Origin of the sequence: Microbacterium sp. NFH-22A-Y (genome assembly GCF_021401375.1) — a bacterium.
GTDB lineage: Bacteria > Actinomycetota > Actinomycetes > Actinomycetales > Microbacteriaceae > Microbacterium > Microbacterium hominis.
The window spans coordinates 1-113,347 of the sequence record NZ_JACBGF010000002.1 but is presented as its reverse complement, the minus strand read 5'-3'; the positions used below and the strand labels follow the sequence as shown (position 1 = coordinate 113,347).

The window sequence follows — 113,347 nt, the reverse complement described above, 5'->3', positions numbered from 1 at the left end:
GCGATGGCCCCCACCAGATACGCCGCCCAGGCGCCGTCGACGAAGCTGAGGCGCGCGGCCTCGAGGATCTGCGTCGCGTATGCCGGGTTCTCCGCCGCGACGTGGGCGGCGGAGGCGAACGAGGCCTGCAGTGCGCGCGTCACGTCGTCGGAGAGTGCCGCGGCATCCGGTGAGGCGGCGATCAGCCCCGCGAACACGTGCGCGAATCCGCCGGCGAGCACGGCACCGAGCAGCGCCTGCAGCACCGCCCCGCCGAGATCGCTCTGCAGGTCGCTCGTCGCCGAGGCCATGCCCGCTTTGCGCACCGGCGTGCTGCTGGTGAGCGAGCGGGATGCCGCGGTCATCACGAACGAGGCTCCTCCCCCGACCAGGGCGAACGCGGCGGCGACCACCACCGGAGTGGTGTCCTCGTTCCACGCGAGCATCGTGCCGAAGGCGCCGATGAGGACGACATAGCCGACGATCATCGCGATCCGGGTGCCGCGCTCGACCAGGACGGCGGCGAACGGCGCGCAGGCGAGCAGGGCGATCGCGGCCGGGATGAGGGCGACGCCGGCCTGCAGGGCGTCGTAGCCGAGGATGTTCTGCAGATACTGCTGACCGACGAACATGGCGCCGACGAGCGACCCGAACGCGAGTGTTCCCGCGACCGCCGGCACCCAGAAGAGGCGTCGCCGGGCGACCCGCAGGTCGTACAGGGGCGCGGCGACGCGCAGCTGGCGCGCGACGAAGGCCGCGATCAGCGCCGCCGCCGCGACCAGGAGCGTCAGGCCGGCCGCCGCATCTCCCGGCGCGAACACGATGCCGAGACCCAGGACCAGTGCGGCGACGGCGAGCACGGACAGGACCCCGCCGAGGTGGTCGACCGGTTCGTCCGACTCGGCGACACCGCGCGGGATCGCGCGCGCGGCGATCAGCAGCGCGGCGACGGCGACGGGGACGGGCAGCAGCAGGGCGATGCGCCACCCGAAGGCGACGACGAGGGCCCCCGACAGCACCGATCCCCCGACCGTCGCGACCGCGCCCGTCGCGGTCCACAGCGCGATCGCGCGGACGCGGGCGGGCCCCTCGTCCCACAGTGCGGTGATCAGGGCGAGCGTCGTCGGGAACGCGAATCCGGCGGCGATCCCCGTGAGTACGCGCGCCGCCATGAGGAACCCGATCGAGGGGGCGAGGCTCGCGGCCGTGCCGGCGACGAGCAGTCCCACGAGTCCGATGCAGAGCACCCGGACCCGGCCGTGGCGATCGCCGATGGCGCCGGCGTACAGCACGGTCATGGCCAGGCCGAGGCCCGTGCCGAGGGCGACGAGGTTGAGGGTGGTCTGCGAGGCGTCGAAGGTCGCGGCGATGTCGGGGAGGGCGACGGTCGCGCCGCCGGTGGTGAGGTTGCAGACCGCGGCGGCCAGCAGCAGTGCCGTCAGCACGGCGCCGGAACGCGCCGGAACGTGCGTGCTCGGCATCCGCCGTCCTTCCGTCGTCCCGTCGTCGTCCCTGAGCGTAGCGCTCGTCGGGTAGACTGTTGTGGTTGCCCGTCTGCGTTCCGTTCCGGAATCCGCGCGGGCACGTGCATCAACCCTCCTGATGCCGGGAAATGCCCGGCATCCGTTCTAGTCCGAAGGAGGTGGGTTAGTGACGCACTCACACCAGTACGAGCTCATGGTCATCCTCGACCCCGAGATCGACGAGCGTCAGGTCGCCCCCAAGCTCGACGGGTTCCTCAAGGTCATCACCGGCGACGGTGGCACCATCGAGAACGTCGACATCTGGGGCAAGCGTCGCCTGGCGTACGAGATCCAGAAGAAGAACGAGGGCATCTACGCCGTCGTCAACTTCACCGCCACGAGCGAGGCCACGCAGGAGCTCGACCGTCAGCTCAAGCTGAACGAGCAGATCATGCGTACCAAGGTCCTGCGTGCCGAGGAGGCGATCGCCCAGGTCGCCGCCGAGAAGGAGCGCGCCGAGGCCAAGGCCGCCCGCAAGGCAGCGAAGGCGTAACGACGATGGCCGGCGAGACCGTCATCACCGTCGTGGGAAACCTCACGGCAGACCCCGAGCTGCGGTACACGCAGAACGGCCTGCCCGTCGCGAACTTCACGATCGCGTCGACTCCTCGCAACTTCGACCGTCAGGCCAACGAGTGGAAGGACGGCGAAGCGCTGTTCCTCCGCGCGTCGGTGTGGCGCGAGTTCGCCGAGCACGTCGCCGGTTCGCTGACGAAGGGTTCCCGTGTCATCGCGACCGGTCGGTTGAAGCAGCGCTCCTACCAGGACCGCGAGGGCAACAACCGGACCGCGATCGAGCTGGAGGTCGACGAGATCGGCCCCTCGCTGCGGTATGCCACGGCTCAGGTCACGCGTGCCGCATCCGGCGGAGGCAACTACGGAGGCGGCCAGCAGTCGCGTCCGCAGCAGCAGGTGCAGCAGGAGGAGCCGTGGGCGACCCCGGGCTCTGCCGCACCCGACGCCTGGAGCGCACCCGGCGCCTACGGCGACGACACTCCGTTTTGAGTCGGCTCGGGTCACTGTCGCGAAGCGACACTGACGCGAGATCGACTCACGGTTGAGCGAGGCCCGCAGGGCCGAGTCGAAACCCGGGATCCGTCGCAAGATTCTCGAATTCTGGATGCCTCGGCATCCGCACACACCTAAGGAAAACAATGGCTGGAAAGGCTACCGGCGATCGCCGTAAGCCGCGGAAGGGCGCGAAGAACGCCGCTCCCGCGAAGGCGATCCGCGTCGGCGTCATCGACTACAAGGACGTCGCAACGCTTCGCAAGTTCATCTCGGAGCGCGGCAAGATCCGCGCCCGTCGTATCACCGGTGTCTCGGTGCAGGAGCAGCGTCTGATCGCCAAGGCGATCAAGAACGCGCGCGAAATGGCGCTCCTGCCTTACGCCGGCGCTGGCCGCTAAGGAGCACCCATCATGGCAAAGCTGATTCTCACGAACGAGGTTGCCGGGCTCGGAAGCGCCGGCGACGTCATCGAGGTCAAGAACGGGTACGCCCGCAACTACCTCATCCCTCAGGGCTTCGCTGTGGCGTGGACCCGCGGTGGCGAGAAGCAGGTGGCGTCCATCCGCGCCGCCCGTGACGCCCGTGCGATCCACGACCACGAAGAGGCCGTCGCGCTCAAGGACACCCTCGAGTCGAACAAGGTCAAGCTGTCGGTCAAGGCCGGCAAGGAAGGCCGCCTCTTCGGGTCGGTCAAGACCGCCGACGTGGCCGACGCCGTCAAGGCTGCCGGTCTCGGCGAGCTCGACAAGCGCAAGATCCACATCACCGCGCCCATCAAGGCCGTCGGTGAGCACGAGGCGACCGTGCGTCTGCGCGACGACCTCACCGCTGTGATCACCCTCCAGGTGGTCGCCGCCAAGTAAGTCCCGCCGGATTCCCGGTCGTTGAGCCAGGCGCGCGAGCGCCGAGATGCAGCGTCGAGAACCGGTCGTTGAGCGAGGCGCGCGAGCGCCGAGTCGAAACGCCGCACGGATGCCGTGACCTCCCCCAAGGTGAGGTCACGGCATCCGTCGTTTCCGCCGGACGGTGGAGGAGCCGGTGCCAGGCACGGTCGCCGGCTCCTCCCGCCGGGGGTCATTCGGTGCGTGCACGGCGGCGTGCGGTGAGCATCACCCCCAGAGCGAGCGCGGCCAGCCCCGCCAGCAGCGGCAGCAGGGTGAGGACGCCGCCGGTCTGAGCGAGCGTCTTCACGGCGCCGCTCGCGGCCAGCACGCCCGTGACAGCGGTGCCGCCCGTGGTCGACGTGCCGGGTGTGGTCGGCGTGGTGGGCGTCGTCGGGGTCGTGGGCGTGGTGGGCGTGGTCGGCGTCGTGGGCGTCGTCGGGCCGGTGGTCGGCGCCGTCGTGGTGGCGTCACCGACCACGGCGATCGCGTTGCCGCCGAGGGTGATCGGCGCCGTGATCGGCAGGCCCAGCTGCGTGCCGCCGAGGATGCCGTCGGTGCCGCTCGTGGTGGAGCCGTCGGTGGTCCCGCCGGTTCCCGCCGGTGCGGTGGTGGTGGCATCCGCGCTGTCGGCGTCGCCGAGCACGGAGATGGCGTTGCCGCCGGCGGTCACCGGTGCGGTGATCGGTGCGAGCACCTGGGTGCCGCCGAGGATGCCGTCGGTGCCGTCGGTGGTCGCGCCGTCGGTCGTTCCGGCGGGGGCGCCGGCCGGGGCGGTGGTGGCCGCACCCGTGCTGTCGGCGTCGCCGAGCACCGAGATGGCGTTGCCACCCACGGTCACCGGTGCGGTGATCGGTGCGAGCACCTGGGTGCCGCCGAGGATGCCGTCGGTGCCGTCGGTGGTCGCCCCGTCGGTCGTTCCGGCGGGGGCGCCGGCCGGGGCGGTGGTGGCCGCACCCGTGCTGTCGGCGTCGCCGAGCACCGAGATGGCGTTGCCACCCACGGTCACCGGCACCGCGACGTCCACGACGCCGTGGGTGCCGCCCAGGACGCTGTCCGAGCCGCTGGTGGTGGCAGCGGGTGCCTCGGCCGGTGCGGAGGCCGGCGCGGCGGGTTCCGCGGCCGGGGAGGTCGCGGCATCCGTGCTGTCGGCGTCGCCGAGCACCGAGACGGCGTTGCCGCCGAGTGTCACCGGCACGACGACGTCGATGACGGCCTGTGTGCCGGAGCCGACGCCGTCGGAGCCGCCCGTGGAGGCGTCTCCGCCGCCGATCGACACCGACGGTGCCGAGGTCTGCGCCTCGGTGCTCGTGGCGTCGCCCAGCACCGAGATCCCGTTGCCGGCGACCGTGACGGGCACCGCCACGGAGATGAGCCCCTGGGTTCCCGACAGCAGACCGTCGTCGCCCGTGGTCTCGGCCGCCTGTGCGACCGTCGCGCCGAAGAGCGTGATGCCTCCGGCCAGGAGCGTGCCCCACAGGGCGCGCTTGATGGTGGTGTTCATGATGTCTCTCTCCTGAAAGTGTTGACGGGGGTGCGCGCGAGAGCGCGCGGGATCGTGCCGCTCAGAAGGCGGTCGAACCCCCGTCAGTCAGGGGAGACGTCGGTGTCGAACACCGGCGCGGGCAGGGCGTACTCGTCGCCCGGTGCGCGTCGCAGCATCCAGGCACGGTGCGCTGCGAACAGACCGAAGGCGAGCACGGCGCTCGCGCCGAAGGAGAATCCAGCCGCGCTGGAGAAGAACGAGGTCGCCTCGAGGGCGGTCCCGGGCGGGGCCCATCCCCCCGTCGGCGATGCGGGCAGCACGGATGCCGGGGTCAGCACGGCGGCACCGGGAACGAACGAGGTCACCGCCGTCTCGAGCGAGACGAGCGCGGTGTTCAGCGTGGCGCCGAGGCCGGCCGTCGCCTGATCCCAGGCTGCCGTGAGCACCGCGAGCGCGGCCTCGGTGGAGGCCGGCGAGCCCGCGGACGGGTCGGTGGGGGATGCCGCGCCCCCGGCAGGGGGGACCGCTCTCGTGAGGGGGGTCACGAGGCTTCCGACGACGGGGAGCGATGTCACCGCGTCGGTCACGGGGGCCGCGGCATCCACGAGGGGCGCGACCGCGCCGGTCACGGGTGCGAGGACGGGTGCGAGGGGGCTCACGATCTCGCCGACCGTCGAGCCGATCGGGGCGACGACGTCGCCGACGGGCGCAAGGGGCTCGAGCGCCGGAGCCACGGAGGTGACGATAGCGCCGACCGGGGGTGCCACGGTCTCGACCACGGGAGCGACGGTCTCGGCGACGGGAGAGAGGATCTCTGCGACCGGGTCGAGCACGGGGGTCGTGACCGTCGACAGCGTGCTGGAGACGCCGCCGACGAGGGAGCCGAGAGGATTGTCGGTGTCGTCGGCGGCATGGGCCGACGGACCGGAGAACAGGGTGAGGGCGAACCAGGCGAACGCGGCGCCGACACCGACGGCGCCCAGCATCGCCCATCGCCGTGTCGACTCTGTGGTCGAACGTCCGCGGCGCAGCGGGGGGACTGCGATCGTCACCATGTTCACCTCCCACGACGATGTGTCGGGATGCCGGCGCGAGCCGACGCCCATGGAGTGCCTGGATACGTGAAGATACGCCGATATATCACTCGTGTCTAGACCCCTCGGACGCGCGGCGTCTTCGCGCGGGACACGCCCGACCGACGCGCGCGAGCCGACCCCTCGACTTGACAACGACGCATTCATCCCCATGGTTGTCCCCAACCCTCACGCACAGGCCGAACCTTCAACCGGCACTTCAACCACATTGTGAATCCACAGGGTGTGAATCAGTGAATACCAGGTCAGGTTGCATTTTCCGCGAAGAATCTTTGGATGCCACGGCGTGTTTCCACAGGCACTGTGCACAGGGTGTCCGGCGTTTCACGCAGATCATCCACAGAGTTATCCACAGGCCTGTTTGCGACTGTCGGACCCCGTCCCTAACGTGGCGTGTGGTCTCGCGGCGGGACCGGTCATCGAGCGTGTGAAGGGGACTGCATGTCGATCGCGGACATCTCCGAGGATCGTTTCGGTGGACCCCTCGAGAGCCGCGGACCCGAGCGCACGCCGCCGCACGACCTCCTCGCCGAGCAGAGCACCCTCGGCGGGATGCTGCTGTCGAGCGACGCCGTCGCCGATGTGATCGAGGCGCTGCGCGGCACCGACTTCTACGTGCCGAAGCACGAGCTGATCTTCGAGGCGATCCTCTCGCTCTACTCGCACGGCGAGCCCACCGATGTGGTCGCCGTCACCGACGAGCTCATCAAGACGGGTGACCTGCAGCGCTCCGGCGGCGCCGACTACCTGCACTCGCTCACGTCCATCGTGCCGACCGCAGCCAACGCCGCGTACTATGCGTCGATCGTGCGCGAGCGCGCGCTGCTGCGAAGGCTCGTCGAGGCCGGCACGCGCATCGTGCAGATGGGCTACAACGGCCAGGGCGATGCGCTCGACCTGGTCAACAACGCGCAGGCGGAGATCTACTCGGTCACCGGTGCCGAGCAGGCCGAGGACTACGTCCCGCTCGAGGTCGCCGTCAACGCGGCCGTCGAGGAGATCGAGGCCGCGCGCGGGCGCGACGGTCAGATGACCGGCATCCCCACCGGATTCGCCGGGCTGGACCAGCTGACCAACGGTCTGCATCCGGGTCAGATGATCATCATCGCGGCGCGCCCCGCCATGGGTAAGTCGACGCTGGCGCTGGACTTCGCCCGCGCGGCGGCGATCAAGGCGCAGCAGCCGACGATCGTCTTCTCGCTCGAAATGGGGCGCAGCGAGATCGCCATGCGTCTGATGAGCGCCGAGGGTGCCATTCCGCTGCAGAGCATGCGCAAGGGCACGCTCGACTCCCGCGACTGGACGACGATCGCCGCCACCCGCGGCCGCATCAACGACGCGCCGCTGTACATCGACGACAGCCCCAACATGACGCTCGTTGAGATCCGCGCGAAGTGCCGCAAGCTCAAGCAGCGAGTGGGTCTGAAGATGGTGGTCATCGACTACCTGCAGCTCATGACCTCGGGAAAGCGCGTCGAGAGCCGCCAGCAGGAGGTCTCGGAGTTCTCGCGTGCGCTGAAGCTCCTCGCCAAGGAGCTTCAGGTGCCGGTGATCGCGCTGTCGCAGCTGAACCGTGGTCCCGAGCAGCGCGCCGACAAGAAGCCCGCCCTGAGCGACCTGCGTGAGTCGGGCTCGATCGAGCAGGATGCCGACATGGTGGTGCTGCTGCATCGCGAGGCCGCCTACGAGAAGGACAGCCCTCGTGCCGGCGAGGCCGACCTGATCGTCGCCAAGCACCGTAACGGCCCGACGGATACGATCACCGTCGCCTTCCAGGGCCACTTCTCCCGCTTCACCGACATGGCACCGGGGGACTTCGGGTAGGTGTTGTAGGTTCCACGCCGAAATGACATATTCCACGGGCAGTTGGCAGGCACTTGGCATCTCTGCCATTTGCCGTGGACGGAAGGATTGATAGGTGGGCGACACCCCCATCAGTTGGCTCTCTGATCTCAACGCGAAGTACACGCCGAGCTCGACCCAGTTCGACGCGGCCCGAGGGCATCGCGCGTCCATCGAGTCGCGACTCGACAGCGACCTTGGCGTGCGCGAGATGTTCGAGATTGGATCGCTACGACACGGGACCGGCGTTTGGATCTACAGCGATGCGGATTACCTGGTGTCGCTCAAGGGGATCCGCCCGGAGTCGATCTGGACCATGCTCGAGAAGGTGAAGAGCAGCCTCGAGACGCGATTTCCGAGCACCACAATCAGCACGCGTCGACCCGCCGTGGTGTGCAAGTTCTCGGATGGAACCGTCGAAGTCGTACCGGGCTACCCTTCAACGACCGGCTACTGGATCGCGCATCCTTCCGGGGGGTGGATGCTCACACATCCCAAGGACCACAACGCGTACGTCAACGGGGTGAACAGTCGGCACAGTGGGGCCGTCAAGAAGCTGGCGCGCGAACTCAAGGTCTGGAAGTACAAGCGGAACGTTCCAATCTCTTCGTGCTACCTAGAGATGCGGGCCGCGAAGTACATGGATGGGCAGAACACATATTCGGCGGTCTGGGATCTCCACGGCGCGCTGAAGCATCTCCAGGACGTCGGGCTGGCCGCGATGAACGATCCGACCGGACTGGGTTCGCGTTTCACCGCGTGCTCATCCGACACGAACAAGGCGGACGCCCTCTCGAAACTGAACACCGCAGTAGCGCGTGCGGGTCGCGCCAAGGCCCACTGGGCCGCCGGCGAGAGTGCCGAGTCGATCGACGATCTCAAGCTCCTGTTCAACCAATGACGGCTTCGCACGCGGGCCGTGACTATACGCCGCCAACGAGCGCCACGATGCGCGAGCGGCAGAATCACGCGGACGCACTCCGCTTGCTGATCGCGCAACGTCGCATCTACAACGTCGCGAAGCGATGGCAGTCCGCTCGATGGGTCGGCGTGATGATCATTGGCATCGCAGCGCCCGTGCTGGCCATCATCGTCCCACAGGCAGCGGTCGTCGTCGGTGCCGTCGCGGGAGCTTGGCTCTTCTTCGGACGGACAGCATTCGCGTGGGGTGAGACCCTGAAGATGGGGAGGGCAGCTGCGGTCCAGGAGGACTTCGACCGCTACGTCTTTGCCATGCCCGTGACAATTGCCCGAACGACAGCGCCAACCCGAGAGGACATCGCCGCCATAGCCGGAGATCGTGCGCAGACTCTCACCATCGCGCGACGTGAGAAACTTCTCGACTGGTATCCGATCAGTCTCGGCGCGTCAGGGGCCACGTCGGTCGCCGTATCCCAGCGAGCAAACGCTGCGTACTCCGATCGTCTACTTCGTGCCACCGTGGCCGTCTGGGCCAGCGCAAGCCTCGGGTGGGCGTTGTTGATGACGATCGTGAGCCTGGCGGCGGGACTCAGCTTGGGCACGTTCCTCGTGGGAGTGCTTCTCCCCGTGTTGCCAGCGTGCCTCGATGCATTTGAGTACATTCGCAGCACCTTCCTGGCTGCCCGAGATCGCCGGGATCTCGCCGCGACCATTGAGTCGCGCCTGCTTACCGGAGCAGCACCTGTGGACGGTCAGGAGTTGCTGGTCTGGCAGGAACGGATCTACGAGCTCCGCCAGACCACACCGCAGATCCCCAACTGGCTCTACCGACTGTTGAGACCGAGTAACGAAGCGGCGATGCATGCCGCCGCTGAGGATCTGACCAGGGGGCGGTCAGACGAGGAGGATGTGTGACGCTGACGACAGCCCAGGCGTTCGCGAGCTTTCAGGAGAGCCTGACGGCCACGGCCTATCAGACCGGAACGTTGATACCGGCGAGGAGGCGAGGCGTGGAGGAGCGCTTGAGCGGAGCCTTCCCATCCTCGTCCGATCTTCCGTTTTCCGAGTGCAAGATGATGGGGTCTGCCGCGAAAGGCACGATTATCCGACCATTCGACGATGTCGACGTACTGGCTGTGTTCTCGAACGTGAAGAACGCGTGGAACACGTATCAGTGGGACTCGCAGAGCTTCATCTACCGCATCCGTGCGGCCTACAGTGGGCTTTCGGTTCAACAGGTCGGCACTCGGGGGCAGGCCGTGCGCGTGTTCTACGAGGGAGGTGGTCACGTTGACATCGCTCCCGTATTCGAAGTCGGCAGTGGCGTCTACAAGCTGCCTGCGGGTGACGGCACATGGATTAACACCGCTCCGTTCATCGCTTCCAACTGGTACGCGGATCGCCACCGTGACCTTGGCTACCAGTTGTCGCCCGTGGTTCGGCTCCTGAAGGCGTGGAATCGCGCACACTCACGACGACTGCGGTCGTTCCATCTCGAGACGGTGGCCGCGACGGTCTTCGGGCAGCTCGGGACTGATCATCGTGTCGCGGTGCAGCGCTTCTTCGAGTGGTCACAGACGAGGTTGGCAGTGGCGGATCCGGGAGGGCAGAGCGGTAACCTGAGCAGCTACTTGTCATGGACTGCACACCAGGACGTCGTGCAAGCCCTAGAGTCGGCGCGGGTACGCGCGTCGAATGCGATTGCGGCGGAACAGCGTGCGGACCACGCGGAGGCCAAGCGCCAGTGGGCCGTCATTTTCGGGTCCGACTTTCCGACCAGCTAACGGTCGCGAACTCAGCTCGAGCGCGATCGTCGCCGTCAGGATGCGGAGCGCTCGGTAGCGCGATCCTCTTCGACGTACTGGCTCGCCGCATTCCACCAGGGATTCTCGCGGACGCGGTACAGGATGGTCCGCTCTCCGGGCACGCGCTCGACGAACTCGATGAAGTTCGCGCGGCGGAGTTTCTGGATCAGCGGATGCACGATCCCAGGAGAGAGCCTCGTCGCGTCGCTGATCGTCTTCGATGAGAACTTCTCGCCGCGCAGACCCGCGATCTCGACCATGACGCTGTACATGTAGCTGTTGCCGAAGACGAGCCGGGATTCCTTCGGCGCGATGGGCTCCAACATGGTCATGTCCTTGAGTGTCGCACACGCGACCGACGTGGGGTTCAGGCGGGCCTGCGGGCGTTGATTTTGTGGTCTCTATATTTGTATCCCTGACTGTAGGAACCGCTCAGAGATGTCCACGACGACTCGACGAGACCGAGGAATCGCGGCTAAAGTGTCCGCGTCCAACGCGTGTGTCTACTCCTCGAGTTGTCCATCGCGGTTCGAGCTGACGACACCCGCCAGAAACATGTGCTCGCAGCTCATCGTTTACAGAGTGGTGACGACGGTACCTGCTGGTTTGTACAGCACAGCCAAGGCGGTAACGCCGACGATGGCGAATCCGAGCAGCGCGCTAGCCGCGATGGGCAGTCCAATGACACCGAGCCAGCCCGCGATCGGGTAGCTAACCAGAAAGCAGCCGTGCGAAAGTGCGAATTGTGCGGTGTATACCAGGTTGCGGTTAGCGGGGGTGGACGCGTCGGCTAGAAGCCGTGACGAAGGGGTGTTAATCAGCGAGGTACTGGCACCGAGCAACGCCCAGGTGGCAAGCAGCATCCACCAGCCCTCTCCCGTGGTCGTGGCGATAATCGTCATCGCGATGGCCGCGATCAGACCCGAAACAAGCGTCCAGGCACCGATGCTCATGGCGCACAAGACACCGATGCGGTCGACGATCCACGGGACGTTGAGGGCAATGATCAGGGAGCCGACCCCATACGCGCCGAGGGCGAGGGCGAGGGCGGTGTCATCCAGGTCGAACACGCCTTTGGTGTAGACGACGGAGTTGACCAGGACGATAGCGGTGCCGGCCGCGACGACCACGTTGGCGGCCATCAGGAAGCGGAGGCTGGGCGTGCGGGCGAACACGCGCAGCCCGGTTGGCAGCCGCTCCCAGAACGTGCCGGTGGACGCATCGGGTACGTGTGCGGGAAGGCGGGCGATGAGGACGAGGGTGGCGGAGGCGGCGAAGCCGACGGCGGTGCCCACGAACAGGTTGTTGTAGCTGATCACGGCAAGTAGGGCTGCGGCGATGACGGGGCTGAGGATCGAGTCGAGATCGTAGGCGAGGCGTGACAGCGCGAGGGCACGAGTGTACTGCTGGGGGTCGGGCAGCACGCTCGGGATGAGTGATTGGAAGGCGGGGGTGAAGGTCGCGGACGCGGACTGCAGCACGAACACGAGCACGTAGATCTGCCAGGTGTCCTGGACGAAGGGCAGGGTGAACGCGATCGCGAGTCGAACGGCGTCGGCGCCGACCAGAACGGCCTTCTTGGGGAGCCTGTCCACGAGCGCTGCAACCAGGGGTGCGACGCCGACGTAGGCGACCATCTTGATCGTCAACGCGGTGCCGAGCACCGATCCGGCGGCATCTCCGGCGATCTCGAACGCGAGCAGTCCGAGGGCAACGGTGAGCAGGCCGGTGCCGACAAGGGCGATGACCTGGGCGAAGAACAGCGCCCGGTAGGTGCCGTTGCGTAAGACGGTGATCATGGCGCCACAGGGCGGCTGGCGTCGGCTCCGGCGTGGTGGTGCGGGGCGGCGCCACCGAGGGAGTGCTCGGCTTGGAAGATCGCGTCCGTGACCAGCTGGCGCGCGTGTTCGTCGGCGAGGGCGTAGAACACGCGGGTGCCGTCTTGTCGGGTGGTGACCATACGGGCCAGGCGCAGCTTGGCGAGATGCTGGGAGACGGCGGCGGGTGACTTGTCGACGATGTCGGCGATGTGGTTCACGGACAACTCCCCGGCTCCCTCGAGCGCGAGGATGATCCGCACGCGGGTGGCGTCAGCGAGCATCGCGAAGACCTCGACGGCGAGCTCTACGTAGAGGCTGTCGGGGTCGCGGCCGCATGTCACGTTATCTGCATTCATACGCAGATTCTTCCATATGGAGGGATGGCTCGCCGCTGACGATGATGCTCAGTCGAGGTGGCGGGCGCGGTGCAGGAGCGCGTCCATGCCGAATTCAAGGTGTGCGGCGGCGTTGTCGTCGAGGAAGAGATCGCGGACGCTGGTGAGTGCGGGGAACGAATGTGCGGCGAGTTCCTGCTCGAAGCGGTGGGCGCCGTCCTCGGGGGTGGTCTGTTCTTCGTGGACGAGTCCGACCACGAGGTAGTTGAGGCTCCAGAAGGTGGTGACGGCGAGGTCGGGGTCGACGCCGGCATCGAGCAGCGCGGCAATCACCGCCTCCCCTAGCCGCAGGGTGTTGGTTTCGGAGACCCTCGTACCCGAGACGAGATGTGCGCCGTCGCGGTGGTTCAGAAGGACCTGGCGGTAGCGGCGGAAGATCTCTTTGACCCGGTCGATCGGCGGGTGTGGGAGGTCGTCGAAGGAGAGCTCGCCGAGAATGGCGTCTGCCATCAGGTCGAAGAGGCGCGCTTTGCTCCCCACCTGCAGCGACACCGAGTTGAGGTGAACGTCGAGATGTCGGGCGATCCCACGGAGGGTGATGGCGTCCGCCCCGCCGCGATCGAGCAGGGCCAAGGCGGCGTGGATGACGTCGCGGCGGGATAGTCGGTCGGCCACAGGTCTCTCCTCCGAGCTTGGTCAGTGACCAACACTGTAGTAGCTTGGTCACCGATCAAGGAAATTGGTCACTGACCAAGTAAGGAGTGGGACATGGGTGCGGGTCACAACCACGGTGCACCGACTACCGAGGCAGGAGCGCCCGGGGATCACCGAGCACGACTGTGGATCGCGTTCGGCCTGACGGCGACGATCGTGATCGCGCAGGCGATCGGTTCCATCGTCACCGGCAGCCTGGCGCTGCTGACGGACACCGCACACGCGATCACCGACGCGTCCGGTCTGCTGGTCGCGCTGATCGCGGCGACGCTGATGCTGCGGCCGGCTAATCCGAAGCGGACCTGGGGATTCCGACGCATCGAGGTGATCGCCGCACTCGGGCAGGCCGCACTGCTGCTGGTGGTGGGCACTTACGCCGCCGTCGAAGGTATCCGACGCCTGTTCGAGCCGCCGGAGGTCGCCGCGGGAGAGATGCTCGTGTTCGGCATCGTCGGCCTCGCGGCGAATGTGATCGCGATCGTGATCCTCTCCTCGAGCCGCGGCGCGAACTTCAATATGCGGGCAGCGTTCCTGGAGGTGATCAACGATGCACTCGGCTCGCTCGGGGTGATCGTGGCCGCGATTGTGATCGCCACGACCGGGTTCCAGCAGGCCGACGCGATTGCAGGGCTCCTGATCGCGGGACTGATCGTGCCGCGCGCGATCATTTTGATGCGCGACACCACCCGGGTGCTCATGGAGTTCACCCCTGCCGGGCTCGACTTGGACGAGGTACGCCGGCACATCCTTGAGCTCGAACACGTCACCGACGTGCACGACCTGCACGCATCGACGGTCGCCACTGGCCTGCCCACCCTGACCGCGCATGTGGTGGTCGAGGATGAGTGCTTCACCGACGGGCATGCCGCGGAGGTGTTGCACGAGGTACGCGAATGCGTGGCCGGTCACTTCCCGGTGTCGATTCAGCACTCGACCTTCCAGATCGAGACCGCGCACCTCACCGAGGACGAGCCAGCCCTTGTCCGCCACCGCTGAGCCGGGCCCCCCAGCGCCGCGGTAGCGGTCGGCGGAGGAAGGGTGTCAGAGCGTCGCGAGCAGGTTAGTGCAGGCCTGTTCACAGCGGCGGCAGGCGTCGGCGCAGACCCGGCAGTGCTCGTGCATGTCCGCGTGGGTGTCGCACTCGGCGGCGCATGCGGCGCACGCTGCGCGCAACGCCTCCAGCGCGGCACGAAGCACGGTGGTGTCCGTGCCGGTGTGGCGAGAGAGCAGGCGCGCGGTGGTGTCGCAGAGGTCGGCGCAATCCTGGTTCAGACGGATGCAGGTGGTCAGATCGGCGACCATCTCCTCGCTGAGACAGGCGTCGGCGCAGGTCGTACAAGCCTGGCCGCACTCGAGGCACGCGTCGATACAGGCCAGGAGCGCGTCTCGGTTGGCGATGTCGTTGGCTCGGGGGTGGGTGTCGAACATTTGGGCGGTGACGGTCACGGCCTTCTCCTTTGAATCGGTGAGGGGGTTACGTTACGTCGCTGTTCCGGATGCCGGCGACCCCCTTGGGTTACGGTGCGGGGGTATGGTACGGACGGTAGGCTGGACGGGATGATCGGCCTGTCCGCGTTGCGCCTGCGGCTGCCGCACCCGGTGCGGTGGCTGGTTGCCGTGTGCTTCGCTGCAGCGGTCATCGTCGGGTTGATGGGGATGCACACGATCTCCTCGGGACACACCGCCCCTACGACCTCGGAGAATGTCGAGATGCCGGGCGGGGCACCTCACCACTCGTCGGCGCCCGCGACCGGCGATGAGGATGCGGAGGCGTGCGCGTCGTGCAGCCCGAGCGGGGGCCATGACGTTCTGATGATGATGTGCGTGCTGGCGTTGCTGGCAGCCGCCCTCGTGCTGCTGGTCCCCCGCGCCGCATGGTCGTCTGTGTGGGAGCGGCATGCATTGCGTCCGCCGGTGACGCGGTGCCGGCCGGCCCCGGACCGGCCTCCCTCACTCCTGGAGCTGTCGATCAGCCGAACGTGACACGCACTGTCCCTGCCCTCTGGGGCGGGGGTGAGGTTCATTGCCCGTACGCGGGTTTCACGAGTGTTTGAGAGGACTGATGATGAACAAGAAGATGCGTTTGGCAGCGGTCGCGGCCGTACCGCTGGCAGCGGTGCTGTTCCTGGCCGGCTGCGCGGACAACGGAGGCAGCATGCCTGGAATGGATCATGGTGGGTCGTCGTCGGCCCCGTCGGAATCGGCGGAGGCGGACTTCAACATGGCGGATTCGATGTTCGCGATGATGATGATCCCGCATCACGAGCAGGCCGTCGAGATGAGCGACATGATCCTCGCCAAGAGCGACGTTGATCAGCGGGTGCTGGATCTGGCTCAGCAGATCAAGGACGCCCAGCAGCCGGAGATCGAGACGATGCAGGGATGGCTCGCCGAGTGGGGCGTGTCCAGTGACGACATGGACATGGGTGAGATGGAGCACGGCGGCGGGATGATGTCTGACGAGGACATGGCGGCGCTGGAGTCGGCGTCCGGGGCCGAGGCGGCACCCCTGTTCCTGGAGCAGATGATCGCCCACCACCAGGGGGCGATCGAGATGGCCGAGACCGAACTCGCCAACGGGAAGAACGCGGACGCGTTGGCGCTCGCGCAAGCCGTGGTCGATACACAGTCCGCGGAGATCGAGACCATGCAGGATCTGCTCGGCCAGCTCTGAGCCCGATCCGTCGAGTGGGGGCGCCGCTGCCATGCGCGGTGCCCCCACTCTTCGAACGCGGAGGTACGCGTATGCACGTCCATACGAAGACACTGGCGGCGGGCGCCGCTGCTTCCGCCCTCCTGATGCTGGCGGGGTGCGCGGACACTCCGACGTCGCCGCCGGCTGGGGACGGGCGCACCGGGGTACCGAGCCATGTCCACGCGGTGGTCGTCGCCCCGGACACTGACCAGCTTCTCCTGGGAACGCATGAAGGCATCTACGAGGTCACCGACACCGGGGAGTGGGGTGGCCGGGTCAGCACGGACAGCTTCGACGCGATGGGACTCACCGCCACTTCGCAGACACTGATCGCGTCCGGTCACCCCGGCCCCGGAAGCCCCGCCGAGTGGGGGGCACCGAACCTGGGCGTGATGCGCAGCACCGACGCAGGGGTGAGTTGGGAGTCGGTGGTGTTCGGTGGGGAGAAAGACTTCCACGCCCTCGCCGCCGGCGCCGATGACACGGTGTACGCCATCGCCACGGACGTCAGCGACGTGATCCGCAGCGACGACGCCGGGCTGACCTGGGAACCTACCGGTGCGGATCTGGTAGCGGCCAGTCTCGCCGTCGACGGTCGCGGACGGGTGATCGCGGCCACCGAAGAGGGTGTGCAGATCAGCACGGACGGCGGTGCGTCCTTCGCGGCGTGGCCCGAAGCGCCGCTGCTGTACACGTTGGGGGCTGCGGCCGACCGGACTCAGGTGGTCGGTGTCGGCACCGATGGGCAGATTTGGGTGACCGGAGCCGGTGCCGCGAGCTGGGAGCCGGCAGGTCGCGTGGACGGCCGGGTGCAGGCGGTCGGTATGGACGCCGCGGGCCGCATCGTGATCGTCGACGAGACCAGCGGCATCACGATTCTGCCCGGATAGCCCGCCGGGCACGCGACGGGCCGTATGCGAGGTGCCTACGGGAGTCGAACCCGTCTAGACGGCTTTGCAGGCCGTTGCCTGACCGCTCGGCCAAGGCACCGAGTGTCCCCTTACCGGGGACGTGGACGCAGCAGCGTGGGATCGCCCGTCTGGTCCGGTTAGGACCGGACCAGACGGGCGATCGCGTCGCTGGCTTCCTTGATCTTCTGCTCCGCCTGGTCACCCTCCATGCGCGCCGCGTCGAGCACGCAGTGTTTCAGGTGGTCGTCAAGCAGCCCGACGGCCACGGCCTGCAGGGCGCTGGTCAGAGCGCTGATCTGGGTGAGGATGTCGATGCAGTACTTCTCTTCATCGACCATCTTCGAGATGCCCCGCGCTTGACCTTCGATCCGCTTGAGCCGGTTCAGGTATCGGTCTTTGTCGGTGATGTACCCGTGGGGGGCGTGAGCGGTGTCGGGTGCGGGTGTGGTCATGGCCGGGTTCCTTCGGGTTTAGCTGTCCAGCGCTGCGCGGGTGCTGGCTTCGGGGCTGAGGTCGATGCGGCGCAGCAGCTGCGCGTTCAGGGCGACCACGACGGTGGACAGGGACATCAGGATCGCACCGATCGACATCGGCAGGACGAACCCGATGGGGGCGAGCACGCCGGCGGCGAGCGGCACGGAGATCAGGTTGTACCCGGCAGCCCACCACAGATTCTGCTTCATCTTCCGGTACGCCGCACGCGACAGCTGGATCACCGACAGCACACTGCGCGGGTCGGAGCTCGCGAGGATGACCCCGGCGGACGCGATCGCGACGTCGGTGCCGGCGCCGATCGCGATGCCGACGTCGGCCTGCGCGAGGGCGGGGGCGTCGTTGACGCCGTCGCCCACCATCGCGACCTTGCGGCCCTCCTTCTGCAGCTCGGCGACCTTGCTGGACTTGTCCTCCGGGCGCACGTGCGCGAAGACCCGGTCGATGCCCAGCTCGGCGCCGACGGCGTTCGCGACGGCTTCGGCGTCGCCGGTGATCATGACCACCTGGACACCCAGCTTGTGCAGGGCATCGACGGCTTCACGGGACTCGGGGCGGATCTCGTCGGCGAGCTTGAGCCCGCCGATGACTTTTCCGTCCCGGGTCACGTGCAGGATGATCGCGCCCTCGCTACGCCACGCGTCCGCCGTGTCGACCTCGCTGGCACCGACGTCCTCGAGCAGACGGGGACCGCCGACACGGATCTCCGCACCGTCGACGGTCGCGGTGACACCGACCGCCGGGGAAGAGGAAAACCCGGTCGCCTTCGGCAGGGTCAGGTTCTTGTCCTTCGCGGCGCGAACGATGGCCCTAGCGAGCGGGTGCTCACTGTCGGCCTCGGCCGCCGCGGCGATCGCGAGCACCTGGTCAGCGTCCAGGTCACCGACCGGTTCCACGGCGGAGACGGTGGGCTCGCCCTTGGTGAGGGTGCCGGTCTTGTCGAACAGCACGGTGTCGACGGTGCGCATGCTCTCGAGCGCGAGCCGGTCCTTCACCAACACCCCGCCACGGGCGGCGCGCTCAGTGGCGATGGACACCACCAGCGGGATCGCCAGGCCCAGCGCGTGCGGGCAGGCGATGACCAGCACGGTGATGGTGCGCACGACCGCCGCATCGGGATTGCCGACGACAGTCCACACCACCGCGGTGATCGCGGCGGCGCCCAGCGCGAACCAGAACAGCAGCGCCGCCGCCTTGTCGGCGATCCGCTGCGCCCGAGAGGACGAGTTCTGTGCCTCCGTGACCAGCCGCTGAATACCCGCGAGGGTGGTCTCATCCCCCGTGGCGGTGACCTCCACGCGAAGGCCGGAGTCTGTGGCGACGGTGCCCGCGGTAACGGGGTCGCCAGTGCCGCGGGCGACGGGGCGGGATTCACCGGTGACCATGGACTCGTCCATGTCGGCGCGGCCGTCGACGATCTTCCCGTCGGCGGGGACGCTGCCGCCGGGGCGGACCACCACCACGTCCCCGACCTGCAGGTCGGCGGGTGAGACCTTGACGATCTGGTCCCCTTCGACGCGCTCTGCCTCATCCGGGAGCAGCGCCGCGAGGGTGTCCAGCGCGGAGCTGGTCTGGGCGAGGGAGCGCATCTCGATCCAGTGACCGAGCAGCATGATCACGATCAGCAGCGCCAGCTCCCACCAGAACTCCAGCTCGTGGTGCAGCAGGCCCAGGGTGGCGCCCCAGGACGCGAAGAACGCGACCGTGATGGCCAGACCGATCAGCAGCATCATGCCGGGTTTGCGGGAGCGGAGTTCGCTGACCGCACCGGTCAGGAACGGCCACCCGCCCCACGCGTACATGACGGTGCCGAGGACGGGGGCGATGAACAGTGCCCAGTCGGGGACGGTGTAGCCGAGGATCATCGCGAACATCGGGGAGAACGCCACGACCGGGACGGCGATGATCAGGTTGATCCAGAACAGTCGCCGGAACTGGCCGACGTGATCCCCGTGCCCACCGTGCCCGCCGCCGTGGCCACCACCATCGTGACCTGCGTGGTCCCCGTGGCTGGCCTGCGTGCCGTGGCCGGTGTGGGTGTCGTGCTGGGTGGGCGGCTCGGGGGTGTGGTCGCCGTGGCGGGTGTCTCCCCCGGTGGCGGTGGCGGCCTTGCCGGTGGGGTGGTCGGTGTGGTGTGCGTGCGGGTCAGTCATCGGTTCACTTCCCTGTGCCTAGCGTTGGTGTGAGTCTGCCGTCGCGGTTCCCGCGGAGGCGAGGTCCTGCGGATCGGTCGCGGCAGGAGTATGAAGGTTCGGCATCCACCCGAACACCGCGGGCACGGCGTCCAGCCCGAGCACCCCGACGGGGACACCGTCATGCTCGTGGACGACCAGGAGCGGGTCGGTAGTGTCGATGCGTGCGGAGGTGTGACCCCCGGTGATCCCGGCACCGGCGACCATCATGCCGTGCACGGTTGCCGTGAAGGGGGCGCGGGGCTGGTAGTCGCCCGGGTGGGTGCCGGCGCCGAGGTCGGCGAGCATGGTGCGTGCGGCATGTTCACCCTGCGCGGCCGCGTCCGACCAGTGATCGATGCGCCAGGCGCCCAGGGTGGTGTCATAGTGTGCGGCGACCCCGCCGGCGCTGTAGACGCCGGGGGTGGCGGTGCGCAGCTTCCCGTCCACGATGACCCCGTCTTCCCAAGGGGCGGGGCCGGTCGGGGTGGTTCCGTGGGCGATGATCAGCAGATCCGCCGTCAGCTGTGTGGTGTCGTCCAAGGCGAGCTCGAGCTGTGTGCCGGTGTCAGTGACGGCGGTGAGGGTGCGGCCGAACGCGACGTCCACGTGCTCCCGGTGCGCGGCGGCGAGGCGCTCCGCGGCGCCGGCGCCGAACACGCTGACCCCGGGGGTGGTCGCGCGGGCGAGGAGGGTGACCTGATGTCCACGGTCGCGGAGCAGCGTGGCGGTCTCGGCCGCGACCAGACCGGCACCGGAGATGACGATCTGCGCGGGGCGGCCAAGCGTGCCCAGGAGGTCGCGGACGGCGACCGCGTCTTCCAGGGAGTGCAGGGTGGTGACCCGTCCTGCCTCCGTGGCGGCGGTCAGGCCGGGCAGCGTGTCCGGCAGCAAGCGGGGGGTGCTGCCGGTGGCGAGGAGGAGCGCGTCGTACGGTTCGATCCGGCCGGATGCGAGCCGCACGGTCTTTCCCTGTGGGTCGACCTCGACCGCGGTGTCACTGATGACCTCCACCCCGGGGGTGACGACCTGTTCCGGGGTGAGCAGCCCGATCGCGACCCCCTTGTTGACCAGGGTGCGGTTGTACGGGGCCTGTCCGGTGCGGTCGACGAGGGTGACGCTCACCGTGCCGGAACCGTGAAGAACGCGCGCCGCGGCCGCGCCGGCGGCGCCGGCTCCCAGGATGAGGACCTTCTGGGGTGACAATGTTGCTCCTTGCGTCTCGCGAATGTGGGGGCTGGTGACCGGTATCCCCGGCCTGTGGTCGGTTAGGCGGCCGTGGCGTACTTGGCGGGGTCGGCGTCGAAGAGGGGGCCGCAGGCGGAGCAGCAGAACCAGTACCGCTGCCCGTCGTAGTCCCGGTAGAGGCCTTGGGCTTCCGCGGTGCTCTTGCTGACGGTGCTGCCGGGCATCACCGGGCAGGTGACGATGTCATCGGCGGGGGTGCCGGCGGGTGCTTCGTGGTGATGGTCGTGGCTCATATCCGTTGCTCTCCGTGATGTGGGTCCGGGGCGGCAGCCGTCGTCGCTGCCTCGTTTGTCTGCGTCCGAACCCCTCCAGGCTATACCCCGTACGGGTATGACAACAGGTGGGGTGTGGCGTGTATTCCCTGGACTGCTGGTGCTCAGGGGCGGTAGGCGAGCACGGTCATCATCCCGGCTTCGCCGTGGTAGATGTTGTGGCAGTGGGTCATCCATTGGCCGGGGTTGTCGGCGTCGAACTCGAGGTCGAGGGTTTGGTTCGGCAGCACGATGGAGGTGTCTTTGCGGGGGCCGCCACCGGCGTGCTGATAGGTGTGGCCGTGCAGGTGGAAGGGGTGCCACATGTCGGTGTCGTTCGTCACCCGCAGCCGCACCCGTTCCCCCGCGACCAGTGCGTGCGCGCCGCGCAACGGGTTGTGCATGTCGAACTGGGTGCCGTTGAACCCCCAGTCGTAATTGGCCATGCTGCCGGTGAGGGTGAGGTCGAGGGTGCGGTCCACGTCACGACGGTCGAGGGTGACCTCGGGTGCGGCGAAGAGCATGCTCGCCACCGCGACGACGCGGCCTTCGCCCAGTTCGGCGATGTCCGCGTCCGGGGTGGGCGCCTGTCCGCTGCCGGTGCGGATGATGGCGAAGCCGCGTTCCCGCTTGCCTTCGGCCTCCGCCACCAGGGGGAACGCACCGTCGCCCAGGGTGACGATCACGTCGTAGCGTTCCCCCATTCCCACCAGGACGCTATCGGCAGCGACCGGGTCGACGGGGAACCCGTCGGTGTGGGTGACGGTCAGCCGGTGCCCGCCGATGGCGACGCGGAACGCGGTGTCGCCGCCGGCGTTGATCAGCCGGATCCGTACCCGCGTGCCGGGCGTGCCGGTGAATTGGGCGGGGTCGGCGGCGGGTTTGCCGTTGATCAGGTAGTGCGGGTAGTACACGTCGCCGGCGTCGCCGCCGAGTAGGTCGGAGTCGGCGCCCATCAGCATGTTCCCCATCCGCATGAACATGTCGCCGTGCCCGCCCATGTCGCCCATTCCTTCTCGCAGCTGCTCGAGCACCGCGTCGGGGGTGGCGGTGACCCCGTCCAGCCAGTCGTCGAGGACGATGACCCATTCGTCGTCGTAGCGCAGCGGCTCATTCGGGTCTTCGACGATGAGCACCCCGTATAGGCCGGTGTCCAGCTGGGCGCCGACGTGCGGGTGGAACCAGTGCGTACCGGGGTCGGGGGCGATGAACTCGTATTGGAACGACTCGCCGGGGCGGGTCGCGGTCTGGGTGAGTGGGGGGACGCCGTCCATGTCGTTGCGGAGTGCCAGGCCGTGCCAGTGCACGGACGTGTCGACGGGGAGGGTGTTGCGCAGGGTGGCCTGCAGGGTGTCTCCTGCCTGGACGCGCAGGACAGGCCCGGGGATGCTGCCGTAGGAGAACGTGGACGCGGGTGTTCCTGCCAGATCGAGGGTCGCCGCCGCCGCCGTCAGCGTCGCGGTGACCACGCGGCCGGTGCCGCCACGGCCCCGTTCGGTGCGGTCGACGGCCGCTCCCGTCGGGCTGACCCAGGCGGGGGTGGGGGTGCAGGCGGCCAGAGCTCCAACCGCGGCGGCGGTGGCGCCGAGGGCGAGGAAGCGTCGCCGGGTGAGGTGGGGGGAACGGCGGGGCGCGGGGGCGGTCATGGTCGGCGGGTCCCTTTCGGTCGATGTTGCGTGGCGGGCGGTGTGAGCTCCGTGGGGGTGCGCAGGTGGGTGAGGGTGGCGGTGATGCTGAGCAGCACCACCACTCCCCCCAACACGGCCGCGGCTCCAGGGAGGGTGAGAGCGGGGACGAGGAAGCCGGCCAGCACGACGGGGACGGACATCGCGAGGTAGGAGATCGTGTAGATCACGGCCATAACGGTGGCGCGCTGCCCGGGGTCGACGTGCGGCAGCAGGGTGCGCATCGCGCCCATGAAGGCAGTCCCGAACCCGGCACCCACGACCGCGACACTGGCGAGGTACCCGGGCAGAGTTGGCACGGCCAGCGCGGCGAGGCTGAGCACGGTGCCTGCGCCGAGAGACACGGCCCCGAACACGCTGATCCGCCGGGCGGTGGCCCCCTGCAGTGCGGTGGCGGCGACCACCCCGGCCGCGGCGAGGATGATGATGGACCCGGCCTGGTGCAGGTAGGTGTCGGCGTGGAACCGGGTGGCGATGATCCCCGGTCCCAGGGCGAGGAACAGACCGTTGGTGACCCACCCGGCGATGATGGCGGGGGCGACCGAGACGATGATCCGCCGCGTCGCCGCCGAGACCCGCCGGGCCCGTGGGTCCGGTCCCGCGTCCCCGGGAAGGACGGGTGGGGTGGGAATGGTCCAGGCGGTGGCGGCGAGGAGAGGGAACACCGCGGCGAGGAGCAGAAAGATGGTGCCCGCGTCGATGCCGGGTAGGTCCAGCAGTCCAGCGGCGGTGAGCGCCCCGAGCCCGAGACCGGCCATGGGGGCCACGGTGTTGGCCAGCGCGGCCGCCCCCAGCCAGCGGGAGGGTTCGTGGTCGACCATCATGGCGTTCAGAACCGGGACCAGCAGTCCCGCCGCCAGGCCTTGCAGGGCGCGGGCGGCGAGCAGCAGCAGGAAGGAATCGGCGGCCCAGAACATCAGCAGGCTCACCGACAGGGCCACCGATCCGACGGTGAGGATGCCGCGACGCCCGACCCGGTCAGAAAGCGACCCGAGCGTCAGCAGTGCGAGCAGCAGCGGGATGGCGTAGATCGCGAAGATAAGAGTGGTGGCCACCGGGGGCAGCTGGAGCTGCTCGGTGAGTTGCGGGTAGAACGGGGAAGGCGCCGACGCGGCCGCCATTAGCACGACGGTGCCGGTCACGGCGAGACAGAACCCGCCGCGGGCACGAGTGGCCGGGGTCACAGGGGTGGCGGCGGTCATGCGGCGCTCTCGTGCAGGTGCTGGGCGGTTTCGTGGACGGTGGCGACCGCGTCGACACCGCTCACCCCCACCAGAGCACCGTTGAGCGTGTGCGTGACGAGGGTGCCGGGTCCTGGGCCCTGTCCTTCGGTGGCGGGCGTCATGGTGTACCCGATGCCGGTGATGGCGGTGCCGTGGATCAGTGACGTGTAGGAGCTACGAGGACGGTAGGGTCCCGGGTCGGCGGCGCCGGTGCGGTCGTGGAGCACCGCGGCGGCGGCGTGCTGTCCTTGCGCGGCCGCGTCGGCCCAGTGATCCAGGCGCCAGATCCCGAGGTGGTCGTCGCGGTGTATGGCGGTGCTGCCGGCCGCGTACACGTGCGGGGCAGTGCTCCGCAGCCGGTCATCGACAGGCACCCCGGAAGAGAACGGTCCCGGTGCGGTGGGGGCGTTGCCGAGGGCGGTGATGAGCAGGTCGGCGGAGAGCGTGGTGGTGTCATCCAGGGTGATCCCCAGCAGCGGGCTCCTGTCACGGACGGCGGTGATCGTGCGGCCCAGGAATGTGGTGATTTTGCCGCGATGGATGCCGGTGATGTGGGCGGCGATCTGCGCGCCGAAGGAGGCCCGCCCGGGGATGCGGGAGCGGCTGATGAGGGCGACGTGATGTCCGGCGGCGTGGAGTGCGGACGCGGTCTCCGCGCCGGTGAATCCGCCGCCGTAGATCGCGACCCGGGACGGCCCGGCGGTGCGGGTGAGGTGTTCTCGGATCTGTTGGGCGTCCTGGATGCTGTGCAGGGTGACGACCTGGTGCCGTGCAGCGGGAGTGTGCCGCCCGGGCAGGCCCGGGGTGAGGGTGTCCGGGCGGCTGCCGGTGGCGATGATGACCGCGTCGTAGCGCAACTGTGCGCCGGAGGCGAGGTGCACGATGCGGCTGATCGGGTCGAGGTGGGTGGCGGTGTCTGCCAGCACGGTGACGGGCGGGAGCGGCGCGTGGATGGTCTCGGGCAAGGTGGGACCGAACGCGACGCCGGTGATGTGCATCCGGATGTACGGGGTCTCGTGGGTTCTGCCGACCAGGGTGACGTGGATGTCCTCGTGGCGGGCGAGGGCTGCTGCGGCGGCGACGCCGGCTGCTCCTGCCCCGAGGATGAGGACATGGTGGGTGGGCATGAGGTGCAGTTCGCTTCCGGGGTACGGGGGTCGCGGCGCTGCGAGGAGGGCAGGGTCAGGACCGGATCAGCTGGGTGATCGCGGTCGAGGCGGCATCAAGGACGGTGTCGTCGGTGAGGGTGCCGGTGGCGTGCGCGTGGCGCAGGTAGTCCGTCAGCAGGGCGAGACCGACACCCTGGAGCGCGCGTTGGGTGGCGGAGATCTGGGTGAGGGTATCGATGCAGGGGCGTTCCTGCTCGATCATCCCGGTGAGCCCGCGAATCTGCCCTTCCAGACGGCGCAGCCGGTTCCGGTAGGTGCGGGGGTCGGTGATGTAGCCCGGTTCGCGGGCGGCCGCGATGGTGGAGGTCATGAAGGGTCCGGTCTCCCGGTGCCCGCACGGGGTGTGTGGGCACCGGGAGTGAGGCTCAGGCCATGGCGGCGGCGTAGCGGGCCGGGTCCGCGTCGAACGCGGGACCGCAGCCGGCGCAGCAGAAGTAGTACCGCTCGCCCTCGTAGTCGCGGAACAGGCCGGCCGCCACGGCGGTGGCCTTGTTGACCGGGGTGCCCTCCATCACGGGGCAGGTGGTCATGTCGGCGCCACCGGCGGCGTCGAGGAGGTTCTCACGGCCGCCGGGGGCGGGGGCGCTGGTGCTGCAACAGCTGGACATGGGTGGTGTTCCTTCCGATGTGGGTGGTAGGTGCTGCCGGGTTGCCCGGTCAGCGGGCGATGCTCTTGAATCCGCGCAGACGCAGGCTGTTGCCCACGACGAACACGCTGGACAGTGCCATGGCGGCACCGGCGAGCATCGGGTTGAGGAGACCGAGGGCTGCGACCGGGATCGCGGCCGTGTTGTAGGCGAAGGCCCAGAACAGGTTGGTCTTGATAGTGCCGAGGGTCTTGCGGGACAGCCGGATCGCGTCAGCGGCGCTGCGCAGGTCGCCGCGGACCAGGGTGATGTCCGAGGCCTCGATCGCGACGTCGGTGCCGGTTCCCATCGCCAAGCCGAGGTCGGCCTGCGCGAGCGCGGGGGCGTCGTTGACACCGTCTCCGACCATCGCGACGACCTTTCCCTCGCCTTGGAGGCGGGTGACGACATCGACCTTGTCCTTCGGGAGGACTTCGGCGATGACCTGGTCGATACCGACCTCGGCGGCGATCTGGCGGGCGACCGCCTCGTTGTCGCCGGTGAGCAGCACCGGAGTCAGGCCGAGTGCCTTGAGCTGGGCGATGGCCTCCTTGCTGGTCGGCTTGACGGTGTCGGCGACGATGAGGATGCCGCGAGCGGCACCATCCCATCCGACGGCGACGACGGTCTTGCCTTCGCTTTCGGCCTGCGCCTTCGCGGCGGCAACCTCGGCGCTCAGGCGCAGCGACCACTCGGCCAGCAGCGATTCCCGGCCGACGATGAGTGCGTGTCCGTCGACGACACCCTGCACGCCCTTGCCTTCCAGGTTCGTGAACCCTTCCACGGTGGGGAGGGTGCCGGTCTGCTGGGTGGCGCCCTTCGCGATCGCCTGCGCGATGGGGTGCTCGGAGGCGTCTTCGAGTGCACCGGCGAGGCGGAGTAGCTCGTCCGCATCGGTGCCCGGCTCGGTGACGACGTTGACCAGGGTCATCTTGCCGGTGGTGACGGTGCCGGTCTTATCGAGCACGACGGTGTCGACCTTGCGGGTGGATTCCAGCACTTCCGGGCCCTTGATCAGGATGCCCATCTGCGCGCCGCGGCCGGTGCCGACCAGCAGCGCGGTCGGCGTGGCAAGACCCAGGGCGCACGGGCACGCGATGACCAGCACGGCGACGGCGGCGGTGAACGCGGCAGCGACAGGGAACCCGGCACCCAACCATGCCCCCATCGCGACGACGGCGATGAGGATCGCAATCGGGACGAACACGCCGGAGATCTTGTCGGCCAGGCGCTGCACCTCAGCCTTTCCGGTCTGGGCGTCCTCGACGAGCTTGGCCATCTGCGCCAGCTGCGTGTCCGAGCCGACCCGAGTGGCGCGAACTACCAAGCGTCCGCCGGCGTTCACCGTGGCTCCGGTGACGGGGTCGCCTTCGGCGACCTCGACCGGGACGGATTCGCCGGTGAGCATGGAGGCGTCCACGGCGGACGTGCCGGAAACCACGACACCGTCGGTGGCGATCTTCTCGCCCGGGCGGACGATGAACTCGTCCCCCGCCTGCAGGTCCTCGACCGGGATCTTCGTCTCCACCCCGTCGCGCAGCACGGATACTTCCTTCGCGCCGAGCTCGAGCAGCGCGCGCAGCGCGGCGCCGGCCTGACGCTTGGACCGCTTCTCGAAGTAGCGGCCGGCGAGGATGAACATCGTCACCCCGGCGGCGACTTCGAGGTAGATGTTCGCGGCTCCTTCCGAGGGGGCGAGGGTGAGCTCGAACGGGTGCGTCATCCCGGGGGTGCCGGCGGTGCCGAAGAACAGCGCGTACAGCGACCACAGGAACGCGGCGGTCGTGCCCATCGAGATGAGCGTGTCCATCGTCGCGGTGCCGTGCTTGAGGTTCGCCCACGCCGCCTTGTGGAACGGGAACGCCGCCCACACGATGACCGGCGCCGCCAGCGCCAACGACGCCCACTGCCAGTAGGTGAACTGCAGGGCGGGGACCATCGCCATCGCGATGACCGGGACGCTCAGGACGATGGAGACGATGAGCCGATTGCGGAGGCTGGTCAGCTCCGGGTCGGCATCGTCCGCGTCCCCGCCCTCGGCGGTGTCGTTCTTGGCCTTCTTCGGGGCCGGAAGCGCCGCGCTGTAGCCGGTCTTCTCGACCTCGGCGATCAGCAGGGCCGGGTCGTATCCGGCGGGGATGGTGACCTTCGCCTTCTCGGTGGCGTAGTTGACCGTGGCGGCGACGCCGTCGAGCTTGTTCAGCTTTTTCTCGATCCGCATCGCGCAGGAGGCGCAGGTCATCCCGCCGATCTGGAGTTCGACGGCGGAGTCCGCGGTCTGTTCTGCGGGGGCTGTGGTGCTCATGGTGTTCCTTCTTCTCTCAGATCACCGCGGGGCGGTCAGTGACCGTCGCCCGTGTCGCTGTGTGTGTCGTCCGTGTCCGTGTCGCCGGTGCCGTGCCCGGCGTCCACGACGAACTCGGCGGTGTGGACCTGCCCGTCGACCTGGAAGTCGAGGTAGAGCAGGTACCGGCCGGTGGTAGGCGCCTCGGCCGCGAATCGGATGTCGGGTCCGGCGGTGTCGCCGTCCTGCGGGTCGTCGCCTTCGGCGTGCACGTGCAGGTAGGCCAGGTCCCCATCGCGCAGCGCGACGAGGTGCCCGAAGGCCCCAAGGTACGGCTGCAGGGTGGTGACTGGCTGCCCGTCACGGGTGACCGACAAGGTTAGCTCGGAGCTCTCCCCCGCGGTCAGGTCCCCATCGAGGGTGACCGTGTACCCGTCGACCTCGCTTGTCGTCGACGTGGCGGTCGCCGGGTTCGGGGTGAACGCGCCCGCGACGTCGACCGTGCGGGTCAGGGTGACCTTGTCGGGGCCGTCGGCGACGTCCGGCACGAAGTCGGCATAGATCCGGTAGCTGCCGGCTTCGGTCCACTCCCAGGAGGTCGTCCAGGTGCCGGTGGCCTCGTCGAGCGTGGGGTGCACGTGCCGGAACTGGGTTCCATCGGTGCGCACCACGATCAGGTGCAGGTCCTTCTCATGCGAGGACTCGTACGCGGTCAGCGCAGTCCCGTCAGCGTCGAGGATCTGGAAGCTCAACTCGCCTGACTCGCCCGTTCCGGTGGGCGCGGCGATCGGGCTGAGTTCGTATCCGTAACCGGAGAGGGAGACGCCGGGGATGGTGGCGGTCTCGGCGGTGTCCTCGCCGGTCATGCCGGCGTGATCGGCCATCGAGCTGTCGTCAGCCGCGGCCGTCCAGTTGGCGACGGCGCTGTCCGGGACGACAGCTGCCGCGATGCCGAACGCCCCGCCGAAAGCCACGACGACGCCGGCGCCATACAGGCTGAGTCGTCCCGCAGCGTTCATCAGGCGCGCACCGCGGAGTAACCAGCCTCGTCGACCGCGGCCAGCACGGCGGCGTCATCCAGAGCACTGGTGGAAGACACGACGAGCTTGCCGGTCTGGGCGCTCACCTGGATCTCGTCCACGCCGGGGATCTGGGAGACCTCTTCACGGATGGACATCTCGCAGTGTCCGCACGTCATGCCGGTGACCTGGTACTCGCTGGTGGCCATGATGGTTTCCTTCCGTCGGTGATGCGCCAGAATCGGCGACACCCACCCTAACACCCCTACCCCCCTAGGGTATTCCGGAGTACTGAGGAAATCGTGGTGTCCATGCTCAGATTTGTTTGTGGCATCGCGTGAGACCTACCGCCTCGAACCGGCCGCCTGTGCGTGAATTACGTCTCCCGCCCAGCAGCTATCCCCTTGCTGCAGGAGAGATCACCCGAACCACCCGACCGAAATGTCCATATGGACACCACGTGGACACTTCATCTGCGAAATGGACATTTTAGAAAAATCCCTACACTGACGGTGACTTGTTATCTATGTGACATGCACTACAGTGAATGTCACATTCACTGGTATTCGTGACTCGCATATACCGAATTAGCCCGTGAAAGCAAGAGTTCGAACCTGAATCGTATTTCGCGAATCTATGGCGGAAGCGTGCATTCTCCCGGACCGATTCGACCCTCACGCTGGCTTCATGACGGCGCGCGAGCAACTCGAGACGCGGGACGGAACGCGCCAGGCGGATGTCGGGCTGATGGTTCGCAAAGCGCGCGGCGAGGTGGACGTTGTTCCGCTGCAGTCAGCTCGATTGAGCGTGTTCGACGCCGCCGTCCCGTGGCGTGATTTCCGCTGGTACCGCGGGCAGCGGCACTTCTCGGGCAGCTACTGGTCGGCAACCATGCAAGCGCATGTCGGATACGAGTCGCGGCTCGAGTACGCGAACCTGCTGCTGGCCGACTTCGACCCACGCGTGGACTGGATTCTCTCTCAGCCGTTCCTCCTCGAGGGGGACGACAAGGGTACACGCCGTCGCCACATTCCCGATTATCTGATCGTCCACGCGGACCACACGGTCTGTGTCGTGGATGTGAAGCCCGCTGCGAAGCTCACAGTCCCGAAGGTGCGTGACTCGCTGAGCTGGTCGCGGCGCGTGATCGAACCCCACGGGTGGGAGTACCGCGTCCAATCCGAGCCGGACGAGGTGTTGCTGCGCAACGTCCAGTTCCTTGCCGGCTACCGCCGCTCCTTCCAGTTCGCCGACGGCGACGTCACCGCCGCGCTCGGCGAGCTGAGGTCGCCCATGGCGTTCGGCGAGGCAGTGCGCGCGATCGCGCCCGTCGCCGGAGGGCTTCTCACAGCGCGCGCGCTCGTCCTGCACCTGCTGTGGGCTCGCCGGCTGAGCACCGACCTGACTCGACTTCTGAGCGCCACGAGCATCGTGACGCGGGCCTGAGATACCACCACCTCAACACCTGAAGGAGATAGCGATGAGCAGCACGTGGACACTGAAACCAGGCGTGGACATCGTCTACGACGGCGACGCCTGCACTGTTGCGGAGATCTGCGATGGCGCGGTCATCGTCCGCACTCGAACTGGGCAGGTTCGGCGCCTGCGGATGATCGATCTCCTGCGGCCCCGCACTGAGGGAGGCACGACACACATCCCCGGAAACAGTCGCGATGACGACGCGGCTCCACTGGGCGTGATCTGGGCTGACGCCAGCGATACGGCTCGTGCGGTGTCCGCCGAGCGCGCTGATCATGTGCGAGAGGTCCTCACCGGTTACCGGTCGGGGGCGGCCGAGATCGCGCGTGAGGGCGAACCGAAGCTCGCCTACCATCCGGAGCGTCGCATCGAGGAGCGGATCGCGGCGAAGGCGCTCGAGCTCGGCAAGGGCCGCCGGACCGTCGCGAGGTGGGTGGCGAGGTATAAGGATGCCGGCGAGATCGGACTGATCGATCACCGCAAGGCGCAGCCGGGCAATCTGCTCGTCAACTTCGACGATCGCTGGGTCACGGCGGCACGCGAGGTCATCGATGAGCAGACGCCGGAGTCGAAGGTCGCGAAGAGCATCATCATCGCGAGAGTCAACGCCCGAGCCGACCGCACACACGGGCCAGGTATCGTCGCCGCCCCTTCTCGAAGCGCCGCGTACAAGATCCTCGACGAGCTCTCCCGTGGCCGTGCGACCTTCTCCGGGAGCACCAAACGCAAGCGCTCCAACGCGAACCGGCCACCCGCCCCTTACGGTCGGCTGCATGCCACCGCGCCCGGCCAATACGTCCTCCTCGACACGACACCGCTGAACGTCTTCGCCGTGGCCCCGGTGACTGGCAAGTGGGTCGCTGCGGACCTCACGGTCGCGATCGACCTCTACTCCCGCTGCATCCTCGGCATGCGGCTGACGCCCGGCTCCACGAAGTCCATCGACGTGTCCGGCGTGCTCATGGAAGCGTGCCAACCCTTCGACACTCCCGCGGACTGGGGCACGAGCGCACGATGGCCCTTCCACGGCGTCGCCGGTTCCGTGCTTGTTGACCCGACGCGTATCCGCGTTCCGCGGTTCGTTCGTGCCGGGATCCTGCCTGACACGATCATCGTCGATCACGGCGCACCATACCTCTCGGAGCACGTGACCAGCGCGTGCGCACGCCTGGGCATATCCATCCAGCCGGCTCGCATCTACCAGCCCACTGACAAGAGCCCGGTCGAGAGGTTCTTCCGCACCCTCGACACGTTCCTTCAGGAACTCCCCGGCTATAAGGGCGCGGACGTCGGCGGCCGCGGCGACGACGTCGAGGCCGACGCGGTCTACACGGTCCCGCAGCTGGAGCAGATCATCCGCGAATGGGTCGCGACTGTCTACCACCTCCGACCCCACGACTCTCTCCAGGATCCCCGCCTCCCCGGCGTCAAGCTCAGCCCCGCCGAGAGATACGACCAGGGGCTCGCTGTTGCCGGGCAGCTGCGGATGCCGATCGACCGGAGCGTCCTCCTCGAGCTGCTCCCGGTCGTGAAACGACAGTTCAACCACTACGGCGTCGAGATCCACAAGCTGCGTTACACGGGGGATTCGGTGGCGAAGTACCGCAACCGTGCCCGGTCGATCCACCGTGACAAGGGCACGGAGTGGCCGTTCGTGGTCAACCCCGACGACCTGACGCAGATCTACTTCCACGACCCCGAGGACGGCACCTGGCACACCCTCGAGTGGGAGCACAAGGGAGACTTCGACACACCGTTCAGCCTCGACGCGCTGGAGTACGCGAAGAAGATCGCGATCCGCCAGGGCCGCCCTTCGCAGGTCGACGATGTCGCCGCGCAGCTACTCGAAGACTGGGGCGCGGGACGCGCACTGACCCCGTCAGAGCGGCGGATGAGTTCCCGCATGGCCGCGCAGCTCAACGAGAAGGACCCCGCGGCCGACGGGGTGTGGTCGCTGCGCACCGTGCAGCGGATGCTCGAGGCCGAACTGAACCCCGCCACAGATCTCGGCCTGGAGCTCTCCGGCGAGGTCCGCGACCCACGCAAACGCGTCGACATCCCCGAAACGGGGGATGACGACGACGAGGACGACATCGACGAACCCACGATCCGATCCGACTACCACTTCGAGCCGATGGAGATGATCCAATGACCGCCACATTCTCAGGCGAGCGCGACGCGCCTCGCCGGCAGCGGAGCCTGTCCACCTATGAGGGATGGAAGGACTTCGCCGAACGTCCCCCGCGGGAGAAGCCCACGTTGCTGACTCCGGAGCAGCTCGGAGCGCTCGGCCCGGACGAGTTCGCGCGTTACAACGCGGAGCGTCGGGTGTGGCACGCGAACATCCTGCTCCGCACCCGGCAGGTGCACGGGGTGCACCTGCAGCTGGGCGACATCCTGGACAGCAACCTGCAGGACTCCGACCGGGTCAAATCCGCTGCCGCCCTCGACGCCCCACCGGCCCTCGGGAAGTCGACGGTGGTGAACACGTTCGGGCGCGACTTCCACCGTCAGCGGATCGCGGAAGTGGGCGAGTACCTCGACGAGGATCGCGACATCCTCCACCTCCCGGTCTGTCACATCACCGTCCCAGGGCGGCTCACGATCAAGGGCCTGCACATGATGATCCTCGGGTTCTACGCGCACCCCGCGGCCGCCGGCATCCTGCACCGTTCGATGGCCGGCCGGGACCTGGCGCGAGCAGCAGCGGACTGCATAGAACGACACGACACCCGGCTGGTGATCATCGACGATCTGCACTTCATCCAGATGCGCACCCGCGACGGTGTCGAGGTCGCGAACCAGCTGAAGTGGCTGTCCAACGAGTACAGCGCCACCTTCCTGTTCGCCGGTGTCGCGCTCCGCGAACGCGGCCTCGTCGGCGAGGGCGCGACCGGGAAGGAAGCGGCGATGGCGCAGACGTTCCGGCGGTGGACCGTGCTCAGCCTCGACCCGTACAGCCTGCGCACCAAGCAGACCCGCCAGGAGTGGGACAGCCTGCTGTGGCACATCGAACAGGCCCTCGTGCTCGCGGACGCGCACGAGGGGATGCTCGTCGACATGTCGCGGTACCTGTTCGCCCGCACCACCGGCAACATCGGATCGCTCATGGACCTCATTCGCCGCGGCGCGTCCCGCGCCATCCGCACCAGCGTCGAGCGAATCGACCGGCAGCTCCTCGACGACATCCGCATCGACGAGGGAGCCGAAACGGAGCGCCCCGAGCTGCAGGCCAAGCACGACCGGGAGGATCGGGCCCGCCGCGAGCGGCGCCGGCGCCGCCTGAAGAGCGACGGCGCCGAAGAGAGCGGCGAGGAGGCGGCCTGATGAGCGAGACGGCCGGTGCCGTGCGTGTCCTCCCGTTTCGGGTCCGCCCTTTGCCGGATGAGCCGTTCGACTCCTGGCTGGAGGCCTCCGCGGCCGCGAACCGCGCGACTGTCGCGGAGATGGCGTGCGCACTCGGCCTGGTGGAGCAGGAGGGCGGCCGGGCCGTGTCGGCGACGTCGTGGATGGCCGCGCAGTGGGCGACCGAGCTCACCGATGAGCAGGCGTCACGGCTGGAGCGGTCGACGGGGATCCCGGCGGCGCAGTTCCAGGAGATGACGCGAATGCGGTTCGCGCGGCACGCGATCCGCTACACCCGCCAGGGGAGGATCAGCTTCCGCTGCCCCGTCGGCGGAATGGCGGGACGCTACTGCCCCGAATGCCTGGCGGACTCCGGCGGAAGGTGGCGGATGTCGTGGCAGTTCCCATTCACCTTCGCGTGCGTCAGACACCGCCGCATCCTCGCCGACAACTGCCCGGTGTGCCACAAGCCACCGCGTCACACCGGGCACCCGCTCGCCGGGATCCCACATCCCGGGCACTGCCACAATCCCGTCGCCGGTGCCGGGACGGGCCCGATCGCGAGCCGCTGCCGCGGCGACCTCACCGCGCACCCCGAACGAATCGGCGCACCCGACGCCGCGCTCCACGCACAGCGCCGCATGATGCAGATCCTCTCCACCGGCGAGGGCCGGTTCGGGATCTACGCGGCCGCCCCGCAACCCGCGATCACCGTCCTCGAAGACATCCGTCTCCTCACCCGCGCCGCAGGAGTTACGCTCTGCGATGGCGGCGACCTCGACATGCCGCAGCTGGGAACGGACCTCCTCGCGGCGGTGCCTCGAGACAAGCATGAGTGGACGTGGGCGGGACCGCCGACCGCGGCCGGCGGCGCGGTCGGCACGACGATCGCGATCGCCGCACTCGAAGACCCCGACCGTGCGGCTCGGCTGCTGAATGGGCGGCTCGCGGTGAGTACGTCGTACACCGGCCAAACGCCGCAGCTGCAGCGACTGATCGCAGCATCCCTCGGCCGCACCCGACGACCGACGCTGTTCCTGCAAGCTGCGCCCGCCTCGGACGTGAACCCCGAGGACCGGGCGCGGAAGGTGCCCGCGCAACTCTGGGATGAGTGGACGAGCGCGCTCACCCCACGCCGCATCAACAGCGACGTCGCCGCGTCCGCGCTGGCCGCAGCCGTCGTGTTCACCGGCACACGGCTGACTCACTCCGCTGCCCTCGCCCTGTTGGACTCGACGGCACCCATTCGTCAGGTCACTCATGTGATGCGCGAGTTTGGGAGGCCAGGCGCGGAGACGCCTGCCCTTGCGGCGATCCTCAACCTCGCCGCCTACCTCGACGCGCACCAGACACCGATCGACTACGCACGCCGCCGCAGCCTCGACTGCACCGATCTCCTCCCCGAAGAGGAATGGCATCGCCTCTGCGCCCGACTGAATGTGCAACCCGGCTCCGGCGCCAGACACCGCCATGCCCGCGCCCACCTCTACCGCGCCATCACAGGCAACTCGATGCGACACGCACCGGAAGCATGGGACGCCGCCGGACTGTCCCCGCGGATGGTGACGACCTTCACGAAGACGGTGCCGGACTCTGTGCGCCGTGAGCTGGACGACGCCGGCCGCGCCTTCCTGCTCAGCCGAGGAATCGACGAGCCGCTCAGCTGGGCGCCGCCGCTGTCGACGCACATCAAACCCGCCGCAACCCGCAGCAAGACTGTCGATGAGTGGGCGACGGCCAGACCCGTCCGTGGCGCACTCGACGCACCATCGCGCCGCCGCGAACTAATCGACGAGTACGGTGGCGGCGCAACCACGTATGAGCTCGCACGACGGACGGGAGTATCGCGACAGACGGTGTCGCGTGTGCTCGCCGACGGCAGCTGCACCCTCCGCCGCGGACGGCCCATCACGTTCGTCATCGACGACGACTGGCTACGTGAGCGGTACGAGAAGGACGGGATGACGCTGCGGCAGATCGCGGCGCTCGTCGGCTGCAGCGCGCCCACGATCGCGCACCGCATCCAAGCGGCGGGCATCGCGATGCGACCCGGCCCGCACGACCGCACCCCTCACCCACTAGCCGGCCGGTCACAGCTCCTCCAGCGTGCACTCGTTGGCCGGCAGCCCATCGAACGGGCACGCAGGTTCCTCATCGCCACGCAGCACGACACCGTGCGCGCCGCCGCGGCGACCATCCGTACGACGCAGAGCTCGCTGAGCGCTCAGCTCGCCAGCCTCGGCGCCGACGTCGGCGGGACCCTATTCGTCCCCGCGGCGCGCAACAGGCGGATGCGCCTCACACCACTCGGCGAACGACTCGCTCGCGAGCTCCGCCGCGCCCTCGCCGCTGACCCTGCCGCGCAATCCACATCACCGACCGAAGAGGAGTCATCATGACCGAGAAGAAGCGGACCTCCAGTCGCCTGCAACGGGCGGCGCGCGAGCGCATGAAGGTGACAGGGGAGAAGTACACCGCGGCGCTGATGGCCGTGATGTCAGACGCCGGTTCACAGACTGAGCTCAACTCTCGCTCGACCACTTCTGCTGGTTCGCTGGGCGCTTCCGTTGACCGCGGGGAGCGGCGGTGAGCCCGGACGCGCCTGAGGGCGGCGATCCGGTCCTCCATCACGATTCGATGCAGTGGAACAACTCCGGGTGGACCGACAAGCCGTGGTCGGCACCCCACCTGGCGCCGCTGTTCACGGAGCTCACGTCAGCGAAGACCGCTCCGAGGTGGGCGCGCCGCGCGGTGAAGATCATCCACCGATACACCCGCGAGCACGGCGAACCGCCGACATTCCGCGAACTGTTCGCCGAACTCGCCGCCCAAGACCCTGACTACCCGCACCATGAGGCGGCGTGGTCGTCTCGAGCGGTCCGAAGCCTTGTGATGGTGCATTGGCGCAGGCAGGGATGGGTGCGCTACCGGACCGAGACCCGCACCCTCCGATCCGGCCCGAACGCGAACCGCGACCTGTTCCCGGCTACTCGTGCTGCTCGTCGTGAGGGAGCGCGTCGAGAAGCTCCTCGAGAACGATGACGAGCTCGTTGTATCCCTGCATGTAGAACAGCGCGTCCGATCCCGGGGTCTCGCCGCCGACGACATCGGCGAGCACCGTGCGCGCTTCCCGAGTCGCGGCCTGCAGGCGCGTCTCGATCCCCGGGAGGCTGCGGACCCAGTCGTCGATGACCGTGAAGCGAATGGGCGTGAAGTCGTGCGCGTCGACGCCGACGTGAAACTCGTGCCCGTGCGGGCCGTGATCGCGGGCATGCGTGTGACCGTGCAGCAGCGGAACACCATCGTCCTCGCGCGGCCGGTGGGTCGTGTGCCGGTCGGTGCCGTGCGAGTCGCCGCTGTAGGGGTAGTGGGATGCCAGAATCCGGTACCCGCGGCGGGTGCCCTCAATCACCTCGGGGAGGATGCTCCACCCGGCCGCCTCGTACAGCGGCGTGAACCGTTCGATTGCGCGTTTGGATTGTGTCGCCGGCGAGACGCGATCGTGGTTGCCCGGGATCAGGAACCGTCGCCCATTCAGGTTGGCGGTCAGCCCGACGGATTCCTCGATCGGCCCGAGCGCGAGATCACCGAGATGGAGGACGGTGTCGCTCGGTCCTACCACCGCGTTCCACCGTCGCACCAGCTCCGCGTTCATCTCTTCCACGGTCGCGAACGGGCGCTCGGCGAGCTCGCTGATCCGTGCGTGACTGAAATGCTGGTCCGAAGTGACGAAATCGACCTGGTCGAAGTCGAACCACGGATACTCGCTCACAGCTACTCTCCACGCTCGCAGTCGCGGCTGCTTCTACAGCTCATCGAGGTCGACCCCGAAGCGCGCCGCCACATCCTCGAGTGATTCACTGCTCATGCCATCGCGCTCACGCACCACGGGCTCGACCTCGCGGTCGTCGATCGCTTCGACCAGCTCCTCGAGCACCCGGTCGATGTCGCCACCGTTCGCCGCGGCGAGTCTCGCCATTTCCCTTGCCGCGTCAGCGAGCGTGTAGAGCCGCTCCCACGGGTGGTCTCCGTGACGGGCGATCGCGACGGTCTCACGAGTGTAGGAGCGGTCGTCCCCGGCGACGAGCCAGTGCTCGTTTCCCTCCGCGGTGATGAAGAAGTCGACCACGCACTCGCCGCAGGGCATCCGGTACACGCCTGGCTCGGTCGGCGCGGACTCGGTAGCTCGCGCGATCATCCCGCGGATGATGCCGTTCCAGTCGACGGTTGATTGGCTGTCGTCGTCCATGCTTCCTCCTCACGCAGAACAGAGAAGTCTCCCACTTGCATCCGGCGTCGTCTACCGGGGCGGCCGAGATCCTGGACCTCCGCCGATGCGCGGAAGGTCGCGAAGCGGTGCGTCTTCGTGGTTCCTTAGTTCAGCCGGGTGATTCTTTCGCCGTGGACATCTCTCATGCGCTGGCGGGTTTCGGCTCCTTCGCACTCGTGCTCGTGGCGCTGATCGTGTTCGTCGAGAACGGTCTCCTGTTCCCATTCCTGCCGGGGGACAGCCTCGTTTTCGCGGGTGCCATCATCGCCGCCGCGATCGGTGTCCATTGGGGCGTTGTCGCGGGAGTCGCGGGTGTGGCGGCGATCATCGGCGGCGAGGTTGGATTCGCATTGGGGCGACGCTACGGCCGCCGGCTGTTCCGGCCTGACGCCCGTGTGCTCAAGCAGCGGCACCTGGTCGAAACCGAGCGCTTCTTCGCGCGCTGGGGATCGTCCGCGATTGTGCTCGCCCGTTTCGTCCCGATCGTCCGCACGTATGTCGCGCCGGCGGCGGGCATGTCGGCGATGTCTCGTGGTGTTTTCACGCGATGGAACATCATCAGCGGCGTCATGTGGGCGGGCGTGCTCGGACTTGCAGGATTCCTGTTGGGGTCGATTCCGTGGGTCGCGACCAACATCGAATGGATCATGCTCGGCATCGTCGTGATCACTATCGCCCCCGTTGCTGTGACGGCTGTAGTACGGTCCCGGGCGCGCAGCCACCCGTCGGGTTCTTAGCCGTTCCTGAGCCGTCGGCGGATGTGCTGAGCGAATGCTGGTCACCGCCAAGGCAACGCCGTTGCTCCAGAGGCCGACGCCGAGCGACATAGCCGCACCTTCACTACGGCTGAGCGCGATCGTCGGGCTCATCGCTATCGCGGTGAGCATCGCGGGTTCTTGGGTTCCCTCGCTGTGGGGTGATGAAGCCGCCAGCGTGATGTCGGCCACGCGCACCCTCCCAAGTCTCTGGGGGATGCTCGCGCACGTGGATGCTGTTCATGGCGCCTACTACCTTGGCCTCCACGCCTGGGTGGGAGTGGCCGGGTCGAGCCCGTTCGCTGTCCGACTTCCCTCTGCGATCGCCGCCGGAATCACGGCAGGCGGGGTGGTCTGGCTCGCGCAGCGATTCGGATCTACGCAGTTTGCGATCGGGGCAGGCCTGCTCACCGCGCTGCTGCCTCGATTGACGTATGCGGGGGCGGAGGCTCGTGCCTATGCGTTCGATGCGGCCCTCGCGACGCTGCTGTGCGTGACGTTGGTCGAGCTGGTGGTGAGTGGGCGTTTGTCGCGCCGCGGGTGGGTCGCGTACGGGGCGGTGCTGACGGTCGGCATCTATACGTTCGTGTACTTCGGTCTGATGATCTTGGTCGCTGCTGTTGTTGTTCTGGCCACAGGGCGGCTCCGTGCCCAGTGGCGGCGGTGGGCCATCGCCACGCTAGTCGCGGTGACAGCGTCGACCCCGATTCTCCTGTTCGCCTTCCTTGAGCGCGGCCAGGTGGCGTTCCTCGCTCATCGGGACGTGGTGAACGTTGACGCGGTTCTTGTGCAGATGTGGTTCGGGTCCTCGGCTGTGGCCGTGGCTGCGGGGGGACTCATCATCCTCGCTGTCGTCTGCTGGGTTCGGGACATCTTGCGCGCGCGTGGTCGCGGTGTGCCGGCGGGGCCGAGCGTCGAGATCATCGCGCTGCCGTGGCTTCTGCTGCCAATGGGCCTGCTTATCGCGATCAGCCCCCTGCTCGCGGGCTACACGGCCCGATATGGAACGCTGTCCGCACCGGCAGCAGCACTCCTCATGACGGCGGGCGTTCGACGTATCGGCGAGGTAGTTCGGCGTCGGTGGGTGCCGGTGGTCGCGGTGATCGCCGTGGCGGCGTGCGTCGTGCCCGTTTGGGTGTCGCAGCGGACTCCCTACGCGAAGAACGGCTCCGACTGGAACGAGATCGCGGCGACGATCACCGCTGAGGCTGTCCGCGGTGACGCGATCGTTTTCGATGAGGGTGTTCGTCCATCGCGGCGGCCGAGGTTGGCGATGAGCACGAACCCCACGTCCTTCTCGGCGGTGCGTGATCCGACCCTGAAGACGCCGTACGCCGAGGGCGTGAGCTGGCACGATGTGACGTACACGGTCGCCGATGCGATCAGCAGTGGACGCTTCGCTGGTGTCGACCGCGTCTGGATGGTCGAGTACGCGACAGCGAGCCACGTCGACACCTGGGGCATGGCAGATCTTGCCGTTGCGGGCTACCGGCAGGTGCGGGCGATTCGTGGGCACCGCAGTGTCGTCTACCTGTACGAGCGAGCCCCATAGGGGTGGTCAACGTCGGCCGTGCGGCAGCGTCATCGTGATCGTCGTGCCGTTCTCAGATGTGCTGGTGACCTCGACCGTGCCGCCGAACCGGCCGACAGTGTCTTGCACGAGGCTGAGCCCGATGCCGAACCCTGTTCTTGCGGACCCTCCGCCGTCGACCGCGAGCGAGGAGCGCGCGAATCGATCGAAGACACGCTCAGGGGAGATTCCCTGGATGCCTGCCCCGTGATCACGTACCGCGATCCACGTAGTGGTTCGGTCCGTACCGGTGGTGACGAGCACCTCCCCGCCGGCGGGTGAGTGCTTCACCGCGTTGTCGATCAGCGCGACGAGGGCTCGATGAAGACTCGCCGGGGGGATAGCGGCGCGGCGATCATCGGGAATCGCGTCGACGCGAAGATGGATGCCCCGCTCTTCTGCGATCACGCGCATCGAGGTCGCAGCGTCGGTGACGGAGGGAGCGACGGGCCTGGATGGGACGACGCCGGTCGAGGTCACGTCGACTGAGTCCAGCAGGTCGTTGACGACGTTGATCAGGTTGCGGGAGTCGCCACGGAGCTCGTCGACGAGTTCGCGGTTTGCGTCGTCCGCAGGCATTGACCGTTCGAGTACCTGGAGGCGAGTGTCGAGGATCGCGAGCGGTGTGCGCAGTTCGTGTGAGGCATCCGCCACGAACCGGCGCTGTCGACCCAATGCGTCCACGAGCGGGGCGACTGCTCGACGTGTGGCAAGCAGGCCCAGCGTCCCGGCGAGGATGATCGCCAGGAGCCCGAGAGCGATGCCACCGACGATGATGTCGAGTCCGCCGATGTCGACCATCTCCTCATGCCGGTTCCGGTCGAAGAGGTCGGTGAGCGGGATCTGGTGGAACACGAATACGATCGCGGCGACCATGACCGCGATGACGAGAATGGAGACCGCGATCGTGATCCACAGCCCGACTCGGATCGCGGTGCGTCGCACGAGGAGTGCGTCGGCGTCGGTCCGACGCGCCGATCCCTTCACAGCAATCCCAAACGGTATCCGCGGCCCCGGACCGTCGTGACGATATCGGGATCGGTCTTGCGACGGAGGTAGTGCACGTAGGTGTCAACGGTGCCAGGCGTGTCGGTGGCCTCGAACACCGCATGCAGGATCTCGCCCCGCGTGAACGTCTTCTGAGGGTGCACAGCGAACAGTCGCAGCAGGTCGGACTCCCGTTCGGTGAGAATCGTGCGTCCCTCATAGGGGGAGTACACCGCTCGAGACTCGGGATAGAACTCCCAGGCACCGATACGCACAAAGGGGCCCTCCCCCTCGCTGACCCGGCGGATCGCGCGAAGCCGGGCGAACAGCTCCTCGAACTCGAACGGCTTCACCAGATAGTCGTTCGCACCGGCATCGAGGCCCCGCACCTTGTCCTGCACGGTCCCGAGCGCAGTAAGGATCAGCATCGGCGCCGTCGCGCCTCCCCGGCGCAGCGTCTCCACGATCGAGACGCCGTCGATGTTCGGCAAGCGGCGGTCGATGATCAGCACATCGAACGGCCCGTCCTGCGCCGAGGTAAGTGCCTCGCCGCCGTCTGCGCACAGGGTGACGTCGTAGACCTCCTCGAGCATTCTCACCATCAGAGGGCCAAGCTGCGGGTCGTCTTCGGCGAGCAGCAGGCGCGGTCGGCTATCGGCCATAGTCATCCTCCAACCACCACCCTCCGTGCCGCATTCTGAGACGTCTCTAAGAAACGAATCATGCCTGACTAAGGCTTTGCATGCCGAGGGGCGCGGCGGATATCGTGACCTCCCGGTGAGGTTCGCCTTACCTACCCCGCGTCGAGTTCGGTTCGCGGGTGTTGTTCTCCTGACTCATCTGCGGAGTGTGCCGTCGTGTTCGCGACCTTTCTGATCGGCCTGCGTCGGCGCAGTCCTCACGTTCGGTGCGTACTCCCTCACCTTCCAGGCGCAGGAGATCATCGGTGGAGTGCTGTCGCTGGCGGCGCTGGCGATGGTGACCTGGATGGTGTTCTGGATGCAGCGCACCGCGAGGACGATAAAGTCGACGCTCGAGGGGGACGTGGACCGAGCGCTCGCCCGGGGCGGTATGTGGGCGCTGGTCGCGCTGGGCTTCCTCTCGGTCGCCCGTGAAGGTATCGAAACGACCCTGCTGCTGTGGTCGATGGTGCAGTCGTTCGGAAACGCGCCGGCGGCCCTCGTGGGTGCCGTGCTGGGCATCGTCACCGCGGTGATCGCCGGATGGCTGCTTGCCCGTGGACTCGTGCACCTGAATCTCCGGCTGTTCTTCGCATGGACTGGCGCGATTCTCGTGATCGCCGCGGCCGGTGTTCTCGCCTACGCGTTCAAGGATCTGCAGGAAGCGGGCGTCGTCGCCGGGCCCTTCACAGCGGGTGCACCCATCGACGCTGTGACCGGTGCCGTCGCGATCGGGTGGGCCGGCTTCCCGCTCGGGTGGGCGTTCGATCTGAGCGCCGTAATCGCGCCCGGCGGCACACTCGCCACCGTCCTGCAGGCGACGTTCGGATTCATGCCACGGATGTCCTGGCTGCAGGTGATCGCCTGGGCTGGCTACATCGTCGTCGTCGGATCGTTCTTCATCCGAGGCCTCCGCCGCAGACCCTCCACCCACACAACTTCCCCCGCGCCCGCGGTATCCCCTCAACCTCATCTCGCTGGAGAGTCATGACCCCTCGCATCCCCCTCACGATCATCGCCGTAACCGCCACGGCGATCGCCCTTGCCGGTTGTGTAGCGAAAGACGCCGTCGGATCGGCTGACGCTCTCACCGTGACGTCCGACGACCGCACGTGCGGCGTGTCCGCAGCAACGGCATCCAGCGGGACCCTCGCGTTCGACGTCCACAACGCCGGCACCCAGGTCACCGAGTTCTACCTGCTCGCCTCGGACGGGCTCCGCATCGTCGGGGAGATCGAGAACATCGCGCCCGGCGCGACTCGTACCCTCACTGTCACCGCGCAACCCGGCGACTATCTCACTCTCTGCAAACCGGGCATGGTCGGTGAAGGCATAGGGCGCGCTGCGTTCACGGTCACCGGCGACCAGGTCGCCGTTTCCGGTGCCGACGCGCAGCAGAAGCAGCAGGCCGTGAACCTGTACGCCGCATTCGTGAAGGACCAGGTGGAGCAGCTGCTGCCCGCGGTGAAGACGTTCACAGCCGCATACGCGGCGGGTGACGACGCGACCGCGCGTGCACAGTTTCCTCAGGTGCGTGCGTTCTACGAGCGCATCGAACCCGTCGCGAGCACTCTCGGTGACCTTGACCCGAAGATCGACTACCGCGAGGTCGACGCCGTCGCGGAGAACCTTGACTGGACCGGCTTCCACCGGATCGAGAAGGACCTGTGGGTTCCCGCCTCCGATGCGCTCAACGCAGACGACGTCACCCCGGCTTGGCAGAACTGGAGCCCATCGACACCCGAGCAGCGCGCCCATGTCGGCGACCAACTCGTCGCCGACATCCAGCAGCTTTACGACTACGTGCATTCGGCCGAGTTCCAGGACACCCTCGACGCGCAGGGCATCGCCGCGATCTCCAATGGGGCGATCAGCCTTCTCGACGAAGTCGCGACCGGAAAGATCACCGGCGAAGAGGACTGGTGGTCCCACACCGACCTCTACGATTTCGCCGCGAACGTCGAGGGCGCCAAGATGGCATTCAGCCTTGTGAAGGACTTCGCGGCCGCGACCGGCGCGGACGGAACCGCCCTGGTCGCCAAAATCCAGAAAGGGTTCGAGTCGCTGGAGAAGGATCTCGCCACCCACGGTTCTCTGACAGCAGGTTTCGTGCCCTACACCGACCTGACGGAGGCGGACAAACGCGCGCTCGTCGACGACATCAACACCCTCGCCGAGCCCCTCTCTCGGCTGACGGGCACCATCCTCAACTGACCGGCTTCACCACCGCCGCATCCGCAGGCGGCGGAGTGAGGAACGACCATGCGGCGGTGGCTCGCGCAGTCGCGAGCGCCAGCGCTGGGACCAGCACGGCGGAAGCGAGTACATCCGTCGGGTAGTGGACACCGAGGTAGACACGCGACCACGCCGTCACGAGCACCACCAGCACTGCCACAGGTACACCCCACCTCCACATACGTCGCGGCAGCACGACGAGCAGCAAAGCGCAGCACAGCGCGGCGGCGAACGCCGTGTGGCCGCTCGGGTAGCTGAACGTCACCGGATCTGCGACGATCATCGGCTGCAGCAACTCCGGATTCGGTCGAGGCCGCTGTACGATCGCCTTGAGCACTTCAGCGCACGCCCACGGAACCCCCAGCACAATGCTCGTGCGCAGAGTCGCCCGCCACGACCGGGTGGCCAGCAAGATCCAGGCGAGAGCGATCAGCACCACGAGAACCGCACCGCCGGGACCGAACACGGAGTTGATCGTCAACGCCAGGACATCACCGACCACGCTCTGCACCCCGTGGACCCAGACCACGACCTGCACCTCCGTCGCAGACCACGACGATGACCCCACGATCAGCAGGCCGATGACTGTGACGGTGATGAAGGTGGCGGCGGCGAGGGACCCACTGAGCCACACGCGGCGGCGAGATGGTGAAGATGGCATCCGAGAACTCTCCGCCCGCGGCTCTAAGGACGCTCTGAGAAGCCCCACAGCGGCTATGAATTCCCCGACTGTCGCCGCCGGATGCCGGATCTTCGAGGTTCCTCAGAGACTCCGGCCCACTGTGGGGTCATGCGGGTCAACCGCCCGCGGAAATGGAGACACAACGTGACTGTTCAGAAGAAGACCCTCATCGCGAGCATTGGCGGCGGTACCGCCGCGCTCGTCCTCGGAATCGGCGGGGTTGCTCTCGCGCTCCCGGCGAACGCGGCGACGCCCACACCCGCCACCTCCACCTCGGCGACGGATACCGAGACGGCGGACGACAACGGCGCGACCGACACCGACACGGAGACCGCGGACGACAACGGCGCGACCGACACCGACACGGAGACCGCGGACGACAACGGCGCGACCGACACCGACACTGAGACCGCTGACGACGCCCCCACATCGTCGGGCGGCAACTGAGCCGAGGCGACGGACCCCCACCGTTTCCGCTTTACCGCCGACCGCGGAGGGTCCTGTCCGAGACGCTCCGCGGTCGGCTTCCGTTGTGTCCGATACCAGGTCAGCTTGGTCTTAGAACCTGCTTAGAGAGAGCGGCGAATGCTCAACGCTATGAACACCGCCTTTGCCCGCGCCGCCACTGGCCGGGATGCGATCTCTCCCGCCGGATGTCTTCTCGGGGCCGCAGGGTGAACAGCATCGACACTCGAGGAACTTCGCGGGTGCCCGACCCGACCGTCGTCTTCTGGGCCACGAAAGCGGCGTCGACTGCGCTCGGTGAGGCTGTGTCGGACTTCTCGATCCGCATCATGGATCCGGTCATCGCGGTGCTGCTTGGCTTCGCGTTGTTCGTGGGCGCCCTGGTGTTTCAACTGACGCGTCGCCGGTACGTGTCCGCGGTGTACTGGCTGGCCGTGGCGGCGGTGGGTGTCTTCGGCACGATGGCGGCCGATGTCATGCATGTCGTCCTGGGGCTCCCGTACGCTGCCACCGCGACGCTGTATGCCCTGCTGCTTGCAGGAGTGTTCACGCTGTGGTGGCGCACCGAACGCACGCTTTCCGTCCACCAGGTCACCACGACGCGCCGGGAGTTGTATTACTGGGCGGCCGTCGTCGGCACCTTCGCGCTCGGCACCGCGGTCGGGGACCTCACCGCGGTCGGCCTCGGACTCGGGTACCTCCCCTCGACCCTGCTGTTCGTTGCATTGATCGCGGTCCCCGCGGTCGGGTTCCGGTATTGGCGCTGGGGCGCCGTCTTCTCGTTCTGGTTCGCCTACGTTCTGACCCGCCCGTTGGGTGCGTCCATCGCGGACTGGCTGGGGAAGCCCACGGCGGAGGGAGGTGTCGGTGTCGGATCCGGATGGGTGTCCCTCGGATTCGCGGTGATCATGATCGCCCTGGTTGCCTCGATGCGCGTCCGCACGTCGGTGCCCAGTGTGACTTGGGCTCAGCTCCAGCCGCGACGGCGCGTCGGGTGATCGAACAAGGAGCGGCGCGCATGTGGATCGTTGTGACGTCAGTCGTTGCTGGAGTGGTTGTCGTCGTAGGGGCAGCGCTCGGCGCACTCAAGCTGTTAGCACTCGCGGCGGACGAGATCGACGAGGATGGTGATGATCTCGGCGACTGAGAAGAGATCTAAGGGCCTTTGTTCGCATCGGCTGGCGTGGCGGCCCACGCCGAGAGCAGGCTGAGCGCCTCTGCGGATGCCGAGGCGGGTTCCGCGTCGTACGCGACCAGAACGAGCCCGTCGTCCGCGGGGAACGTGAGCGCTTCAAAGGTCAGCGTCAGCTGGCCGACCAGCGGGTGGTGGAAGGTCTTGGCTCCCGTGGAGTGTCGGTACACCTCGTGGGAGGCCCAACGCTCGCGGAACTCGAGGCTGCGGGTCGCGAGCTCCCCGATGAGGTCTGTGAGCCGCTTGTCGGTGGGGTATCGGCCCGCCTCCGCTCGCAGTGTTGCGACCAGTCCGTCGGCCATCGTGTTCCAGTCGTCCCAGAAGTCGCGCTATCCGGCGTCGAGGAAGGTGAAGCGGGCGTTGTTGGGCGGTTGCGCGGCGCTGTTCAGCACGGGGCTGTAAAGGGCGCGACCGAGGGTATTGAAGGCGAGCAGGTCGAGCCGCCCGTTACGCAGATACGCGGCGCCCGTCATCGAGTCGAGAAGGCGCTGCAGTCCGGGTCTCAACCGGCTCGTGACCAAGGCGCGGGGTCGCAGGCCGACACTGTTCGCGTTACGCGCCAGGTCGAATAGGTGCGCCCGCTCGGTGTCATCCAGTCGCAGCGCGCCCGCCAGTGAGTGCAGCACGCTCTCTGACACCCCGGTCAGGTTTCCGCGTTCGAGGCGTACGTAGTAGTCCACGCTGACACCGGCGAGCATGGCGAGCTCCTCCCGACGCAGCCCGGGAACGCGTCGCGCGCCTCCGATCGGGGTGATGCCGGCCTGCTCGGGCGTCAAACGTCCCCGCCGCGTCGTCAGGAAGTCGCGGACCTCCGCCCGGTTGTCCATGAGCCGAGCATACGAACATCCACACTCCTCGCGAGCGGTGACAGTGTTACCTCGCACGTGGCTCGCGCGCGGGGTGACGATGGAGGAACGTTCCGGAAAGGGGAATCGTCATGGCCGAGAAGACGCGAGCACAGCAGCTCGTCGGGGATATCGCACCGAAGCTTGCTGACCTCACCGACGAGGTGCTGTTCGGTGACGTGTGGAGGCGACCGGAGCTGTCTCCCCGCGATCGCAGCCTCGTCACCGTCGCCAGCCTGATCAGCACCGGCAGCACGGAGCAGCTGGAAAGCCATCTGCGTCTTGCCCGCCAGAACGGCCTCTCCGAGACAGAGCTCGTCGAAGCGATCGTGCATCTCGCGTTCTACGCGGGTTGGCCGCGGGCGATGTCGGCCGTGCATGTCGCGAAGCGTGTGTTCGCAGAGCCGGTGCTCTGATGCACATCGAGCCTCTGGGCGCGACCGTGCCCGGACCATCCAATCGGTTCACCGGCGATGTGTGGGTCGACACCGTCGCCCGCCCCCAACCGCCCGGATACGCGACAGTTGGTCTGGTCCGATTCGCGCCCGGCGCGCGTACCGCTTGGCATGTCCACCGCCACGGGCAGACCCTCCACATCACGCAGGGAACCGCTGTAGTGCAGACACGCGACGGTCGGACGATCATCGCGGGCCCCGGCCAGAGCGTTCACACTCCGCCGGGAGAGTGGCATTGGCACGGCGCAGCGGACGACAGCTTCATGGAACACCTCGCCATCAGCAGCGCCCCGCCGTCTGAGCAGGATGCCGCTGTGGAGTGGGCCGCACACGTCACCACGGAGGAATACGCCTCCGCCCTCACCCACAACGAAAGGCCCTCCAACCCATGACCGAGAACACCACCCCGCGGGTCGCCGTCATCACCGGCGCCTCCTCCGGCATCGGTGCCGCAACAGCCCGCGCGCTTCACGCCGCCGGGTACCGGGTCGCACTGCTCGCACGACGTGCCGACCGGATCTCGGCCCTCGCCGCTGAGCTTGGGTCTGGCGCACTCCCGATCCAGGCGGACGTCACCGACCGTGAACAACTCGTCGCCGCCGCCGAGCACGTGCAGCAGGAACTCGGCGGTGCGAACGTACTGGTCAACAATGCCGGCATCATGCTGCTCGGCCCGTTCGCGTCCGCCCAGCGCGACGACTACCGGAACATGATCGACATCAACCTCCTCGGCGCGATCACCGCGACCGAAGTGTTCCACGACCAGCTGCTCGAAGCGCCCGGCGACGTCATCAACCTGTCGTCGGTTGCCGGGCGCACCGCTCGCGCGGGCAACGGCGTCTACGCGGCGACGAAGTGGGGTCTCAACGGCTGGTCAGAGTCGCTCCGTCAGGAGCTCTTGCCGAACGTGCGCGTGACCCTCATCGAACCGGGCGTCGTCGACACCGAACTTCCCTCGCACATCACTCACGACGCCACCCGTGAAGCCGTGCTGAAGGGGTATTCCGCGGCCACCGTGAAACCGGAAGAGATCGCCGCGGTTATCGCCTTCGTCCTCGCTCAGCCGCGCCACCTCGCCATCAACGAGATCCTGCTGCGCCCCGCCGACCAGCCCTGAGGGGTCACCGTCCGGCAGGGCTGGTCGGCTCGGTCAGGACGAGAGTGTCGAGAGCAGGATCGACAGCGCGTCCTTCTCCGCTGCCGCGTCGGGGCTGGAGGCGCGCACTTCGGTGAGGACCGCGTCGATCATCCCGTCCAGGACCGCCCACCCGTTCGGGTTCAGCGGTTGCAGGACCGGCTGCGCGGCATCCCACGCTGATTCGAGGGCCTTGACGCGCGTCACGGCGCCGGCCTGATCCCCGGCCGTCACCTTGTCAAGGGTGTCCTGCGAGATCGTCCGAAGCTCGCTGACATCTGCGGCGGGGAAGCCTGCAGTCGCCGACTCGCCGGGTGCGAGAGTCGCGGTCGACGCGGGTCCTTCTTCGCTCGCCGCCGCCGTCGTATGAGGTTGCGCAGACGCCCAGATCAGCAAGCCGGCAGTGAGCACAGCGACTCCACCGAAGTAGCCGAGCATCAAGCGTTGCCGCCTCGGGTTCGGCGACGGAGTGCGGGCCCATGCCGGCTGTGCTTCCCGCTTGCCCGAGTCGATGACGTCAGCCCGCGAAACGGTCAGGTAGATCACGGTCGCCAAGATCGCGGCGAGGAAGATGATGCTCGTCACGGCGACACCGAGCCCGAGTCCCTGCTGGTCGGTCGGGAACCCCATCCAGTCGCCGAGGTTCGCACCCAATGGCCGGGTCAGGATGTATGCCAGCCAGAACGACAGCGTTGCACTCGCCCCGAGGCGCCAGCCGATGATCACCGCGATGATGAGGCCCGCGGGGAGCAGCACCGACACGCCGGGACCCCAGCCCGTCAGCTCAAGGATCCAGTCGCCGGCGGCCGTGCCCAAAGCGAAGGTCACGAGAATCGCGAGCCAGTAGAACAACTCGCGCGGAGTGGTCGTGATGCTGTGGATCGACAGGGTGCGCTGACTGGCCCACCAGATCCCGAACACCACTGCGAGCAGTCCCGCGAACACGGCTGTACTGACCGCAAGAGGCACACCGAGCACGTCGGTCAGGATGTCGGTGTAGAGCGTGCCGGTCACACTCACCACCACGACCGTCAGCCAGTACACGAACGGCACGTATCGTCGCAGCGACAGCTGCCAGATGAGAACGACCGCGAAGACGACGGTGAAGAGCACTGCGGTCATCTCCAGTCCGACGCCGAGGGTCATGTTGATCCAGTCCGCGAAGCTCTCACCCACCGTGGTGCACAGGATCTTGATGATCCAGAACCACAGCGTGATCTCCGGCACCTTGCTGAGCGTCTCGCGGCGGCCGGAACCAGCGGGCGCGATCATCGTGTTGTTCGTCACGATCCGCACGCTACGAAGGCGCGTCTAATCCACCTCTAAGCGGGTGACTGCTCGATTTCGGCTCGATAGGCTCCGGCTGTGACCCTGTCCGTCGACCTCACCGCCTCCCTCGTCGGTGTGGCCGTGCTGGCCGTGGTCACGACTCTCGTCCTCACTGTCTTCCGTGTTCCGCGACTGTGGGAGCCCGCGCTCGCGATCGTTCGCGGCGCCGCCCAACTCGCGGTGATCAGCGTGATCCTCACCGGGATCGTTTCGAGCCCCGGATGGATCGCCGTGGCGCTCGTGGTGATGTTCACCATCGCCAGCATCGTGGCGACGGGCCGAATCGGCTGGTCATTGCGCGACTTCGGTCTGATGTCCTCTTCGATCGCGGCGGGCGTCGTCGTGGCCCTGTCGATCGTTTTCATCACGGGTGCGCTGGACCTCACCCCGCGATACGCCCTCGCGATCGGAGCAATCGTCATCGGGAACTCGATGAGCATCGCCACCTTGGCGGGCAGATCGTTCGCAAGATCGGTGAATGACCACTGGGATGAAGTCGAGGGGTGGTTGGCGCTCGGAGCGAAGCCCCGTCAGTCCACGATCACGCTCGCCCGCGCCGCAGTGCGCGACGCACTCATCCCCTCGATCGACCAGACCAAGACCACAGGCTTGGTCGTCCTCCCCGGAGCCTTCGTCGGCGCGATCTTCGGCGGCATCTCCCCGCTCGAGGCCGGTCGGTTCCAGATCGTCGTGCTCGCCGCGATCATGGCCGCCGGATCGGTCACCGCGGTGCTGATCGCCCTCTGGCAGGGCGACGTCCGCACGCGGCCTGAAGCGGTGCGGGCGTGAGACGTGCCCGCACGGGTGCGCGGACGTCGGAAGCCCCGCCCATCGTCGAGGCTCGTGTCAACATCTGGAGCAACTGAGCTCCGTGGCTGTCTGGGGCGGGCGGCAGCCGCCATCCTCAGCCCGACGCCGGTGCTGACCGTTCTCATCGTCACCGCTCTGCTAGGGTCGCTTCTCGGGCATCAGTCCGCCTATGCGCTGTCCTGGGCAATCGTCGCACTTGTCAGCGCGGTTGCAGTCACCGTGTTCGCCGGCGCCCGCCCTCTTCCGAGGCTCGCTGACCGCAGTCATTTGCTGCATCGGCTCTCGTGGCTCGCGCGATACGGCACCGGCGCCGTGCTGCTGTGCGTGTCGACGTTCGTCGGCGGCTTGGCCGGCAGCGCCGTCGCCGGCGGCACCACTGAGTCTCAGCTCGACGCGCTGAGCCAGCTCATCGGGATCGTGGGTGTGTACGCCCTCCAGATCGCGCTTGTGCTCTTCCTTGGATGGCTCGCCATCGACATGTGGCGGCTGACCGCGGATGTCAGGACGGCCGGGTTCACACAGGTGGCGAGGTGGGTCGGTGGACCGGATGTGGCGCGGGCGACATCCATGCCGGTCGTGGAACGGTGGGTGCGTGCCCTCAGCTCACCCGCGCTGGTTTCGACGATCGCATTCATCGGGATCGCCTACGCGCTGATGCTGACGAAGCCCTCCTAGCTGCCGACAGGCGGGCGCCACGGCGGCGACACCAGGGACGGGGATGCCGAGCTTCAGCAGGCCGCATGGGGTGGGACTCCGCCGCTCGAACTCCGCGACTCGTCTCGGTGCAACCGTGCGGCGAGCTCGTGGAGCGAGCCTCGACTCGCTGACTGTGCCGGCGCCGATGTCTGAAGGCGGCGTTACTCTATCTTCATGGAGGGGCAGCAGGAGAACCTAGCGTTGCTGGCGCTGGCGACCGCCCCCGGATTCTCGTGGGCGCGAACAAGGGCCGAGATCGCTGAACTCGGCACCCCCTCAGCGGTGTTGCACTCAAGGTTTGAAGGCCAGCTTCTGGGGGGCTTCGACGAGGCGATTGATGAGGCTTCGCAGTTGATCTCCCGTCACATGGAGCGTGGTATCAACGTGGCGACGCTCTATGCCGAGGAGTACCCGCGTCAGCTGCGGGCGGTGCATGATGCTCCTCCGGTGCTGTATTGGCAGGGAGGCATCGAGCAGCGAGACTCCTCCTCGGTCGCGATCGTGGGTACTCGGGAGCCCGATGGTGATGGTGCAGCGTTCGCGCGTAACCTCGCGGGGATCCTCGCGGCCAACGAGGTGCCTGTCATTAGTGGGCTCGCGCGAGGGGTGGATGTCGCCGCCATGAGGGCCTCGCTCGATCGCGGTGGTAGGACGATCGGGGTAATCGGCACGGGAATCGGCGTCTACTATCCTCGCGAGCACCGCGCCTTGCAGGACGAGATCGCCGCTCACCATCTGCTTATCTCGCAGTTCGCGCCCGGAGCGAGCGCCTCGAAGAAGACGTTCCCGATGCGCAACGTTGTGATGAGTGGCTTCGCCAGCGCGACCGTCATCGTCCAGGCCGGGGAGACGTCCGGTACCCGGACGCAGGCTGCTGCCGCCGTCCGTCATGGCCGACCGCTGATCATGACCCGTCGCGTCGCTGAGTCGGCGAAGTGGGCCCAAGATCTCATCGAAGGCGCGTACGACATCGACGTCGTTGCGGACGCCAAGGACGCGTACGACGCCATTCAGCGGATCCAGGAGCGCCAGCACGCGGCGAGCGTCGATCTCGCATTCGGCACATTGCTGAGCGTGTGACCGACGAGCGTATCGCCGACGAATATGAGCGGCGCATCCGCGGCACCTACCTCAACGTGCCCGCCCCCATTGCAGGACTGTGTCGGGTGTGCAGCGCGCCGACATCGGGACCGGGCTATGAACTGTGCGTCCCGTGCGACGGCCACGCGCGCAGTGGTCTTTCCCTCGCCCGTGGCGTCGTTCCACTGAGCTGGTCTCCGATGGGCGCCCAGGGCTATCAGGACCTCACGCAATACAAAGACCCGATGGCGACAGCGGAGCAGACCGATCGGCTCCGGGTCTTGCTCTGGTTGGCGCTCACCAAGCACGCCGATTGCATCATTCCCGCGCGGCGTGAGCGCCCCTTCGCGGTGACGCACGTGCCGAGCACGAGTGGCCTTCGGAGTGAGATGCATCCTCTGGAGGTTCATCTCCTGTCGATGATCGCGGGTGCTCGCCCTCGTGCGACTCCGCTGTACGTCGGTCCTGTAGGCGGTGACCGTAACGCCCGTCGCGTGCTCCGCCCGGACCATTGGCAGATCGACCCACAGTCTTTGGAAGGCGCGCAGCGTGTCCTCATCCTGGACGACACATGGGTAACGGGGTCCCACGCGCAGTCAGTTGCCGCAGCATTCGAGTCGATGGGAGTCGCGACTCGCATCGTGGTTCTGGGCCGCGCGTTGGATCGCACGCGCAGCGACCACGGTGGGTACCTGACCACCCATCCGGCGGCCCCGTTCGATAGCGACCTCTGCCCGGTCCACGGGGTTCGCCATCACCGGTGACCGAGGATCGAGCATTTGGCACCTCAAGGGTGCCACGGCGATAGATCCAAGTCCGCGACCGCCGGCGAGTTGGTTAGAAGCTGGCTACGGTCATCGGCCTCGCCAGAGGTCCTCGTCTGGCTCCCAATCGCGTGCTTCGATCGGATCCTCGTCCGGATCGAGCTCCACATGATCTGGAAAGTCGGGGATCTCGGGGAGCTCCTCGTTCTCTAGCTCAAGGCCACAGACCGGGCACTCGAAGGCAAACGGGTAGGCGGTGCGCGAGGCCCACGCCATGCCGTTCTCGCTGTCATACTCCACGGGTCCGCGTTCGACGCCGCATAGGAGCCAGCCATTTTGCTCGCACGCGGGACAAGTCTGCGGCTCTTCGTGGTCGGTTGAGCTGAGCATCCGGCCTGACAGGGCGGCTAGGTAGGCTGCCCGAGCCTCCTCTGGGAGAGCACGGACGCGGGTGTTCAGCGCAGTTGTGGCGGCGGCAAGCTTAGCCGCCACGACACGGGCGACTTCGCTCTTTGCCTCATCGAGCAAGTTGATCACCGTTGCCCGCATCGAGGCTCCCCAGTACGGCCCGTCATCTAGCTCCAGTAGGGGGAGCGTCGCCTGAACGATCCGGCAATGCTGGACCACGGCGCGCCGAAGCTGCCCCGAGTCAACGATTGCGAGGTGAGCGGCAGCGTTCCTTGCAGCAAGCGGCGCGAGATCGTTCAGGTCGATGGGCAAGGCGCGATGCAGGTGCTTGGCAAGGCGGTGTACCTCCGCCGCCGCGATCGAGCGAAAAGCTAGGGCGTTCGTGGACTCTAGTGATGCATTCGCGAGCAGGAGCAGCGAGTCTCGATCGCCGCGATCGGCCAGCAGCGCGGGAGACGTGCTACTCACGAGCGCCTTGAGGATCAACTCCGAGGCAGTGCCGACGGATATCGCGGCTTGGAGAAGTTCGTCTCGATCGGTTGACACGAACTGCTGAACGGCGACACGGGAGTGCCATCTCGCGGACAGCGCGAGAAGCTGACGTATGCGTGCCGTCTCGACGCGATACGCGCCCACCGGCCAAGGCCGTTCCCTGTCACCGATCGAATAGTAGGTGCCGCCCCAAGCCTCGATCGTTCTCGCCACCCAACGATTCAAGCGCGGCGTGCGGGTACATGATGCTTGACACTCCGACCGGGTGGTCGAGAGCAGTGCTGTCTGGCCCCGCTCGTTGACGGGCGGGCTATTGAGGATCTCGCCAATTGCCGTGGAATCCTGCTCCCGAAACCGCTGCCAAATGCTGTGGAATCCCGGCCTCCTCCGCCATCTCGAGCGGGAACCTACAGGTGTAGGTTCCACGCCGAAATGACATATTCCACGGGTAGTTGGCAGGCGCCCCGTGCATGGACGATCAGTGCGAGTGCTGCGCATGAGCCTCATCGACCGTGACCTGCTGCCGGTGGCCTGCACGCTGACGCCCGGCGCTGGTGCTGCACAGCTAGCCGCGTGGCAGGAATTCAACGACGACTACCTCCTCGACATCGACAGGACGGCCGCCCAGATCACCGTCCACTACCCAAAGATCGACGACGCGACCGCCCGGCTGACGGAGCTGGTCCGCACCGAGCAGTCCTGCTGCGCGTTCGCGACTTGGGCGATCGACACGACCCACCCCGACCTGCGCCTTTCCGTTACCGGCACCGATGACGCACTGGCCGCGCTCACGTTCCTAGAGCAGACGCCCGCCCCCGCAACGAAGGAGAGCGTGCAGTGAGCGAAGAGTGTTGCGGCCCCAACGAGCCGCGCAAGCCCGGTACGGTCCGGCGCATCGAACTGTCCCGGCCGCTCTCGACCGGTGACGCCTGCTGCGCCGCGGAACCCTCCTCCAAGACCGCGGCGCCAAGCGCGGTGCACGATGCGGGCGATGCCTGCTGCGGCCCCGACCTCGCCACCACCCCCACCGAGGCGGACGAGGAGCCGGAGGTCCGCCCGCCCTGGTGGCGCGACTTCGCGTTGCTTCCCTCCGCGCTGTCCGGGCTGTTCCTCCTCGCCGGATACACGTTCGAGTGGACTGGTCTGCACATCCCGGCGCTGGTGCTGCAGTGGGCGGCGCTGCTCGCCGGCGCCTACACCTTCGTCCCCGGCGCGATCCGCCGCCTCATCCGCGGTCGCCTCGGGGTCGGGCTGCTGATGACCATCGCCGTGATCGGCGCGGTCCTGCTCGGCCACGTTGGCGAGGCCGCGACCCTGGCGTTCCTGTTCTCCCTGGCCGAGGCGCTTGAAGACCGGGCGATGGACCGCGCCAAGGAAGGCTTGCGCGCCCTTCTGTCCCTCATCCCCGACACTGTCCGCGTCTCCCGCCTAACCAGCGACGTCACGATCCCCGCCGCGGACGTGCGTGAGCTGGACATCCTCGTCATCGGTGCCGGCGATCGCATCGCCACAGACGGCGTGGTCGTGGAGGGTAGGTCGAGCCTGGACACGTCGGCGATCACGGGCGAGTCGATCCCGGTCGAGGTCGGCCCCGGCGATCCGGTCGCCGCCGGTTCGGTCAACGGGGCGGCGACGTTGCGGATCGAGGCAACTGCGGACGGCCGCGACAACTCCCTCACCCAGATCGTCGCCCTCGTGGAGCAGGCCCACGCCCGCAAGGGCAACCGGGCACGCCTCGCCGACCGGATCGCGAAGCCGCTCGTTCCCGTCGTCCTGATCGCCGCTGCCGTGGTCGCCCTGTTCGGGCTGCTGGTCGGCGACCCGTGGACCTGGATCGAACGCGCCCTCGTCGTCCTGGTTGCGGCATCCCCGTGCGCGCTGGCCATCGCGGTGCCCGTGACGGTGATCAGCGCGATCGGAGCGGCGTCAAAGTTCGGCGTCGTCATCAAGTCAGGTGAAGCGTTCGAGCAGCTCGGCACGATCCGCGCCGTCGCCCTCGACAAGACCGGCACCCTCACCCGCAACGAGCCCACCGTCGTCGACGTCCAGCCCGCACCCGGTATCACCCGCGACGACCTGCTCGCCTGGGCCGCCGCCGTGGAGGCCACCAGCACCCACCCCCTCGCCGCGGCCATCATCGCGGCCGCACCCGTCGCCAGCCCCGCAACGGAGGTGGTCGAGGAGGCCGGGCATGGCATCACCGGGACCGTCGACGGCCGGGCGATCCGGGTCGGCAATGTCCGCTGGCTCCATCCCGCCGGCCAGCAGTTGAACGCGGAGGCGATTGCCGCGCAGGGCATGACCGTCGTCGTGGTCGAGGCGGACGGGCAGATCGCCGGCCTGATCGGCGTGCGGGACGAGCTGCGCCCGGAGTCGGCCGAGACGGTCCGGATGCTGCAGTCGCAGGGCATTGAGACCATCATGCTCACCGGCGACAACACCCGCACCGCCCACGCCATCGCCGCCGAGGCGGGCGTAACCGACGTTCGCGCCGAGCAGCTGCCCGCCGACAAGGCCGCCGCGATTGAGGCGCTCGTCACGCAGCAACCGACCGCGATGGTCGGCGACGGCATCAACGACGCCCCGGCACTGGCGACGGCGACGGTCGGGATCGCGATGGGTGTGAAAGGCTCCGCGGCGGCGATCGAGTCCGCCGACGTCGCCTTCATCGGCCACGACCTCCGCCTCATCCCCGGCGCCCTCGCCCACGCCCGCCGCGGCCGACGCATCATGACCGCCAACATCGGTCTGGCTCTGGCGATCATCGTCGCGCTGTTCCCGCTCGCCCTGTTCGGCATCCTCGGGCTCGCCGGCGTCGTGCTGGTGCATGAGATCGCCGAGGTCGTCGTCATCCTCAATGGCGTCCGCGCCGCCCGTCGCCCCGCTGCGCTACGGCAACTCGCCACGGTGCCCGCTCGCCAGCCCGAACCCGCCCACGCCTGACCACCGACCCCTCGCCCCGCGGTGGCAGAACACCGCCCGACTTGGAACCGGCCCTTGTGAAGACCCCCATCAAAGCCACCTTCGCCACCGTTGCCGTCGTCATCGTCCTGGTTGACCGGCTAGCCGCGCCGGACCCAGCCGGCGCTGCCGGCGCTCCCGTGCTCGGGTGAACCGGGCTCCGAATGGGTTTAGGTGCGCACGGTAGGCTGTGGGCGATGGTCTCTTCGGCCCGGACTCCGCGCTCCACGACGCTGAATGAGCAGCTGTTGATAATGAGGCTCATTACCAGCGTCGGTTTGGCGCTGCTGCTGATGCTGGGTCTGGCAGCGACGGGTCACACAGAGGCGGACGGTTCGACTCCTGTCCCGCTGGTGATTTCTGGGTTCATGGACCCGCATGTCGGACCCGTGGCTGATGCACCGGCTGAGCATGAGGCGGTCGCTGGTGGCGTCGCTTCTGGGCCGAACGCGTTGGTGGGCGCTGCGCTGTGCATGTTGGGCGTGTTGTGCGGGCTGACGTTCATGGTGGTGCTGCGGGGATTGTGGCGTCGGCGGATGCCTCCGGTTCTCGGTGACGGGCCACGCATGCCTTCGCTGCTTCCGGCGCCGGCCGCCCGTGCTCACCCGATCGTCTTCTCGCTGACGCAGTTGGGTCTTTCCCGAACCTGACATTTGGCACGCCGCCCTTCCGGGTGGCGCTTCGTCCCGGGCTGCGTGCCCGGGTTCTGTCCTGTGCCGTGTCTTGGTTTGGAGTACCCGATGAAAACCCCTGTGAAGGCGACGCTCGTCACCATTGCCGTTGTGGTGGTGATGGTGATCGCCGCGTTGATCTATGTCCTTGTCAATCAGAGCCAGTCCGCTCCACCTTCATCTGGGGGCGGTGACGCATCCCCGCAGGTGGTGCGGGAGAGCTCGCATGTCCTCGACGACGGCGGGGAGGGCGCTGTCACCCTGGTGGAGTTCCTCGACTTCGAGTGCGAGGCGTGTGGCGCGTTCTTCCCGATCGTGGAGGATATGCGGGAGCAGTTCGCTGGGGAGATCACGTATGTGGTCCGCTACTTCCCGCTGCCCGGTCACTTCAATTCGAAGAACGCGGCGGTCGCGGCGGAAGCGGCCGCGCAGCAGGACCGGTTCGAGGACATGTATGTCCGGTTGTTCGAGACGCAGGCGGAGTGGGGTGAGGCGCAGGAGTCTCGCGCCGACCTGTTCCGTGGCTTCGCGGAGGAGATCGGTCTGGACATGGCCGCCTATGACGCCGCCGTGGCGGACCCGGCTACGGCGGAGCGGGTGGAGTTGGACTTCGAAGAGGGCCAAGCGCTCGGGGTGAGCAGCACGCCGACGTTCTTCCTCGACGGTGAGCTGCTCGAGCTGCAGGAGTGGGACGACCTCGAGAACGCCATCCAGGCTGCGGTGAACGGTGGCCGGTGATGCGGGCGGGTTTGACGCATCGGCGGGCGATCATCGTCGGCGCCGGGCAGTCTGGGCTCGCGGTTGCCGCGGCTCTGGCCGCGGAAGGGCTGCGGCCGCAGCACGAGTTTGTGGTGATCGACGCCGCCAGCACGGGGCAGCGTTCCTGGTCCTCACGGTGGCATTCGATGGAGCTTCTCAGCGACGCCCGGCATAGCGCGCTGTCTCCGCGGCGGCTGCTGGGTGACCAGCGCCGGCATCCGCGAGTGGACGAGATGGCGGACTACCTCACCTTCGTGGAAGCCGGGCTGGGCGTGGAGACGGTCTGGGGCATCCAGGCGACCGGGGTGGAGCATCGCGGGAACGGCTCGACTCTGCTGCTGTCGACGACGGCAGGGGAGGTGCAGACCCGCAACGTGATCTGCGCGACGGGCGCGGCCGCGCACCCGCGGATTCCGGAGTGGGCGTCTCTGCTGACGATGCCCGGGGTGGTGCTGCACAGCAGCGAGTACCTGTACCCGAAGCAGATCCCCGTCGGCGACGTGCTCATCGTGGGCGGCGGGAACAGCGGTGTGCAGCTGGCCCGCGAACTGTCCGCGTCGCACACCGTGACGCTGCCCGTGCGAACCCGGCGGCAGCATCGCCCCGCGATGAGCTATCCCGCCGCGGCGGGGGAGAGGGTGCCGCTGTTCTCGCGGGAGCGTCGCCCCGAGCCGATCTTCGGCGACAGCTATGAGCAGCTGCGCCGCGTCGGGGTCACGATCGCAGCTGCGGTGCAGGACGCGGCCGGCGCCGGGGTGACCTTCGCCGATGGCACGCAGGCATCCCCCCGCTCGGTGATCCTCGCCACCGGCTACACCCCTGGCGACGACTGGCTCCCGGAACCGGCCCGCGTCGACCGGCCGCGGCGCACCCTGACCGGCCTGCCCGGGCTGTTCGTGGCGGGGATGCCGCAGTACGGCGGCCGCGGCTCCGACACCCTCGCCGGGGTCTGGAAAGACGCGACGACGATCGCCCAGCACATCATCAACCGGCCCTGAAAGGACCACCGCCTTGACCACCGTCACCGACCACGAACACCCGCACCGATCCGGCTCACGGAGACGCATCCTCCTCCTGTCCACTCTGACGACGCTGCTGCTGGCCGCCGGGCTCCTGTTCGCCACCGCGGCGCCCGCAGCCGCGCACGATGAGATCGTCTCCTCCTCCCCGGAAGCCGGATCCACGGTCAGCGTGGTCCCGGAGGAGATTTCGCTGACGTTCAGCGGCGAGATCCTCACCGATTTCAGCGCCGTGATCATTGAGGTGGTCGCCCCGGACGGGCAGAACATCGCATCGGGGGATCCGGTCATCGACGGGACCACGGTCACCCAGGCGGTGACGCCTGGTCAGGCGGGCGTGTACACGGTGCGGTGGCGGGTCGTGTCCAGCGACGGGCACCCGATCAGCAACGAGTACCAGTACACCGTCGAAGCGGTCACCGTCCCCACCAGCGCCCCTACCCCCGAAGCGACCGAGGAGCAGACACCCGACCCGTCTCCCACATCTGCCGCCAATACGTCCGGAGAGGTTCACAACGGGCCATCCGGAGGTGGGGAACTCCTCCCCGTCCTTGCGGTCCTGAGTGGCGTAATCGTGCTGGGCGGCGCGCTGGTGGTCGTGCTCATGGTGGCCAGAGAGCGTCGTCGCCGCGACCGAGCAGCCGCGGCCGCGGCCGCCGCGGATGGTGGAACCGCCGACGACCAGCAACAGAAGGAGAACCCCTCATGAAATGTCCGGTCGACGGGACCGCCCTGCTGATCACGGAACGCTCCGGGGTCGAGATCGACTACTGCCCGCAGTGCCGGGGCGTCTGGCTGGACCGTGGCGAGCTCGACAAGATCATCGACCGCGCCGCCGACCTTGCCGGCGGCGGCCGGCAAACCAGCACCGCCCCCTATCCGCGCGAGGGCGACCACCGTTCTGACCGCGACAGGGATCATCACGGTCGCTCCGGGCGTCGGCGGAAGGAAGGGTTCCTCGGTGACCTCTTCGACTTCTGACACCAAAAACCTCTTCCTGATAGCCGGTCTGATGACCGGGTTATCAGCGGCCCTCGCGAACGCAGGAGGAGCCGCTGATGGTTCGTGAGCAGACCCGGCGGTTCGCGGTCGCGTGCCTGGCCGCCGCTGTGGTGGTCCTGGTCGACCAGGCGACGAAGGCGGCCGCACTGGGAGGGTTGAGTCAGGAGGAGCGGATCCCGCTGCTGGGGGATCTGCTTGGGCTGCAGCTCGCGTTCAACCCCGGCGCGATCCTCTCCCTCGGAGCCGGGGTCACCGGGCTGCTCACTCTCCTCGGGGTCGGTGCCGTGGTGCTGCTGGTCGTCGCCGCCGCGCGGGCGCGGACCGGATGGTGGGCGATGGGGATCGGCCTGATCCTCGGGGGCGCGATCGGGAACCTGATCGACCGGCTGTTCTCCCCCCCTGGGTTCGGGGTCGGGCACGTCACCGACTTCCTCGCCTACGGGAACCTGTTCATCGGCAACCTCGCCGACGTCGCCCTCGGTGCCGGCGTCATCGTCCTCGGCCTGAGCCTGTGGACCCGACACCGCCGCTCCCGCGTCAGCGCGGACAGCGCGGCGCCTGCGACGGGCTCCGTGGTGAGCGGGTCATGATGGCGAAGCAGCGGACCTCGTCCGTATACCAGCGCAACGCGTTCGCGCCGGGGCTGCTCGCGGCGGCGGTGTTGTTCCTCGCGCCGGTACTGATGGGCGGGGACTGGTTCACCGTTGTGCTGTTCGTCGCCGCGATCTTCGCGGTCATCGTGGGGTGGTTCGCGATCCAGGCGCGGCAGTGGTGGTGGTTGCCTGTGTTCGTCGTGATCGCCGTGATTTGGAACCCGGTGTTCCCGTTCCCGTTCACCGGCCCGGTGTGGACTGCGGCGCAGCCGGTCGCCGCGGTCGTGTTCCTGGTCGCCGGCGCCCTGATCAAGGTCAAGCGCGCATGATCCGCCGCCGCGTCCTTGCCGCCATGACGCTGGTCGCGGCGCTGCTGCTGGCCGGGTGCACGTCCAGCGACTCGCTCGCGCAGCAGTACCGGGACGGAAGCGAGAAGGGCTACATCGCCGGTGACTTCCAGATCGTCGAGATCCCGGATGCCGACCGCGGGGAGCCGGTGGTGTTCGAGGGCGTCACCGAGACCGGGGAGACGGTGTCCAGTGACGACTACCGCGGCGGGGTGCTGGTGGTGAACTTCTGGTACGCCGCGTGCGGGCCGTGCATCGTCGAAGCCCCGATGCTCGAGGAGGTCTGGCAGGAGTATCAGGACCAGGGCGTCGCGTTCCTCGGGGTGAACACCTACGACCAGCCAGCCACCGCACTGTCGTTCGCCCGTGACAACAACGTCACCTACCCGAGCGTGATCGACGTGAACGACGGACGGGTCAAGCTCGCGTTCGCGCAGGTCACTCCGATCCAGGCCACCCCCACCACCTTGGTCATCGACCAGGAGGGGCGGGTCGCGGCGCGGATCATCGGGCAGTTGGCCAGCGCGTCGATCCTGTCCACCCTGGTCGCCGACACCCTCGCCGAGGACACCTCATGAATCCGGGAGCGGTGATCGTCGACGGCGCCCTGTGGGTCGCGATCCCGGTCGCGATCCTCGCCGGGCTGGTGTCGTTCGTGTCCCCGTGCGTGCTGCCGCTGGTGCCTGGCTACCTCGGCTACCTCGGCAGCACCACCACGACGACCGCGGCCCCCACGCTGGACGGGGGGCGCACGGTGACGGCGGAGCGCGCGCGGCTGCTGCTGGGCGTGACATTGTTCATCGCCGGGTTCACCGTGGTGTTCGTCGCCGTCACGATCCTCGGCGGCACCTTCGGGTACCTGCTGCTGCAATACGCCAATGTGCTCACTCGCGTCTTCGGGGTCGTCATCATCGCCCTCGGCCTGGTGTTCCTCGGCTTCTTCGGCATTGCCCAGCGAACCCTCCGCCCTCGCGCCCAGGGTAGGACCGGGCTGATCGGGGCGCCGCTTCTCGGGTTCGCGCTCGGCGTCGGCTGGACCCCCTGTATCGGCCCGACGCTCGCAGCGATCATCTCTATGTCGTGGAACCTCGGTGACCCCGCCCGCGCGGGCCTGCTCGGGCTCGCGTACTCGCTGGGCCTGGGCATCCCGTTCCTGATCCTCGCGGCCGGATGGGGGTGGGCGTCCCGATCGGTGACGTTCCTGCGCCGCCACATCCGCGCCCTGAACATCATCGGCGGGGCCATGCTCATCGCCCTCGGCCTGCTGATGGTGACCGGGCTGTGGACGGCACTGATGTCGCAGCTGCAACAGGTGGTGATCAATGTCCCCCTCCCGCTCTGACACCGGCATCGACGTCACCGCCGACCCGCTACGCCCCGGCGACCACGCCGACAGCGAATCCGCGACGGAGATCACCCAGCCGGCGCTGGGCATCACCGGGTGGTTGCGGTGGGCATGGCGGCAGCTGACCAGCATGCGCACCGCATTGGTCCTGCTGCTGTTCCTCGCGATCGCCGCCGTCCCCGGGTCCCTGTTCCCGCAGCGCAGCGCCGACCCCAACGGTGTCATCCAGTGGGAGCGGGACAACCCTGACGTGTTCCCCCTCGCCGATGCGGTCGGCCTGTTCGACGTGTACCTGTCGCCGTGGTTCTCCGCGATCTATCTGCTGCTGTTCACCTCCCTGATCGGCTGCGTGATCCCGCGCGCCAAGCACCACTACAAGGCGCTCCGCTCCCGCCCCCCTCGCACCCCGGCCCGGCTGTCGCGGCTCTCGGAGTACCGGGAACTGACCTTGCCGAGAGAGGAAGGGAGGACCGACCCGGCCGCGCACGCGATCGACGTCGCGGCAGAGCAGCTGCGCAAGGCCGGATACCGGGTGGAGCGATACGACGCCCGCGGAGCCGCGTCGGTGTCGGCCGAGCGCGGCTACCTGCGCGAGACCGGCAACCTGATCTTCCACGTCGCCCTCGTCGGCGTGCTGGTCTCGGTCGCGATCGGCGGGTCGTTCGCGTATACCGGGCAGCGGGTGGTGGTGGAGGGCACCACGTTCGTGAACGCGCTCAGCGACTACTCCTCGTTCAACCCCGGCCGTTTCGTCGACGGCACGGGCCTTGCCCCCTACTCGCTCACCCTCGACGACTTCCAGGTCTCCTACCGGCTGCCCGGCACCCCCGGCGCAGGCCAGGCCGGAGACTTCTCCGCCGACATCACCATCCGCCAACCCGGGCAGGACGATCGGGCGCAGAGCGTGATCGTGAACTACCCGATCACCGTCGACGGCGATCGCATCTACCTGCTCGGCAACGGCTACGCCCCCACCCTCACGATCCGCGACGCCGCCGGCGAGGTGGTGTACAGCGAGTCGCAGCCGTTCCTGCCGCAGGACTCCAACATGACCTCGCTGGGCATCATCAAGATCCCGGACGGGCTGCCCGAACAGGTCGGGCTGGTCGGGTTCTTCTACCCCACCCAGGGGGTGTTGCCCTCCGGCGCGTTCACCTCCGTCTACCCGGACGTGGTCAATCCGGTGCTGACTCTCAACGTGTTCAGCGGGGATCTCGGCATCGACGACGGCACTCCGAGGTCGGTGTACACGCTCGAGGTCGACGGGCTCACCCAGCACACCGGCGGCGACACCGCCGCCGACTCCCTTGAGCTCACCCCCGGCGCCACCGTCGACCTGCCGAACGGGTGGGGCACGATCACCTGGGAGGAGGTCACGGCGGAGGAGCCGGTGAAGCGGTTCGCGTCGCTGCAGATCCAACGCGACCCCAGCAGCGGCTGGGTGCTCGCGTTCTCCGTGCTCGCCACCCTCGGCCTGTTCGCCGGCCTGTTCGTGCCCCGCCGCCGGCTCTGGGTGAAAGCCCGCACCACCCCGGATGGTGTGCACGTCGAGTACGCGGGACTGGCCCGCGGCGAAGACCCCGCTTTGGCGCGCGCCGTCGACGAGTTCGCGACCCGCCACGCGCACGCCCTCGGCGTAGACCAGCCTGCGAAGGACACACCGTGACGACCGTGTGGATCCCGGACGCCCCGCCGACCCTCGGCGGGTTCCTCACCCCGGCCCCGCTTCCGGCTCCGGTGCTACCGCTCCTCGCGGGACTCCTCGCGGTCGCCTACCTGGCCGGTGCGATCCGGATGTGGGTCCGCGGCCGCGGCTGGCCGGTGTGGCGGACGGTCAGCTTCCTGCTCGGCTGCGTCGCCCTCGCCGCGGTCACCGGCCTGGCGGTGGAGAACTTCGGGTACGCCCTGTTCTCGGTGTTCATGTTCCAGCAGCTCACCCTGATGATGGCGATCCCGCCGCTGCTGGTCCTCGGCTCTCCCGGCACCCTGCTGCTGCGCGCCACCCCGCACCACGGCCCAGGTCTCCTGGTGCTCCGCGCCGCGCACGCCGGGCTACGCAGTCGCACCGCACGGTGGCTGCTCAGCCCGTGGCTGGCGGTGCCGCTATACCTGGCCGCGTTTTACGGTCTGTACCTGGCGAACTTCGCCGATCCGATCCTGTCCACCGTCACCGGCCATACCCTCCTCGAGGTCGGGTTCCTGGTCGCCGGGATGCTGTTCACCATCCCGATCCTGTCGTCGGACCCGCTGCCGGTGCGGATGAGCCACGGCGGCCGCGCCCTGGACGTGTTCGCCGAGGCCGCCCTGCACGCCTTCTTCGGCGTCTTCCTGATGATGGCCACCACTACCCTCATCGACGGGTTCGCCGGCCCGACGAGCGCGCTGGGCATCGACCCGATCGAAGACCAGCGCCTCGCCGGCGGGCTGGCCTGGTCCTACGGCGAGGCCCCCACCTTGCTGATGCTCATCTACGTCATGCACCGCTGGTTCCGCGACGACACCGCCCAAGCGGTCGCCGCCGACCGTCGCGCCGACGCACACGGCGACCCTGAGCTCGACGCGTACAACGACTACCTCACCCGACTCCACCAGAAAGACACCTGACCGATGCGCACGCCTTTGCCGACACCCGCCCCGGCCGCCGCGCCGGAGCAGGAGACGCCGCGCCGCACCGTGGCGGCATGGTCGCTGCCGGTGTGGGCGGCGGTGCTGGCATCCGCGGCCGCCGGCCTGCTGCTGGATCTCGCCTCCGCACCGGTGGGGTGGTGGCCGTTGACGTTCGTGAGTGTCACGGTCGCCCTGGTGGCCCTGATCGGCCGCAGCATCGGCGGGGCGCTGCTGGTCGGCACTGTGTTCGGCGCCGTGTTCTACACGACCCATCTGGTGTGGGTGGGGGAGTTCCTCGGCCCGGTGCCGTGGCTTGCCCTCGCCGGGCTGGAAGCGGTCCTGTTCGGCGCGGGCGCGGTGCCGATCGCGCTCGCCTACCGGTGGACCGCCCGCTATCCGGCCCGCGGCCTCGTGCAGCTGCTCGCGGTACCGCCGCTGATCGGGGTTCTGTGGACGGCCCGTGAGGTGGTGATGGGTGCGTGGCCGTACTCCGGGTTCCCGTGGGCGCGCCTCGGGATGACCCAGGTGGGCGGCCCGCTCGCGGAGGCCGTGTCGTGGACGAGCGTGACCGGCCTGTCCCTGCTGATCGTCATTCTGTGCGCCTCTGTGGTGCAGTGGATCCGCGCCGGCGGCATCCGCTTCATGCTCGGGTTGCACCCTGCTGTGAGCGTCGCCGCTCTCCTGGTGATTGCGCCGCAGTTCCCCACCGCGCCGGCCGGGGAGTTCCGCGTGGGATGGGTGCAGGGCAACGGCCCCACCGGGTACTTCGACGACAAGGTGCCCGGCGACGTCCTGGCCGCGCAGACCGCCGCCACGGTGCCGCTGTACGGGCAGCCGATGGATCTGCTGGCCTGGCCGGAGGGCGGCGTCGACGCCGACCCGCTCAGTGATCCCGCCGCCGCCGAGGCGTTGGACCGGGTCGTGCGCTCGGCCGGGGCGCCGTTGCTGATGAACGCCGCCACCACCCGCGGCGACGATGTCTTCAACACGTCCCTGCTGTGGACCGCGGATCCCACGGGCCGGCAGTGGCACGACAAGGTCAACCCGGTCCCGTTCGGCGAGTACGTGCCGGACCGGTGGTTCTACGAGCTGATCGTCCCCGACCTGGTGGGCTTGATCCAACGCGAATACACCCCCGGCAGCAACCCGCCGCTCGTGCAGGTCGGCGACGTCGGGGTGGGGTTGGCGATCTGCTTCGACGTGATCTACGACGCCGTGATCTGGGACGGTGCCCGCGCCGGCGCAGAGGTGTTCGTGTTCCAGACCAACAACGCCGACTTCCGCGGCACCGACGAGAACCTGCAGCAGCTCGCGTTCGCCCGGATGCGCGCCATCGAAACCGGCCGCGCGGTCGTCAACGTCTCCACGGTGGGCACCAGCCAGGTCATCACCCCGGACGGCACCACCGTCGACAGCATCGGCGTCGACACCGTTGACGCGTCGATCACCACCGTCCCGCTGCGCACCGGACTCACCCCGGCGGTGATCCTCGGTCCCTGGCTCACCGCTCTCATCGTCCTCGCTGCCGCCGGCGCTCTCACCGCGGCGGGGTTCTCCCACCGTGCCCGCACGCGTGCGGCCGCCGCAGATCGTTCGACTGATCCGGGGAGGCACCCATGAACCCGCCACGGATGAGGCCTGCCGGAGGTCGACTGGCCTGGTCGCTGCGAACGCTGGCGACGGGCAGCGATCTCACCCTTCCTGGTGACCTGACGGCGGAGGAGTGTGGGTGCGCGCCCACGCCCGCGGAGAGCCGCGCATTCCGGGCCGGGGTGAGCCGGCGCACTCTGCTGACGGCGGGAACATTGAGCGCGGCCGTGGACTCGCTGGCCTGGCTGGAAGCGAACGCGGGCTGACCGATGTGCACGGATCTACCGCGCCACCCCGCTCGCGGGCACCCCCTGACCGCAACGACGAAGAGGACGACCCTGCCATGACCGGAACCGACGCGCTCTCCCTCGACGGCATCTCACTGCTGCTGGTGTGGACGGCGATCGCCACCTACCTGCTCGCGTTCATCGCGTACACCATCGACCTGGCCGGGCGCTCCGTCCCCGCCAGCGTCCCGCAGCGGGAGCCGGTCCTGGCCGGCGCTACCGCACGGGCGGGCCAGCAGACGGACAACGCCCAGAGTGGGTCGGTGGACAGTGTTCGCACGCCGCCCGCGCAGCGTCAACGGCTGCTGTGGGCGCGGATCGGGACGTCGCTGACGGTCCTCGCGTTCCTGTTCCACCTGGCCGGCACCATCCTGCGCGGCATCGCCGCGGAGCGGGTGCCGTGGGCGAACATGTACGAGTTCGCGCTGACCGGCACGGTCTTGATCGTGGCCGTCTACCTGCTGGTGCTGCGCCGCTACGACCTCCGCTTCCTCGGTGCGTTCCTGATCGGCATGGTGGTGCTGCTGCTGGGTGGCGCGACGGTCTCGTTCTACGTCGAGGTCGTTCCGCTGATGGATCCGCTCAAGAGCGTGTGGCTGGTCATCCACGTCTTCGTCGCGTCCCTGGCCACCGCCCTGTTCGCGATCGCCTGCGGCATCTCCATCACCCAGCTCCTGCAGGCCCGCCGGGAGCGCCGCACCCGAGCATCCTCGGACACTGCCCGCGCCGACGGTCTTGGGTTTCTGCGCACTCTGCCCGCCGCCGACGTGCTCGAGTCCCTCGCGTACCGGTTCGCGATCGTGGGGTTCGTGTTCTGGACGTTCACCCTGATCGCCGGCGCGATCTGGGCCAACGACTCCTGGGGTCGCTACTGGGGCTTCGATGTCAAGGAGGTGTGGACGTTCGTGATCTGGGTGCTCTACGCCGGCTACATCCACGCCCGCGCGACCCGCGGCTGGCGCGGCACCCGCTCCGCCTGGCTGTCCATCATCGGGTTCGTCGCGGTGCTGTTCAACTTCACGATCGTGAACATGTTCTTCCAGGGCCTCCACTCCTACTCCGGGCTCACATGACCCCGCGCCCCTGCCCCGCCCTCTTGCCCGAGCCGAAAGCACGCACATGACCCCGATACTCTCGATTCCCGCCACCACGGGTGCGGATGCCACTGAACGCGGACAGCGGTCACTCCGACCGCGACAGGAATGACTCCTCGCGTCTTGCGGGTCGCAGGGCCTGCGATCCTCGGCGGGGTCGCACTCATCGCCTTGGTCGGGGCGTTGTGGTTCGGTGGGGGTGCTGCGCAGATCCCACTCGGCGACGCCGGCCCTGTTGTGCGCTGGGGGCTTCCGGTCACGAAACTGGTCGTGAATCTCGCCGCCGCGGGCATGGTCGGTGTGCTCGTGACCGCCTTGTTCACGCTGCGGGCCGGTGAGCGCGAGTTCGACGTCGCCCTCGATACCGCGTCGATCTCTGCAGCCCTGTTCACCCTGGCCGCGGGCGCGACCGGGTTCCTCACGCTTCTCAGCGTGTTCAACCCGGCCATCGACGCAGGCCCCCAGTTCGGTGCCCAGCTCGGCCGGTTCCTCGTCGAGCTCGAGGTCGGCAGGACATGGCTGATCACGACGGTCGCCGGCGCCGCCCTCACCGTCCTGACATTCGCCGTGCGGTCCTGGGTCGGGACGCTTCTGGTCGCCCTGGTGGCGGTGGCCTCGCTCGTGCCGATGGGCACGCAGGGGCACTCCGGCGATGACGCCTTCCACCACGAGGCGATGATGGCGCTCATCCTGCACATCATCGGCGCCGCGGTGTGGCTCGGCGGGCTCCTGCTGCTCATCGCCGTCCGTCCAGCCCTCGACCGTCGCCGCATCCCCGATCTCGTCGCCCGCTACTCGAGCATCGCTCTGGCCGCGTTCGTGCTCGTCGCCGTGTCCGGCACGGTGCGCGCCGCCATCGGCCTGCAGGAGTGGTCCGATCTGCTCTCGCCCTATGGCGCGATCTTGGGCATCAAGGTCGTCGCGCTCGTCGGCCTCGGCCTCTTCGGGGCGTGGTACCGCACCCGCCTGATCGGCAGGATGCGCAGCTCCGACGCGGCATCCCGCCCTTTCTGGATGCTCATCGCGTTCGAGCTGGCACTGATGGGTGTGGCCAGCGGCGCCGCCGCAGCGCTGGCCCGCACTCCGCCACCGAACCCGGCCCCGCTTCCCGAGATCCCCTCGCCGGCAGAACGCCTCACCGGTGCCCCGCTGCCCCCGGAGCTCACGATCGAACGGTGGGTCACCGCGTGGAACGTGGACATGTTGTGGGCGGTGCTCGCCGGGTTCGCGATCTTCTTCTATCTCGCCGGGGTGTGGCGGCTGCGCCGGCGCGGCGACGCGTGGCCTGTGTATCGCACGATCATGTGGGTCGCCGGCATGGTGCTGCTGGTCTGGGTCACCGGCGGCGTCGTCAACGTCTACCAGGACTACCTGTTCAGCATGCACATGGTGGGGCACATGCTGCTCACGATGGCGATCCCGGTGCTGCTGGTCGCCGGCGCCCCGGTGACCCTCGCCGCCCGGGCGATCCGCAAACGCGACGACGGCACCCGCGGCGGGCGGGAGTGGATCCTGTGGGCGGTGCATTCGCCCGTCGCCCGCATCCTGACGAACCCGTTCGTCGCGGCCGCCCTGTTCATCGGCTCACTGTGGGTGTTCTATTACACCGACCTGTTCCGCTGGTCGCTGTACGACCACCTCGGCCACCAGTGGATGATCGCGCACTTCCTCATCACCGGCTACCTGTTCGCGCTCTCCCTGATCGGCATCGACCCGGTGCCGTGGCGGCTTCCCTACGCCGGCAGGCTGCTGCTGCTCATCGGTGTGATGGCGATGCACGCGTTCTTCGGCATCGCCATCATGATGCAGTCGGGGCTGATGGTCGCCGACTGGTTCAGGTCGATGGGTCGCACCTGGGGTGTCACACCGCTCGAGGATCAGTACACCGGCGGCGGTATCGCGTGGTCGATCGGTGAGATCCCCACCCTGATCCTCGCGATCACGGTCGCGATTCAGTGGAGTCGCAGCGACGACCGCGAGACCAAGCGGCGAGACCGGCACGCCGACCGCACCGGCGAAGCCGAGCTCGAGGCCTACAACGCACGCCTCACCGAGCTCGCCGACCGCGATGCTCGCAGCCGCAGATAGGGCGCACTACGTGACGACGAAAGAGGAGCTCGCCGACCGCTACGGTCGGGGACCGCGGCCCATCCGCCGCCGCGTGTTCTGGGTCACCGTCGCGACGGCGGCAATCCTGTCTGTCGCCGGGCTTTCGTGGCTGACTGTCTCGAACTCGCTCGACGACGTCGGATTCGACGAGACCGGATACGAGCTGGTCGATGCGCGCACCGTGACCGTATCCTTCCAAGCCACGCCACCCGCTGGGACGTCGTTCGCATGCGCGGTGCAGGCATTGGATGAGGACTTCGGCATCGTCGGTTGGCGGGTCATCGAGTACCCCGCGTCCGAGGAGATCACACGAGCACTCGTGGAGACCATCCCGACCGTCGCGCAGGCAACGACCGGCACCGTGCAATCCTGCTGGGCCACATAGCCGCGCAAGGGAGGCCGTCGCCTGCGCCGGCTGAGTCTCTCAAGCGGTGGGCCTGTCTTCGTGGTCGATGCCGTGGTGCTCTTTGCCGCGCTCGAAGTTGAGCAGGCGGAGTGCGTTGCCGACGACGATCAGGGTGGAGCCTTCGTGGATGAGTACGACCGCGCCGATGTTCAGGCCGAGGAAGGTGGCGAGGATGAGGAACGCGACGATCGCGAGGCTGGCGATGAGGTTCTGCCGGATGATGCGGCTGGTGGCGCGGCTGAGCCGCACGGCGAACGGGACGCGGCCGAGGTCGTCGCTCATCAGCGCGATGTCGCAGGTTTCCAACGCGACGGTGGAGCCGGCGGCGCCCATCGCGATGCCGACGTCGGCGCGGGCCATCGCGGGGGCGTCGTTGACGCCGTCGCCGACCATCGCGATCGGTCGGTGGGTTTCGGCGAGGCGGGTGATCTGAGCGACTTTGTCCTCGGGGAGCAGTTCGCCGATCGCGGTGTCGACGCCGACTTCCCGGCCGACCGCGTCGGCGACGCGCTGGTTGTCGCCGGAGATCATCACGAGCTGCCCCACGTTCGCGCCCCGGAGCGCGCTGAGCACCTGGGCGGACTCCGCGCGGGACGCATCCATCACGCCGACGATGCCGAGGAACCGGTCGCCACGGCGGATGATCATCAGCGTCTGCCCGGAGTCCCGCGCCTGCGTGTACGCGTCGGCGAGCGTGCCGGTCAGCGCGAGTTGCTGCTCGTCGAACATGCGCAGGTTGCCGACGTCGACCCGCTCGCCGTCGATCGTCGCCGTGACGCCACGCCCGACGACCGCGTTCAGGTCTGTCGCGGTGAGGCGCTCGGCCTGGGGGACGCGGGGCTCGAGGTCGCGGACGATCGCCTCGGCCAGCGGGTGATCGCTGAGCGCTTCGACAGCGACCAGAGTGCGGATCAGCTCGGACTCGGGCACGTCGGCGGCGGGGGTGACGGACGTCACCCGGGGGGCACCCCAGGTCAGGGTGCCGGTCTTGTCGAACGCCATCGCCTTGACCCGCCCGAGCGTCTCGAGCGGGGCGCCGCCCTTGACGAGCACCCCGGCACGCGCAGCACGGGCGACCCCTGCCAGCACCGCGGCCGGGGTTGCGATCGCGAGCGCGCAGGGGCTGGCGGCGACGAGCACGGTCATGGCGAGGTAGAACGCGTCGGGGAACGGTTGCGCGAACGCGAGCCAGGAGATCAGGAGGGTGACGGCGACCCCGAGGATCACGGCGGGCACGTACCAACGCTGGAACCGGTCGATGAACTGCTGTGTGGGGGAGGCGGCCTGGTCGGCGGAGCGGACGAGCTCGACGACCTTGCTGAGCGTCGAGTCCGCGGAGGTCGCGGTGACCTCGACCTCGAGCACGCCGGACCCGTTCACGGTGCCGGCGAACACACGGTTGGCGGCGGGCAGGGTGTCGACGGTGCGCATCGCCCGCTCCGGGTCGGCCACCGGCTCCTTCTCCACCGGAATCGACTCCCCGGTGACCGCGGACTGATCCACCGCGGACACCCCGGAGATCACGAACCCGTCTGAGGGAATGCGGGAGTTCGGGCGGATGACGACGATGTCCCCGACGACGATCTCCTCCACCGGCACCTCCACCGGCTCGTCCCCGCCGCGGCGCACCAGGGCGCTGCGGGGAGCGAGCTCGGCCAGGGACTCGATGGACTTGCTGGCACGGCTGAGGGCGTATTCCTCGAGCGCGTGGCCGAGGCTGAACAGGAACAGCAGCACCGCCCCTTCCGCCCACCGGCCGATGAGGGCGGCGCCGATCGCGGCCACCAGCATGAGGAAGTCGACCTCGAACTTCCCTCGCATCGTCGAGGCGATCGCGGTGCGGAACGTGAAGAACCCACCGAAGAAGTAGGTGGCGAGGAAGAACACCAACGGCCACCCGACCATCGGCAGCCCCAACGCGAACTCGGCGATCATCCCGCCGGCGTAGGTCACGCCCGCGGCGATCGCGAACCACAGCTCCCACCGGGCCGAACCGTGGGAATGGTCGTGCGTCTCCGCAGCGGGCGCGGTAGTCGTCGGGGAAGAAGCAGTCATGCGACCAGGATACATCACAAGATCATGATATATTGTAGTTGTGAATGATTATCGTGGTCGGAGGGCACAATGGTGAGCATGGCCGGTACTGAGACGCGTCGGGAAGCAGGCACCCTGTCCGTAGCGGATGCTGAGCGTCTCGCCGAGATCATGCAGGCACTGGCGTCACCTGTGCGGCTGCGCATTCTGAGCGCGCTGAGTGTTCAGCCGAGCACCGTGACCGACCTCAGCGAACAGCTGCACATCGGACAGACGACCACATCGAACCATTTGCGGCTGCTGCGGCATCTGAGCCTGGTCCTTGGCACGCGCGACGGCCGGCACATCCACTACTCGCTCTTCGACGACCACGTCTCCGAACTGCTCGAGGAGGCCATCGGGCACCTCGAGCATCTGCCCGGCGGAGGATGACGCCTGCCGGAGCTCCCCGATTGACGAGAGTATTCCCGTTCACGTCGGGGGGCGCTGCTGCGGCCGGGGAGAGCGCGTCGCTGCCGGTTCGGACACGCTGCATGGTGTGTAGCCGATCGCCGCGACGGCCATGAGCTCTTGTAAGAATCCGCCACTACTCGCGGAATCCTGAACCCGAAACCCCAGCCAACTACCGTGGAATCGCGGCATTCCTCGCCATCTCGAGCGGGAACCTACAGTAGGTGTAGGTTCTCGGCGAAGATGGCGGATTCTCAGATGAAGTGGCGGACAAATGGCGGATCCGCCATGTTCCTGAGAACGCTGCATGTAGTCGGACGTGAGGGCGCCGAGTATGCGGGACGAGAGACGGCGACTCTTCCGCAAGATGTCCGAGGTCGGCCGTACGCTGAATCAGCGCCCGCACCCGGGCCGCTGGGGAGAGGTGCTCCATGACGGTTCTCGAGTCTTTCGCTACCCTGCAGTCGGTTGTCGACGCGGATGTGAAGGTCGTGCAGATTGCCCGTGACCGTCGCGACACCTTCACGTCCGCGTTGCTGACCGCGCCGGATGTGAAGGTGGTGTGGGGGTCGGGTTCGCTCGCCCGCAGCACCCAGCTGCAGCCGGTGCATGATGTGGATCTCGTGGTCGAGTTCGATCAGGACGAGCACCCGGACTGGGGCGAGGACGGGGGCTCTGCCGAAGAGGCGATCGAGCGTTGCCATGATCTGGTGAACGATCTCCTCTCCGTGTCCCACGGATCGCGCGCGCAGCTGGTGCGCCTGATCCGCACCGCCGACCGCAATCGCGCCGCGAAGTGTTTCGTCGATCCGCCGGAGCAGGACAACGCGTTCACTGTCGATGTGATGCCAGCGTTGCGACGTCCGGACGGGATCCTGATCCCGTTCAAGAAGGAGGAGCGCTGGTCGCTCGCAGACCCTGAGTACCTCATCAACGAGGTCGCACGGCGGCAGCAGGACTGGTCGTTGTTTCGCCCGCTGGTCCGGGTCCTCAAGTACTGGTCGCGTCAGCATGAAGATGTGACCGGCACGGTCAAGTCGCTCGTGATGGAGGTTCTCGCGTTGGACTGCCTGTCGGTGAGCAACAACCGACCCGAGGCGTTGAAGAACTTCTTCGTCAACGCCTCGACGCACTCCTTGCGCGTTGAAGATCCCGCGGAGCTCTCCGGGTTGATCCAGCCGAGTCTGGACGTGGCCGGTCTGCGCAGGTCCCTAGAGGATGCAGCAGCTGACGCCGTCGCGGCGCTTCGGGCCGTCGCCTCCAATGATCAGCCGGCCGCGACACGTCACTGGCAGTCCGTCTTCGGGACTGCGTTCCCGCTCGTACTGCCTCCCGGTGGAGCGGGAGAGACTGGGCCGCGTCCGGTTCGCGATTCCCCGCAGGGCTGACCTTGATCCTCCGCAGCTGGTGGGAGGATGACCCGGGTCGTCTCGCGCAGGAGATCGACGACATCGGTTCGGTGGCCCCCGCCCTCGAGTGGACGCCCGAAGGTGCCGGTCACTTCAGCGGCGCACTCCCGGTATGGCCATTCACACGACCCGAACCAGCCGGGCTGTCAAACCTCGTCGACCAGCCGCTGCGCGCGCGGGTCGCGTACGGGCACGGCTTCCCCGCGGTCCCACCAATCCTCTACCCTTTGGAACCGCAGCCCGACGTCACCCTGCGAAGCTTCACCCAGTACCACGTGCTCCCCAATGGCGGCCTCTGCCTGCTCCGTGATGCCGACCAGTGGGACCTCTTCTCGCGGACCAGCGATCTGATCCTGAAAGCGTCGGGATGGATGATCGAGTTCGCCCTGTTTCAGCGCGGCAAGATCCCGAACATGACAGTCAACGGCATCGTCACCGACGAGCAACTCGATCACTTGATCACCGCGACCGCGGAAGAGACAGCGTGACCGAGCACAGCGCATGAGTGGCGAGAACTGGCTGGTGCTGTTGCCCACCGAAGCGATGGAGGTCATCGACAAGTCGTACGCGTGGGGCAATCTCACCTGCCGTCTGTCCGCACCGGACAAGGCCGCCATAGTCGTCGCCCTCTCGAACGAAGACTCGGACCTCGTCCATCTCACGGAGGATCCCGACCACTTCCTCACGGTCGCCGACTTCAATCGCGTCGGCCACTGGTACCGAGTGCCGGCGGACGCCGCGTTTTGCGCGTACCTTCTCACCCACCAACACGCGACAATGCCCTTCGACGCCTTCCAGACCCTCGTCCCGCAGGCGATCGCACCGCTTCCCGGCCAATGGCACATCGCCGTGACCTTCTGTCCCGACCCTCCGGAGATCCGCGATGGGGAACGGCTTCCGGCCTGGTCGGCGTGGACGATCTCGAACGACACCGTCCGCCCCATTTCTTTGGACATCCAGGACGGAACCCAGCATGTGACCGCCCTTGGAAGCCTCTGGCCAACCAGCCTCCTCTCGACCTCGCGGGCGCTCCTGCTAGGCGCCGGCAGCATCGGAGGAGCCGCAGCCGAAGCACTCGCAAGCTACGGAGTTGGCCACATCGACCTGGTCGATCCTGACAAGATCCTCTTCCACAACGTTCCCCGGCACGTCCTCGCTGCCGCGAGCGTTGGAATGTCCAAAGTGGATGGATTAAAGGCATCCCTGAACAGGCAGTGGCCGGAAAGCAACATCAGCCCATGGCCCATCGACCTCACCGCCAACGCCAACATCACCCGACCCCTGATTGACGCCGCCGACATCATCATCTGCACCGTCGACGGAGTCGAACCCCGACGCGTCGCAAACTACCTTGCACGCCGTGCGGGCAAACCGATTGTGTTCGCCTGCGTCCTCGCCGACGGCAGATACGGAGAGATTCTGCGCATCCGTGCACTGCCCGAGGTCGGATGCCTCGACTGTCAGCGTCGATACATGCGCGACAACGGAATGATCGATCCCGAACCGAGCCTGGACCGAGGCTACGGGGACGGCACCCGACACAACCCGATGACCGCAATAGGTGGAGACCTTCACCTCGTTGGGAGCATCGCAGCGAAAGTCGCCGTCGCGACTCTCTTGCAAAACGCCGGTGAAGTCGATCAGACCCTCACCGATGACAACCTCGTCATCGCCCTCCGCCCATCACCCGGCTACGCCGCCCCCTTCGATGCGCGACGAGCACTCCACCCGCACTGGTCCTCCGCGACGCCCCCTTACCCGGACTGCCCCGCATGCCATCGCCACCCGTGAGCTGGACCGTCGGTATCACCCAGGGTGCGCTCACATCGATCAGAACGATCATCGCGAGAAGCGACCCCACGCTCGAAACCGGCGGTGCACTCTTCGGACACGAAAACGCCCTCGTCATTACATCCGCCTCCGCACCCGGTCCGAACGCCGTCCACCAACCCGGCTACTTCCTCCGTGACCTCGAATACACCCAACTCGCCGCGGACCGCGCCCACAAGGTCGACCGCTCACAATGGATCGGAGAATGGCACACCCATCCCAACGGTCCGCCAGAACCCAGCCCGCTGGATCTCAACACCTACATCTCCCACCTCGTCGACTTGGAACTTCGCTTCCATCGATTCATCGCGCTTATTGGGTCACCGAATCCCCGCCCGCACCTGAGCGTATGGGTGCTCGCGCAATCGCCAGACGGCATCGAACTCCACCGTGCCGCGCTCGCACTCACAGCAACCGATCAGGGCTCGCGGAACCAGATGCCACCCGGCGAAGCCACTGAAGTCCAACATCGAAGTTGAGGTTTCACCAGTACCGGCCGCTGCCCACATCATTGCTGACCGCTATGCGCGACGGGTAGAACTACGTCGTGGACCTACACAAAGCGCGTGGCGTCCGAACACGAACATTCGACACCATCCCCGCGGGCGATCTCCCAGCCGCGTCCATTGAAAGCGAGACCACCCATGTCCGAACCGTTCGACCTTGCCAAGGCATATACGGCGAAGCAGGACCACATGCTCACAGGGCTGGGGCTCATGCCGCAGTTCACAGATCATCCCGGCACCAAGGGTGACGCCACCGAGGAGCAATGGGTCAGCGTGCTCCGGGAGTTTCTTCCCCAGCGATACGGGGTCGGGCCAATCTTCGCAATCGACTCCCTCGGGCAACAGAGCGGACAGATCGACATTGCGATCTTCGATCGACAGTACTCGCCCCTTTTTTTCGAGCAGGGCGACGTCCGCTTCGTGCCGGTCGAGAGCTTGTACGCCGTTTGTGAGGTGAAGCCCAGAATGAACAAGGAGAACCTCGACTACGCCCGGGACAAGGTCGCCAGCGTTCGCCGACTTCACCGCACCTCAGCGGAGATCCGGCATGCAGGCGGTACGTATCCAGCTCAGGATCCGGAAGCCAAGCCGATCCTGGGTGTCTTTCTCAGCACGGATCTTGATTGGGGAGATATCCGCGGTGCTGCAGCTGTGGGCTCGATCACCGAGCCTCAGCCCACGGGGCTCGATCTCGGCATTGCTGTCCGAGGAGGCGCCTTCGATCAGACTGACGGGGTCGCGTACTCCCCAGGAGGACAGGAACTGATCTGGTTCGCGACGCGTCTGTATCGCGCACTTTCCCGGCTGGGAACAGCTCTAGCAATCGATCTGGATGCCTATTACGTTCCGCTGCAGTCCCCAGGCAGTTAGGAAGCCGTGCGCTCGGCCGATGCGGCTTCCCGGTCGGCGGCGTAGCGTCGCGCGGCTTCCCACCAGTAGTTGTCACGGATCCGGTAGAGCAGGGTCCGCTCTACGGGCACGCGTCCGACGAACTCAAGGAAGTGTGCGTCGCGGAGCTTGTGGATCAGTGGGTGGACGATGCTCCCCAACAGTCCAGTCGCTTCGACGATCTGCTTGGGAGAGAAGGTGTCGCCTTCGAGGGCGGCGATCTCTATGACGACAGCGTTCATGTAGCTGTTGCCGAAGAACAGCCGCGACTCCGCTGGTGCGATCGGCTCCACTATCGTCATGCCCCGAGTTTCGCATACGTCACCGACGTCCGGCACGTGCGCGAGGTGATTCCGAGGCGACTTCCTTCCCGGTGTTGTCTATCTGACGTACACAACTTGATTCTGGTCGTTTCGAGAGTACAGTGAATGTGACATTCACTAGAACGTACGTCACGTAGTACGTAATTGACCGATTCGCAAGAGCAACTCGGTATGACGTGTGTTACGTATTCGTGGTGGTTTCGTGCATGGATGCACGCGTGTGTGGGCGCCCATGATGGCGACATGTTCACAAACCGCCGGACCGCAGGGGCTGGTTCGTTTCCGTTGTCGTACCAGGGAGCGTCGGGGCTGTGACCGGGCTGGCGTCGACGGTTCAGATTCGCAGGTCAGACGATCACGTCGATGTCATCGCCTTGAATGATGTTCGTCTTCGTCAGTTCGATACCGCGGTGCCGTGGCGGGAGTTTCGTTGGTACCGCAAGCAGCGACACTTCTCCGGCTCGTACTGGTCGGCGACGATGGAGGCCCCGGTGGGGTACGAGTCGCGGTTGGAGTATGTGAACCTGCTGCTGGCCGACTTCGACCCGCGGGTGGTGTGGATCCTCTCGCAGCCGTTTCTGCTCGACGGCGATGATCGCGGCACGCGCCGCAAGCACGTCCCGGATTACCTGTTCGTCCACGCCGATGAGTCGGGGTGCGTGGTTGATGTGAAGCCGGCTGAGAAGTTGTCACGCCCGAAAGTGCGCGATTCTCTGGGATGGTCGCGGCGCGTGATCGAGGGGCACGGCTGGGAGTACCGGGTGCAATCCGAGCCCGATCCTGTCGTGCTGGCGAACGTGCGGTTCCTCGCCGGGTATAGGCGGCGCTTCCAGTTCCTCGAGTCCGAAGTCGATGGCGCAGCAGAGTTGCTATCCACTCCGGTCACATTCGGCGAAGCGGTGCGAGCTGTCACGGCGATCACTGCCGATCCGCGATTGGCTCGGTCCGTTGTGTTGCACCTGATGTGGACGCGGCGCCTGCACACGGACCTCACCCGCGTGCTCGACATCACCAGCCTCCTGGAGACATGAGTGTCGAGCGCGACGATCCACACACCCGCAGATCAACGAGAAGGGAAACGCGTCCGATGAAGAACACCTGGAAGGTCAGCCCGGGGGCCCAGATTGCCTACGACGGAAAGATGTGCACGGTCGCGGAGATCGGTGATGGCGCCGTCATCGTCCGCACCGCGGATGGGCGCACTCGCCGTCTCCGCATGATCGATGTGCTGCAACCGGAGTCGGAAGGCGGCAGAGTGCACGTGCCAGGCAGGGTGGGCGACGACGAGCAGACGCAACCTTTGATGCTTGTCTGGTCGGACGCAACCCAGTCCGCTCAGGCGGGTGCTCACCATCGGGCGGATCACGTCCGTGAGGTGCTCACGGGATACCGGTCGGGCAGTCGTGAGGTCGCCCGAGAGGGCGAGCCACGACTGGAGTACCACCCGCAACGGCCGCTCCGAGAGCGACAGAAGGCCAAGGCCAAAGAGCTCGACATAGGCCTACGGACCCTGGAGCGATGGGTCTCCCGGTATCGAGACACCGGGGAAGCGGGTCTCATCGATACCCGGATGTCACGGACGGGTGCGGCACTGACAAACTTCGACCCGCGGTGGGTTGACGCCGCGCGAACGATACTCGATGAGCAGGACGATCAGTCCAAGGTGCAGAAGAAGATCATCCTCGCCCGGATCCGCGCACGCATCGAGAGACTTCACGGCCCCGACGTCGTCACATTCCCGTCCACCGCCAGCGCATACCGGGGCTTGGACGAGCTCACCCGCGGACGAGGCACTTTCGCGGGTTCCACGAAGGCAAAGAGATCGATCGCGAACCGGCCCGCCGCTCCCTACGGACGGTTGACCGCGTCACGTCCCGGTGAGTTCGTACTTCTTGACACCACCCCACTGAATGTGTTCGCCGTCGCTCCGGTGACGGGCAAGTGGGTCTGCGCGGACCTCACGGTCGCGATCGATCTCTACTCACGGTGCATTCTCGGGCTGCGCTTGACGCCAGGATCGACCAAGTCCATCGACGTGTCCGGTGTTCTCGTCGAAGCGATGCTGCCGTTCGACCTACCGGGCAGTTGGGATACCGCCGCTCGTGTCCCGTATCACGGCGTGCCTGACACGGTGCTCGTCGACCCCACCCGAACCGATGTCGCCCGTTTCACACGCGCCGGCATCTTGCCCGAGACGATCGTCGTGGACCACGGTCGCCCTTTCCTCTCCGAGCATGTCACCACCGCGTGCGCCCGACTGGGCATATCAATCCAGCCAGCCCGTATCTACCAGCCCACCGACAAGAGCCCGGTGGAGCGCTTCTTTCGCACTCTCGACTCTCTCCTGCAGGAGCTCCCCGGCTACAAGGGTGCGGACGTGTCGGGTCGTGGGGACGATGTTGAGGGTGAGGCGGTGTATACGGTTCCGCAGTTGGAGCAGATCATCCGCGAGTGGATCGCGACGGTCTATCACCTCCGCCCGCATGAGTCGCTCGCCGATCCCAGCCTCCCGGGTGTGAAGTTGAGTCCGGCGCAGAAGTATGACCAGGGGCTCGCTGTCGCGGGTTCGCTGCGGATGCCGACGGACCGGAATGTGCTGTTGGAGCTGCTGCCGGTGGTGAAGCGTCAGTTCAACCACTATGGGGTGGAGATTCACAATCTTCGCTACACGGGGGATTCGGTGGCGAAGTACCGCAACCGGGCCCGGTCGATCCACCGGGACACGGGCACGGAGTGGCCGTTCGTGGTGAACCCGGACGACCTGACGAAGATCTACTTCCACGACCCGGAGGATCACACCTGGCACACCCTGGAGTGGGAGCACAAGGACGCGTTCGACACCCCGTTCAGTTTGGACGCGTTGGAGTATGCGAAGAAGATTGCGATCCGGCAGGGCCGCCCCTCGCAGGTCGATGATGTTGCCGCGCAGTTGCTCGAGGACTGGGGCGCGGGCCGAGGGTTGACACCGTCGGAGCGGCGGATGAGCGCCCGGATGGCGGCCCGCCTGGATGAGAAGAACCCCGATCCGGAAGGGGTGTGGTCGTTGCGGACGGTGCAACGGATGCTGGACGCAGAACTCACGGCCGGGTCGGACCTGGCGACGGAGCTGACCGGCGGGGTGAGGGATCCGAGGACACGGGTCGATGTGCCGGAGACCGGAGATGATGACGACGAGGACGACATCGACGAGCCCACCATCCGTGGCGACTACCGCTTCGAGCCGATGGAGATGCTCCGATGACAACCACCCAGCCCCAGCCGCAGGCGGGAGCACGGCAGCGGAGCCTGTCCACCTACGAGGGGTGGAACGACTTCGCAGAACGCCCAGCCCGGACCCGTCCGGACACCCTCACGCTGAAGCGGCTGGCGGCGCTATCCACGCAGGAGCGTGTCGGGTATGACTTGGCGCGGCGTCAGTGGCACGCGAACATCCTGCTGCGCACCCGACAGGTGCAGGAGATCGAGTTGCAACTCGGCGACATCCTGGACTCGAACCTGCAAGACGCCGACCGGGTGAAGTCAGCGGCGGCGATCGACGCGCCGCCGGCGCTCGGGAAGTCCACGGTGGTGAACAACTTCGGTCGAGTGTTCCACCAGCAGCGGATCGCGGAGGCCGGGGAGTGGCTGGATCAGGACCGGGACGTGCGGCACCTGCCGGTGTGTCATGTGACGTTGACGGGCCGGCCGACGATCAAGGGTCTGCACATGATGATCCTCGGGTTCTACGCCCACCCCGCCACCGCCGGGATCCTGCACCGCTCGATGGCGGGTAGAGATCTTGCCCGGGCAGCCGCGGAGTGCATCGAACGCCACGACACGCGCCTGGTGATCGTTGATGATCTCCACTTCCTGCGGATGAATACCCGTGACGGGGTAGAGGTCGCGAACCAGTTGAAGTGGCTCTCGAATGAATACAACGCCACGTTCCTGTTCGCCGGTGTCGCCCTCCGCAAGCGGGGACTCGTCGGGGAGGGCCAGACCGGCGAAGGCGCAGCAATGGCGCAGACCTTCCGACGGTGGACAGTCCTCAGCCTGGAACCTTTCACCCTCGCCCACAAACGCGGCCGCGATGAATGGGACCGGCTGCTGTTCGGCATCGACCAGGCCCTCGTGCTGACCGACGGGAGAGACGGGATGCTCGTCGACCTCTCGCGGTACCTGTTCGCCCGCACGACCGGGAACATCGGGTCGCTGATGGACCTGATCCGCCGCGGCGCATCGCGCGCAATCCGCACCGGCAGGGAACGCATCGATCGGGAGCTGCTCGATGATATTCGCATCGACGAGGGCGCCGAGACGGAACGTCGTGAGCTGGAGGCGAAGCTGGAACGGCAGCTTCGAAGCCAGAGAGCGGGCCGCCGCCGAAAGACCCAGGGTGGCGAGGTGGCAGCCGCATGACCGGCAAGGCCGCGACGCGTTCCGACGAGGTGCGGGTGCTGCCGTTTCGGGTGCGGCCACTGCCGGATGAGCCGTTCGATTCCTGGCTGGAGAAGATGGCGGCCACCTATGGGGCGACGATGAACGAGATGGCATGCGCGCTCGGTCTCATCGAGCAGGAGAAGGGTTTGGCTGTATCGGCGACCGCGTGGATGGCGGACAAGTGGGCCACAACCCTCACCGAGGAGCAGGCTGCCCGGCTTGAGGCTTCCACGGGCATCCCTGCCGATCAGTTTCACGAGATGACGAGGATGCGCTTCGCCCGTCACGCGATCCGCTATACCCGGCAGGGTCGGATCAGCGCGCAATGCCCGGCTGCAGGGACCGCGGGACGATACTGCCCGGAATGCCTGGTCGATTCGGGTGGACGGTGGCGGATGTCGTGGCAGTTCCCGTTCGGGTTCGCCTGTGCCCGCCACCGCCGCCTTCTCGTGGATCGGTGCCAGACCTGTGATCTTCCTGCCCGACACCGCGCTCACCCGCTCGCACTTGTTCCCGTTCCCGGGCGTTGCCACAATCCCGTGCGGGGTCCGGGGAGGGGTCCGCAGGCCAACCGGTGTCGCGCGGACCTCACCGAGGACCGGACCCGCACGCCGGTGCCGCAGGCGGTGCTGGATGCGCAACGGGCGATGATGCGCATCGTCTCCACCGGTCAGGCGCAGTTCGGGATCTATGCTGATGCACCGCAGCCGGCCGTGCCTGTGTTGGAAGACATTCGGCTACTGTCCCGCACCGCGCGGGACGCAATCGTCGGCGGTCACAGCATCGACGCGAGCCCGCTGGGCCGGGAGCTCATTGGGCTGTTCGAGATGAGCGAGGACTGGACGAGGGCGATCCGGGCGCGACCAGACTCTGCCGTCGGGGCCGCTGTCGGCACCACCCTCGGTCACCGCGCACTGACCAATCCGGCCGCGATCATCTCCCTGCTGCAGGGGCGGCTGGCGCACAGCACGTCGTACACCGCGCACACACCACAACTACAGACCCTGATCGCGGCCGCGCTGGGTCGCCGCCGCCGCCCCACCGTGTTTCTGCAGTCCGCACCGCCGTCGGGCGTCAGCCCGGAAGAGCGAGCACGGAAAGTGCCGGCACAGTTGTGGGGGGACTGGATCGCCCAGTACGCCCCACTGCGGGTCGACAACGAGATCGCCGCGTCCGCGCTGGCAGCAGCGGTCGTGTTTACCGGCACGAGGCTCACACACTCCGCCGCGCTCGCGCTGCTCGATCCGCACGCACCGTCACGGCAGGTGACGCACGTGATGCGTGAGCTGGGCCGCAGCACTCACCACGTGACGACCCTGCACGCGGTCCTCCGCCTGGCAGCTCTATTGGACACGCAAGACGTGCCCATCGACTACGCCCGCCGCCGCCACCTCGACTACACCGATCTCCTGCCCGAATCACAGTGGGGGCAGCTCTGCCGGGACGCGGGCGTGTCCCCAGGGAGCGGACGACGCTGGGAGTTGGCGCGCGCAGCCCTGTACCAAGAACTCTCCGGGAACCCGCTGCGTGCGATGCCTACGGCGTGGCACACGACCAGGGCGAGCCCGCCCGCCGTAGCCCGCTTCGTAGAGGAGCTCCCGCCGGCGGTGCGGGCGGCGCTCGATCAGATCGCCGCAGAGTTCCTCGTCGCCAACGGCATTCAGGAGCCCGTCACCTGGACACCCGAACCCACCCCTCAGCTCCCGGAAGTCGGACCCCAGATCGCGCCGTCGTGGCCGCCCATCCGGCCGGCACGAGCGACAGCGACAGAAGCCATGCCACCAGACCGGCTGACGCAGGTGTACGCGGCGGGAGCTTCCACCTACACGATCGCCGCAGACACGAGGGTGTCTCGGCAGACAGTGGGTCGCATTCTCGCCGACGCGGGCACCCGGACTCGAAGGGGACGACCCCGCACCTTCGACCTCGACCCCCGTTGGCTCCGCGATCACTATGAAACGAAGCACTGGACCATCGCACAGATCGCGCAGCTCGCCGGCTGTAGCGAGATGACCATCAACCGGCATTTGCATAGCGCCGGCATCCCGGTCCGCCCACGCGGGGCGCGCATCAACGGGTCTACCTCGGACGCAGGCAGGCAACGATCTGACCCGCCCGCCCCGCGGGGCCCATCACAGGCTCACGGACTCCGTCGCAGCACTCCCGTCGAGCCATCGACGAATACTCGAATTCCAGACACGCGAAGGACGTCGGCATGACGCAGAAGAAACGAACTTCCAGTCGGCTGCGGCACGACGCGCGGGAACGCGTGAAGGTGACAGGAGAGAAGTACACCACGGCGCTGAAGGCAGTCATGGATGCGGGTTCATCCAGCAGCCGAGCTGGAGGACGAGATCAGGGCGAGGAGCCTGCGGGTCCCGCCGACACGCAACGCGCACCCGACGACACCCGTGACCGGAGCTGAGTCCGGGGTGGGATCTCTGCGATGACGGTCGAGGGCAAGGAATGCGTGGTGTCGGCCGACTCAGGCCGGGAGGACAAGCCGTGGTCGGCACCTCACCTCGCGCCGCTGTTCATTGAACTCACCGCTGACGAGACGGCGCCGGTGTGGGCGCGTCGCGCTGTGACATTCCTCCATCGCTACGCCCGCGAACACGGCCAATCCCCGACCTTCCGGGAAGTATTCCCGGAGCTCGCGTCGCACGATCTCAGCGCCGCGGAGCATCAGGCTGCCTGGACGTCGTCGTCGCCGCGGTACCTGACGATGGTGCACTGGCAGCGTTGTGGATGGATCCGCTTCCGACGAGAACCGCGGACCCTCCGATCCGGCCCCGCGGCAGGCGAACTGTTCATACCGTCGCCCGCGCCGAAAGCGCGTCCGAGGCAGTCCTAAGCCTTGGCGGTGTTCCCGGGGGAGTCGGGGTGGGAAGAGTAGAGCGCGCCGAGGAGTTCCTCCAGCGCGACGCGCAGTTCGTTGTAGCCCATCGTGTAGAACATCGCGTCGGAGTTCGAGGTTTCGGTGGCGTCGAGGTTGGCGAGGAGTTGACGGGCTTCACGGACCGCCACATCGAGCCACGGCTCGACATCCGGTAGGCCCCGGACCCACTCGTCGATGACGGTGAACGGGATGGGCGCGTATGCGTGGGCGTCGACGCCGACGTGGAACTGGTGCCCATTCGGGCCGTGGTCGCGTGCGTGCGTGTGACCGTGCAACAGCGGGATCCCATCGTCCCAGCGGGGCCGGTGCGACGTGTGTCGGTCCGACTCCTGCGAGTCGCCCTTGTACGGGTAGTGGGATGCGAGGATCCGGTAGCCGTGCCGGGTGCCTTCGATGACCTCCGGCAGAATCGTCCACCCGGCCGCCTCGTAGAGCGGCGCGAACCGTTCGATCGCCTTCCTGGACTGTGTCGCTGGTGAGACCCGGTCATGGTTCCCGGGGACGAGGTACCGGTGACCGTTCAGCTGCGCGGTGAGGGTGATCGATTCCTCGATCGGCCCGAGCGCGACATCCCCGAGATGTAGCACCACATCTGTCGGGGCGACCGTCTCGTTCCAGCGGCGGATGAGCTCGGTGTTCATCTCGTTGACGGTGGTGAATGGACGGTCCGCGAGTTCGCTGATCCGGGCGTGGCTGAAGTGGGTGTCCGCGGTGACGTAGTCGACTCGGTCGAAGTCGAACCACGGATACTCACTCACGGCTAACGCTCCTCGCATGTGACGGATGTCTAGCAGAATCTAGCGGTGTCTAGCGTTTCGGTAGACACCGCTAGATGTTCCTAGAGTTCGTCGAGATCGATCCCGAATTTCCGGGCGAGATCGGAGCGCGCCACCTCCGCACTGTCGGCGGGACGCTCCCGGGCGATACGGGCGATTTCCTCGTCTTCCGCCGCATCCTCCGTGGCGGCGACCGCTGCCAGCTCATCGATCAGGACAAGAACGGGTGTGCCGTCGGCGGTCGCGCGGCGGCGGATCTCGGCGGCGGCATGGCCGAGGGTGTACATCCGCTCCCACGGGTGCTCGCCGTGGCGAGCGATGGCCACGGTGTCGCGGGTGTAGCTGCGCTCATCGCCTGGGACGAGCCACCGTTCGGTGCCGTCCGAGGCGAGGAAGAAGTCGACGTAGCAGTTCCCACACGGCATCCGGTAGACCCCGGGCTCGGTGGGGGCAGAGTCGGTGCTACGCGCGATCATGTCGCGGATGATCCGCCCCCAGTCCGTGTTGCCGTCAGAGTGTGACATCGGCCAGACCCTTCGTTTGGCGAACGGAGTAGTCTCTCACACCGGTGAATTTGTGTCCACTGATTGGGTCAGAGCCTGTTCGAGTCGAGTGGTTGCTCTCGCTCAGGAAGTCTCGCCCGTCGTGAGATGCTCGCCTCATGGCATCGCACACTTCAAGCGGCTGAAAGCGGCCCCAGAAGACCTCATCGACATCCAGCGCTGCGTGACGTTCGTCGCGGGCATGGGCCTGGACCCCGTTTGGCCCGAGGCCCAGCAAGGCCTAGCAGCCGGTGGAAGGCCATTTCACTCGACGCGCTGGACCGATCACAACTCAATGGGTAGCCCACCCGAGGCACATGAACGTGCTGCTCAAGGCGCGCCGCCTCGGTGGGACGGCGGACGGCGACTGATATATCGAGCCGTGTCATCGCAGCCGGTGTCTGCAGCATGCAACAGACTGATCTGGCAACCCGGCTTCGCCGGTAATGCACAGCCCCTGGCAGACACAGCGGGCCAAGTGACCACGAGCGGAGAACAGATGGCGAAGATGCGAGTGCACGAGCTCGCCGCCGAACTGGGAGTCGACGCAAAGGCCGTCTTGGTCCGTCTGCGAGAACTTGGTGAGTTCGTCAAGAGCCCGTCTTCATCGATAGAAGCTCCAGTTGCTCGCAAGGTGAGGGCGTCGTTCGGTGCCCGACCCCCTCGACCCGGTTCGCCTCGGCCATCGCCGATGCGACGTGAGCACGTAGACCCGCATGTCGATCGGCCGGGATTCGATCCGACCGCACCATCCACTCGACAGTTCGGCTGGCGATCGGGCGCTGTGGCGGCGCCCCAGCACCCAGACCTGCTGGCAAACGTCGAGCGCGTTCGATACAAGTACCCGGTCCTGCGTGACCACATCGACGCTCTGCGAAGTCTTGGCTCCCAGGTGGTCTACGCGGGGTTCTGCCGTCAGGATGGCTTCAGGGACTGCGCGATCGTCCATGTGCGATTCAGTGGAGCGATCGAGGCCGGGTTTGGGTTTACCCGCGAGGTGATGATCTTCTACAGTCCGCATGAGGATCTCCAGGGCCGGACCTTCCAGGCTGCGGCCCGCGAGCTCGGTGGCGCCGATCGTTCCATCACTCCGGACATCTTCTTCATGTGGTCGCCCGATCGGCGTCTACAGATCAAACTGAACGACTGGTCGCGCCCCGCGAAACTAGCGATCCCGCTCTTGATTGACGACGAAGACGAACTCTCGCTAATTACCCTTCTTCGCGACTACATCTATGCCCGAGACCTCTTCTACATGACGACTCCCGTGTATGGCGCGAGCTTCTTCGGCCGCAGGACACTGCTGCAGTCGATGCGTGACGACGTGTTCAACCAGCGAGTCACAGGCGTCTTCGGACTGCGGAAGTCGGGCAAGACGAGCATCCTCATGCAGCTTAAGGAGGAGTTGCAAGAGGACAAAGTGGTGACCGTCCTCATGGACCTGGAGGCCTTCCCCTCTCCGCCGGAAGACCCCACCGACGACATCGTCAGCGATCTGCGTCGACGACTGATTGCTGAACTCAAAGCTCACAAGCTGCGCACCCAAGAGCTTTCGCAGCTGCAGGAACGCCCGAGCATCCTCGACCTGAAGAACGCTCTCCAGGCGATACTCAAGCATCTCCACAAAGACGGGCATAGGATCCTGCTCCTCCTGGACGAGATCGAGTACTTGACCCCAGCGGATCGCATCGATATCGCTGAAGGCGACATGCCACGCATTGCGCAGCTGCTATCGGCCCTCAGGAGCATCGTGCAGGAGTCTGAGAACTTCACCTTCGTGCTGTCCGGCCTTACAAGCGCCATCGTTGAAGGTGGACGACTGTATGGTCGACCGAATCCCCTCTTCTCTTGGGCGAAGGCCGTGTACGTGAAGCCGCTGGAGCGAGAAGAGGCGGACGATCTCGCGAGCACCGTCGGCGGCAAGATGGGCATCCAGATCGAACCTGGTGCGCTCGAGGCACTCCACGAGGCGTCCGGTGGTCACGCCTATCTGTATCGAAATCTGAGCTCAGCCGTCGTGCAGCACCTTCCGACCGACGTCTTCCAACGTACGATGACTCGCGCTTCCGTGCTCACAGAACTTGATGATTGGAAGAGTCGCGTCCAAGGCAACATTGAGGAGATGGTCCAACACGTCAAGCGCTACTACGCGAACGAGGCCGTCATGCTGGACGTGCTGATGGACAGTGCAGCCGACTTCAAGGAACTCGCATCCAGCGAGCACGTCGCAGTTCGTCGACTGAAGGACCTGGGTCTGATTCACGAACAGGACGGCGAGTTCGAAGTCAGCGTGATCCTGGAGCTCGTATGAGCGCGACCGACTACTCCGACTGGATACTGGGCGTTCACCGAAAAGCGGAGCAACTCCGCGTCGTGTTCCTGCAGCTGGGCTCGAGCAACGAGCCAGCCCGCCGCGCTCTGGGGGCTTCGCAGGTGAACGTGACGCGCGTCCGGGACTACTTGCAGCCAGATGGCCCACTTACCACCGGAACAGTCGTGATCGACGGGATGGAGTCGCTCACGATGCAGAGTGAGGCCACTCAGATGGGTGCGCTACGCGAGCGCGTCTTCAGCGACGTCGAGGCCGGCGGCAGGGTCATCCTCCTCTCCCGGGCGCCTCGGATTGCTTTCCCTCCAGTGGTCGGGAGTTCGCTCCTTGACGACGCCAGCCTGGCGCATGCTCCGGTCGTCAAGAGCACAGGCGCTCACGAGTGGCCAACGTGCGTTGAAGACGGCGCCTCCCCGGCCGACGTACTGTGCCGGGCGCTGACAGAACTCGGTATGGACCTGGCTGCGTCTCTCGATCGTGTCGTGTACGAGAGCCTGCTGATTGGCCAGAGCGCGCTGGGCCTGCTCAACGCGAGGGAGCTTGAGGCGCTGGATGGTTCCAGCCTTACAGCGCCCGACGGTGCGACTCGGACATGGAATTTTCCGAAGCATCTCGGACCGCTCAAGAAGGCGCTCGACGAGGTTCTCGCGGATGCCCTCGATCCTCAGCAGCAGCTTGCCGAGGTGAGTTCGGGACTCTGGAAGATCGAGCGGATCATCCGACGCGAAGTGCGTCGGCGCGCAATCGCCGCATGGGCGGAGAACTGGCGCACGCAGTGCCTGAACGGCGACCTTCCGGAAAAAGTGCTCGAGCGAGCGAGCGAATCGGCATACATGGGCGCCACGTCGGTCAAGCAATTGCGCGACCCTCTCGAATGGCTCTCACTCGGGGAGTTGCTCCAACTAAAGGACCGTTCCCAGATCGGCGACTTGGGGTTGAGCGCCGCTCACTGGCGACAGTTCAGCGCGCAGATCATGCCGATTCGGAATCGTCTGGCACACATGCGCAGTCTTCGGCCCGAGGACGCCGCCGACGTCGTCAAATGGCAGCGAGTGCTCGAAATGCGATTCCCCACAAATTGAGACGAGCGCACTGCGAGGAGCGTACGCCCGATCAGTAGGCTCATCTCGGTAGCGGGTGAGGAGATTCGAATGGCGGAGAGCACCACTGCCGATCTGGACGTCAACAGGTCCGACCGGCGACTCGGGCGCGCTGTGACGCGGGTTCATCAAGCCTCGCGCACAATCGACCCGGCTCTGAGACCCAGACTCGAGTCACTACTTCACGCAGGCGAAGCGATGGACTTCGTCGCCCGCATCCATGGATTCTCCGACCCCTTGAGTGCATCCGCCCTCGAGTCTTTCGCCGTCCAGGCAGGAATTGGAAGGCAATCACTTCACTCGACCGTGCTGCCGGCGCTGAAGGCTGCCAATGTTGCAGACTTCGCGCTGGACACACAAGGCGTTGTAATCGAGGTGCAGGAGTTTCTGGGCGTAACCGGGAACCTCATCGAACAGTCCTACCGCGTTCTACAGCAGCTCAACCCGACCATCGATGAGATCGTAACGCTGCACTCGATCGAAGTCGCATCGTTCGCCCCGTTGACGACCACCCAACATCTCGACCAACTCCACCGACGAGGATTCAACGACCAAGTCAGCGAAACCGGTCTGAACCTTGCACTGGCGACAGGCCTTACAAAGCGCGTCAACTCCGTCGATCTCGCCGAGGACGTAATTTATAGCCCTTACGTGTGGGAGTCAGGACAGATTGAGATCGCGTCGTTCCTCCGTGGCCTTCCCCCGGGCGAGCGCGACGCGCTTCTCGGCATATGTGAACAGGCAGCGCAACACCCCGGCCTCGCACTTCCACTCCTCGCGCAACCGACCCCCGGCGTGTTCGGCGCAGCACAGAAGGTCGGACTCGTCCAGGCCGCCACCGTCAAGTCGACGGGAGGATCCGGAGCGCAGACATATGTCTTTTCACCTACTCTCGAGTCGGAGGACGACCGGCTCACAACCACCGAGGCGCTGAATCAGCGCAAGCTTTTTGTCGCCCACATGCTCTTCGGGCATGAACGAGCGGAACGTAGCGGCGGTCGAATACACGATCCTGTGGTCCTCGTGCGGGCGCTCCTAAACCGCGGGAGCGTTGGGCCTGCGAGCAACATCAGCACCGACTACCACCTGCTTGAGGCGCACGGCATCGTTCGCGTCCGTGAAACGGACCACGGCCGGGCATACCTCGAACTTGTGAAGGAGGAGATCGTCGAAGGCGGGCTCGCGTGGCTTCAGAACTCATCAACGTCCGCAGGAACGACGGACCCGACGGTGAACCTCCTCCGAGCTCCAGGCGAGTTCACCAACCCAGAGCAAACACGTGCGGGCGCGGGCGACCTCGGAGCCGCTGACGAGATCGCGAGATCAGCGATCCTCGAGCTGAGAAAGGAACTGCAACGTGCCACCCGTCAAGACCGACCCGCTAACCCCCGGTGATCGACTCGAATGCCGCGTAGGCCAAGTGTGGTTCTGGGAGGGGTACTTCACTCGGGTAGGCATCGACCTCATCAGCTACTACGGCGCGGAACTCATCCAAGTCACCGACCTGGATCTACTCGCCATCGGGCTTGGTCCCGGGCTCGAGAGTCACCGGACCATTGGCGAGTCCAAGAGCGGGACGGGGAAGAGCGCGCCGAAACCACTCGACCGTATTGTGTGGCTACGCGGACTGCAAGAGTTGGTAGGCGCAGAGCGAGCGGAACTGACTGTTGCCTCGAGCGTGACGCCCAGAACCCGGGAGCTGGGCCGCCATTCCCGCGTCAGCGTCGAATCGATCAACGACCTCCAGGCGCGAGAGGCCGCACTTAATCTCTCGAAACTCACAGATCTTGGGGCCCACGGACCCAACGCCCTGCTTCTGCGGCGCACAGTCAAAGTAGTCAGCAAGGACGATCCCACGCTCGGACCTGCGTTCAAGTTCCTCACTTCCACCGTGTGGTTTCTAGATCCGTTCGCTGCACTGAAGCAGAGCCTGGGTCTACTTGAGACGCTTTGCCAGCGCTGGACGCCCGGCGTCAAGGATGACGAACAGCTCGCGGTACGGTGGCTCATTTCAGAGACCCTCAGTATCTGGGTACTCAACCTCGTAACGATCGTGGGATTTGTCCGCCCGATGGATCCGAGTGCATTCACAAGTTTTCTTCGCGAACGCCTCGCAGACGGAGTTGTGCCCGCTCAGCGCATGCGCCAGTTGTCGCGCGACTTCGACAAGTTCATCAGTGGACTGCTCGCGGCGGCGAAGGCCTCGCCCGAGGTGCGGACTGAGGCCATGGGCGCGTTTGAGCCCTCACCGCCGGAGTGGGCTGACTCTGCTGCAGAACTCGCAATCCGGCTAGGCCGTCAGCCCGCGCTCCGAGACTTGCCTCGACAGTTTGATCTCGTCGTTCACGAGCGGCTAGCTCGTGGGCGAGACATCTCAGAAGCTGCGGGGGCTCAGCTTCGACTCAATGATCCGGCGGCAAGATCAAGCGTGAGCCTCATTGCAGCGTTCCTGCGAAGCTTTGGCTCTCTGAAGGACGACATCAGCGAGCTTCTAATCGCAGGGTTCGGTAAGCCGGCGCAGGCGCCGCCCGAGCCTGCACCCCAGCAAGAGATCGAAGCGACTGCTCTCACACTGCCCGGCCTCGACGCCGCTGACAGCGTTGCCGAGGACTGACTGGCGTGGGGCTGTAGGGATTCGCCATTCCCCACGGAATCCTGAGCCTTCGGCCACTGCCAACTACCGGGGATTCCCGGCATCCTCGGCCATTTCCAACGGGAACCTACACGTCGTCGAGGTCGTCGTTGCAGTGAGCTTCCGATGGTCGGCGACATGCGCGGGTTCGTCGCGGGGGCCTTCGATCTCGAACCCGCAGACACCGCAGCTATGCAGCCCGATGCCGTCGACGTCGTCCGAGGGGATGTACATCGTGGTGGGCTCTTCGCACATCAAGCAGCGCATGGTGTCTCCGTTCGTGATTGTCAGGTGATCGGTTGGACGGTGGCGGAGTATCCGCGGTGGGAGCCCCAGGCCGCGGCGATGCGGTCGGCAATGTCGCGGTCCTCGCCGAGGTATGGCCGGTATCTCTTGCCGCGAGGGTCGGTGATCACGACCTGGACGACGCCGGCGGGCTCGCGCACGGTGACCCTGGCGGCGGGGATCGGATATGCCTGGACGCGACCGGCGATGATGAAAGTCGGGTACAGGTCGCGTGCGAGCTCCGGGGCACGGAACACGTCGTGAACCCACGCCGTGATGGCGAGCGCGCCGGCGGGGCTGAACCCGATGAGGCGGGCGGGGAGTTGCTCGAGCCCGGCGCGGACGAAGTAGTGCTCGTCGACGAGGATCGGCGTCGGCGGGAGCAGGGTTTGCTCGTCGTGGGCGGGGTAGATGGTGAGGCTGGTGCGGCTGTTCATGAGGCGCTCGTTCATGCGGTGCGGCGGATGCCGGCGGCGATGATGTGGGCCTTGGTGGGCCGGGAGTAGAAGCCGAAGCTGTCGTCGTCGTCGGAAGCGGAGACGGTGGCGGTGAGTAGATCTTCGCCGTCCGGCGTGTGCTGCCGTCGCTCTCCGTGGAGATGGAATCCCGGCTGTCGGTCTCGTCCTGGCGACGGTCTTCACGCAGAGCGGCTGGGTCGGAGCAATGGCGGTGACCGCCGCGACTCTCGTCGTGGCGGCGCTGATCGTCTGGCACCGTGCCCGATCCGGTCTCGTTCGTGCGCTGGATCCTGATCATGCCGTGCGCCGGAGCCGATCTCTGTCGTGGTCACCGGGCAACCCGGGTGAGCTGTTCCAAATCGGCACAGCGCTGTGGCGGAATCCTCCCTGAGAGTAGAGCTCATCCACCGAGTGGTCGCCTAGTTCCTGCAGGCGCCGAGCATCAACGAAGGAGTTATGCGATGTCCTCGTCATCCACCGCGACCGCAGTCGTCCCGAGCGCCCTGCGTGATCTGTATCTGGGCTGGTCCGAGCTCATGGCCACCCACGAGCTGGACATGCGGCTGTTCCGCAGCATCTTCGATGAATGGCACCAGCCGACCATCGAACCGGAAAATGTCACCTACAAGGAGGAGACGGTCGGCGGCGTGCCCGGCATCTGGGCGTTCCCGGCCGGAGCCGATCGCTCCAAGGTCCTCCTCTACACGCACGGCGGCGGGTTCGCCGTCGGCTCTGCGGCCAGCCACCGGAAGCTCGCCGCGCACGTCGCGAAGGCGGCCGGGGTAACAGCGTTCGTGCTGGACTACCGTCGCGCGCCCGAGCACCCGCACCCCGCCCAGGTAGACGACGGGGTCGCGGCGTTCGAGGCCCTGCTGGAGCGGGGGGTCCACCCCGAGGACGTCACCACCATCGGCGACTCGGCGGGAGGCAATCTCGCCATCGCCATCCCGTTGGCGTTGAAGGCGAAGGGACGGCCGCTGCCCGGGCACGTCATCGCGTTCTCCCCGTGGCTGGACATGGAGAACCGCGGCGCGACGCTGGTCACCAACGATGCGACCGACGCGCTGATCTCCGTGCCGCTCCTGGAGGGCATGATCGCCGGCGTGCTGGGGGAGACCACCAGCCCGTCGGCGCCGCTCGCGAACCCGCTCTACGCGGATTTCACCGGGTTCCCCCCGCTGTACGTCAACGCCGGTTCGGTCGAGTCGTTGGTCGACAATGCCATCCGCGTGGCAGAGCGCGCCAAGGGCGCCGGCGTTGACGTCACCCTGCATGTCGCCGAAGGACAGCAGCACGTCTACCCGTTCCTGGCTGGCCGCGACGCGGACGTCGACGCGGAGCTTGCGGCGATCGGCCAGTGGCTTCGCCACTGACCTGCAGCACCCCACCCACCTCATTCACCGAAGGAGTTGCACCATGACATCCACACAGACCACGGACTTCGACGCGATCGTCGTCGGCGCCGGTTTCGGCGGCATCTACCAGCTACACACCCTGCGCGACAAGCTCGGCCTGCGCGTCCGCGGGTTCGAGAAGGGCGCCGGCATCGGAGGAACCTGGTACTGGAACCGGTACCCCGGCGCCATGTCCGACACGGAGAGCCCTTTCTACCGATACTCGTTCGATGACGAACTGCTGCAGGAGTGGGACTGGGCCCGCAAGTACATTGACCAGCCCGACATCCTCCGCTACCTTGAGACCGTCGTCGACCGGTACGACCTCCGCAAGGACTTCCGGCTGAACACCGAAGTCACGTCGATCGTCTTCGACGAAGCCACCAACACCTGGACGGTCGGCACCTCCGCCGGAGAATCCTTCACGGCCCGATACGTGGTGGCGGCGCTGGGACTGCTCGCAGCAACCAACATCCCCGACATCCCCGGGATCGACTCGTTCGAAGGCCGCCTCGTGCACACCGCGGAGTGGCCGGAGGACCTGTCGATCGAGGGCAAGCGGGTGGGGGTCATCGGCACTGGCTCGACCGGAACACAGTTCATCGTCGCCGCGGCCAAGCAGGTGTCGCACCTGACCGTGTTCCAGCGCTCGGCGCAGTACAGCGTCCCCTCCGGCAACGGACCGGTCGGCCCGGGGGAGGTGGACGGATACAAGTCCCGGTTCCCGGAGATCTGGGAGCAGGTCCGAAACTCCGGCGTCGCCTTCGGGTTCGAGGAGTCCACCGTCGCGGCCACCGATGTCGACGAGGCCGAGCGGGAGCGCGTGTTCCAGGCGGCATGGGACCGAGGCAACGGATTCTATTTCATGTTCGGCACGTTCAACGACATCGCTATCAACCCGGAGTCGAACGAGGCAGCCGCTGCGTTCATCCGCCGCAAGATCGCTGAGACGGTCAAGGACCCGGAGACGGCGCGATTGCTCACCCCGACCCAGCCGTATGCGAAGCGGCCCCTGTGCAACCAGGGCTACTACGACGTGTACAACCAGGACAACGTGAAGCTGGTGTCGATCAAGGAGAACCCAATCGTTGAGATCACCCCACGAGGGGTGAAGACCGCGGACGGTGTTGAGCACGAGCTGGATGTGCTCGTGCTGGCTACCGGGTTCGACGCGGTCGACGGCAACTACCGCCGCATCGACATCCGCGGGCGCGGAGGGGTGAGCGTCGACGAGCACTGGGCCGACGCCCCGACCAGCTTCCTCGGCATCATGACGGCCGGATTCCCGAACATGTTCATGATCCTCGGCCCCAACGGGCCGTTCACCAACCTGGTGCCCAGCATCGAGGCGCAGGTCGAGTTCATCACGACTCTGGTGACCGAGGCGGAGCGGAGAGGCGGGCTCATCGAGGTGTCGCAGCAGGTCGAGGACGAATGGACCGAGACCTGCACGACGATCGCAAACTACACGCTGTTCCCCAAGACCGACTCGTGGATCTTCGGGGCGAACATCCCCGGCAAGAAGCACGCCGTGATGTTCTACCTCGGCGGCCTAGGCGCCTACCGCGGCCTCCTCTCGGAGATCCAGGCGAAGGACTTCGAAGGATTCAGCATCGGACAGCCCATCCCGGCCTGATCGACGGTAACCGTAGGCCGGGAGTGTGCTTCCCGGCCTACGGTCGTCCTATGAGCGACAACATGTCAGAAGACGTCACCTTCCGATCACGCCGCTGGGTCCGTCCCGAGGACCTGAACGCGTACGGCACCCTGTTCGGCGGCAGCCTGCTGCGCTGGATCGATGAAGAGGCCGCGATTTACGCCATCATCCAGCTCGGAAACCCTCGGGCGGTCACCAAGTACATATCCGAGATCGACTTCGTCAGCTCCGCACGACAAGGTGACCTGATCGAGATGGGACTGCGCGCCACCGCGTTCGGGCGCACCTCCCTCACGATGCGCGCCGAGGTGCGCAACATGATCACCCGTGACCGCATTCTGACGATCGAGAAGATCGTCTTCGTCGGCCTCGACGACCACGGCCAGCCCATTCCTCACGGCTACACCGACATCACCTACGAACGCGACCGGCTTCCCCACCACCATGGACTCATGCGCACAGAGGATGGATCCACAGCGGACTAGGTATTGGCGGGTCCTAATAGGGAGGCGGATACTGGGTGGGACCACTTGCAGTGACGCGAGGTCCCAGCTATGTCCACCGATACCTATTCCGCCGCGAGCGCGCGGCAGGCTCGTGAACGCCTTCTCGAAGCTGGCGTCGGCGCGCACGGTCTCACTCCCCGAACACTGAACGTCCCCCCGGTGATCGAGCGCAGTTGGCGTCGCTCGTTCACCACCGGTGGCGGCTACGATCCGACGGCGACTCCTGCCTACCACCCGTTCTCCGAACCGGCGGGACGCTTTCAGGACACCGCTGAGATCGTCCTGGCGCGATGGGCGGAATCACTCGCGGACATGCGTGTCGCGCTGCTGGTCAGCGACCGATCCGGACGGATCCTCGCCCGAAAGGTGGGCGACCCGAGCCACGCGAGACGGCTCGACAAGGTGTCCGCGGCCGAAGGATTCGAATTCTCGGAGTCCGCGCTGGGCACGAACGGACTCGGAACGGCGATCGAGGAAAGATCCGCAGTGTTCGTGCGCGGCGCCGAGCACGTCAACGACCGGCTGCAGACCCTCGCCTGCGCTGGCGCCCCCATCCACGACCCTCTTTCGCGGCGGGTCATCGGCTCGCTCGCCCTCGCCTCTCCCGTCGGGGCGTCCCACCCCGCGATGCTCGCGATCGCGAAGCAGGCCGCTCGTGACCTCCAGGACGCGCTGCTTAACACCGCACCGCTGGAGCTGCAGGCGCTGCTGGCCCGGTTCGCGGACGGTACCGCCCGCCACCGTGTGCTGGCCATCGGCCGTGGCGGCGTGCTCGCCTCGACGGGCGCGTTGCCGATGCTCTCGGCCGAGCGGCACGTGACCCTGTGGGACGAGCTCCAGGCCCACCACTGGCAGGGGGATGTCGCATCCGTCTTGCTCGCGGATCGGCCGAGCACTGCCCGCCGCATCGTGAATCGGGCAGGGGAGAGCATCTACCTCGTGGAACTTGCCGAGTCCGAGCCGGCCGCAGCGCCGGAACCCACCCGGCTTTCCCGCCTTGCCGCGCACCTCGACGTGCTCGGCCGCAGCAGCGGGTGCATCGCGATCCACGGTCCGCGCGACAGTGGGAAGACGCTTCTCGCCCAGCTCTGGCTGCGCGAACGCGATCGCCACGACCCGGTCGTCATCGGCGCCCCGGCATTTCGGGAACCGGGGGCCGTGGCCACGGCGGTGCAGGCGCTGAGCACAGGTACATCGGTGGTCGTCTGCAGCGTCGAGTCTTTGACCGACGTTGACTTCCCGGTCCTGCAGCAATTGGCTGGCGCGGCAGATCCCGTCCGGTCCGCCCGGGTGGTGTTCTGTGTCGCAGACGACCTGACTGGCGTCGTCGTCGATTTCCTGGGCCGCCAAGGGCCGCGGCTCGATCTCCCTGCGCTGCGCGATGACCCAGACCGTGTCATCGGCCTGGCTGTGAGACTCGCTCAGGAGTACTCGGTGACACTGAGTCCTGCTGTGCTGCAGGCGCTTTCCCGGTGGGATTGGCGTGGTGGCGCCTCGGAGCTGCGGGTTCTGATTGCCGCGATGGTGGTGCAGCGTCCCGGCGGCACCGTCCTGGACGTCGACCTTCTGCCCGCCGAGATGCGCACACGTGCCCGCCAGCTGCGCGGCATCGCCGCATCCGAGTACCGGGCGATCGATGCGGCGCTGCGGGAGGCGGACGGAAACCGTTCGCGTGCAGCGGAGATCCTCGGTATCGGGCGCACGACGCTGTACCGGAAACTGCGCGCGTACGGTTTCGACGGGCAGAACACCCTGATCTCCTGAAAACAGCGCCCCCGCCTGCCGACCAGGGAGGCCTGGATTCGCAGTTGCGTACTCGGCGCGGCGGAGGCGTTACACGGGGATATCAGGCGGGGGTTCGGATGAGCTTCTTGTTCGCGAACTCGTCCATGCCGTACCGGGCGAGTTCGCGTCCGACGCCGGAGCGCTTCACGCCGCCGAAGGGGAGGTCCGGTGCGCTGCGGCTGGTGCTGTTGATCCACACCATCCCGACCTCCAGTTCGCGGGCGATCTGCGCGGCTGCCAGAGGATCCTGCGTGAAGACGCTGCTGGACAGCCCGAAGGGCGACTCGTTGGCCAGGGCGACCGCGGCCTGCGGGGAGGGCACCCGGTACACGACCGCGGTCGGTCCGAACAGCTCCTCCTCGTAGGCTCGCATCAGCGGGGTGACCCCGGTGAGCACGCTGGGCGGGTAGAAGGCGCCCTCTCGGCGTGCACCGGGGGCGATGTGCAGGGTGGCGCCCTTGGCGACCGCGTCCTCGACGAGCTCCTCGAGCTCATCTCCGGCATCCGCGGACGCCAACGGGCCGAGGAACGTGTCGGGGTCCGTGGGGTCGTCGGGGATGATCTTCGTGATCGCGTCGATGAACTTCCGAGAGAACTCGTCGTAGACGGCATCCACGACAATGAACCGCTTGGATGCCGTGCACGCCTGGCCGCCGTTGGCGATGCGGCCGCGTACGCCGGCTGCCACGGCCGCGTCGACGTCAGCATCCTCTAGGACGATGAACGGGTCCGAGCCGCCCAGCTCGAGGACGACCTTTTTCATGTGCCTGCCGGCCACCTCGCCGACAGCCGAGCCCGCCTTCTCGGAGCCGGTCAGCGACACCCCTTGCACGCGCGGGTCGGCGATGATGCCGGCAATCTGGCGGCTGTCTACGAACGCGTTGATGTACGCGTCGGCTGGAAGCGCGGCGTCGTGGAGCACGCGTTCGATGGCGAGGGCGGACTGCGGGCAGTTGCGGGCGTGTTTGAGGATGATCGTGTTGCCCAGTGCGAGGTTGGGGGCGACAAACCGGGCCACCTGGTAGTAGGGGAAGTTCCACGGCATGATCCCCAACAGCGGCCCGATCGGCTCGGTGCGGACGAGCGCTTCCCCTCCGCCGACGATGTCGAGGGTCTCGTCGGCGAGGAACGCTTCGGCGTGGTCGGCGTAGTACTGGTAGATCGAGGCGACCAGCTCGACTTCCCCGCGGGCCTGCGTGACGGGTTTGCCGACCTCGAGTGTCAGCAGCGCGCTCAGTTCATCAATGCGGTCCCGGTGCAGCTGCGCCGCGCGTGCCAGGATCCCCGTCCGTTCGGCGAGCGGCAGCTCCCGGTACTTGCGGTAGGCCGTGTGCGAGCGGGCGACGATGTCGGCCACGTCCGCATCGCCGATCACGGCGTACTCGGCGACCGTCTGACCGGTGGCTGGGTTGATGGTCCGGTATGCACCCATCGTGGTCTCCTCGCTTCATTGCTGTCGTGCGTCTCACGGGCCACGCCCGCCCAGATCGGCGGTCGTCTGGCGCGGTACTGCCCTCTCAGCCTGTCGCGCCGTGGCCGAGTTCGTCCAATACTGATCCCGGTCCAGATTGATGACGATGGCGCATCAGATGTACGTGGATCGGGTATTGGACGCGCATTGATCGGTGATGGGAGGCTGGGACGGTGACCACTCTGATACTCCGCGAGGGCGCGGACCGGCTTCACGTCGAACTGAACCGTCCTGACGTGCGAAACGCGATCAACGACGACATGGTCGACGAACTTCACGCGGTATGCACGAGCCTGGAGCGAGAGCCCCGCATCCTGATTCTCACCGGAACCTCTACGCCCGAACGGGGTGTGTTCGCGGCTGGCGCAGACATCCGGCAGCTGCTCGAGCGCGGCCGCGACGAAGCGCTGGCCGGCATCAACTCCGGGCTGTTCATCCGTATCGCGCGGCTGCCGATGCCGGTGATCGCTGCGGTCGACGGGTTCGCGATCGGGGGCGGTGCGGAACTCGCGTACGCGGCCGACATCCGGATCGCGTCCACCCGCGCCGTGTTCGGCAACCCCGAGACGGCGATCGGAATCCTGGCCGCGGCCGGGGCGACCTGGCGGCTCGCCGAGCTGGTGGGGGAGCCGCTGGCCAAGGAGATCCTGTTCACGGGGCGCCGGCTGGACGCCGAGGAGGCGCTGCGGTGTGGGTTGGTGGCCTCGGTGCATGAACCCGACCAGTTAGCGGCGGCGGCGGATACCGTCGCCGATCGGATCGCTGGCCAGGATCCGCTCGCCCTCCGCGTCTCGAAGCGCGTGCTCGCTGCGCCGCGGGACGCCCACCCCCTTGTCGACGAACTCGCGCAGGCGATCCTGTTCGAGTCGGACGCCAAGACGCAGCTGATGACCCGATTCCTCAACCGTTCTCAGGAGACCCGATGATCACTGTTCCCTCCACCGTCGGCGTGATCGGGGGCGGCCGCATGGGCGCCGGTATCGCGCAGGTATTCGCTCAGGCGGGCGCGCAGGTCACCGTGATCGAACGCGACCCGGCAGCGGCGGGCGCGGCCGCCGCGCGGTTGGCCGATGGGATCCGCAAGGCCGCGGAGCGGGATGCCTCGGTCGACGTCGACGCAATCGCCGGCCGCGTCGCGGCCAGCGCCGACTACGAGGCGCTGCGGAATGCCGAGCTCGTGATCGAAGCGGTCCCAGAGACATTCGCACTCAAGGTCGAGGCGATGCAGAGAGCAGAGGGGATCGTGGAGGAGTCGGCGTGGCTGGCCACGAATACCTCATCGTTGTCGGTGACAAGGCTCGCGGCGCAGCTCGCGAGGCCGGAGCGCGTGTGCGGACTGCACTTCTTCAATCCGGTGCCGCCCTCGTCACTCGTCGAGATCGTGCTGACGCCGTCGACCGACCCGGACCTGCGGCAACGGGCGGAGCAGTGGGTGACATCGCTGGGGAAGACCCCGATCGTCGTCAACGACGCGCCCGGCTTCGCGAGCTCCCGCCTGGGCGCGGCAATCGCGCTGGAAGCGATGCGGATGCTCGAAGAGGGGGTGGCCAGCGCTGAGGACATCGACACGGCGATGGTGCTGGGATACCGTCACGCGACAGGTCCGTTGCGCACCTCCGATCTTGTCGGGCTGGACGTGCGTCTCGGGATCGCCGAATACCTCTATGAGACGCTCGGCGAGCGGTTCGCCCCGCCGCAGATCCTCCGCGACAAGGTCGCGGCCGGGGAGCTGGGACGCAAGACGGGACGCGGCTTCTTCGACTACGCGTGAGTCGTGGCCGGCTGGACGCCCGGCGCGGTCACGCGCTGAGCACGATCCGGCCGGGCACGCCGCCCGCGGCGAGCCGGTCCAGCGCATCCTGCACCGCCGTCGCAGACAACTCCCCGTCGATGATCGGGAGATGCGGGAGCGCGCCGCGCCGCGCGAGCCCGACGAGCTCCTCGAGCTCGCCGAGGGACCCGACGAAGCTTCCGCGGATGGTGATGATCTTCAGAGTGAGCAACGCGGTGGGGATGACCAGCTCTCCGCCGAACAGCCCGACCTGAACCATCGTTCCGCCCTTGCGGAGCGCGGCGAACGCAGCGGGAGCTGTTGTGGAGTTGTTGACGAAGTCCACGATCGCCGCGACCGGCCCACCGGCGCCGGCGACGATGGCGGCGGCAAGGTCTTCCTGGCGGGCGGAGATCGTCGTGGTCGCTCCGAGCTGCCGCGCCAGTTCCAGATTGCGCTCCTGCAGGTCCACCGCGAGGACTGCTTCGTGGCCGAGCGCGCGCAGCGTGGCGATCGCCATCAACCCGACACCGCCGGCGCCTATCACCACGACCGGATCGGACGCGGTGGCCGGAAGGGCCTTGCGCGCGGCACTGTAGGCGGTCAGGCCGGAGCAGGCGAGAGTTGCGGCCCACCGCTCTTCGATCCCGGTGACGTCGAGGAGGTAACGGGGGTGCGGGACGAGGATAAACTCGGCATACCCGCCGTGGCGGGCGACGCCGAGGTTACGGGGCGAGGGGCACAGGTTCTCGTGACCTGCCTGGCATGCGTCGCAGGAGCCGTCGCCGATCCATGGGTAGACAAGGCGATGCTCACCCGGCGAGACCCCGTCGGCGTCGGGGCCGGCCGCTTCGACGACGCCGACGACCTCATGGCCGAGGACAAGCGGGTAGGTGACGCCCCGGTCGATCAGATTCAGACGCCCCCGGCTGCCGAGATCGTAGTACCCCTCACGCAGGTGCATGTCGGTGTGGCACACCCCGGAGCGAACAACGCGGAGGAGCACTTCGGTGCCCTCGGGCGTTGGTGTCGGCAGTTCCACATCGGTCACGGTGTGGTCGTCTTGGAAGATCGCGAACGCGTGCATGGTTGTCCTCGCCGTTGATATACGCACAGTGGACTCCACGCTTCCACTTCGTTCTGATTCTCTCCAATACCAAATGGCAGGCGGATTGATACCTGGCGACCCTTAGTCCTGCGGCGTCGGGAGGACGGATTCGGACAACCGGAGCACGGCGTGCAAGGCACGGTCGTCGCTGTCGCGCAGCCACGCCATCCGCAGCTCGACAGGTGCGACGTCGTCGGTCAGGCGCAGGAAGCGCAAGTGCGGGTCGGCGATGCTGTCGATCACCGAGGACAGGGTCAATGAGCAGCCGATCTCGGCGGAGACGAGGGACATCAGCGTCCACGAGTCCGGTGCGTGCTGGACGACATCGGCGTTGAACCCGGCGGCTCTACTCATCTGTCGCAGCCGCTCCAGCAGCAACGTGCCGGTCTGCGGTTGGAGCGACACGAACGGCTCACCCTCGAACTGCGCGATCGACACGGCACCGGCGTCGGCTAGACGGTGGGTCTCCGGGACGGCGATGACGAGTTCCTCGACAGCGATCACGCGGGTGCGCACGGCGGCGGGAATGTGGTCCCACCTGCCGAGGGCGATGTCGATGTCGCCGCGGGTGAGCAGCTGCATCGCCGGTTGGGCGAAGTGCTGGCTGAGCAGCTCGAGGTGGATGCCCGGGTGGTTCTGGTTGACCGCTCGGGCGAGCAATCCGACCATCACGTTGGAGGACGCACCCGCGTACGCCAGACGGACGTGACCGATCTCGCCCGTTCCGGCTGCGCGGGCGACCCTGCTCACCCTGTCCAGCGCGTCCAGGACCTCCTGGGCGGGGGCGACGAGGGCCTCGCCCACCGAGGTCAGCGTTACCTTGCGGGTGCTCCGCTCGAACAGCCGCGCACCCAACTCCCGCTCCAGCTGCTGGATGCCGCGGCTGATCGGCGGCTGCGCCATATGCAGGCGCTCGGCTGCCCGCCCGAAGTGCAGTTCCTCGGCGACGGCGAGGAAGGCGCGCAGCTGCTGCAGATCCATCCAGGGATTATTGCATAATCCGTACCGATGGAAGGTGGATTGGCATACAAGTCTGGATGAGTCGGCCGGGGTCGCGCAGACCCCGGCCGACCGAGATCACTGCGCGGTATAGCCGCCATCCACGACATACTCGGCGCCGGTGACGAAGGAAGCCTCGTCCGAGGCGAGGAAGAGCACGACGTTCGAGACCTCCTCGGGCTGGCCGGGCCGGTCGAGGATCGTCGTGGACAGCACGGCCTTCGTCGACTCCGGCGTCGCCAGCAGCCCCGTGGTCATGGGGGTGGCGATGACACCGGGATGCACAGAGTTCACCCGGATGCCGTACTTGGCCAGGTCCACCGCGCTGGCCTTGGTCAGCAGCCGGACGGCGCCCTTTGACGCCTCATACGCGGCGGCGCTCGGTGCGCCGACGATGCCGTAGATGGACGAGATGTTCACGATCGATCCGCCGCCTGAGCGGACCAGAGCAGGCGCCGCGGCCTTGGTGCCGAGGAAGACGCCCTTGGCATTGATGCGGAAGATGAGGTCCCACTCCTCCTCTGTGGTCTCCTCGACGGGCTTGAGGATGAGCACCCCCGCGTTGTTGACCAGGATGTCGAGCCGACCGAAACGCTGCTCGGCTTCTACCACGATCTCGTCCCACCTCGCCGCGATCGCGACGTCCTGCTCCAGCCCCACGGCCGTCCCGCCGTCACTGTTCGCTTCGGCGACGGTCTGCTCGAGCCCGGCGGAGTCGACGTCGGTGGCGAGGACGCTCGCCCCTTCCTGGGCGAGGCGGCGCACATGCGCGCGCCCCATCCCGTTCGCCGCGCCGGTGACGATCGCGACCTTGCCTGCAAGCCTGCTACCCATGGGTTCTCCTTAGCCTCATTGCTGATCACGCCCAGGCGCAGGCCGCTGTCGGCACCGTCGCCTCGACGCTCCCCAGGGTGATGTCCAAACGGGAGTCTCGAGTGTGCCGTTCTGGAACAGCCCCTCGTTTCATGAGATCACAGCATCAATACGTGTCCGATCAGGTATTGGACGGACATAAACGGCTGCTGGGAGTCTGGATGGACATGACGACGACTGAGGTGTTCCCGATGATGAAGAGCTCGCTCCCGGATGACCGGACGGTGCAGGACGTTCCCGGCGGCCCTTTCGACGGCCTCCTAGTCGCCGATTTCGGCCGGGTACTTGCCGGCCCTTACTGCACGATGCTGCTCGCGGACCTCGGCGCGACGGTCATCAAGGTGGAGAGCCCGCTGGGGGATGAGACACGCAGCTACCGGCCACCGGAGTACCGAGGCGAGTCGACCTACTTCCTCTCCATCAACAGGAACAAGCAGTCTGTGGTGCTGGACTTCCGCAACCCCGATGACCTTGTCCTCGCACAGCGTCTCGCGGCCAGAGCCGATGTGGTCACAGAGAACTTCAAACCCAGCGGGCTCCGGCGATTCGGCCTGGACTACGAGTCCGTCAAGCGGGAGAACCCCAATGTGATCTACGCGTCGATCACCGGCTTCGGCACCGCGGGAGGCGCAGGGCTCGCCGGCTACGACCTGCTCGCACAGGCACTGTCCGGACTGATGAGCGTGACCGGCGCGCCGGACGCGGAAGGATTCCGCGCGGGCGTTGCGGTGTTCGATGTGATCACCGGATTGCACACCTGCATCGCGATCACCTCCGCCCTTTACCACCGACAGCGTTCGGGAGAGGGACAGCACGTCGAACTGAACCTGCTGTCCTCCGCACTGTCGGGCATGGTCAACCAGACCGGCGGGTTCCTGCTCAGCGGGCAGTCTCCTACCCGGATGGCCAACGACCACCCCAGTATCTACCCCTACGCACCGTTCCCCACCCGTGACGGGGAACTGGTCCTCGCGATCGGCAACGATGTGCAGTTCGCCACGTTCTGCGACACCATCGGGCTGCCGCAGCTGGCCGCAGACACCCGCTTCGCGTCCAATGCGGACCGCAGCGCGCACCGAGACGCCCTGCGCCCGTTGCTGACAGCACGGCTGGCGTCCAAGACCGCATGGGAATGGTTCGACATCCTCAGCCCGTTGCAGGTCCCATGCGCGCCGGTCCTGGATGTTCGCGGAGGCGTCGAGTTCGCCGCCAAGATCGGGCTGGACCCGAGCGTTCCGGCCGGCACCGACGACCAGGCGGTGCCCACCATTCGCAACCCGATCACGTTCTCCCGCACCCCCGCGACCTACCGCACCGCGCCTCCTGCACTCGACCAGGATGGCGAGGCGGTCCGACGGTGGCTGCAAGACGCGGAAGGCGATGAAGACCACGTCGGCGGCCGGGTCACCGTCCCGGCGATTCGGGAAGAGGGACACTAAGATGACGATCACGACGACAGCACACCCGGTCGACACAGACTTCTACCAGATCGGCGATCTTCTCGGCGACGACGACCGCAACCTCATCACACGTGTGCGCGGATTCGTGGACTCCGAGGTCCTCCCTGTCATCAACGAACACTGGGAGTTGGCGGACTTCCCCTACCAGATCCTCCCCGCCCTGGGCGAGCTTGGGATCGTGGGCACCGCGATCCAGGGCTACGGCTGCCCGGGACTGACCCGACTGCAGACCGGCCTCGTCGCGATGGAACTGTCACGCGGCGACGGCAGTGTGAACACGCTCAATGCCGTGCACTCGGGACTCGCGATGGGCAGCATCGCACTGCTCGGCGACGACGAGCAGAAGCAGCGCTGGCTGCCCGAAATGGCAGCCCTCCGCAAGCTCGGCGCGTTCGCGCTGACCGAGCCCGAGCACGGATCAGACTCCGTTGCGCTGGAAACCACAGCCCGCCGCGAAGGAGACGTCTATGTGATCGACGGTGCCAAGCGGTGGATCGGCCTCGGCCATGTCGCCGACATCGTCATCATCTGGGCACGCGACACCGCAGACTCGAAGGTGAAGGCATTCGTCCTTGAGAAGAATGCCGATGGAGGATACCCCGACGGATATGAGGCCGAGGCGATCACCGGGAAGATCGCCAAACGCGCGATCCAGCAGGCGCACATCGAGATCTCCGGACTGCGGATCCCTGCCGGGAACAAGCTCGCGAAGTCGAGCTCCTTTCGGGACGTCTCCGCGATCCTCAATCGCACCCGCAGCACCGTCGCGTGGGAGGCGCTCGGGCACGCACTCGCCGCGTACGAGGCGGCAGCGGCCTACGTCCAGGAGCGCGTCCAGTTCGGCAAGCCCATCGCGAGCTACCAGCTGGTGCAGAACAAGCTGGCCAACATGCTCGCCGATCTCACCGCGATGCAGCTGCTCTGCTTCCGCACAGCCACCCTGCAGGATGAAGGCCGACTGACGAACGAACAGGCCTCGCTCGCGAAGATGTTCACCGGCGAGCACGCGCGTGCACTCTGCCGGGATGCCCGTGACCTCCTCGGCGGCAACGGACTCCTTCTGGAGAACCACGTCGCCCGCCACCTCACCGACATGGAAGTCGTCCACACGTATGAGGGAACCGACTTCATCCAGTCGCTCATCATCGGGCGCCAGATCACCGGAATATCGGCGTTCGCCTGACCCTCGGCCGACCACGGAAGGGAGCCCGCCATGACCGCGAGCTTTGTCTACGATGCTGTCCGCACCCCCTTCGGGCGGGCGGGTGGCGCGCTCAGCGGCATCCGGCCCGACGATCTCGCCGCAGTCGTCATGAAGGCGACCGTCGCGCGCATGGGCCTCGACCCCGCGCGCATCGATGACGTGATCTTCGGCGATGCGAACCAAGCAGGAGAGGACAACCGCGACGTCGCCCGTTTCGGGGCGCTGCTGGCAGGCTTCCCCACCAGTGTCACCGGCGTGACCGTCAACCGACTCTGCTCGTCGTCGCTGGAAGCGGTGATCCAGGCCGCCCGCGCTGTCGAGACCGGCGACGCCGGTCTCGTGCTCGCCGGCGGAGTGGAGTCGATGAGCCGGGCGCCGTTCATCGTGGAGAAGTCGCCGAGGCCGTGGCCGGCGGTCGGTAACCAGACACTGTGGAACACCTCCATCGGGTGGCGGATGACCAACCCGAAGCTGCCGAAGCAGTGGACCATCTCCAATGGAGAATCGGCGGAGAAGATCGCCCGAGAGTGGGGAATCTCCCGAGATGCCCAGGACGAGTTCGCCGTGCGCTCTCACCGGCTGGCAGCTAAAGCGTGGGCTGACGGGGTCTACGATGGCGAGATCGTGCACGTGCCAGGGGCCGACCTGGCACGCGACGAGGGCATCCGGGACGACACTTCCGTGGACAAGCTCGCCGGGCTTACTCCGCTGTTCGCGCGCGACGGCGAAGGCACCGTCACCGCCGGCAACTCCTCGCCGATCAACGACGGCGCTTCCGCCGTTCTGATCGCCGCGGAGGGTGCGCTGCCCGGCGAGCCACTCGCGCGGATTGCGGGACGCGGGGCGCATGGCGTCGATCCGCATCTGTTCCCGATCGCGCCGATCGAGGCGGCGAACAAGGCGCTCGCACGCGCCGGCCGGTCCTGGGCCGATGTCGACGTGGTCGAGCTCAACGAGGCGTTCGCTTCACAGTCGCTCGCATGCGTCGCCGGGTGGCCTGAACTTGATCCTGAGCGGGTCAACATCCACGGCGGAGCGCTGGCCATCGGCCATCCGCTGGGCGCTTCGGGGGGCCGCATTCTCGGGCATGCCGCGCATGAGCTTGCGCGACGCGGAGGCGGCGTCGCCGTCGTGGCGATCTGCATCGGCGTGGGTCAAGGCCTCGCCGTCGTGCTGGAACGGTGACAGTGAGACCGCGAGCATCCGTTCGTGGTGGGGTCATTGGCAGTCCCAGAGTCAACCGAAGCTTCAGCATTCCCCTCCGACGTTCTTCCTCGACGGTGAGATGCTCGAGCTCGGCCAGCTGCAGTGACCTCCAGCGCTCTCGCCGCCGTGACAGGCCGCTGACCAGACAGGGTCGGCGCGTCAGAGAGCGGTGTAGGAATCCGCCATTTCCCGTGGAATCCTGAGTCCGGGACCACCGCCAACTAGCGTGGAATCCCTGGGGTTATCCGCCATCTCGAGCGGGAACCTACAGTAGGTGTAGGTTCCACGCCGAAATGACATATTCCACGGGTAGTTGGCAGGCACTTGGCATCTCTGCCAAGTGCCGTGGACACGCGCTTGTGGCTGAGGCGTGTGGTTCTGGGGAGGGAGTCGGTTCCAGTCCGTAGGGTCGGAACGCTGGCCTGGGTTGAGTTGCGAAGCACTGGGGGTTGTTGTGGGGTCAGATTTTCGGTTGTGGTCGGATGAGCCATCGGCGACAGACTTGCTGTCGTTCGATGCGATCGCGGACACCGTGGTCGATGCGCTATTCGACGGTGAGCTGGATCCAGTTGCTCTCGGTCTTGAGGGCGCTTGGGGTAGCGGCAAGACGACGGTGCTGCATCTGATTGAAAATCGGATCGCCACGGAGAACGTGGATGGTCAAGTGGTTGTCGTGGTTCGGTCGAACCCTTGGCAGTACGACCCGGCAGTGGGCGCCAAAGAGAGTTTGATAGCCGAGATCCTCGGTGCGTTGAGTGCTGAGTTTGACGCGTCCGACCCTGTGGGATCGGCGGGTCTGACTGCACTGAAGGCGCTGGTGAAGCGTGTCAACTGGTCCAAGGCTGTGAAGATGGCGGCCCGAACGGCTTTGACCTTGCAGCTTCCGTCGTTGGACGACGTCTTCGACTTGGTCAGCGACGACCCCGAGTCACTCGATTCGCCCAAGGGCATGGCGTCTTTCAAGGAGGAGTTCCAGAAGCTGCTGGCCGACCCGGCGTTGGCGCATGTGTCGCGAGTCGTCGTGTTGGTCGACGACCTCGATCGATGTCTACCGCCGACTGTGGTCGAGACTCTCGAGACGATCCGCTTGTTCCTGTCGGTCCCGGGGATGTGCTTCGTCGTGGCTGCGGATGAGGCGCGGGTCGCGGAGGCGATTCGGATGCATCTTGGAACACCGCTTGTCGGGGACGGGCGAGAGAGTGTTGCGAGCTTGTATCTCCACAAGATCGTGCAGACGACGGTGCCAGTTCCGGCATTGAGCGCGTTCGACACGCGGGCATACTTGTTCCTACTTCTGGCGAAGCAGGAGTGCGGCAGTGATGATGCGTTCGCAGAGCTGGTGCGGGCGTGTGGTGAGCTGCGCGTCGCTGCCGGGAGCCTCGATGACCTGGAGCTGCCGGCGGATGGTTCGTTGCGGTCTGCGATGCAGAGCGCGGCGAGGTTGACCCCGATTCTGTATGAGAAGTTGCAGGCGAACCCGCGTCGAATCAAGCGGTTCATGAATGACTTGAACGTCCGGCAGTCGATCGCGGATCGGCGAGGGATTGCATTGTCGCCGGATGCGGTCGCGAAACTCATGGTGCTGGAGCGCACGTTGCCGACCGACTTCGACACTCTGCTCGGTTGGCTGAGCGCGGGGGTGCTGCGTCCCCGGCTGGAGCGTTTGTCCGAGGTCGCAGAGTCCGGCGCCGCCGCCGATCGCGGGGACGCAGATGATGGGGAAGGTGTCGACGAAGAGTCGTTCTCGGCAACCATGATCCGGTGGGCCAAGCTTCCGCCTGCCCTCGACGCGGCTGCGGCTGGCGGGTACTTGACGCTTGCGGCGGCGTTCCATGGTCGGCTGCTCGTCGACGAGGGGCTTCCGGAACAGTTGCGGGATATCGCTGCGGCATTGGCGTCAAGGTCGCAGATCGAACGTGAGGCGGTATCTCAGGACGAGCTACAGGCCTTGCCTCTGGGAGATGTGTCGGTGCTGCTCGATCATCTCGGCCGACGCCTCCAGGACGAGCCGGGCGTGCAGTTCGCGGCGGTGAACGCGATCATCACACTGGCGCGACTGCATCCGGCGGTACAGCAGGAGGCGCTCGTCGCCCTGGCTCGGCTGCGCGCGACCGATGTGAATGCCTCGACGGTGATGCTGTTCCGTTCCATCGAAGCTCAGTACGTCGATGTCCTTGAGGGGTGGCGCGTGGTGGGTGCCGACGATACCGACACCTCGAAGGCGCTGACATCGCTGCTCGGGCCGGTGGTGGCGTCCTGATGGGAACTAGTGGTGTGTACAAGGGAGGCGGCGGTGCAGCGGCTGCCGGACTGAGGGATGCGCTGAGCGACTGGCTTGACAGCGCATCCGCGCCATCGGCTCCCGCAGCTGGCGGCCCGACGATCGACGGGCGCCTGGATCCGAAGCGTGTGGGCGGGGCGTTGCGGTTGTGGTCCGGCCCGTCGGGTGGTGGCCGATCGGGTCGCGCTGGAGGATCCGGGAGCTCCGGTGGCGGCCGTTCTAGCGGCGGCGCGCAGCGCTCGGCCGCACGCGTAGCCGGCCCAGCCGGCAGCGCTGCGACTCTGTCGACCGCGTACTTGCGGGGTGAGCGCGCACCGTTGGAGGCGGCCGGGCTCGACCTCGATGAGCTTCGCGCCCTTGATGATCCGCTCGAGGTGCGCCGGCGCATCGTCGAGGCCGCGTTCGAGTCGGAACCTGACAGTACAATCGCCGATGGCGAGGCGCGACTGATCGTCGCAGACCTCGTGACGTGGACGCTGGAGACTCCGCGGGATCCGGCGCAGATCGTGCGCCACACGGTCGAGTTGATGATCGCTCGTTCCATCCTGACGGAGGTCGGCGACCGGATTCGACAAGAACCGAGGGCTGCGCTTCGGCGTTCCGCAGAGGATGAGATCCGACTCGCCGCGAAGGCATGGGCGATGCGATTCGATGTCGCCGCGGTGACTCTGGATGGCCCGTCCATTAGCGCGGCGGTCCAAACAGGCGTGACGGATCTTCTTGCTATCTATGGGGATGAGTCATGACGAGCATCGCTCTGTGTCTGTCCCGGGAGGATGCTGCCAAGAGCGGGGCGGACGAGGTGTTTTTGTGGGATGGCACGCCGGGCGATTCCTTCAATACGGGGTTACGACCGGACCTGCGCCAGCTCGGGACAGTTCCTTCGATCAATGCCGACTTCGTTCGTGTGGCCCTCACCGTCTATGTCGCAGACCATTCGGTGAGACGTGAACGGGGTGGATCGAACTGGAATCAGCGCGACCTAGGGCGTGTCTGACAAAGGTTGAGGGGATCGGTTGAGACGCTGGAGCGGTGACGCGGTTTCGGTTGCTTACGGATGCTCAGTGGTCTCTGATCGATGGGATGTTGCCGAGGCCGACGGG

111 protein-coding genes, 1 tRNA gene and 3 pseudogenes (1 of these 115 cut by a window edge) are annotated in these 113,347 nt (G+C 67.1%); 77 read left to right on the top strand and 38 right to left on the bottom strand.

From position 1 onward, the window contains the following. Positions 1–1,460, bottom strand: partial view of an MFS transporter gene (locus L0965_RS06545; RefSeq protein WP_101305182.1) — the 5' portion only. The gene continues 106 nt to the left of window position 1, outside the view; 1,460 of the gene's 1,566 nt are visible here — the first part of the coding sequence; the start codon lies at positions 1,458–1,460; its stop codon lies off the left edge, out of view. A gap of 196 nt (positions 1,461–1,656) precedes the next feature. On the opposite strand from L0965_RS06545, the gene rpsF reads away from it, so the two are divergent. The 4 genes from rpsF to rplI all read left to right on the top strand — a co-directional run bounded on the left by rpsF (position 1,657) and on the right by rplI (position 3,376). Next, on the top strand, positions 1,657–1,995 hold the full coding sequence (rpsF, locus tag L0965_RS06540; protein WP_060960846.1) for a 30S ribosomal protein S6: 339 nt from the start codon (positions 1,657–1,659) through the stop codon (positions 1,993–1,995). A 5-nt stretch (positions 1,996–2,000) separates the two neighbouring features. Continuing rightward, the gene (locus L0965_RS06535) at positions 2,001–2,507 is read left to right on the top strand and encodes a single-stranded DNA-binding protein (RefSeq protein WP_060960800.1); all 507 of its coding nucleotides are present in this window, start codon (positions 2,001–2,003) and stop codon (positions 2,505–2,507) included. 149 nt (positions 2,508–2,656) lie between these two features. Continuing rightward, entirely contained in the window at positions 2,657–2,911 is a 255-nt protein-coding gene (gene rpsR / locus L0965_RS06530; RefSeq protein WP_005054609.1) for a 30S ribosomal protein S18, read from the top strand. A gap of 12 nt (positions 2,912–2,923) precedes the next feature. Continuing rightward, positions 2,924–3,376: a 50S ribosomal protein L9 gene (rplI, locus tag L0965_RS06525; RefSeq protein ID WP_036288929.1), complete on the top strand. Its 453-nt coding sequence runs from the start codon at positions 2,924–2,926 to the stop codon at positions 3,374–3,376. A 211-nt stretch (positions 3,377–3,587) separates the two neighbouring features. On the opposite strand, the gene L0965_RS06520 is transcribed toward rplI, so the two are convergent. Together L0965_RS06520 and L0965_RS06515 are read right to left on the bottom strand one after the other, a co-directional pair. Next, positions 3,588–4,898 (bottom strand): hypothetical protein, encoded by a 1,311-nt coding sequence (locus tag L0965_RS06520; RefSeq protein WP_101305183.1) that lies wholly within the window; start codon positions 4,896–4,898, stop codon positions 3,588–3,590. 83 nt (positions 4,899–4,981) lie between these two features. Next, on the bottom strand, positions 4,982–5,935 hold the full coding sequence (locus L0965_RS06515; protein WP_234057961.1) for a hypothetical protein: 954 nt from the start codon (positions 5,933–5,935) through the stop codon (positions 4,982–4,984). A 480-nt stretch (positions 5,936–6,415) separates the two neighbouring features. Between L0965_RS06515 and dnaB the strand changes: the two genes are divergently transcribed. From dnaB to L0965_RS06495, 4 genes are all read left to right on the top strand, one after another. Further along, entirely contained in the window at positions 6,416–7,798 is a 1,383-nt protein-coding gene (gene dnaB, locus L0965_RS06510; RefSeq protein ID WP_060960798.1) for a replicative DNA helicase, read from the top strand. Between the two features lie 94 nt (positions 7,799–7,892). Further along, on the top strand, positions 7,893–8,717 hold the full coding sequence (locus L0965_RS06505) for a nucleotidyltransferase (protein WP_101305184.1): 825 nt from the start codon (positions 7,893–7,895) through the stop codon (positions 8,715–8,717). 47 nt (positions 8,718–8,764) lie between these two features. Beyond that, complete coding sequence (locus L0965_RS06500; protein WP_101305185.1) at positions 8,765–9,652, top strand: S-4TM family putative pore-forming effector; 888 nt, start codon at positions 8,765–8,767, stop codon at positions 9,650–9,652. Further along, positions 9,649–10,521 (top strand): nucleotidyltransferase, encoded by an 873-nt coding sequence (locus L0965_RS06495; RefSeq protein WP_101305186.1) that lies wholly within the window; start codon positions 9,649–9,651, stop codon positions 10,519–10,521. Before L0965_RS06500 ends, L0965_RS06495 begins: the two co-directional genes overlap by 4 nt. A 35-nt stretch (positions 10,522–10,556) precedes the next feature. Here the strand turns inward: L0965_RS06495 and L0965_RS06490 are convergent, their stop codons facing one another. The 4 genes from L0965_RS06490 to L0965_RS06475 all read right to left on the bottom strand — a co-directional run bounded on the left by L0965_RS06490 (position 10,557) and on the right by L0965_RS06475 (position 13,372). Further along, positions 10,557–10,874 (bottom strand): Rrf2 family transcriptional regulator, encoded by a 318-nt coding sequence (locus L0965_RS06490; RefSeq protein ID WP_157831535.1) that lies wholly within the window; start codon positions 10,872–10,874, stop codon positions 10,557–10,559. Positions 10,875–11,117: 243 nt separating this feature from the next. Continuing rightward, complete coding sequence (locus L0965_RS06485) at positions 11,118–12,341, bottom strand: MFS transporter (protein WP_101305188.1); 1,224 nt, start codon at positions 12,339–12,341, stop codon at positions 11,118–11,120. Then, entirely contained in the window at positions 12,338–12,718 is a 381-nt protein-coding gene (locus L0965_RS06480; RefSeq protein ID WP_067121069.1) for a metalloregulator ArsR/SmtB family transcription factor, read from the bottom strand. The genes L0965_RS06485 and L0965_RS06480 overlap by 4 nt, the downstream gene beginning before the upstream one ends. 48 nt (positions 12,719–12,766) lie before the next feature. Further along, entirely contained in the window at positions 12,767–13,372 is a 606-nt protein-coding gene (locus tag L0965_RS06475; RefSeq protein WP_067121071.1) for a TetR/AcrR family transcriptional regulator C-terminal domain-containing protein, read from the bottom strand. Positions 13,373–13,465: 93 nt separating this feature from the next. Here L0965_RS06475 and L0965_RS06470 point away from each other — a divergent pair, with 93 nt between their 5' ends. Beyond that, positions 13,466–14,407 (top strand): cation diffusion facilitator family transporter, encoded by a 942-nt coding sequence (locus L0965_RS06470; RefSeq protein ID WP_067121073.1) that lies wholly within the window; start codon positions 13,466–13,468, stop codon positions 14,405–14,407. A gap of 45 nt (positions 14,408–14,452) precedes the next feature. Here the strand turns inward: L0965_RS06470 and L0965_RS06465 are convergent, their stop codons facing one another. Further along, a complete protein-coding gene (locus tag L0965_RS06465; protein ID WP_067121088.1) occupies positions 14,453–14,839 on the bottom strand; it encodes a four-helix bundle copper-binding protein in 387 nt (128 codons plus the stop codon). A gap of 129 nt (positions 14,840–14,968) precedes the next feature. Here L0965_RS06465 and L0965_RS06460 point away from each other — a divergent pair, with 129 nt between their 5' ends. The 3 genes from L0965_RS06460 to L0965_RS06450 all read left to right on the top strand — a co-directional run bounded on the left by L0965_RS06460 (position 14,969) and on the right by L0965_RS06450 (position 16,996). After that, positions 14,969–15,394, top strand: coding sequence for a DUF6153 family protein (locus tag L0965_RS06460; RefSeq protein ID WP_067121074.1), 426 nt, complete (start codon positions 14,969–14,971; stop codon positions 15,392–15,394). A 79-nt stretch (positions 15,395–15,473) separates the two neighbouring features. Beyond that, on the top strand, positions 15,474–16,085 hold the full coding sequence (locus L0965_RS06455; RefSeq protein WP_067121076.1) for a DUF305 domain-containing protein: 612 nt from the start codon (positions 15,474–15,476) through the stop codon (positions 16,083–16,085). A gap of 71 nt (positions 16,086–16,156) precedes the next feature. Beyond that, entirely contained in the window at positions 16,157–16,996 is an 840-nt protein-coding gene (locus tag L0965_RS06450; RefSeq protein WP_082914452.1) for a F510_1955 family glycosylhydrolase, read from the top strand. A gap of 29 nt (positions 16,997–17,025) precedes the next feature. Here the strand turns inward: L0965_RS06450 and L0965_RS06445 are convergent. The 13 genes from L0965_RS06445 to L0965_RS06385 all read right to left on the bottom strand — a co-directional run bounded on the left by L0965_RS06445 (position 17,026) and on the right by L0965_RS06385 (position 29,394). Next, positions 17,026–17,096 (bottom strand) — tRNA-Cys (locus tag L0965_RS06445). A gap of 58 nt (positions 17,097–17,154) precedes the next feature. Continuing rightward, positions 17,155–17,469, bottom strand: coding sequence for a metal-sensitive transcriptional regulator (locus L0965_RS06440; RefSeq protein ID WP_067121078.1), 315 nt, complete (start codon positions 17,467–17,469; stop codon positions 17,155–17,157). 18 nt (positions 17,470–17,487) lie between these two features. Then, positions 17,488–19,662, bottom strand: coding sequence for a heavy metal translocating P-type ATPase (locus L0965_RS06435; RefSeq protein ID WP_067121080.1), 2,175 nt, complete (start codon positions 19,660–19,662; stop codon positions 17,488–17,490). Positions 19,663–19,680: 18 nt separating this feature from the next. After that, positions 19,681–20,886: an FAD-dependent oxidoreductase gene (locus L0965_RS06430; protein ID WP_067121082.1), complete on the bottom strand. Its 1,206-nt coding sequence runs from the start codon at positions 20,884–20,886 to the stop codon at positions 19,681–19,683. A gap of 62 nt (positions 20,887–20,948) precedes the next feature. Beyond that, positions 20,949–21,161: a YHS domain-containing protein gene (locus L0965_RS06425; RefSeq protein ID WP_067121084.1), complete on the bottom strand. Its 213-nt coding sequence runs from the start codon at positions 21,159–21,161 to the stop codon at positions 20,949–20,951. Between the two features lie 143 nt (positions 21,162–21,304). Then, positions 21,305–22,825, bottom strand: coding sequence for a multicopper oxidase family protein (locus L0965_RS06420; protein WP_101305190.1), 1,521 nt, complete (start codon positions 22,823–22,825; stop codon positions 21,305–21,307). Then, a complete protein-coding gene (locus L0965_RS06415; protein WP_067119687.1) occupies positions 22,822–24,066 on the bottom strand; it encodes an MFS transporter in 1,245 nt (414 codons plus the stop codon). The genes L0965_RS06420 and L0965_RS06415 overlap by 4 nt, the downstream gene beginning before the upstream one ends. Further along, a complete protein-coding gene (locus L0965_RS06410) occupies positions 24,063–25,214 on the bottom strand; it encodes an FAD-dependent oxidoreductase (RefSeq protein ID WP_234057960.1) in 1,152 nt (383 codons plus the stop codon). Before L0965_RS06410 ends, L0965_RS06415 begins: the two co-directional genes overlap by 4 nt. Before the next feature lie 55 nt (positions 25,215–25,269). Beyond that, positions 25,270–25,566 carry a metal-sensitive transcriptional regulator gene (locus L0965_RS06405; RefSeq protein WP_067119691.1) on the bottom strand — a complete coding sequence of 99 codons (297 nt, stop codon included), beginning with the start codon at positions 25,564–25,566 and terminating at the stop codon, positions 25,270–25,272. 55 nt (positions 25,567–25,621) lie between these two features. Beyond that, a complete protein-coding gene (locus tag L0965_RS06400) occupies positions 25,622–25,864 on the bottom strand; it encodes a YHS domain-containing protein (RefSeq protein ID WP_067119694.1) in 243 nt (80 codons plus the stop codon). Positions 25,865–25,913: 49 nt separating this feature from the next. After that, on the bottom strand, positions 25,914–28,187 hold the full coding sequence (locus L0965_RS06395) for a cation-translocating P-type ATPase (RefSeq protein ID WP_067119698.1): 2,274 nt from the start codon (positions 28,185–28,187) through the stop codon (positions 25,914–25,916). Between the two features lie 35 nt (positions 28,188–28,222). Then, positions 28,223–29,185: a heavy metal-binding domain-containing protein gene (locus tag L0965_RS06390; protein ID WP_067119702.1), complete on the bottom strand. Its 963-nt coding sequence runs from the start codon at positions 29,183–29,185 to the stop codon at positions 28,223–28,225. Continuing rightward, positions 29,185–29,394 (bottom strand): heavy-metal-associated domain-containing protein, encoded by a 210-nt coding sequence (locus L0965_RS06385; RefSeq protein ID WP_067119704.1) that lies wholly within the window; start codon positions 29,392–29,394, stop codon positions 29,185–29,187. Before L0965_RS06385 ends, L0965_RS06390 begins: the two co-directional genes overlap by 1 nt. 478 nt (positions 29,395–29,872) lie before the next feature. Between L0965_RS06385 and L0965_RS06380 the strand changes: the two genes are divergently transcribed. The 5 genes from L0965_RS06380 to L0965_RS06360 all read left to right on the top strand — a co-directional run bounded on the left by L0965_RS06380 (position 29,873) and on the right by L0965_RS06360 (position 36,599). Beyond that, positions 29,873–30,631, top strand: coding sequence for a TnsA-like heteromeric transposase endonuclease subunit (locus tag L0965_RS06380; RefSeq protein WP_198553651.1), 759 nt, complete (start codon positions 29,873–29,875; stop codon positions 30,629–30,631). Positions 30,632–30,917: 286 nt separating this feature from the next. Beyond that, the gene (locus L0965_RS06375; RefSeq protein WP_234057959.1) at positions 30,918–32,816 is read left to right on the top strand and encodes a hypothetical protein; all 1,899 of its coding nucleotides are present in this window, start codon (positions 30,918–30,920) and stop codon (positions 32,814–32,816) included. Next, positions 32,813–33,991 carry an AAA family ATPase gene (locus L0965_RS06370; RefSeq protein ID WP_101305192.1) on the top strand — a complete coding sequence of 393 codons (1,179 nt, stop codon included), beginning with the start codon at positions 32,813–32,815 and terminating at the stop codon, positions 33,989–33,991. The genes L0965_RS06375 and L0965_RS06370 overlap by 4 nt, the downstream gene beginning before the upstream one ends. Beyond that, the gene (locus tag L0965_RS06365) at positions 33,991–36,408 is read left to right on the top strand and encodes a TniQ family protein (RefSeq protein WP_234057958.1); all 2,418 of its coding nucleotides are present in this window, start codon (positions 33,991–33,993) and stop codon (positions 36,406–36,408) included. The genes L0965_RS06370 and L0965_RS06365 overlap by 1 nt, the downstream gene beginning before the upstream one ends. Continuing rightward, positions 36,405–36,599: a hypothetical protein gene (locus tag L0965_RS06360; RefSeq protein ID WP_101305194.1), complete on the top strand. Its 195-nt coding sequence runs from the start codon at positions 36,405–36,407 to the stop codon at positions 36,597–36,599. Before L0965_RS06365 ends, L0965_RS06360 begins: the two co-directional genes overlap by 4 nt. A gap of 396 nt (positions 36,600–36,995) precedes the next feature. Here the strand turns inward: L0965_RS06360 and L0965_RS06355 are convergent, their stop codons facing one another. Both L0965_RS06355 and L0965_RS06350 read right to left on the bottom strand, forming a co-directional pair. Beyond that, entirely contained in the window at positions 36,996–37,781 is a 786-nt protein-coding gene (locus L0965_RS06355; RefSeq protein WP_101305195.1) for a hypothetical protein, read from the bottom strand. Positions 37,782–37,814: 33 nt separating this feature from the next. Next, entirely contained in the window at positions 37,815–38,258 is a 444-nt protein-coding gene (locus tag L0965_RS06350; RefSeq protein WP_101305196.1) for a zinc ABC transporter ATPase, read from the bottom strand. Between the two features lie 152 nt (positions 38,259–38,410). Between L0965_RS06350 and L0965_RS06345 the strand changes: the two genes are divergently transcribed. Both L0965_RS06345 and L0965_RS06340 read left to right on the top strand, forming a co-directional pair. Then, the gene (locus L0965_RS06345; protein WP_101305197.1) at positions 38,411–39,016 is read left to right on the top strand and encodes a DedA family protein; all 606 of its coding nucleotides are present in this window, start codon (positions 38,411–38,413) and stop codon (positions 39,014–39,016) included. Between the two features lie 34 nt (positions 39,017–39,050). Next, positions 39,051–40,586 carry a glycosyltransferase family 39 protein gene (locus L0965_RS06340; protein ID WP_101305198.1) on the top strand — a complete coding sequence of 512 codons (1,536 nt, stop codon included), beginning with the start codon at positions 39,051–39,053 and terminating at the stop codon, positions 40,584–40,586. Between the two features lie 6 nt (positions 40,587–40,592). On the opposite strand, the gene L0965_RS06335 is transcribed toward L0965_RS06340, so the two are convergent. Further along, positions 40,593–41,480: a HAMP domain-containing sensor histidine kinase gene (locus L0965_RS06335; RefSeq protein WP_101307112.1), complete on the bottom strand. Its 888-nt coding sequence runs from the start codon at positions 41,478–41,480 to the stop codon at positions 40,593–40,595. 107 nt (positions 41,481–41,587) lie between these two features. Beyond that, entirely contained in the window at positions 41,588–42,253 is a 666-nt protein-coding gene (locus L0965_RS06330) for a response regulator transcription factor (RefSeq protein ID WP_101305199.1), read from the bottom strand. Between the two features lie 253 nt (positions 42,254–42,506). On the opposite strand from L0965_RS06330, the pseudogene L0965_RS06325 reads away from it, so the two are divergent. Both L0965_RS06325 and efeO read left to right on the top strand, forming a co-directional pair. Beyond that, positions 42,507–43,262: pseudogene (locus tag L0965_RS06325) on the top strand (FTR1 family protein); the annotation flags it as partial. Next, entirely contained in the window at positions 43,259–44,485 is a 1,227-nt protein-coding gene (efeO, locus tag L0965_RS06320; RefSeq protein ID WP_101305201.1) for an iron uptake system protein EfeO, read from the top strand. The pseudogene L0965_RS06325 and the gene efeO, both read left to right, overlap by 4 nt. On the opposite strand, the gene L0965_RS06315 is transcribed toward efeO, so the two are convergent. Further along, on the bottom strand, positions 44,478–45,167 hold the full coding sequence (locus L0965_RS06315) for a phosphatase PAP2 family protein (protein WP_101305202.1): 690 nt from the start codon (positions 45,165–45,167) through the stop codon (positions 44,478–44,480). The two genes, efeO and L0965_RS06315, sit on opposite strands and share 8 nt — an antisense overlap. 165 nt (positions 45,168–45,332) lie before the next feature. Here L0965_RS06315 and L0965_RS06310 point away from each other — a divergent pair, with 165 nt between their 5' ends. The 3 genes from L0965_RS06310 to L0965_RS16580 all read left to right on the top strand — a co-directional run bounded on the left by L0965_RS06310 (position 45,333) and on the right by L0965_RS16580 (position 46,800). Then, positions 45,333–45,635, top strand: coding sequence for a hypothetical protein (locus tag L0965_RS06310; protein ID WP_157831536.1), 303 nt, complete (start codon positions 45,333–45,335; stop codon positions 45,633–45,635). 260 nt (positions 45,636–45,895) lie between these two features. Beyond that, complete coding sequence (locus L0965_RS06305; protein ID WP_198553653.1) at positions 45,896–46,651, top strand: hypothetical protein; 756 nt, start codon at positions 45,896–45,898, stop codon at positions 46,649–46,651. A 20-nt stretch (positions 46,652–46,671) separates the two neighbouring features. After that, entirely contained in the window at positions 46,672–46,800 is a 129-nt protein-coding gene (locus L0965_RS16580; protein ID WP_267956603.1) for a hypothetical protein, read from the top strand. An 8-nt stretch (positions 46,801–46,808) separates the two neighbouring features. Here L0965_RS16580 and L0965_RS06300 read toward each other — a convergent pair. Beyond that, positions 46,809–47,672 (bottom strand): annotated as a pseudogene (locus L0965_RS06300) (helix-turn-helix domain-containing protein). Between the two features lie 110 nt (positions 47,673–47,782). Between L0965_RS06300 and L0965_RS06295 the strand changes: the two are divergent. From L0965_RS06295 to L0965_RS06285, 3 genes are read left to right on the top strand one after another with little or no spacing between them, the layout of a single operon-like run. Continuing rightward, the gene (locus tag L0965_RS06295) at positions 47,783–48,106 is read left to right on the top strand and encodes a carboxymuconolactone decarboxylase family protein (RefSeq protein WP_101305205.1); all 324 of its coding nucleotides are present in this window, start codon (positions 47,783–47,785) and stop codon (positions 48,104–48,106) included. Further along, a complete protein-coding gene (locus tag L0965_RS06290; protein WP_101305206.1) occupies positions 48,106–48,537 on the top strand; it encodes a cupin domain-containing protein in 432 nt (143 codons plus the stop codon). The genes L0965_RS06295 and L0965_RS06290 overlap by 1 nt, the downstream gene beginning before the upstream one ends. Beyond that, positions 48,534–49,262, top strand: coding sequence for an SDR family oxidoreductase (locus tag L0965_RS06285; RefSeq protein ID WP_101305207.1), 729 nt, complete (start codon positions 48,534–48,536; stop codon positions 49,260–49,262). Before L0965_RS06290 ends, L0965_RS06285 begins: the two co-directional genes overlap by 4 nt. Positions 49,263–49,295: 33 nt before the next feature. Here L0965_RS06285 and L0965_RS06280 read toward each other — a convergent pair whose 3' ends face one another. Beyond that, positions 49,296–50,567, bottom strand: coding sequence for a hypothetical protein (locus L0965_RS06280; RefSeq protein WP_232783956.1), 1,272 nt, complete (start codon positions 50,565–50,567; stop codon positions 49,296–49,298). Positions 50,568–50,645: 78 nt separating this feature from the next. On the opposite strand from L0965_RS06280, the gene L0965_RS06275 reads away from it, so the two are divergent. The 4 genes from L0965_RS06275 to L0965_RS06260 all read left to right on the top strand — a co-directional run bounded on the left by L0965_RS06275 (position 50,646) and on the right by L0965_RS06260 (position 53,959). Beyond that, complete coding sequence (locus L0965_RS06275) at positions 50,646–51,398, top strand: ABC transporter permease (protein ID WP_101305208.1); 753 nt, start codon at positions 50,646–50,648, stop codon at positions 51,396–51,398. A gap of 129 nt (positions 51,399–51,527) precedes the next feature. Continuing rightward, positions 51,528–52,094: a hypothetical protein gene (locus L0965_RS06270; protein WP_101305209.1), complete on the top strand. Its 567-nt coding sequence runs from the start codon at positions 51,528–51,530 to the stop codon at positions 52,092–52,094. A 195-nt stretch (positions 52,095–52,289) separates the two neighbouring features. Further along, positions 52,290–53,195 carry a DNA-processing protein DprA gene (locus L0965_RS06265; RefSeq protein WP_101305210.1) on the top strand — a complete coding sequence of 302 codons (906 nt, stop codon included), beginning with the start codon at positions 52,290–52,292 and terminating at the stop codon, positions 53,193–53,195. Further along, positions 53,192–53,959 (top strand): hypothetical protein, encoded by a 768-nt coding sequence (locus tag L0965_RS06260; RefSeq protein WP_157831537.1) that lies wholly within the window; start codon positions 53,192–53,194, stop codon positions 53,957–53,959. The genes L0965_RS06265 and L0965_RS06260 overlap by 4 nt, the downstream gene beginning before the upstream one ends. 90 nt (positions 53,960–54,049) lie before the next feature. Here L0965_RS06260 and L0965_RS06255 read toward each other — a convergent pair whose 3' ends face one another. Continuing rightward, the gene (locus L0965_RS06255; RefSeq protein WP_101305212.1) at positions 54,050–55,072 is read right to left on the bottom strand and encodes a hypothetical protein; all 1,023 of its coding nucleotides are present in this window, start codon (positions 55,070–55,072) and stop codon (positions 54,050–54,052) included. A 283-nt stretch (positions 55,073–55,355) separates the two neighbouring features. On the opposite strand from L0965_RS06255, the gene L0965_RS06250 reads away from it, so the two are divergent. The 17 genes from L0965_RS06250 to L0965_RS06170 all read left to right on the top strand — a co-directional run bounded on the left by L0965_RS06250 (position 55,356) and on the right by L0965_RS06170 (position 71,628). Continuing rightward, positions 55,356–55,700: a hypothetical protein gene (locus tag L0965_RS06250; protein WP_048809235.1), complete on the top strand. Its 345-nt coding sequence runs from the start codon at positions 55,356–55,358 to the stop codon at positions 55,698–55,700. Next, positions 55,697–57,802: a heavy metal translocating P-type ATPase gene (locus tag L0965_RS06245; protein WP_374198329.1), complete on the top strand. Its 2,106-nt coding sequence runs from the start codon at positions 55,697–55,699 to the stop codon at positions 57,800–57,802. Before L0965_RS06250 ends, L0965_RS06245 begins: the two co-directional genes overlap by 4 nt. Before the next feature lie 215 nt (positions 57,803–58,017). Beyond that, on the top strand, positions 58,018–58,470 hold the full coding sequence (locus tag L0965_RS06240) for a hypothetical protein (protein ID WP_101305214.1): 453 nt from the start codon (positions 58,018–58,020) through the stop codon (positions 58,468–58,470). 90 nt (positions 58,471–58,560) lie between these two features. Beyond that, complete coding sequence (locus L0965_RS06235; protein ID WP_045246904.1) at positions 58,561–59,229, top strand: thioredoxin domain-containing protein; 669 nt, start codon at positions 58,561–58,563, stop codon at positions 59,227–59,229. Next, the gene (locus L0965_RS06230) at positions 59,229–60,248 is read left to right on the top strand and encodes an NAD(P)-binding domain-containing protein (RefSeq protein WP_101305215.1); all 1,020 of its coding nucleotides are present in this window, start codon (positions 59,229–59,231) and stop codon (positions 60,246–60,248) included. Before L0965_RS06235 ends, L0965_RS06230 begins: the two co-directional genes overlap by 1 nt. A 13-nt stretch (positions 60,249–60,261) precedes the next feature. Further along, entirely contained in the window at positions 60,262–60,978 is a 717-nt protein-coding gene (locus L0965_RS06225) for a copper resistance CopC family protein (protein WP_048809232.1), read from the top strand. Next, a complete protein-coding gene (locus L0965_RS06220) occupies positions 60,975–61,250 on the top strand; it encodes a zf-TFIIB domain-containing protein (RefSeq protein ID WP_045246902.1) in 276 nt (91 codons plus the stop codon). Before L0965_RS06225 ends, L0965_RS06220 begins: the two co-directional genes overlap by 4 nt. 77 nt (positions 61,251–61,327) lie before the next feature. Then, positions 61,328–61,861, top strand: coding sequence for a signal peptidase II (locus L0965_RS06215; protein ID WP_045246901.1), 534 nt, complete (start codon positions 61,328–61,330; stop codon positions 61,859–61,861). Next, entirely contained in the window at positions 61,858–62,193 is a 336-nt protein-coding gene (locus L0965_RS06210) for a DUF6804 family protein (RefSeq protein ID WP_045246900.1), read from the top strand. Before L0965_RS06215 ends, L0965_RS06210 begins: the two co-directional genes overlap by 4 nt. Further along, entirely contained in the window at positions 62,190–62,789 is a 600-nt protein-coding gene (locus L0965_RS06205; RefSeq protein ID WP_045246899.1) for a TlpA disulfide reductase family protein, read from the top strand. Before L0965_RS06210 ends, L0965_RS06205 begins: the two co-directional genes overlap by 4 nt. Then, positions 62,786–63,553, top strand: a complete 768-nt coding sequence (locus L0965_RS06200; protein ID WP_045246898.1) for a cytochrome c biogenesis CcdA family protein — start codon at positions 62,786–62,788, stop codon at positions 63,551–63,553. Before L0965_RS06205 ends, L0965_RS06200 begins: the two co-directional genes overlap by 4 nt. Then, entirely contained in the window at positions 63,534–65,222 is a 1,689-nt protein-coding gene (locus L0965_RS06195; RefSeq protein WP_045246897.1) for a cytochrome c biogenesis protein ResB, read from the top strand. The genes L0965_RS06200 and L0965_RS06195 overlap by 20 nt, the downstream gene beginning before the upstream one ends. After that, on the top strand, positions 65,219–66,160 hold the full coding sequence (locus L0965_RS06190; protein ID WP_045246896.1) for a cytochrome c oxidase assembly protein: 942 nt from the start codon (positions 65,219–65,221) through the stop codon (positions 66,158–66,160). The genes L0965_RS06195 and L0965_RS06190 overlap by 4 nt, the downstream gene beginning before the upstream one ends. Before the next feature lie 3 nt (positions 66,161–66,163). Next, positions 66,164–67,783 (top strand): apolipoprotein N-acyltransferase, encoded by a 1,620-nt coding sequence (gene lnt, locus L0965_RS06185; protein WP_101305216.1) that lies wholly within the window; start codon positions 66,164–66,166, stop codon positions 67,781–67,783. Between the two features lie 313 nt (positions 67,784–68,096). Continuing rightward, a complete protein-coding gene (ccsB, locus tag L0965_RS06180) occupies positions 68,097–69,113 on the top strand; it encodes a c-type cytochrome biogenesis protein CcsB (RefSeq protein WP_045246027.1) in 1,017 nt (338 codons plus the stop codon). A 129-nt stretch (positions 69,114–69,242) separates the two neighbouring features. Then, entirely contained in the window at positions 69,243–71,222 is a 1,980-nt protein-coding gene (locus tag L0965_RS06175) for a cytochrome c oxidase assembly protein (RefSeq protein WP_101305217.1), read from the top strand. A gap of 10 nt (positions 71,223–71,232) precedes the next feature. Continuing rightward, a complete protein-coding gene (locus tag L0965_RS06170; RefSeq protein WP_045246023.1) occupies positions 71,233–71,628 on the top strand; it encodes a DUF4307 domain-containing protein in 396 nt (131 codons plus the stop codon). 39 nt (positions 71,629–71,667) lie between these two features. Here L0965_RS06170 and L0965_RS06165 read toward each other — a convergent pair whose 3' ends face one another. Continuing rightward, complete coding sequence (locus tag L0965_RS06165) at positions 71,668–73,704, bottom strand: heavy metal translocating P-type ATPase (RefSeq protein ID WP_048809453.1); 2,037 nt, start codon at positions 73,702–73,704, stop codon at positions 71,668–71,670. A gap of 78 nt (positions 73,705–73,782) precedes the next feature. Here L0965_RS06165 and L0965_RS06160 point away from each other — a divergent pair, with 78 nt between their 5' ends. From L0965_RS06160 to L0965_RS06135, 6 genes are all read left to right on the top strand, one after another. Then, on the top strand, positions 73,783–74,115 hold the full coding sequence (locus L0965_RS06160; RefSeq protein ID WP_045246029.1) for a helix-turn-helix transcriptional regulator: 333 nt from the start codon (positions 73,783–73,785) through the stop codon (positions 74,113–74,115). A gap of 449 nt (positions 74,116–74,564) precedes the next feature. Beyond that, positions 74,565–75,521 carry a hypothetical protein gene (locus tag L0965_RS06155; protein ID WP_005054599.1) on the top strand — a complete coding sequence of 319 codons (957 nt, stop codon included), beginning with the start codon at positions 74,565–74,567 and terminating at the stop codon, positions 75,519–75,521. Positions 75,522–75,523: 2 nt separating this feature from the next. Then, positions 75,524–76,030, top strand: a complete 507-nt coding sequence (locus L0965_RS06150; RefSeq protein WP_005054597.1) for a hypothetical protein — start codon at positions 75,524–75,526, stop codon at positions 76,028–76,030. Between the two features lie 13 nt (positions 76,031–76,043). Next, positions 76,044–77,333, top strand: a complete 1,290-nt coding sequence (locus tag L0965_RS06145; RefSeq protein ID WP_005054595.1) for a ThiF family adenylyltransferase — start codon at positions 76,044–76,046, stop codon at positions 77,331–77,333. After that, entirely contained in the window at positions 77,330–77,851 is a 522-nt protein-coding gene (locus tag L0965_RS06140) for a Mov34/MPN/PAD-1 family protein (RefSeq protein ID WP_052323164.1), read from the top strand. Before L0965_RS06145 ends, L0965_RS06140 begins: the two co-directional genes overlap by 4 nt. A gap of 165 nt (positions 77,852–78,016) precedes the next feature. After that, positions 78,017–78,748, top strand: a complete 732-nt coding sequence (locus tag L0965_RS06135) for a DUF6602 domain-containing protein (protein ID WP_005054591.1) — start codon at positions 78,017–78,019, stop codon at positions 78,746–78,748. Here the strand turns inward: L0965_RS06135 and L0965_RS06130 are convergent. Further along, on the bottom strand, positions 78,745–79,068 hold the full coding sequence (locus L0965_RS06130; RefSeq protein ID WP_234057957.1) for a hypothetical protein: 324 nt from the start codon (positions 79,066–79,068) through the stop codon (positions 78,745–78,747). The two genes, L0965_RS06135 and L0965_RS06130, sit on opposite strands and share 4 nt — an antisense overlap. A 332-nt stretch (positions 79,069–79,400) precedes the next feature. Between L0965_RS06130 and L0965_RS06125 the strand changes: the two genes are divergently transcribed. The 6 genes from L0965_RS06125 to L0965_RS06100 are packed head-to-tail and all read left to right on the top strand — an operon-like array spanning position 79,401 to position 86,362. Next, a complete protein-coding gene (locus L0965_RS06125; RefSeq protein ID WP_005055286.1) occupies positions 79,401–80,120 on the top strand; it encodes a TnsA-like heteromeric transposase endonuclease subunit in 720 nt (239 codons plus the stop codon). Between the two features lie 56 nt (positions 80,121–80,176). Continuing rightward, positions 80,177–82,330, top strand: coding sequence for a DDE-type integrase/transposase/recombinase (locus tag L0965_RS06120; protein WP_005055284.1), 2,154 nt, complete (start codon positions 80,177–80,179; stop codon positions 82,328–82,330). Then, the gene (locus tag L0965_RS06115; protein ID WP_005055282.1) at positions 82,327–83,487 is read left to right on the top strand and encodes a TniB family NTP-binding protein; all 1,161 of its coding nucleotides are present in this window, start codon (positions 82,327–82,329) and stop codon (positions 83,485–83,487) included. Before L0965_RS06120 ends, L0965_RS06115 begins: the two co-directional genes overlap by 4 nt. Beyond that, positions 83,484–85,727: a TniQ family protein gene (locus L0965_RS06110; RefSeq protein WP_101305218.1), complete on the top strand. Its 2,244-nt coding sequence runs from the start codon at positions 83,484–83,486 to the stop codon at positions 85,725–85,727. Before L0965_RS06115 ends, L0965_RS06110 begins: the two co-directional genes overlap by 4 nt. Then, positions 85,724–85,933, top strand: coding sequence for a hypothetical protein (locus L0965_RS06105; protein WP_133177970.1), 210 nt, complete (start codon positions 85,724–85,726; stop codon positions 85,931–85,933). Before L0965_RS06110 ends, L0965_RS06105 begins: the two co-directional genes overlap by 4 nt. Before the next feature lie 21 nt (positions 85,934–85,954). Continuing rightward, positions 85,955–86,362, top strand: coding sequence for a hypothetical protein (locus tag L0965_RS06100; protein WP_043341843.1), 408 nt, complete (start codon positions 85,955–85,957; stop codon positions 86,360–86,362). Here the strand turns inward: L0965_RS06100 and L0965_RS06095 are convergent. Continuing rightward, positions 86,359–87,165 carry a metallophosphoesterase gene (locus L0965_RS06095; protein WP_005054963.1) on the bottom strand — a complete coding sequence of 269 codons (807 nt, stop codon included), beginning with the start codon at positions 87,163–87,165 and terminating at the stop codon, positions 86,359–86,361. The genes L0965_RS06100 and L0965_RS06095 overlap by 4 nt on opposite strands. A gap of 80 nt (positions 87,166–87,245) precedes the next feature. After that, entirely contained in the window at positions 87,246–87,707 is a 462-nt protein-coding gene (locus L0965_RS06090) for a hypothetical protein (protein WP_005054965.1), read from the bottom strand. Positions 87,708–88,224: 517 nt separating this feature from the next. On the opposite strand from L0965_RS06090, the pseudogene L0965_RS06085 reads away from it, so the two are divergent. The 5 genes and pseudogenes from L0965_RS06085 to L0965_RS06065 form a co-directional block, all read left to right on the top strand. Continuing rightward, positions 88,225–88,369 (top strand): annotated as a pseudogene (locus tag L0965_RS06085) (translation initiation factor IF-2 N-terminal domain-containing protein); the annotation flags it as partial. Between the two features lie 140 nt (positions 88,370–88,509). Beyond that, the gene (locus L0965_RS06080; protein WP_005054967.1) at positions 88,510–90,036 is read left to right on the top strand and encodes an AAA family ATPase; all 1,527 of its coding nucleotides are present in this window, start codon (positions 88,510–88,512) and stop codon (positions 90,034–90,036) included. Next, the gene (locus L0965_RS06075; RefSeq protein WP_005054969.1) at positions 90,033–91,136 is read left to right on the top strand and encodes a hypothetical protein; all 1,104 of its coding nucleotides are present in this window, start codon (positions 90,033–90,035) and stop codon (positions 91,134–91,136) included. The genes L0965_RS06080 and L0965_RS06075 overlap by 4 nt, the downstream gene beginning before the upstream one ends. Before the next feature lie 216 nt (positions 91,137–91,352). Then, positions 91,353–92,549 carry a hypothetical protein gene (locus L0965_RS06070; RefSeq protein ID WP_165801300.1) on the top strand — a complete coding sequence of 399 codons (1,197 nt, stop codon included), beginning with the start codon at positions 91,353–91,355 and terminating at the stop codon, positions 92,547–92,549. Beyond that, positions 92,512–93,768 carry a hypothetical protein gene (locus tag L0965_RS06065; RefSeq protein ID WP_005054973.1) on the top strand — a complete coding sequence of 419 codons (1,257 nt, stop codon included), beginning with the start codon at positions 92,512–92,514 and terminating at the stop codon, positions 93,766–93,768. Before L0965_RS06070 ends, L0965_RS06065 begins: the two co-directional genes overlap by 38 nt. A 305-nt stretch (positions 93,769–94,073) precedes the next feature. Here L0965_RS06065 and L0965_RS06060 read toward each other — a convergent pair whose 3' ends face one another. Continuing rightward, positions 94,074–94,508, bottom strand: a complete 435-nt coding sequence (locus L0965_RS06060; RefSeq protein ID WP_101305219.1) for a hypothetical protein — start codon at positions 94,506–94,508, stop codon at positions 94,074–94,076. Between the two features lie 482 nt (positions 94,509–94,990). Between L0965_RS06060 and L0965_RS06055 the strand changes: the two genes are divergently transcribed. From L0965_RS06055 to L0965_RS06040, 4 genes are all read left to right on the top strand, one after another. Continuing rightward, on the top strand, positions 94,991–95,902 hold the full coding sequence (locus L0965_RS06055) for an alpha/beta hydrolase (RefSeq protein WP_005054979.1): 912 nt from the start codon (positions 94,991–94,993) through the stop codon (positions 95,900–95,902). Positions 95,903–95,945: 43 nt separating this feature from the next. Next, positions 95,946–97,559, top strand: coding sequence for an NAD(P)/FAD-dependent oxidoreductase (locus L0965_RS06050; protein WP_005054981.1), 1,614 nt, complete (start codon positions 95,946–95,948; stop codon positions 97,557–97,559). A 50-nt stretch (positions 97,560–97,609) separates the two neighbouring features. Next, the gene (locus tag L0965_RS06045) at positions 97,610–98,065 is read left to right on the top strand and encodes an acyl-CoA thioesterase (RefSeq protein ID WP_230005328.1); all 456 of its coding nucleotides are present in this window, start codon (positions 97,610–97,612) and stop codon (positions 98,063–98,065) included. A gap of 69 nt (positions 98,066–98,134) precedes the next feature. Further along, positions 98,135–99,850, top strand: coding sequence for a helix-turn-helix domain-containing protein (locus L0965_RS06040; RefSeq protein WP_101305220.1), 1,716 nt, complete (start codon positions 98,135–98,137; stop codon positions 99,848–99,850). A gap of 82 nt (positions 99,851–99,932) precedes the next feature. On the opposite strand, the gene L0965_RS06035 is transcribed toward L0965_RS06040, so the two are convergent. Further along, positions 99,933–101,303, bottom strand: coding sequence for an NAD-dependent succinate-semialdehyde dehydrogenase (locus L0965_RS06035; protein ID WP_005054987.1), 1,371 nt, complete (start codon positions 101,301–101,303; stop codon positions 99,933–99,935). A 212-nt stretch (positions 101,304–101,515) separates the two neighbouring features. Between L0965_RS06035 and L0965_RS06030 the strand changes: the two genes are divergently transcribed. After that, a complete protein-coding gene (locus L0965_RS06030; RefSeq protein ID WP_005054989.1) occupies positions 101,516–102,268 on the top strand; it encodes an enoyl-CoA hydratase/isomerase family protein in 753 nt (250 codons plus the stop codon). Next, entirely contained in the window at positions 102,265–103,113 is an 849-nt protein-coding gene (locus L0965_RS06025; RefSeq protein WP_005054991.1) for a 3-hydroxyacyl-CoA dehydrogenase family protein, read from the top strand. The genes L0965_RS06030 and L0965_RS06025 overlap by 4 nt, the downstream gene beginning before the upstream one ends. A gap of 28 nt (positions 103,114–103,141) precedes the next feature. On the opposite strand, the gene L0965_RS06020 is transcribed toward L0965_RS06025, so the two are convergent. The 3 genes from L0965_RS06020 to L0965_RS06010 form a co-directional block, all read right to left on the bottom strand. After that, positions 103,142–104,200: an alcohol dehydrogenase gene (locus L0965_RS06020; protein ID WP_005054993.1), complete on the bottom strand. Its 1,059-nt coding sequence runs from the start codon at positions 104,198–104,200 to the stop codon at positions 103,142–103,144. Between the two features lie 102 nt (positions 104,201–104,302). Further along, positions 104,303–105,202: a LysR family transcriptional regulator gene (locus tag L0965_RS06015; protein WP_005054995.1), complete on the bottom strand. Its 900-nt coding sequence runs from the start codon at positions 105,200–105,202 to the stop codon at positions 104,303–104,305. A gap of 96 nt (positions 105,203–105,298) precedes the next feature. Then, on the bottom strand, positions 105,299–106,054 hold the full coding sequence (locus tag L0965_RS06010; protein ID WP_005054998.1) for an SDR family NAD(P)-dependent oxidoreductase: 756 nt from the start codon (positions 106,052–106,054) through the stop codon (positions 105,299–105,301). Positions 106,055–106,206: 152 nt separating this feature from the next. On the opposite strand from L0965_RS06010, the gene L0965_RS06005 reads away from it, so the two are divergent. The 6 genes from L0965_RS06005 (at position 106,207) to L0965_RS05980 (ending at position 113,241) form a co-directional block, all read left to right on the top strand. After that, the gene (locus L0965_RS06005; RefSeq protein WP_232783957.1) at positions 106,207–107,532 is read left to right on the top strand and encodes a CaiB/BaiF CoA-transferase family protein; all 1,326 of its coding nucleotides are present in this window, start codon (positions 106,207–106,209) and stop codon (positions 107,530–107,532) included. After that, the gene (locus tag L0965_RS06000; protein WP_234057956.1) at positions 107,474–108,736 is read left to right on the top strand and encodes an acyl-CoA dehydrogenase family protein; all 1,263 of its coding nucleotides are present in this window, start codon (positions 107,474–107,476) and stop codon (positions 108,734–108,736) included. Before L0965_RS06005 ends, L0965_RS06000 begins: the two co-directional genes overlap by 59 nt. Before the next feature lie 30 nt (positions 108,737–108,766). Further along, a complete protein-coding gene (locus L0965_RS05995; protein ID WP_005055005.1) occupies positions 108,767–109,942 on the top strand; it encodes a thiolase family protein in 1,176 nt (391 codons plus the stop codon). A 523-nt stretch (positions 109,943–110,465) separates the two neighbouring features. After that, a complete protein-coding gene (locus L0965_RS05990) occupies positions 110,466–112,223 on the top strand; it encodes a P-loop NTPase fold protein (protein ID WP_198553654.1) in 1,758 nt (585 codons plus the stop codon). A gap of 338 nt (positions 112,224–112,561) precedes the next feature. Next, complete coding sequence (locus tag L0965_RS05985; RefSeq protein ID WP_101305222.1) at positions 112,562–112,990, top strand: hypothetical protein; 429 nt, start codon at positions 112,562–112,564, stop codon at positions 112,988–112,990. Continuing rightward, a complete protein-coding gene (locus tag L0965_RS05980) occupies positions 112,987–113,241 on the top strand; it encodes a hypothetical protein (RefSeq protein ID WP_234057955.1) in 255 nt (84 codons plus the stop codon). The genes L0965_RS05985 and L0965_RS05980 overlap by 4 nt, the downstream gene beginning before the upstream one ends. Positions 113,242–113,347: the final 106 nt, after the last annotated feature.

Coding starts and splice junctions, on each gene's coding strand:
- L0965_RS06075 (WP_005054969.1), top strand. CDS start 90,033: ATGAGCGCGACCGACTACTCCGACTGGATACTGGGCGTTCACCGAAAA.
- rpsF (WP_060960846.1), top strand. CDS start 1,657: ATGGTCATCCTCGACCCCGAGATCGACGAGCGTCAGGTCGCCCCCAAG.
- L0965_RS06010 (WP_005054998.1), bottom strand. CDS start 106,054: ATGGGTAGCAGGCTTGCAGGCAAGGTCGCGATCGTCACCGGCGCGGCG.
- L0965_RS06250 (WP_048809235.1), top strand. CDS start 55,356: ATGAGCCTCATCGACCGTGACCTGCTGCCGGTGGCCTGCACGCTGACG.
- L0965_RS06410 (WP_234057960.1), bottom strand. CDS start 25,214: ATGCCCACCCACCATGTCCTCATCCTCGGGGCAGGAGCAGCCGGCGTC.
- L0965_RS06535 (WP_060960800.1), top strand. CDS start 2,001: ATGGCCGGCGAGACCGTCATCACCGTCGTGGGAAACCTCACGGCAGAC.
- L0965_RS06350 (WP_101305196.1), bottom strand. CDS start 38,258: ATGGACGACGACAGCCAATCAACCGTCGACTGGAACGGCATCATCCGC.
- L0965_RS06420 (WP_101305190.1), bottom strand. CDS start 22,825: ATGACCGCCCCCGCGCCCCGCCGTTCCCCCCACCTCACCCGGCGACGC.
- L0965_RS06465 (WP_067121088.1), bottom strand. CDS start 14,839: ATGTTCGACACCCACCCCCGAGCCAACGACATCGCCAACCGAGACGCG.
- L0965_RS06380 (WP_198553651.1), top strand. CDS start 29,873: ATGACGGCGCGCGAGCAACTCGAGACGCGGGACGGAACGCGCCAGGCG.
- L0965_RS06290 (WP_101305206.1), top strand. CDS start 48,106: ATGCACATCGAGCCTCTGGGCGCGACCGTGCCCGGACCATCCAATCGG.
- rpsR (WP_005054609.1), top strand. CDS start 2,657: ATGGCTGGAAAGGCTACCGGCGATCGCCGTAAGCCGCGGAAGGGCGCG.
- L0965_RS06315 (WP_101305202.1), bottom strand. CDS start 45,167: ATGCCATCTTCACCATCTCGCCGCCGCGTGTGGCTCAGTGGGTCCCTC.
- L0965_RS06390 (WP_067119702.1), bottom strand. CDS start 29,185: ATGAACGCTGCGGGACGACTCAGCCTGTATGGCGCCGGCGTCGTCGTG.
- L0965_RS06015 (WP_005054995.1), bottom strand. CDS start 105,202: ATGGATCTGCAGCAGCTGCGCGCCTTCCTCGCCGTCGCCGAGGAACTG.
- L0965_RS06025 (WP_005054991.1), top strand. CDS start 102,265: ATGATCACTGTTCCCTCCACCGTCGGCGTGATCGGGGGCGGCCGCATG.
- L0965_RS06060 (WP_101305219.1), bottom strand. CDS start 94,508: ATGAACAGCCGCACCAGCCTCACCATCTACCCCGCCCACGACGAGCAA.
- L0965_RS06335 (WP_101307112.1), bottom strand. CDS start 41,480: ATGGTCGCCGCGATCGTATTCGTGTTCCACCAGATCCCGCTCACCGAC.
- L0965_RS06020 (WP_005054993.1), bottom strand. CDS start 104,200: ATGCACGCGTTCGCGATCTTCCAAGACGACCACACCGTGACCGATGTG.
- L0965_RS06200 (WP_045246898.1), top strand. CDS start 62,786: ATGAATCCGGGAGCGGTGATCGTCGACGGCGCCCTGTGGGTCGCGATC.
- L0965_RS06415 (WP_067119687.1), bottom strand. CDS start 24,066: ATGACCGCCGCCACCCCTGTGACCCCGGCCACTCGTGCCCGCGGCGGG.
- L0965_RS06515 (WP_234057961.1), bottom strand. CDS start 5,935: ATGGTGACGATCGCAGTCCCCCCGCTGCGCCGCGGACGTTCGACCACA.
- L0965_RS06135 (WP_005054591.1), top strand. CDS start 78,017: ATGTCCGAACCGTTCGACCTTGCCAAGGCATATACGGCGAAGCAGGAC.
- L0965_RS06500 (WP_101305185.1), top strand. CDS start 8,765: ATGCGCGAGCGGCAGAATCACGCGGACGCACTCCGCTTGCTGATCGCG.
- L0965_RS06040 (WP_101305220.1), top strand. CDS start 98,135: ATGTCCACCGATACCTATTCCGCCGCGAGCGCGCGGCAGGCTCGTGAA.
- L0965_RS06295 (WP_101305205.1), top strand. CDS start 47,783: ATGGCCGAGAAGACGCGAGCACAGCAGCTCGTCGGGGATATCGCACCG.
- L0965_RS05980 (WP_234057955.1), top strand. CDS start 112,987: ATGACGAGCATCGCTCTGTGTCTGTCCCGGGAGGATGCTGCCAAGAGC.
- L0965_RS06470 (WP_067121073.1), top strand. CDS start 13,466: ATGGGTGCGGGTCACAACCACGGTGCACCGACTACCGAGGCAGGAGCG.
- L0965_RS06240 (WP_101305214.1), top strand. CDS start 58,018: ATGGTCTCTTCGGCCCGGACTCCGCGCTCCACGACGCTGAATGAGCAG.
- L0965_RS06055 (WP_005054979.1), top strand. CDS start 94,991: ATGTCCTCGTCATCCACCGCGACCGCAGTCGTCCCGAGCGCCCTGCGT.
- lnt (WP_101305216.1), top strand. CDS start 66,164: ATGCGCACGCCTTTGCCGACACCCGCCCCGGCCGCCGCGCCGGAGCAG.
- L0965_RS06485 (WP_101305188.1), bottom strand. CDS start 12,341: ATGATCACCGTCTTACGCAACGGCACCTACCGGGCGCTGTTCTTCGCC.
- L0965_RS06425 (WP_067121084.1), bottom strand. CDS start 21,161: ATGAGCCACGACCATCACCACGAAGCACCCGCCGGCACCCCCGCCGAT.
- L0965_RS06285 (WP_101305207.1), top strand. CDS start 48,534: ATGACCGAGAACACCACCCCGCGGGTCGCCGTCATCACCGGCGCCTCC.
- L0965_RS06115 (WP_005055282.1), top strand. CDS start 82,327: ATGACAACCACCCAGCCCCAGCCGCAGGCGGGAGCACGGCAGCGGAGC.
- L0965_RS06395 (WP_067119698.1), bottom strand. CDS start 28,187: ATGAGCACCACAGCCCCCGCAGAACAGACCGCGGACTCCGCCGTCGAA.
- L0965_RS06070 (WP_165801300.1), top strand. CDS start 91,353: ATGGACTTCGTCGCCCGCATCCATGGATTCTCCGACCCCTTGAGTGCA.
- L0965_RS06130 (WP_234057957.1), bottom strand. CDS start 79,068: ATGACGATAGTGGAGCCGATCGCACCAGCGGAGTCGCGGCTGTTCTTC.
- L0965_RS06400 (WP_067119694.1), bottom strand. CDS start 25,864: ATGTCCAGCTGTTGCAGCACCAGCGCCCCCGCCCCCGGCGGCCGTGAG.
- L0965_RS06090 (WP_005054965.1), bottom strand. CDS start 87,707: ATGTCACACTCTGACGGCAACACGGACTGGGGGCGGATCATCCGCGAC.
- L0965_RS06165 (WP_048809453.1), bottom strand. CDS start 73,704: ATGACTGCTTCTTCCCCGACGACTACCGCGCCCGCTGCGGAGACGCAC.
- L0965_RS06175 (WP_101305217.1), top strand. CDS start 69,243: ATGACTCCTCGCGTCTTGCGGGTCGCAGGGCCTGCGATCCTCGGCGGG.
- L0965_RS06360 (WP_101305194.1), top strand. CDS start 36,405: ATGACCGAGAAGAAGCGGACCTCCAGTCGCCTGCAACGGGCGGCGCGC.
- rplI (WP_036288929.1), top strand. CDS start 2,924: ATGGCAAAGCTGATTCTCACGAACGAGGTTGCCGGGCTCGGAAGCGCC.
- L0965_RS06045 (WP_230005328.1), top strand. CDS start 97,610: ATGAGCGACAACATGTCAGAAGACGTCACCTTCCGATCACGCCGCTGG.
- L0965_RS06230 (WP_101305215.1), top strand. CDS start 59,229: ATGCGGGCGGGTTTGACGCATCGGCGGGCGATCATCGTCGGCGCCGGG.
- L0965_RS06145 (WP_005054595.1), top strand. CDS start 76,044: ATGAGTGGCGAGAACTGGCTGGTGCTGTTGCCCACCGAAGCGATGGAG.
- L0965_RS06480 (WP_067121069.1), bottom strand. CDS start 12,718: ATGAATGCAGATAACGTGACATGCGGCCGCGACCCCGACAGCCTCTAC.
- L0965_RS06365 (WP_234057958.1), top strand. CDS start 33,991: ATGAGCGAGACGGCCGGTGCCGTGCGTGTCCTCCCGTTTCGGGTCCGC.
- L0965_RS06195 (WP_045246897.1), top strand. CDS start 63,534: ATGTCCCCCTCCCGCTCTGACACCGGCATCGACGTCACCGCCGACCCG.
- L0965_RS06105 (WP_133177970.1), top strand. CDS start 85,724: ATGACGCAGAAGAAACGAACTTCCAGTCGGCTGCGGCACGACGCGCGG.
- L0965_RS06340 (WP_101305198.1), top strand. CDS start 39,051: ATGCTGGTCACCGCCAAGGCAACGCCGTTGCTCCAGAGGCCGACGCCG.
- L0965_RS06110 (WP_101305218.1), top strand. CDS start 83,484: ATGACCGGCAAGGCCGCGACGCGTTCCGACGAGGTGCGGGTGCTGCCG.
- L0965_RS06100 (WP_043341843.1), top strand. CDS start 85,955: ATGACGGTCGAGGGCAAGGAATGCGTGGTGTCGGCCGACTCAGGCCGG.
- L0965_RS06520 (WP_101305183.1), bottom strand. CDS start 4,898: ATGAACACCACCATCAAGCGCGCCCTGTGGGGCACGCTCCTGGCCGGA.
- L0965_RS05995 (WP_005055005.1), top strand. CDS start 108,767: ATGACCGCGAGCTTTGTCTACGATGCTGTCCGCACCCCCTTCGGGCGG.
- L0965_RS06490 (WP_157831535.1), bottom strand. CDS start 10,874: ATGACCATGTTGGAGCCCATCGCGCCGAAGGAATCCCGGCTCGTCTTC.
- L0965_RS06385 (WP_067119704.1), bottom strand. CDS start 29,394: ATGGCCACCAGCGAGTACCAGGTCACCGGCATGACGTGCGGACACTGC.
- L0965_RS06440 (WP_067121078.1), bottom strand. CDS start 17,469: ATGACCACACCCGCACCCGACACCGCTCACGCCCCCCACGGGTACATC.
- dnaB (WP_060960798.1), top strand. CDS start 6,416: ATGTCGATCGCGGACATCTCCGAGGATCGTTTCGGTGGACCCCTCGAG.
- L0965_RS06220 (WP_045246902.1), top strand. CDS start 60,975: ATGAAATGTCCGGTCGACGGGACCGCCCTGCTGATCACGGAACGCTCC.
- L0965_RS06265 (WP_101305210.1), top strand. CDS start 52,290: ATGGAGGGGCAGCAGGAGAACCTAGCGTTGCTGGCGCTGGCGACCGCC.
- L0965_RS06155 (WP_005054599.1), top strand. CDS start 74,565: ATGACGGTTCTCGAGTCTTTCGCTACCCTGCAGTCGGTTGTCGACGCG.
- ccsB (WP_045246027.1), top strand. CDS start 68,097: ATGACCGGAACCGACGCGCTCTCCCTCGACGGCATCTCACTGCTGCTG.
- L0965_RS06160 (WP_045246029.1), top strand. CDS start 73,783: ATGGCCGGTACTGAGACGCGTCGGGAAGCAGGCACCCTGTCCGTAGCG.
- L0965_RS06405 (WP_067119691.1), bottom strand. CDS start 25,566: ATGACCTCCACCATCGCGGCCGCCCGCGAACCGGGCTACATCACCGAC.
- L0965_RS06330 (WP_101305199.1), bottom strand. CDS start 42,253: ATGGCCGATAGCCGACCGCGCCTGCTGCTCGCCGAAGACGACCCGCAG.
- L0965_RS06235 (WP_045246904.1), top strand. CDS start 58,561: ATGAAAACCCCTGTGAAGGCGACGCTCGTCACCATTGCCGTTGTGGTG.
- L0965_RS06210 (WP_045246900.1), top strand. CDS start 61,858: ATGATGGCGAAGCAGCGGACCTCGTCCGTATACCAGCGCAACGCGTTC.
- L0965_RS06205 (WP_045246899.1), top strand. CDS start 62,190: ATGATCCGCCGCCGCGTCCTTGCCGCCATGACGCTGGTCGCGGCGCTG.
- L0965_RS06460 (WP_067121074.1), top strand. CDS start 14,969: ATGATCGGCCTGTCCGCGTTGCGCCTGCGGCTGCCGCACCCGGTGCGG.
- L0965_RS06435 (WP_067121080.1), bottom strand. CDS start 19,662: ATGACTGACCCGCACGCACACCACACCGACCACCCCACCGGCAAGGCC.
- L0965_RS06455 (WP_067121076.1), top strand. CDS start 15,474: ATGATGAACAAGAAGATGCGTTTGGCAGCGGTCGCGGCCGTACCGCTG.
- L0965_RS16580 (WP_267956603.1), top strand. CDS start 46,672: ATGTGGATCGTTGTGACGTCAGTCGTTGCTGGAGTGGTTGTCGTCGTA.
- L0965_RS06370 (WP_101305192.1), top strand. CDS start 32,813: ATGACCGCCACATTCTCAGGCGAGCGCGACGCGCCTCGCCGGCAGCGG.
- L0965_RS06450 (WP_082914452.1), top strand. CDS start 16,157: ATGCACGTCCATACGAAGACACTGGCGGCGGGCGCCGCTGCTTCCGCC.
- L0965_RS06000 (WP_234057956.1), top strand. CDS start 107,474: ATGAAGACCACGTCGGCGGCCGGGTCACCGTCCCGGCGATTCGGGAAG.
- L0965_RS06035 (WP_005054987.1), bottom strand. CDS start 101,303: ATGGGTGCATACCGGACCATCAACCCAGCCACCGGTCAGACGGTCGCC.
- L0965_RS06120 (WP_005055284.1), top strand. CDS start 80,177: ATGAAGAACACCTGGAAGGTCAGCCCGGGGGCCCAGATTGCCTACGAC.
- L0965_RS06050 (WP_005054981.1), top strand. CDS start 95,946: ATGACATCCACACAGACCACGGACTTCGACGCGATCGTCGTCGGCGCC.
- L0965_RS06215 (WP_045246901.1), top strand. CDS start 61,328: ATGGTTCGTGAGCAGACCCGGCGGTTCGCGGTCGCGTGCCTGGCCGCC.
- efeO (WP_101305201.1), top strand. CDS start 43,259: ATGACCCCTCGCATCCCCCTCACGATCATCGCCGTAACCGCCACGGCG.